Below are 111571 nucleotides of genomic sequence, written 5' to 3' on the forward strand. Positions count from 1 at the left end.
GAACCAGCTCTCGGGAGCCTGCGATGCGTAACGCCAAGCTCAGCGTGATGGAGAAGATAGGTTTCGGCATGGGTGACGCCGGCAACAACATGACCTTTGCCGCCGTGGTCATGTATCTCTCCTACTTCTATACCGATGTCTACGGCATCTCGCCGGCCATCGTGGGGACCATCTTCATTTCCATGCGCTTCGTGGATGCCATCACCGACCCCCTCATGGGGGCACTAGCCGACCGCACACGCAGCCGCTGGGGGCGATTCCGCCCCTACATCCTGTTTGTTCCCGTGCCCTTGGCCGCTTCCTGCGTGCTGATGTTCACCACCCCCGACTGGTCGGAGTCGGCCAAGATCGGCTACGCCTTCGCCACTTATTTCGCGATGTCGCTCCTCTACACGGCGGTGAACATTCCCTACTGCGCGCTGGGCGGTGTGATCACCGACGATCACCGTGAGCGAGTATCGTTTCAGTCCTGGCGCTTTATCCTCGTCGGCGTGGCCTACCTGATTCTCAACAGCAGCTTGATGCCGCTGGTCGAATTACTCGGCGGCGGCGATGAGACTCAGGGTTTTCAATACACCATGGCCATCATGTCCGTGATCGCGCTTGCGATGTTCGGCTTCTGCTTCGCCACGGTAAGAGAGCGCATCCAGCCGCCACCCAAGCAGCAGGAAAAGCTGACGGCCACGCTCAAGGCGTTGGCCAAGAACGAGAAATGGCGAATTATCCTGGGCATCACCTTTCTGCAAGCATTGCAGTTCTTCCTCCGCCAAGGCGCAGCCATCTACTTCGCCACCTATGTGCTGGGTTTGGGGGCTACCGGCATTTCCGTTTTCGTGACTTCCGGTGTCGTCGGAAAGATCGCGGGTACCGCCATTTCCAGCTGGTGTAGCAACCGCATCAGCAAGCGCAGCGTTTTTCTAGCAAGTACCTGTGCTCTCATTTTCGCCTCGGTGATGCTCTACCTAGTGCCAGGAAGTTGGGTGCTTATGGCGACCGTACTGTTCGTGATCGTCAACTTCTTACATGGCATTGGCACGCCGATTTCCTGGGCGCTGATGGCCGATGCCGAAGACTACGGCGAGTGGAAAACCGGTACCCGCAATACCGGGGTTTCCTTCGCTGGCAACCTGTTCTTTCTCAAGCTTGGCCTCGCTTTTTCCGGCGGCATGATCGGCTACCTGCTTGCCTGGGGGGGATACCAAGCCGGTGCTGAACAGCAAAGCGCCGACGCCCTCAACGCCATCAGCCTGTTGCTGACATTGATACCCGCCGCCATAAGCGCTGTGCTGGCCATCGCCATCTGGTTCTTCGGTCTCGACGATCGCACCATGGATGCCATTCGCCGTGATCTGGATATCCGCAAGCGCGACAACGACGCCACCGATACCGACGCCAAGACATCCCCGGCCACTGGCTCCGCCTTTTCCTGACTTCAAGCCAAGGAGATCATCATGCACACCCGCGTCACCCTGCACCGCGACTTCGTCATCAGCGAGATCGACGAGCGCCTCTACGGCGCCTTCCTCGAGCACATGGGCCGGGCCATCTATAGCGGCATCTACGAACCCGGCCACCCCGAGGCGAACGACGACGGTTTCCGTCGCGACGTGCTGGACATGGTCAAGGAGCTCGCGCCGCCCATCGTGCGCTACCCGGGCGGCAACTTCGTCTCCGCCTACAACTGGGAAGATGGCATCGGCCCCCGCGAGGAGCGCCCGGTACGCCTCGATCTAGCCTGGCACAGTCGCGAATCCAACCAGGTGGGCATTCACGAATTCGCCGACTGGTGCGAGCTGGCCGGCATCGACATGATGCTGGCGGTCAATCTCGGCTCGCGCGGTATCGACGCTGCCCGCAACTTCCTCGAATACGTCAACCATCCCGAGGGCAGCGCTTGGAGCGACCTGCGGATCCGCAACGGCCGCCAGGCACCCTGGAACGTCAAGCTGTGGTGCCTGGGTAACGAAATGGACGGCCCCTGGCAGGTCGGTCACAAGAACGCCGACGAATACGGCCACCTCGCCAACGAAACCGGCAAGGCGCTGAAGGCCTACGACAGCAGCCTCGAACTGGTCGCCTGCGGCTCCTCCAACCCTGACATGGCCAGCTACCCCGAGTGGGAAGCCACCGTGCTCGACCACTGCTACGAGACGGTCGACTACATCTCACTGCACATGTACTTCACCAACTACGCCGACGACCTGGGTAGCTATCTGGCGCTCAGCGAAAAGCTCGACCGTTACATCGGCTCGATCGCCGGCGTGATCGACTACATCAAGGCCAAGAAGCGCTCCACCAAAGACGTGCACATCTGCTTCGACGAGTGGAATGTCTGGTATCACAGCACCGAGCGCGACAAACGCATCCTGCAGGGCAACGACTGGCCCTTCGCACCGGCGATACTCGAGGACGCCTACAACGTCGAGGATGCGCTACTGATCGGCTGCGTGCTCAACACCTTCATTCGCCGCTCCGATCGCGTGCGCATCGCCTGCATCGCGCAGTTGGTCAACGTCATCGCACCGATCATGACCGAAAGTGGCGGCAGCGCCTGGCGTCAGACAATCTTCTACCCGCTGTATTTCGCTTCCCGCTTTGGCCGTGGCAAGGCCCTGCGACTGGCCGTCGACAGCCCGACCTATCCAGTGAATGAACTCGGTGACGTCCCCTATCTGGATGTTTCAGCCGTGCACGACGAAGCCCAGGGCACCATCGCCCTGTTCATCGTCAACCGTCATCCCAGCGATTCGCTCGAGTTCGATGTCGACCTGGGCGGCTTCACATCCTGCCGGCTCATAGAGCATCAAAGCATCGACTATCCCGACATGAAAGCGGCCAATACCGCCGAGCAGCCCGGCCATATTCAGCCCACGCCCGGCCAAGGGCTCACCGTCGACGGCTCCGCGCTCAAGGGCGCGCTCACACCGTTGAGTTATCACATGGTGCGGCTGGAAGTGGCCGAGTGAGATATCCGCTCCCCAAGCCCTACTGCAGACACATTAAGATGGAAGAGCATAAACAGAAGGAGATTGTTGACATTCACACCTATACTGTGCTTATCCACTGACGAAATGCCAATCATGGGATCACTGTGAGGCATAAGGCTAATCGCCAGACTGGTCGTATTCCTCTCCCCCGCCCGGGGCTGCCTTTGGTGTGTGCCCCGTGGCATACGTAACGGTGGTTGCTATGAGCCAGTTTTCACAGACCCAACTAAAGGAGTTCAAGACCAATGTCGCGGGAAGCGTGATTCTCCCCGACGATCCGCAATACGACGAAGTTCGCCAAATCTGGAATGCCATGATTGATCGCAGGCCTTCCATGATTGTCCGCTGCATTTCAGCTGCAGATGTGGTCCATTCCTTACGCTTCATTCACCAGCACGACTTGTCCTTCTCCATACGCGGCGGTGGTCACAACATCGCAGGCAACGCTGTCTGCGATGCTGGACTGATGATCGACCTCTCACTGATGAAGGGAGTGCACATCGACCCAGAGCGTCAACACGGATTCGTCGAGCCAGGCTGTACCCTCGCTGATTTCGACGCCGCCGCCCAAGCGTACGGCCTCGCCACACCGTTAGGTATCAACTCCACCACGGGAGTGGCCGGTCTAACTCTGGGCGGGGGCTTCGGTTGGCTCAGCCGAAAGTACGGCATGACCATAGATAACCTACTCTCTATGGAGGTGATTACAGCCGATGGTCAAGAATTACACGCCAGTGAATCGGAAAACGCCGACCTTTTCTGGGGACTGCGCGGCGGAGGCGGTAATTTTGGTATCGTGACCCGTTTCGAGTACCAACTGCATCCGGTGGGACCCAACGTACTATGCGGTCTTATCGTTTTCCCCTTCGACCAAGCGAAAGCGGTCATCACACAGTTTGCCCGTTTCACCGAAACGATGCCGGACGAACTCAACGTGTGGATGATCACTCGCCAGGCCCCTCCCTTGCCCTTTCTGCCTGAGGAAGTTCACGGCAAAGAGATCGTCGCCCTCGCCATGTGCTACGCCGGCGACCCCGCCGAAGGCGAGACACACATCGCGCCGCTGCGCGAATTCGGCACCGCCTACGGCGAGCACATTGGTATACAGCCATATACCGACTGGCAACAGGCTTTCGACCCACTGTTGACCCCAGGTGCCCGCAACTACTGGAAAACACATAATTTCTCGACCCTCGACGAAGGGCCGATCGATGCCATCATCGAATACGCCAGTGCATTACCGTCTTCGCAATGCGAGATATTCATCGCCACGATCGGAGGCCAGACACGCCGAGCACTTCCCGAAGCAATGGCCTACTCAAACCGTGATGCCAACTACGTATTGAACGTGCATGCGCGATGGGAAACGGCCGCCGAGGACGTACACTGCATTGCCTGGGCACGTGAATTCTTTGCTCGCTCACAACCCTTCGCCAGCAGTGGCGCCTATATCAACTTCCTGACCGGGGATGAGAGCGATCGCGTCGCTTTCGCCTACGGTACGAGCTACGAGCGATTGGCAAAACTCAAGAAGAAGTTCGATCCGGCAAACATTTTCCGTGTCAACCAGAACATCCGTCCGGCTTAAATGCCCTTATACCCAAGCCATGAGGGTTGTCATCATCTCGAACTGAGGGACTCAAACGGCATCTGTATTGCCACGCCTATTCAGGAGGGGGAATAGAGAAAAGAAAAAGCCCGCGAGATGACTCGCGGGCTTTTAGATATTCTTGGCCCGCCCTGAAGGATTCGAACCTTCGACCTTTGCCTCCGGAGGGCAACGCTCTATCCAGCTGAGCTAAGGGCGGAACGCGGCATATCCTACTGTGTCAGGACAGGTGTTGTCCACCGCGAACACCCGCCTCGTGCTTGGCGAGGATGCCCCGGGCGCGGCTGACGACCGGCGCATCGACCATCTGGCCCGCGACGCTGAATGCGCCGGCTTCACGGTCGGCGCCGTCGATCACTTGCCTGGCCCAGGCCACATCGGCCTCGCTGGGAGAAAACGCCCGGTTGACGGCGGTCAACTGCCGAGGGTGGATGCATAGCATGCCGGCGAAGCCCATCTCCTTGGTATGAACGGCCGTCCGCGCCACGGCGTCCGTGTCGTCGATGGCGGGATGCGGGCTCTCGAGCGGCGCGGCCAGGCCCGCCGCGCGCGAGTGGACCACCAGTTGGTAGCGCCCCTGGTCGAGCATTTGGCGCGCACCCGGCGTCTCGGGTGTCAGTCCCAGCTCGGTGATCAGGTCCAGGGCCCCGAAGCTCAGCCGCTCGACGCCGGCCATGCCCGCCAGGCCGGGCAACGCCAGCAGCCCTGTCGCGGTTTCGATCTGCAGCCACAGCGGCTTGCCGCAGGCGGTGGCCTGCTCCAGCGCTGGGACGGATTCGGCCTTGGGCACGAGCAGGTGCGTGACGGCCGTATGACGCGCGCACAGCGCCAGATCGAGCGTATGATGCGGGGAATCGGATGCGTTCACGCGCACCACGAGCGAGGCCTGAGGGTTGTCCGCCAGGAAGGCCGCGAGGGCATTCCGGGCCTTAGCCTTGTCGCCGTCGGCCACGGCGTCTTCCAGATCGACGATCACTGCATCCGCCGGGCTGGCCAGGGCCTTGGCGATGCGGTCCGGTCGGGTGGCCGGCACAAACAGAAGAGAGCGCAGGGCATGTGGGTTCATAAAAGGCTCCGTCGAATGACACTGTTAGCATTCAGGCAATGGCGCACTATCCCAGCAACGAGCGCAGCCCGGCAATGGCGTCCTTGCCGCGCGCCTGCTTCTTCTCGGGGTCTTCCTTGTCGGCGCGGCCTTCCCATTCGAGGTCGTCGGGCGGGAGCTCCTCGAGGAAGCGACTGGGCGTGCAGTCCAGCAGCTCGCCGTAGGCCTTGCGCTGGCGGGCCAGGGTCAGCGTCAGCGTGCGCCGCGCCCGGGTGATACCGACGTAGGCGAGACGCCGTTCCTCCTCGATGGTACCGGCTTCGACCGCGTTACGGTGCGGCAGCAACTCTTCCTCCAGCCCCATCAGGTAGACATGCGGGAACTCCAGCCCCTTCGAGGCATGCATGGTGAGCAGTTGCACCCGGTCGGAGTCGTCTTCCTCGGCCTGTTGCTCGAGAATGTCACGCAGCACTAAGCGTGATATCGCCGACTGTACGTCATCGGTCTCCTCGGATGCATCGCCATCTTCGTCATCGCGGTGCATCGACTTTTCGAGCTGGTCGACCAGCGTCCACACATTGGCCATGCGCCGCTCGGCGATGGTCGGGGCGCTGGCGTTTTGGAACAGCCAAGCCTCGTAATCCATCTCGCGCAGCATGTCGCGAATCGCCGCAATGGCATCGCCCTGATCCATGCGCCGGCGCACGCCGTCGATGAAGTGCGTGAAGCGGGACAGGCGCTCCACCGCACGCGTGGGCAGAACCTGCTCGAGGCCGATTTCGTGGCATGCGGCGAACAGCGACACCTGCCGCTCGGTGGCGTAGTTGGCGAGCTTCTCCAGCGTCCCCGGGCCAACCTCGCGACGCGGCACGTTGACGATGCGCAGGAAGGCATTGTCGTCGCCGGGATTGATCAACAGGCGCAGGTACGCCATGGCATCCTTGATCTCGTTGCGCGAGAAGAACGACGTGCCACCGGAGAGCTTGTAGGGAATCTGGTAATGCTGAAGCTTAAGCTCCAATAACCGCGCCTGGAAGTTGCCTCGGTAAAGGACCGCGAAATCGCGCCATTCGGCACGTTCCTTGATGCGCCGGGTGAGGATCTCGCTGGCCACGCGCTCGGCCTCAGCCTCTTCGTGGCGGTTGACGATGACACGAATGGCATCGCCCTGGCCCATCTCCGACCACAAGGTCTTCTCGTAGACGTGGGGATTGTTGCCGATCAGGGTATTGGCCGCGCGCAGAATGGTACCGGTGGAGCGGTAGTTCTGTTCGAGCTTGATGACATTCAGACGCGGGAAGTCCTCGCCCAGAGTGACCAGATTTTCGGGGCGCGCGCCACGCCAGGCGTAGATCGACTGGTCGTCGTCGCCGACCACGGTGAAGGTGGCGCGCTCGGCCATCAGCAGCTTGACCAGCTGATACTGGCTGACGTTGGTGTCCTGATACTCGTCGACCAGCATGTACTGGATCTTGCGCTGCCAGCGGGCCAACGCATCAGGATTGTCGCGCAGCAGCACCACTGGCAGCAGGATCAGATCGTCGAAGTCGACCGCGTTGTAGGCCTTGAGATGCCGACTGTAGGCTTCGTACACCCGCGCCGCGTATTGCGCGTCTTCATCCGCGGCATGCGAGATCGCCTGTCCCGGCAGCACCAGGTCGTTTTTCCACTGGGAAATCTGCCCCTGCACCGCGTTGATCTGCTCGGCGTCGGTATCCGCTTCCTTCTGCATCAAGTCGCGCAGCAGTGCCTTGGCGTCCTCGGGGTCGAACAGCGAGAAGCCCGGCTTGTAGCCCAGCGTCTTCAGCTCGCCGCGAATGATGTTGAGCCCCAGGGTGTGGAAGGTCGAGACCGTCAGACCGTAGCCCTCGCGTCCCTGGAGCATCTCCCCCACGCGCTCCTTCATCTCGCGCGCCGCCTTGTTGGTGAAGGTTACCGCCGCGATCTTGCGCGCGCTCATCCCGCATTCCTGGATCAGGTAGGCGATCTTGGTGGTGATCACGCTGGTCTTGCCGGATCCGGCACCGGCCAGCACCAGGCAAGGGCCGTCGATATAGCGCGCGGCTTCCTGCTGACGGGGGTTGAGCTTGGCGAGGCGCTGGCGAATCGAGGGCGTAGTGCTCATGACGTCGGTGCCGTACTCGCATCGGCGATCCCCGCCCCGGCGAACTCGAGCTGTCGCCAGGCTTCGAAGACCAGGATCGCGCAGGCATTAGAAAGGTTCAGACTGCGGCTGTCGGGCAGCATGGGAATGCGCAGCCGCTGCGCCGGCGGCAAGGCGTCGAGCATGGTCTGTGGAAGCCCGCGAGTCTCGGGACCGAAGACCAGGGCGTCGCCTTCCCGATAGGCAACCTCGTGATAACCGGTGCGCCCTCGCGTGGACACCGCCAGCACACGCGTCGGCTGGACGCTTTCCACGAAGGCGCTCCAGTCAGCATGTACCTTGACCCGCGCCCACTCGTGGTAATCGAGCCCCGCGCGGCGCAGACGCTTGTCGTCGAGCGCGAAGCCCAGCGGCTCGATCAGATGCAGGCGGAAGCCGGTATTGGCGCACAAACGGATGAGATTGCCCGTGTTGGGTGGAATTTCGGGCTCAAAGAGTACGATATCGAGCATGAGGATCACTGTGCCATGGCGGCGATGAGCCCCCATGATACGCAATCGGCGCCCCGAATGGGACGCCGATCGGTGCTTTCTACAGCGCCCTGGAACCAACGCCAACGCCCGTAGCCCGTAGCCCGTAGCCCGTAGCCCGTAGCTATAGATTATGCGTTGGACCTTTCTTCCAGCTTAAAGCTTTCAGCTCCCGGCGCAGCCGGGCGCCCTCAGAAGCCGACGCTGACGCCTACTACCGGCCCACTGTCGAGGGTATGCTCGCCGCTCTCGTCGAAGTCGGTGCGGTAATAGCGATACCCGCCATAGAGATAGGTCTGCGAGACGACATTGACTCGCGCCTGGGCGCCGTATTCGTAGCTCTTCTCGATGTCACCGTGGCTCAGGCCATCCGGCGTGTAAAAGCCGTAGCCACCCACCGAGGTCAGCGGAATCGGCGTATCGACGTAGGCCGAACCGCCGAGCCCAACGCCGCCACCGTCACCGAAGTGCGTGTCCTGGTATTGATAGCGCGCGCCCACCGAGAGGTCGACCAGCGGCAGATAGGGCGAGAACATCAACGACCCGGAATAAGCGTCGGCGTCATGACCGCTATCGTCCGAGGAAAAGTAGCCGACACTGGCGCGCAGGGTCGGGAAGATGCTCTGGCTCGCTTCGATCCCATGCGAGTCGGCACCCGCGTTGGCGGAAACGCTGAGCGCCATGGCCTGCTGGCTGGCCAGCAGGAGGCCGGCAGAGGTGAGCGCAAAACCGAGTGACTTGATCATGGGAGACTCCCGCAAAAGATGGTGAACACTGCCACCACTATGGCATAATCGCATCAGTTTAGAAACGCCGTTTTCAAACCTTATCCGTCGAGACGCACACCGTAACGATCGCGATACGCACGAATAGCCTCGGCATGAGGCTTGAGGTCGTTACCGGCATGAGTTTCGAGATAGGCAAGCACCTGGTCGAGCGTGACGATACTCACGACCGGCATGGCATAGCGTGCCTCGACCTCCTGGATGGCGCTGTGGCGCTGGGTGCCATCTTCGGCCTGGCCGCACTCCTGACGATCGAGGGCGATGACCACGCCCACCGCCTGGGCATCGGCGGCATCGATCAGGTCCATGACCTCGCGGATCGCGGTGCCCGCGGTAATGACGTCGTCGATGATCAGCACCCGCCCGGCGAGCGCCGCGCCGACGATGTTGCCGCCTTCGCCGTGAGCCTTGGCTTCCTTGCGGTTGAACGCGAACGGCAAGTCACGGTCATGATGATCGGCCAGTGCCACGGCTGTGGTGGTGGCAAGCGGGATGCCCTTGTAGGCAGGGCCGAACAGCACGTCCGCCTCGAGCCCGCTATGCGCGATGGCCTGGGCATAGAATCGGCCCAGACGTGCCAGGGCACGGCCGCTCTTGAAAAGGCCGGCGTTGAAGAAATAAGGGCTGACCCGCCCGGACTTGAGGGTGAATTCCCCGAAGGAGAGTACGCCTTCTTCGATGGCGAATTCGATGAACTCCTGCTGATATGGTTGCAGCTGCGCGGTCACGCCGGACTCCCTATCACCCTGATCGCTATTACACATTTACCTAAACGTCGAAAGCTCAGGTATCATACACGCGCGACGAAAAAGGGACCATGTATGAAAATCGCCAGCATCAATGTCAACGGAATCCGCGAAGCGGTCGGGAGGGGGTTTCTCGACTGGCTGGCCAATCAGGACGCCGACGTCGTCTGCGTCCAGAACCTTAAGGCCAAAAGCTTCGAACTCGACGACAGCATTCTTTTCCCCGAGGGATACGAAGGCTATTTCCTGGATGCCGAGGAAGACGGTTTCTCGGGTGTAGGACTCTATTGCCGCAAGATTCCCAAGGCCATCATGTACGGGCTGGGCTTCCCCCAGTGCGATAACGAAGCACGCTTCCTGCAGGCCGATTACGATCGCTTCAGCATCGCCAGCTTCCTGATGCCCGACGGTAGCGACATGGAGGCCAAGCAGTCCTTCATGAATCAGTACCAGGAATATCTCAGCAAGATGGTGAAAAAACGCCGCGAGTACATCATCTGCGGCACCTGGCACATCGCGCATAAGACCATCGATCTTGCCAACTGGGCCGATAACCAGACCACGCCGGGCTTTCGCCCCGAAGAGCGCGCGTGGATGGATCAGGTCTTCGGGCCGATGGGCTATATCGACACCTTCCGCGAGGTTAATCGCGATGCCAGCCAGTATACCTGGTGGCCCAAGCTCGATCAGGACGTGCCTCGCATGCGTCAGGAAGGCTGGCGCCTCGACTACCAGATCGTTGGCCCCGAGTTCCGCCGCCACGTGGTGGATGCCTGGATCGACCGCGACGCGACCTTCTCTGAATTTGCGCCGCTTATCGTCGAGTACGATCTCGAGCTGTAACGTCGCTGGTCCCGCGCAAATGACAACGCCGGCCCTAGGCCGGCGTCGTGCGTTCTTGCCGTATGGTATCGTCTGCGATCAGTCGCGAAAGCCCAGCGCCTCGCGTTGATGATCGAACAGCTGACGCCCAGCACCCTCGGCCAGATCGAGCATCGCATTGAGCTCCTGGCGGGTGAACGTCGCCGTCTCGGCGGTACCCTGCACCTCGATCAAGCCGCCATCCTCGGCCATCACCACGTTCATGTCGGTGCCTGCCGTGCTGTCCTCGGGGTAGTCGAGATCCACCACCGGCTGGCCCTTGAAGATGCCCACCGACACCGAGCTCACCAACTGCTTGAAGGGATCCTTCTTGAGCAGCTTCTCGCGTTGCAAGTGATGGATCGCATCCACCAGCGCCACACAGCCACCGGTGATCGACGCCGTGCGTGTGCCGCCATCGGCCTGGATCACGTCGCAATCTACGGTGATCGTGAATTCACCCAGCTTCTTGAGATCCACCACCGTGCGCAGCGAACGGCCAATCAGGCGCTGGATCTCCAGCGTGCGTCCGCCTTGTTTGCCACGCGTGGCCTCGCGTCCGCCACGCGTGTGCGTCGCGCGCGGCAGCATGCCATATTCCGCGGTGATCCACCCCTGTTGTTTGCCACGCAACCAGCGCGGCACGCCAGCTTCCACGCTGGCGTTACACAACACCTTGGTATCGCCGAAGCTCACCAGTACGGACCCCTCCGCATGGCGCGTATAGCCCCGTTCCAGGGTGATCTCGCGGGGTTCATCGGGCTGTCGTCCACTCGGGCGCATACCACCTCTCTGCATCGTCGATCGAAACACTCACTTCGGAAGACCCGGATCGCAAGACCCCGGGCCGAAACGTCCAGTCGCGGCCATGCCACGACGATCCGCGCATTCTACACCCAAGCGGGCCTCACGCGGACCGTGAATCGGTTAGACTGCAGAATTGAATGATTGGCCACGTACCGCGCAGGAGAATCGCATGGCGTACAGTATGACCGCCTTCACCCGGCAGACGCAGGACGCCGACTGGGGCAGCTTGCAACTCGAGTTGCGCTCGGTAAATCAGCGCTACCTGGAACCCCATTTCCGCCTGCCGGATAACCTGCGCGATCTCGAGCCGCATTATCGCGATGCATTGCGCAAGCGCCTCTCACGCGGCAAGGTCGAATGCACGCTGCGTTTCGACCCGGCCCACGACAACACCACGCTCAGCGTCAACGAAACGCGCCTGGCCACCCTGGCCCAAGCGCTGGAAACAGTACGCGCACAGGTGCCCGACGCCGCCATGCCGAATGCCCTGGCGCTGCTCGATCACCCCGGCGTGCTGGAAAGCGACGGTGTCGACCTCGAACGCGTCCAACAGGCCGCCCAGGCACTGTTCGAAACCGCGCTGGACGACCTGACCGTCGGCCGCGCCCGCGAAGGCGAGCGTCTCGCGGCGTTGATCCGCGAGCGGCTCGAGGGTATTCGCGACTTGGTCGCCGAGGTTCGCGCGCACCTGCCCGCCATTCTGGACAACCAGCGCCAACAGCTGACCGACCGACTGAACGCCTTCAAGGCCGAACTCGACCCACAACGCCTCGAGACCGAAATCGCCCTGCTTGCCCAAAAGGCCGACGTCGCCGAAGAACTCGACCGTCTCGAGACCCACGTGGCCGAGGTCGAACGTCAGCTCACGCAAAAAGGTCCCATCGGCCGCCGCCTCGACTTCCTGATGCAGGAACTCAACCGCGAAGCCAACACCCTCTCCTCGAAATCCATCGTCGCCGACACTACCCGCTGCGCGGTGGAGTTGAAGGTGTTGATCGAACAGATGCGCGAGCAGATCCAGAATTTGGAGTGAGATCCACGCGAACCCACGCCAATCTACAAGCTCATGCCTGGGTTCGCCGAAAAACGGCTATGGGGTGTAGCCGTGGCGATCGAACGCGGACCGGGGACTCCCTTCCAACGGTTGGGCCTACTGTCCCATCCTTGATACGACGCACAACAATTACATGATGGAGACGCTCCATGTCCTTTGGCCTGTTTTCCCTGTTCCCTCCATTGCTCGCGATTATACTGGCGCTGGTGACTCGCAACGTGATTCCCGCGTTATTCTGTGGGGTGTGGCTGGGGGCGACAATGCTCAGTGGTGGCAACCCAGCAGCCGGGCTCTACGATAGTTTCGCGGATTTCATCATCCCCAGCGTAGGCGATGAGTGGAGCGCCACCGTTCTCATCTACTGCGGCCTGTTCGGGGTACTGATCACCGTGCTGCAGCGAACCGGCGGTGCCCATGCCATCGCCCGCGCCATTTCCTCCAAGGTGGCCTCGCCGCGCGGAGCCCAGAGCGCCACACTGGGGTTCGGGGTGCTGATCTTCTTCGAGGACTATTTCAATGCATTGACGGTGGGAAGCGTCATGCGGCCGATCACCGACCGCATGCGCGTCTCGCGAGAAAAACTCGCCTACATCGTCGATTCGACCTCGGCGCCCATGTGCCTGTTGGGGCCCGTATCCACCTGGGTGGTGTTCGTCATGGGACTGATCGGCACCCAGCTTGGCGAGATGGACATGACGGGCTCCGAGTATCTGATATATCTGTCGTCGATTCCGCTCAATTTCTATGCCTGGCTGGCGCTGCTGTTGATTCTGGTGATCGTCGTTACCCAATCGGATTTCGGCCCCATGGCCAAGGCCGAGCAGCGCGCACGGGTGAGTGGCAAGCTGCTGGCAGATGACGCCCAGCCGCCGTCCGATCGCGAAGCGACCGAGATGCTGGGCGTTGCCGAAGAGAGCTCGCGCAAGCGCAACATGCTCGTGCCGATCCTGGTGCTGGTGGGAATGATTCCGCCCCTGTTCCTGTGGACCGGCAACTTCCCCGAGAACGACCTGATCACGGCGATGGGAGAAGCCGAGGGCGGCCTATCGATCCTGATCGCGACCTTCCTGGCGGTCAGCGTAGCGCTGGGCATGGGACTGCAACAGCGGCTATTCGATTTTCGCGAAGCGATGGATCTGGTGGTCACCGGCATCAAGAGCATGACGCTGGTTTACATCATTCTCACCCTGGCCTGGTCGATCGGTAGCGTGACCTCGCAGCTGGGCACTGCAGATTATCTGGTCACGCTGGCCCAGGCCGGCATCGCGCCGAGCCTGATTCCCGTCTTGCTGTTCTTGATCGGCTCGCTCGTCGCCTTCACCACCGGCACCTCCTATGGCACCTTCGCGATCATGATCCCCATCGCCATGCCGGTGGCTGCTGCAATGGACATGTCGTTATCGTTGGCCATTGCCGCTGTGCTCAGCGGCGGTATCTTCGGCGATCATTGCTCGCCGATTTCGGATACCACCATCCTCTCCTCGGCCGGCTCTTCGTGTGACCACATCGACCACGTACGGACCCAATTACCCTATGCAATGAGCGCAGGAACATCCGGGATCATCGCCTTCTTCGTCGCCGGACTGACAGATTCGGCCTGGATAGGGGGACTCAGCGGGGTGGCCGCACTGTTTACGGTGGTGCTTGTATTGCGTTGGGCATGGGGCCCGAAAGCATCTGCAGAGTACGACTCGGCTAGCTGACCATAACCCAGCAGGCGGGGACTCTCCCCCGCCTCGCAGGCCATCGGACACAGGAGCGCCACGGAACCGTACCGGCGTTTCCTGCCCTGTATGGCGACGATCTTCACGCTAGGTGCGCAGCACAGCTCGCTACCGGGGCAGCGTTTTGTCCCTATTCGCGATCTGATCACCAACGCCACCCTCTGCGCTATGGAGGCGAAGGTGTTGAGCGGATAGATGCAGCATTTCGACGAGTAAAAGGAAGGCTAACGAACACCTTCAGGCGCGCCCCTGAATGCCCTTAAGCCATTGCCAATAATCGTGCAATCCTTCTCGGATATCGGTGAACTTTGGGGCAAAGCCTATTTCTCGCTCCGCCAACGAGATATCCAGCGGTGCGCCACGGCCCACGAATACGCCAGGTCCAAGCTGGACGTTGGATGTCTTTCCGATCAGATCGGCGACATGCTTGATGATGTCGGTGTGTGCCACCGTCACGCCGCTGGAGATATTGAAGTTGCGGTGAGTAACGCTTTCCTTTTCGAACAGCTGCACGATGCCGGTCGCCGTGTCATGCACGTGGGTCCAGTCCAAAGCCTGTTCCGAGCCATTGGGAGCTAGAATGTTATCCAGCCCTTCCAAGGGACCAAACATGGCTTGATAGACTTGGTGCATGTCCGAAGGACGCTTGCCAGGGCCGTAGACAAAGAACAACCGGGCATTTCTTACGTCCATGCCGAAAGTATCTGTGTACTGCAAACCGAACAATTCGCCCGCGATCTTGGTGGCTCCATACAGATCGGTCGCCTTGTAGGGTGTCGCCTCGCTCTGTGGGCCCGACGCATCGCCATACACGGCACCAGAGCTCATATTGACCACTTTTTTGATACCCAAGATACGACAAGTCTCAAGCACATTAAGAGTGCCATTGGTGTTGATAGTGGTGTGCTTGTACGGCCGTGTTTGAAAATTCGGCCCAGCGATCACCGAGACACCATGAATCACTCCCTCTAAGTCTCCTCGATGTCGCAGCATGACTTCGAACAAGCTGTGATAGTCCAACACATCGATACTTTCCAGAATCAGCTTGTCGCGAACCGTTTCCAGATAGTCAAGCCCTAAATTCTCGAAACGGCCTGCTGCCATATCGCAGATAATGACTTGCTTGCCCTGCTTGGCTAATTGGTAGGCCACCCAGGAGCCGACGTGGCCGAGCCCACCTGTAATCAATACGGACATGGAAAACTCTCCTTATTTTACATTATTACTAATTTTTGCTGGTCAACCAAGAATCAAACTGGGCAAAAACATGACGATCGATGGAAAACACGTAATGATCAGAAGCACCACGAACAAAGGGATATAGAAAGGTATGGTCTCCCGTACCAATCCTACGAATGACATCCCGGTTATTTTTTGTATGGTGAATAGGACCGTACCCACCGGTGGCGTGATCAAACCGATCATCAAGGTAAAGATCATGACCACACCAAAGTGCACGGGGTCGATGCCATATTGAGTCACTACCGGTACCAACAGGGGGGTCAAGAGAAACAAAGCCGGTACCGAGTCGATAAACAACCCGATCAGCAGGATGAACACGACCAACAACAACATCAGGCCGAGCGGATCGGTCACAGTAGCCAACAGAAAATCCGCTACTAACGCTGTGACTTGGTAACGCGCCAGCACCCAGCTATAAAGAGCGCTTCCAGCAATGATGAAAAGCAGTGCGGCAGTATCGATGGCAGTGGCTCGGAGAATCCCCAGAAACTCCCTAAAGGTGATCGAGCGATAAACCAGGAACGAGATGATCATGCAATACAACAGGGCAATCACCGAAGCTTCTGTAGGCGTAAACACGCCTGAGAGAATCCCCACGATGATGATCAACGGGGTCAACATAGGTAACAGCCCACGCGAAAGCGCCCGCAAGACATCGTTGAGGCGTGCCCGAGTTCGTGTAGGGAATCCACGGCGATGTGAAATGATAGCCACCATGAGCATCAGTCCCAGCCCCATGAACAAACCGGGAATGATCGACGCGAGGAAGATAGAAGCAATTGAAGCATTCGCCAAAGCCCCGTAAATAACGGCGGGAATACTGGGTGGAATGATCGGACCGATAGTGGCTGAACTGGCGGTGACAGCAGCACTGAACCCCGTTGGATATCCATCATCCTCCATGGCTTTTATTTCCAACGCTCCAAGGCCACCGGCATCAGCGACTGCCGACCCCGACATACCTGCAAACAGCATGCTAGCTACCACGTTGACGTGGCCCAACCCCCCTTTGAAATGGCCAACCATGGTACGTGCCACGTCGAAAACGCGGTCCGATATGCCTGCCGAATTCATCAAGCGGCCAATGAAGAGAAAAGCAGGAATAGCCAACAAGGTAAAACTGTTGACTCCATAAAGAGTGCGCTGAGAGATCATTTCTATGGGAATGGCATCGAAGCCCCGCGTATAGCCCAATACGAGGGCAGAAGACGCGATCATGGCAAACGCGACGGGGACGCCCAGCATTAGCAGGACGATCAACCCAATGAACATGATGGTGAATACTTCCATAGTCATAGACTCCGGCGTTGATCGCTAACGGGCAGACAGATAGACACGATTCGTCGGTACAAATTGACAAGTAAGATGCCCATCATCAGGAGAGCGGAGATCATCTGGACCAAATAGATATAGGAAAAACTCATATCGAATGTGCTAGCCATGACACCCGCCGTGCGCTCCATCATGTTCCAGGCACCACCTATCAACATCAGCAGCACCAACATGCAAGCAATATCTGCCAAGATACCTGCCAGATGACGCAGGGGACGCGGTAGCATATCGGTCACGACAGTAATCCGAATGTGTTCCTGCAAGCGCAGCGCTAATACGGAGCCCAAGAAAATTTCAGCGAGGAACAGGTAGCGCGAGGCTTCATCGGTCCAGGGAACTGCCATGCCCAGGGCATAGCGCGAGATGACCTGGATCGCCATGATGATCAGCATCAGAGCGAAAGCCGTCATGACGATGGCGGTCAAAAGCTTCCAAAACAGATCGACCATATAGGTGATACGTTCCGCGTTTTTCACAGGGAGACCTCCGTGCAGAGGTAGGTCGTAAAGGATAGCGAAGGCGGCCCGGCAACTCCGATGAGCGCTGGACCGCCCAGCCACTTACTCGATCAGCGACAATACGTAGTCGCGTACCTGTGGGTTATAGCCTGAGGCGATCTCACGAATGGCGGGTTTCGCCGCTTCACGGAAGGCGGCAACGTCCGGTTCCACGACCTCCATTCCCTCTTCTTTAAGCTCGGCGTACGTTTCCTCCTGCCCATTGGCTACCATATCGTCGCCCCATGCGGTGGCTTCTTCGATGGCGCCGAGAATGATCTCGCGGTTCTCATCGGAGAGCCCCTCATAGAAATCCTCGTTCATCAGCCAATGGAAGAACGAATACACATGCTCGGTCCGATTGACGTAATCCTGTACCTCATAAAGCTTACCGGCCTGAATCAAATCGACCGGATTTTCCTGCATCTCGATCACCCCGGTCTGCAGCGATGTATAGACTTCAGGCCAGGCGATGGGGCTCGGTAGCGCTCCGATCTGCTTCCAGATTTTGATCCAAGGCGCAATCTCTGGCACCCGCATACGCACCCCCTGGATATCGTCGGGAGTTTTAACCGGGAAGTTAGAGGTCAGGTTCCGCGGATTACGTGCCGAGAGTCCCACCAGCCTGAGATTGCCATTGGCCACCAATTGCTCGTTGAGCAATTTTCCACTCTCGCCGCGATAAACCTCACGAGCTTCATCGCTGGAACTGTAAACAAAGGGTAGGTCGGCCGCGGCAAACTTCTCCGCGTATAGCGTCATGGGCATCGACCCCCCCAGAGCGATGTCATATTCACCGTAACTCGCCCCTTCCAACTGGTCGCGTTCTCCTCCGACTTCGGTACCCAGCAGGGTCACCGAGTATTCACCGTCGGTTTGCGACTCGATACGTTGCTTGATCCTCTCCCCGATCTTGAACATGGGGTGTGAAGGTTCCACGTGCAGAGCAATGGCCATTTCCTCGGCCGAAGCGTTCGTTGTAGCTCCCAGAGTGATGAGACCGGCGAGCACGATGCCGCTAGCTTTTATTGTCTTCATGTCGGCTTCTCCTTGGCGGATTGAGCTTGGTTGGCGTAATCGCTGCTTCATCCTGAAAACGGGCTGCGAAAAGCCCGCAACGCGACCGCAAGGTCGGGTTCCTGCTTGGCGTGATCCTCCAGGGAGACGCCAATGGACGCGGCCTCCCATGCGGCACGTATGCTGCGACACCCGGCGGCGACGCCATCGGGGTGAGCCATGATGCCTCCCCCGCAGGTGTAGATCAGATCGGTCGACTGCAACTGTTGGAAGGTGGGGCGTGCTTGATGAACGGTTTGCGCCGAAGAAAATACCGGCATGGCACGGTCATCGCGCTCCGCTCTCTCAAGCAATGGCGTAAGGCAGGCGCGAGCGGAGTCCATGACCGAGGCATCCTCTTCAGCGAACTTGCTGGCGAGACCGTTGACATGTAGGTGATCGGCTCCCGCCAGTCGCAACAAAGCCTGATAAGCGCGATAGCTAATACCGAGCTTTGGATGACGATAGAACGTGCCCCAGCCATTGCGGTGGCCGTGAATTGCCAATTGCGAGTGGCGCCGCAGCGCAGCCAGTGCTCCCAGGCCAATCCAGTTGACACTAGCCATGACGCACGTCCCCCCATGATCGCGGACCAGATCGTGACGATGGCGCATCTCGTCGGTATCGCCCGTGATATTGAAGGCATACATCGGCTTACGCCCGGTCCGCTGAGCATGCTCGTTGATGACCTGCATGATCGCAGGCACCCGCTCGCTCAGCGGCGAATAGGGAGGATCGGCAATCAACTCATCATCCTTGATGAAGTCGATGCCCCCTTCGATGAGCCGTTTGACCAGTGCCGCCGTTTCCTCTGGGGTAAGCCCGACGCTCGGCTTGATGATGGTGCCGACCAAAGGGCCTTGCTCGGTACCGGAAAGCCGTCGGGTGCCTTCGATGGAGAATTGCGGGCCTGGAAATGCTTCGATAAAGCAGGCCGGCATGACCAGATCCGTTAGGCGTATGCCAGAGAGCTCACGGAGCTCGGTGAGATTGCCAAATACCGTGGCCAATAAGTTAGGCAGACTTGTCCCGATGTTTTCGAGTGGCCATGACAGAACCACATCGGCAGATGTGTAGGTGTCTCCGGGTAGAGCCCCCGGCAAGGAGGGCGTGGCGCCGACCTCCAGACAGGTCACCGACTCGACCCGGGCAGCATGGCGCTCACGCAGCGCCTCAGTCTCTCCAGCCAGCTTGAGGAACGTGCCGGAGGATTGTTCGCCGGCCATCGCCTCGGCAGCCCGTTCGGGGTCACACGGGGTCTCGATACGGTAGCGGGCAGTGATCCGTGGCAATTGCCCTTCATGCCGGGATAACTCCATTGGCGTGCTCCTGCCGACCAGAACCGGTCGTTTGTCGTTGTTATCAAACAAGCTAGCATGGGCTTTTTGGTAGCGCTACCAAAAGCAAGGACATTTGACTTAGACTTATTGGTAGCGCTACCAGATCATTCCCATCAGAATGGGATAGTAGGAATACAATCTGTACAGCACGAGGACACCTTTCATGGCAAAAGAGAAGCCATCACCGCGGGGCAGACGCCGCCATCATGGCGACAACCGAGTCACCATCGACGATGTGGCAAAAGAAGCTGGGGTGGCCCCGATTACGGTATCTAGAGCTTTGAACACGCCCGATAAGGTGTCATCAAAACTACGCGCACGTGTCGATCAGGCCGTGACATCACTGGGTTATGTCCCCAACCTCATCGCCGGAGGTCTCGCATCAGCGGGCACGCGAGTCATCCCGGTCGTGGTGCCATCGCTATCCATCCTGACCTTTATCGAGGTAGTACACGGCATCCAGCAGACGCTCGAAGACGCTGGCTATCAAGTGTTATTGGGCTCGACCGATTTCGACTTGGACCGTGAAACATCACTGATCGATTCGGTGCTGGGCTACTCGCCGTCGGGCGTCATTTTGACTGGTCTAAAACATAACGATAGCACCGTGCAACGCCTCAAGACCTGGGGCCGGCCAGTGGTCGAGATCATGGAGTTGGGGCTGCCTTGCATCGATATGAATGTCGGTGTCGACAACCCGCGAGCGGGGGCCTGTATGGCCCAGCATCTCCTTGACCGTGGTTATCGACGCATCGCTTTCCTCGGGGTCGGGATGGCGCGTGACTATCGTGCCCGGCAACGTTTCGAAGGACATCGCGAGGTGCTGGCTGCCGCAGGGGTCGAGAGTGACCTTCTGTTTACGAGTGAGGAACCATCCTCTTATGCAGCAGGACGCCGTGTTTTCCTTGAAGCGCTGGCTGCCCGCCCCGACCTCGATGCGCTTCACTTTGCCAACGACAACCTCGCAGCCGGCGCGATCCTCGAGGCAAACCGTCAGGGAATCCGCATGCCTGACGACATTGCCATGGGCAGCTATCTGGGTCTGTCTCTCGGCGAACACCTATCGCCTACGCTGACCACCGTGTCGGTGCCACGATTCGAAATGGGAGTCGAGGCGGCGAAGCTACTGCTGGAACGGCTAGAAGGTCGACCGCCTTCTCAACCTCGGATCGATATCGGCTATCGCTTGATCGCACGCGAAAGCACTTGAGGATAGGCAATGGGGAGATCATGGCATGAAACAACTTTTGGCCGCCTTCTATGGCGATGATTTCACAGGCTCGACAGAAAACTTGGCGCAATTCTGCCGCCATGGGCTTCGGGGCAGATTATTCTTCACCAGCAGCAATCGGGAGGCGATTCTTGAGATGGCCTCCGAACTGGACGTAGTGGGACTAGCAGGCACAGCTCGTGGCCTGGCTCCCTCGGCAATGACCGAGGAAGTGGCCCCTGCTCTTGCCTTGTTAGACACCCTCAACCCCCGCCTCAAGCAGTTTAAGATTTGCTCGACTTTCGATTCCTCGCCCACCATCGGTAGCATAGGGCATGTCATGGATCTAGCCCGACGCCGATGGCCGGAATGTGCTCTTCCCATCTTGCCTGCCACGCCGGCTTTTGGTCGGTACACGGCCTTTTCCCATCTGTTTACACGTTATGAAAACGAAATATGCCGTCTGGATCAGAACCCTGCGATGGCATATCACCCATCGACCCCAATGGGCGAAGCCGACCTACGGCGTCACCTCATGGCGCAGACCGCCATCCCTCCGGGAGCGGTCACGTTGCTGGATTATCAACGGCACGACGGCGGCTGGCAGTGCTTGGCATCCGCCGTAGAAGAGACACGCTTCGTGGTTATGGATGCGACACAAGCAGCTGAGATGCATCATGCCGCCAAGCTTATTCTTAAGCTTGCCGAGCGACATCCCACCCTTGCAGTAGCGGCGCAGGGTCTGGCCGATGCCCTAGGTGGACTGGTCACGCGCGACATGGAACAACGCGAGCCACTGCCCACGACGTATCCTGGAGTGGATAGGCTACTGGTGCTATCCGGCAGTTGCTCGCCCCAGACCCGTAAGCAACTCGCACACTTGGAAGCGCAAGGTGGCTGCATCGTGACGATCTCCCCCATGGAGGCATTGCGTTCCCCTGGTGCGTTATCGAAAAGGCTCGCTCACGAGGTGATGGGCGCCTTCACCCAGAGCCAGATGGTCGGTGTCGCGACGACGCTCCAAGACGCCGATCTCGTCGATGAGCTAGCTAGTGATCGTTTATCGCTGGCAGTGGGAGAAGTATACGCTCTCTTGGCTCAGCACCTTCGTCGAGAAACAGCCATCCCCCGTATCGTTTTCGCCGGCGGTGACACATCCAGCCATGCCATGCGCCGTATCGGCGCTGATGCCCTGGAGTTGGTTGCTTTCGATGAGACACAGGGTGGTCATCTATGTCGCCTCATCGCTCCCGGCTCACCGATAGAGGGATTGGAGGTAGTGCTCAAGGGCGGCCAGATCGGAGGAGAAGACTTCTTTTCGCGGACGCAGCGAGGCACATAGGCACTCATCCGTGTATAAGACGGCGGCGGAGCCTTTGACGGCTTCCGAGAAAGCAAGCAGACCACTACTATGGCCAACCGTCACCCACGGAGTCGAAACCACTACTCATCCTCGACCATTGGCGTAGAACCATCCCGATTTTGACCGTAATCGGCTACCCTTGCGTCTTCGGCTTTGCCGCCGTGCTGCATTACCTTTCGATTTCCAAGGATGGTTCTCTTGTCGACTTCCGCGATCCCCCGCCGGGGTGTTCTAACTCTCGTCGCGCTGCTGCTGGTGGCGCTCAACCTCCGCCCGGCGCTGACCAGCGTGTCGCCGGTGCTCGGCAACATCGGTGAAGCGCTGGCGCTCTCCCCCAGTTGGCAAGGCATCCTGACCACATTGCCGGTGCTGTTTCTGGGTCTGGCGGCGCCACTGGCACCACGCCTGGTCCGCCGGATCGGCCCGGAGCGCAGTGTGTTTGCCGCGCTTGTGGTATTGGCGGTAGCGCTGCTCGCGCGGCCCTATATCGGCACACTGGGGCTCTTCCTGGGCACGGCGATCGCCGGCGGCTGCATCGGGATCATCGGGGTGTTGCTGCCGGGCATCGTCAAGCGCGACTTCCCCCGACGCGTCAGTATCATGACCGGCCTCTACACCGTGGCGCTCAACCTCGGCGCTTCCGCCGCTGCCGGCACCACGGAGCCACTGCGTCAATTATTGGACGGCGCGTGGCAAGGCGCTTCACAGGGGGCTTCATACAGCCCCTGGCAAGGCGCGCTGGCGTTCTGGTTGCTGCCGGCGGTAATCGCCGCGCTGTGTTGGCTGCCGCAGCTCAAGGACACCAAACCCACTCGCGTTCCCGTTCGTCGCGGTGCGCGGCTACGCCACGACCCACTGGCGTGGCAAGTCTCGCTGTTCATGGGACTACAGTCGTCGCTGGCCTATATCGTGTTCGGCTGGTTACCGACAATCCTGCAAGATCGCGGATTGGCAGCAGTCACCGCGGGGCTGGCGCTGTCGGTATCGATCCTGCTACAGGTGTCCACCGCGATTCTAGCGCCGTGGATCGGCAGCCGTATGCGCGATCAGCGAACGGTACTGATTGGCGTGATGACACTCACCCTGACCGGACTGCTGGGCTGCCTCTACGCCCCGATCGACAGCATATGGCTGTGGATCGTGGTGCTGGGCCTGGGTCAAGGCGGTACTTTCAGTATGGCGTTGACGCTGCTGGCGCTGCGCGCACCCGATGCCACCACCGCGGCTAGTCTCTCGGCGATGGCCCAGGGCATCGGTTATACCCTCGCGGCGCTTGGGCCGCTGCTGGTCGGTGTGCTGCACGACTGGAGCGGTGACTGGAACGTGGTCGGTTTTCTGGTGAGTGTGCTGGGGCTGGGCGCGCTGGTCATGGCGCTGGGCGCCGGGCGCGCTCGTCAGGTGGCATCGACACAGGGTACGGATTGAAGGATCGGGCTGAGAACGTGGGCTGATGGCACGGTTTGAGACGCGGGCCGACGAACCTGGACGCCGGAATCGGTTACTCTAGGAGCGAGACCAACGACTCAGGAGACTCGCATGCCCGCCAGTGCCATCAGCCTCACGCAACAGCAGCGCCTGATCGAGATCGTGCGCGATGCCGCCAAGACCGAAATCCTGCCGCGCTTTCGCAATCTCTCCGAAGGCGCGATCCGCTCGAAGAGCGCGCCGGACGACCTGGTGACCGATGCCGACCAGGGCGCGGAGCGGATGATGACGGCGGCGATCCGCGAGCTGCTCCCGGAGGCGACGGTAATCGGCGAGGAAGCGGTGGCCGAAGGCAGCGCCAGTCTCGATGACATCGCCGACGCCGAGCTGGCGCTGATCATCGACCCGGTCGACGGCACCTGGAACTTCGCCCGTGGGCTCAATCAATTCGGGGTGATTCTGGCGGCGACCAGTTTCGGCGAGACGATCTTCGGCCTGCTCTATGATCCGATGGCGGACGACTGGATCGTCGCCCGCCACGGCGAAGGCGCCTGGTTCGGCCGCCCCGACGGCACCCAGCGCCAACTGCAGGTCTCGGACACCGACAAGTTCGACGAGATGGTCGGTTCCACCTCGATCCGGCTGTTTGCCAAGCCGCAGCAGTATCAACTGGCGGCGACCTTCCCCGACTTCCAGCGCATGATGGCCTTCGGCTGCGCCTGCCACGAATATCGCACCATGGCGTTCGGCTTCGTCGATTTCATGCTCACCGGCAAGCTGATGCCGTGGGATCACGCCGCCGGGCTGATGATCCACGCCGAAGCGGGTGGCTATTCGGCGCTGCTCGACGGCACGCCCTACCAGCCAACGATCCATCAAGGCAAAGTGCTCGCCGCCAGTTCCCACGCGCATTGGGAACAGTTGCGCGAGAAGTTCAGCTTTCTGGTGTGAACGCGATCACCCCGTTTTTAATGGATGAATGGAGCACGCGTTACCCTGAGCCGATTCGTCGGGCTTGTGAGAGCTCGACACCGACAATGGTCACTCCACCCCGTAGGCATCCACCCAGTCGCCCACCGCCACGTCCATGCACTGCGGCTGTTGCTCGAGCCACTCTGCTAGCGCGAGGCGCTCGTCCTGCGAGGCATTGGCGCCCTTGCGCGGCAACACGAAGACATCCAGCCGAGCCGCGTCGACCCCGCCGCCCATGACCAGACCGTGCGACTCGAGTTCTGCATCCAGCGCATCGAGCAGCCGCGACGCATCCTCTTGTTCCACTGCCTGCAGACGGCATGACAACGCAAATCCGAGCACCGCGAATTTACCCTTTTCCCGAACTACACCCCCATTTTCCATCCCCGACATAGCATTTCTCCACGACGTCCATTCTGGTGGTTTCAATGGTCCCACCCCGCGAAGTATCGCGAGTACGTTCACCTTGCGATGCGGCTGGGCGACACTGCCCCTAAAGCCCCATCGGCAAGAATAAGGAAAAACTTAAATTTTGCCGAACAATGAAGATGCCGAGAGAGTTGTGATGCAAGGAGAGTGACGACCGCGAGCAACGTCAAAACGCGACTCGCGGCGTGCCTTATGACGAAGCAGCGGACTGCTGCAATGCCTCGCGCTTTTCCAGCCAGCGGCCGGTGGCGAAGATCGCGATACCCAACAAGGCGAGCGAGGTGCCCACCAAGCCGGTGGACGACCACGCCAGCCCCGCCTTGATGGTCACGCCAGCCAACCAGGCGCCGAGCGCATTGGCCATGTTGAAGGCGGCGTGATTGAGCGAGGCCGCCATGGTCTGGGCGTCTTCGGCGACGTCCATCAACCGCGTCTGCATGGCGGGAGCGACAGCCATGCTGGTCCCGACGAGCGCCACGAACAAAAACCCTGTCCACACCGAGTTGGCGGCGAAGTAAAAACCGCCTTGTACGCACGCCACCCACAGCAGAATGATCGGAATGCCGCGCAAGAGATTCCAGTCGGCGATACGCGCGCCGGCGAAATTACCCAGGATGGTACCCACCCCGAAAATCGCCAGCACCAGCGGCCCCAGCGACTCGGCCATGCCGGCCTGCTCGGTGAGCGTGGGCATGACATAACTGAACACCGCGAACATGCCACCGCACCCGAAACAGGCCACACCCAGCGTGAACAGTACGCGCGGCTTGATCATCGCGGTCATCTCGCGCTTGGGACTGGCCTGACGGTCGGCAGGCTGATACGGCACCCATAGGCGCACCATCAGCGCCGTCAGCAACGCGATGCCACCCACACCGGCGAAAGCCGCCTGCCAGCCGATCAAATTGCCCACCCAAGTGGCCAACGGGGCGCCGACCAGAATCGCCACGGTCAACCCGGTCATGACACGCGCCACCGCCCGGGCACGTTGATCGACGGGCACCGCCGCCGCGGCCACTAGCGCCGCGACGCCGAAGTAGGCCCCATGCGGCAGGCCGGCGATGAAGCGCAGCCCAACGAAGGTGCCGAAATGCGGCGCCATGATGCTGGCGAAGTTGCCAAGAGCGAACAGCAGCATTAGCCCGATCAGTAACGCGCGTTTGGGCAGCCGTGCCGCCAACGCCGAGATGATTGGCGCCCCGACGACGACGCCGAGCGCGTAACTGCTGATGGCGTAGCCGACATCGGGAACTGCCACCTGAAGATCGTCGGCGACGCGGCTCATCAATCCCATGATGACGAATTCACCGGTACCGATACCGAAGCCACCCAGCGCCAGGGCCAATTCCGCCAATCGTGGGTGCGCGGCGCCGCCGGAAGGCGTCGACGCGTCTGTGGATGCGCTCATGGGCATTTTCCTGTCTTGAGGTCCTGATCTTGAGGAACGTATCGAAAAGAACGTGTCCCGAAGACAACGTGTCGCGACCAATTCGCAACCTGTGGGCCGAAACGATCAATTCTCTCAGATTTAGACTTAAGTCTAAATCTGGGCACTTTAACATGACGGCCATTGCCATCCATGACACGGAATACGCGCTCCGCCACGCTTGGCCTGATAGGATCGAGTCAGGATTTTTTGGAGTCATCGCCATGCCCGAGCTGATTCGTCGTCCCTTCGTCTTTCTGCGCCACGGCCAGAGCACCAGTAACCTGAACCGTCGGATCGCCGGCCAGCGCGATGTCCCCCTCACTGCGCAAGGCGAACGAGAAGCGCACCAGGCATCGTTATTGCTCGGCGACGTCGTCTGGCCATTGATCGTCGCCAGCCCCCTGGAACGCGCCCGACGTACGGCGGAACTCGCCACCGGACGTGCCCCGCACTGCCTGATCGGTGGGCTCAAGGAACGCCATTGGGGCGAGCACGAAGAACACCCCATCCCCGAGACGATGCCTTATCTGCTCTCGCCCGAGGGCGGGGAAAGCTGGGCGGATTTCGTCACCCGCATCGTCGCTACGCTCAATGCCCTGCTCGTCGAGCACGAGACGCCGCTGATCGTCGGCCATTCCGGACTGATCCGGGTGATCCGTTATCTCGACGGCGGTTCACCGGAAGGCCCGCGCACCGATAACGCCATGCCGCAATGGGTGGCGCCATACGGAACACGCGGCTGGGAGATCCGCCCACTACGCGAGTCAGACGTGGCGCACCTACCGCGCCTATCGAAGACGACCTGACCCCGGCGTATCAATCGCGTCCGGTGTTGACCGTCCAGGCCAGGGTTTCACCGGCCTTGAAGGGCTTCAATGTCTCGCCGTGACCTTCGGTACGCTCGGGCATCGTCCAAGGGCGACGTTCGAGCTCGATTTCCTCATCGTTGAGCGGCAGGCCATAGAAGCGCGGGCCGTTCTCCGAGCAGAATGCCGCGAAGTGCTCGAGTGCGCCCTCTTCCTCGAACACTTCCGCGTATACCGACAACGACGCCTGGGCGTTGAACACCCCGGCGCAGCCGCAGGCCGTTTCCTTGGCGGCGACCACGTGCGGCGCCGAGTCGGTGCCCAGGAAGAACCGCGGATGACCGCTGGCCACTGCCGCGCGCAGCGCCCGCTGGTGCTCGGCCCGCTTGAGGATCGGCAGGCAATACAGATGCGGACGAATGCCGCCGACCAGCATGTCGTTGCGATTGTGCGCCAGATGCTGCGGCGTCAGCGTTGCGGCCAGGTTGGCATCACCCTCGAGGACATACTGCGCGGCGTCGCCGGTCGTGATGTGCTCGAACACCACCTTGAGTGCCGGGAAACGCTGGCGCAGCGGGATCATCACCTCGTCGATAAAGAACTTTTCGCGATCGAAGATATCGATCTCGCCGCGCGTGACTTCGCCATGCACCAGCAGCGGCATACCGATCCGCTCCATCGTCTCGAGTAGCGGATAGATATCCGCGATGCGCTTGACGCCGTGCTGAGAGTTGGTGGTGGCATTGGCCGGATACAACTTGGCCGCCGTCAGCAAGCCGCTGGCGTGCCCTGCCTCCAGCGTCTCGGCACTGACACTCTCGTTGAGGTAGCAGGTCATCAGCGGGGTGAAGTCATGACCGGCCGGCACCGCCTCGAGGATCCGTGCACGGTAAGCCTCGGCTGCCGCCAGCGTAGTGATCGGCGGCATCAGGTTGGGCATCACGATGGCGCGCCCATAGACCCGACTAGTGGCAGGCAGCACCAGGCGCATCACGTCACCATCGCGCAGGTGAAGGTGCCAGTCGTCGGGGCGGCGGAGGCGAAGACGGGTGGGGGACTCGGACATTCTCAGGCTCCTGGGCACTGACGGAAAGGCTGACGGGTAAAACGTTTAACGCACCACCGTGGCGGCACGCTGACGCTGCAATGATACCAAAGCGGCGCCCGCCAGTGCGGCCACGCCGATGGCAAATCCCACGCCGGTGGCTTGCAGGCCGACGAGCCGCGCCACCAGGCCGATGCCCACCACGGGAATCGAAATCGCCACATAAGCGATCACGAAGAAGGTCGACGTCACCGCGCCGCGCTGATTCAGCGGGCAGGCAGCCGCCACGGCGCCCAGCCCGGCGCGAAAGGCAACACCCTGACCCAAACCAACGATCAGCGCTCCCAGCAGGAAGACCCACAGCGTCGCCAACGCCAGTCCCGTCCCGACGGTCAATGCGCCGACAATCACCACGGCACACCCCAGCGGCAAGCGATGCGCCTCGGGCAGACGCCCCTGCACGAGCTGTCCCAGCGTCGAGGCGAAGAACACGCAACCGGCCACCAAGCCGATCGCCAGCAGATTCGAATGCCCCAGCACCTGGCTCATGAACGCCGGTGCGGTGGCGGTGAAGAATCCCAGCACCGCGAATCCGGCGAACCCGGCGATCACCGCCGGCACGAACACGCCGCGCACCTCGGCGGGCACCTTCAAACGCTGTATGCGCAGGCGAACCCGGGGTGGCCGCGTCACGGTCTCCGTCGCCACGGCGACCCCCAGCACGGCGATCGCCAGCAGCCCCAGGTGCACGGCATACGCCAGGTGTAGCGGCCACGCGGCATATTCACCCAAGGCGCCCGCGACCACCGGTCCCAAGCCCAGGCCGCCCATGTTGGCGGCGGTAGCGACGAAGGTCGCCGCGCGCTTCCAGGCCTCGGGCGCCGACTCGACCACGGCCACCGTCGCCGTGCCGGTGAAAATACCGGCCGAGATCCCCGACAGCACGCGCCCAGCCAGCAACGTGGAAAGACCATCGGCCGCAAGGAAGACGACATCGCTAAGCGCCGCTGCCGCCAACCCCGCAAACAATAGCGGACGGCGCCCCAACTGATCCGACCAGCGCCCGGTGATCAACAGTGCGGCGATGACGCCCACGGCATAGGCGGCGAAGATCACCGTGATGACGAGCTGCGAGAAGCCAAAGGCCGACTGATAGCCTGGGTAGAGCGGTGTCGGCAGCGTCGTGCCCAGCATGGTCACGAGAAACGCGAAGGCGACCCCGGCAAAACCCAGCCGCGTCGTCGAATCACTTGAGGAAATACCCGTGGGGGACATGCAAACGTTTCCTTGTCAGGTGGCGCGCATCCTGCGCGATGTCGGCAGGACACGAAGTGTATGCGATAATGCTCGTTTCCCCAGAAGCGGCTCAATCGGACACGCCCTATGCCCACTCAGCTTCCGTCAAAAGGGACACTCTACATCGTCTCGGCGCCTTCCGGCGCGGGCAAGACCAGCCTGGTACGTGCCCTTCTCGAACGTATCGCAGGCATCCAGGTCAGCGTCTCGCACACTACGCGCGCCATGCGCCCCGGCGAGCACAACGGCGTCAACTACCACTTCGTCGACGTCACGACCTTCGAGCGCCTGATCGAAAGCGGCGATTTCATCGAGTATGCGCGGGTCTTCGATAACTACTACGGCACCTCGCGTGCCGCCGTTCAGGCCCTGCTCGACGCCGGCCAAGACGTGATTCTGGAAATCGACTGGCAAGGGGCTCGCCAAGTGCGTGCGGCCTTCGACGAGGCGGTCTCGGTGTTCATTCTGCCGCCTTCGCGTGAGGCGCTCCACGCGCGGCTTTCAGGGCGCGGCACCGATGACGAGGCGACCATCGCCCGGCGCATGCGCGATGCGGTCGACGAGATGTCACACTACGCCGAATACGAGCACATCATCATCAACGACACCTTCGCCCACGCGCTCGACGAGCTGAGTTGTCTGGTGCATGCCGAACGCACCCGCGTGACACGGGTCCGGAAAGCTCACGCGCCACTGCTGGCGGCGCTCTTGTCACGCGTGGAAGACGTCGAGTAGACTCGAAGCTCCTTCCGCAGGTCTGGCTTACGCCGTTTTTATTTCTCGATCAGGGTTCACACTCATGGCACGCGTTACCGTAGAAGATTGCCTCGACAACGTCGATAACCGTTTTCAGTTGGTGATGATCGCCACGCAGCGTTCACGTCAGCTCGCTCGCGGCTCGCGCGATGCCCAACTGGCGTGGGAAAACGACAAGCCCACGGTCATGGCACTGCGCGAAATCGCGGCCGGCCTGGTCGATGTCAACGTCCTCGACGAAGTCGTCGACCCGCCCGCTCCCAAGCCGCGTCCCGAGCGAGAGTACAACGACTAAGTTCTCTCCATTCTCGAAGGCGCGCGCTATGTTCACCATCGACGATCTCGCGGACCGACTCGGCGGCTACTTACCCCCCGAGGAGATTCTGCACGTCAAGCGCGCCTTCTACTACGCCGAGCAGGCCCATGACGGCCAGCGGCGGCGCTCCGGCGAGCCCTATGTCACCCACCCGCTGGCGGTCGCCAACATCCTCGCTAACATGCACATGGACCATCAAAGCTTGATGGCCGCCATGCTGCATGACGTCATCGAAGATACCGGCGTGACCAAGGAGGCGTTGACCCGGCAATTCGGCGAGCCCGTGGCCGAACTGGTCGATGGCGTCTCCAAGCTGACCCAGATCACCTTCGAGGACAAGGCGGTCGCCCAGGCGGAGAACTTCCAGAAGATGGTCCTGGCGATGTCTCAGGACATCCGCGTGATCATCGTCAAGCTCGCCGACCGCTTGCACAACATGCGCACGCTGGGTGCGTTGCGCCCGGACAAGAAGCGCCGCATCGCCCGCGAGACACTGGAAATCTACGCCCGCATCGCCGGGCGGCTGGGCATCAACACCATTCGCGTCGAGCTCGAGGATCTCTCGTTTCAGGCGATCCACCCGATGCGCGCCGAGCGCATCAAGCGTGCGGTCACCAAGGCGCGCGGCAATCGTCGTTCGATGATGCGCCAGATTCAGGACAGCCTGCAGAAGTGCCTCGATGACGATGCGCTGGGCGGCAGCGTGGTGGGCCGTCAGAAGCATCTATTGTCGATCTATCGCAAGATGCGCGACCAGCGCAAACCCTTCGCCGAGATCATGGACGTGTTCGGGTTTCGCATCATCACCGATGACGTCGACACCTGTTACCGCATCCTCGGCGCGGTGCACAATCTCTACAAGCCGGTGCCGGGACGCTTCAAGGACTACATCGCCATCCCCAAGGCCAATGGTTACCAGAGCCTGCACACCACGCTGTTCGGCCCTAGCGGGATGCCCGTTGAGGTGCAGATTCGCACCCGCGAGATGGAAGCGATGGCCAACAACGGTATCGCCGCGCACTGGCTGTACAAGGCCGGTCAGACCGAGCGCCCCATCGGCGCCGGCAGCCATGCCCGTGCCCGCGAATGGGTCCGCGGGCTGCTCGAGATGCAGCGCCACGCCGGCAACTCCCTGGAGTTCATCGAACACGTCAAGAACGACCTGTTCCCCGACGATATCTACGTGTTCACGCCCAAGGGCGACATCATGGAGCTTCCCGGCGGTGCTACTGCAGTGGATTTCGCCTATAGCGTGCACACCGACATCGGCAACAGCTGCATCGCCTGCCGCATCGACCGCCATCTGGCGCCACTGTCCTCGACCCTGGAAAGCGGCCAGACGCTGGAGATCATTACCGCGCCCGGCGCCCGGCCCAACCTGGCCTGGCTCAACTTCGTGGTCACCGCCAAGGCGCGCTCGGCGATCCGTCACGCCCTCAAGCATCAGCAGCGCACCGAATCCGTGCAGTTGGGGCGGCGCCTGCTCAACCGCGCGCTGAGTGCCTTCGAAACCAGCCTCGAGGAGCTGCCCGAGCATCGCCTGGCGGCGATACTCGAAGAACTCGATCTCAAGCACGAGGACGATCTGCTCGAATCGATCGGGCTCGGCACGCGCATGGCCTACGCCATCGCGCGCCGTCTATTGGAGTGCAACGCGCCGGAAACCGCCGAGGAAGTCGCCACGGCGTCGCGTTCCGGGATGCCGATCGTGATCAACGGCGCCGAGGGCATGATCATCAGCTTCGCACGCTGCTGCTATCCGCTGCCCGGGGACCCCATCATCGGCCATCTTTCGGTCGGCAAGGGAATCGTGGTACACCGCCATGATTGTGGTAACCTGCGAGAATTGCGTGACGATCCCGACAAGCTGTTCGCCCTGGAGTGGTCACAGCAGATCGATCAAGATTTCCCGGTGGCGCTGCGTCTGCATGTCGAGACGCGGCGCGGCTTGGTCGCCGAACTGGCCGGCCTGGTGACCGACGCCGATGCCAATATCGAACGCATCGGCATCGAGGAACGCGATGCACGCCTGTCGATCGTCAACCTAACGTTGGCCGTCCACGACCGCGTGCATCTAGCAAGTATCATGAAACGACTGCGCAACCTGCCCCACGTCGGCAAGATCACTCGCGTTCGCAGTTGACACCATGGCGACCGACCCGCCGCCAACAGGAGCGGCGGGTCGGTCGTTTCGTTTTTACGATGCCCGGCGCGCCCGCTAACGCGGACGCGGCGGCGTCGTTATTTTTGTCCATCGCAATGCGCACATCGCATAACGACAAGGAGCCATGCCATGAGTAACAAAGCCGTCATCAATACCGAGCAGGCACCCGCCGCCATCGGCCCCTACTCGCAGGCCATCAAGGCCGGCAATACGGTGTACATGTCCGGGCAGATCCCGCTCGACCCCAAGACCATGGAACTGGTTTCCCAGGACTTCGAGGCCCAGGCGCGCCAGGTCTTCACCAATCTGCAGGCGGTGTGCCATGAAGCCGCTGGCTCGATGCAGGACATCGTCAAGCTCAATATCTATCTGACGGACCTGAGCAACTTCGCCGTGGTCAACCAGATCATGGAAGAGTACTTCCAGACTCCGTACCCGGCCCGTGCCGCAGTCGGCGTCAAGGAACTGCCCAAGGGCAGCCAGGTGGAAGCCGAAGCCGTGATGGTCATCGGGGACTGAAATCCGCCAGCCGTCCCCGACGACTGAGGTAAACGGTCAGGCGCGAGCGGTCTGCGGCAGCTCGCCGCGCAACTTGCTCACGTCCGTGCGGGGCGGCACGCCGAAAAGGCGGCTGTATTCACGGCTGAAATGGGATGGACTTCCGTACCCCACGCGGAAACTGGCGGTGGCCGCCTCCATCCCTTCGGCTAGCATCAGCCTGCGCGCTTCGTGCAATCGCAGCTTCTTCTGGAACTGCACCGGCGACATCCGGGTAACCTGCTTGAAGCTGTGGAACAGCGACGACTCACTCATGTTCACCATGTCCGCCAGCTCGCGAACGCGCAGCGGCTCGGTGAAGCGATCCTTGAGTACTGCGATCACCTTCGAGATACGGTGGGTCTGGGTATCGGCCACCGCGAACTTGCGCATGTGCAGGCCGATCTCGCCGACCAGCGCACGATAGAAGATCTCGCGCCGCACCAGCGGGGCGAGAATGTGGATGTCCTGGGGTGCGTCGAGCAGTTTCACCAGCCTCAGCATGGCTTCCACCAACCCCTTCTCGGCCTGCACGCGCCCAAGGCCGCAAGCGGTCTCGGCGCACGCCCGCTCCTCCATCTCGCCCAGCCCTTCTCCCAGCTCCAGCACTAGATCGGTGACTTCCTGGGCATCGACGGCGAGTTTTAGCCCCAGGTAGGGCCGCTCCGTCGAAGCCTCGGTGACCTTGCCCAATACCGGCAGATGCACCGCCGACACCATGCAGCTCAGCGGCCCATAATCGATTTCCCGATCCCCCAGCCATATTCTCTTGCTCCCCTGCGCGATCAGGCAGAGCGAAGGGTCATAGACCGTCGAGCCGATACAGTTGGTCAACGAGGAGTTGGCGCGCACCAGTTCCAGCCCCGGCACCGCCGTCGGGGTCAGCCCCTCTTCCGGTGCCCATTTCTGAATCTGACGAGACAGAGTATTTGCCAATTGGTCGATCTCATCATCCAGTGTTTCGAAAACAGGCTGCACGACACTCACGACTCCGCCCTCTCGTTGGCCGACTAATTATCGTTTTTCGATAAAGCGCGAGTATAGGCCAGCCAGCCGGCATTTTGATGACAAAACCCGATCCCTGCAGGATTGGGCAAGATCTTTGAAGGAACGGGCAAGCATCATACCGACAGGTCGCGATAGCGAACGCTCCTCACTCCCGGATGGGCGATGTCTACAGGATTAGGCAATTAACCACGAGTAACCCGATAACGTGTATCCGCCCTGGAACCGTACATTGATCGTCCATGATCCCATGCCGGCTCATCGTCGCCCGCCAGGGTGCTGCGCCGGACGCGAGGACACGGGATCGACGTCCGGGAACGACCCAGGGGGCCAGGCAATGAAGAGGTTCGACCAGAAGCGCATGCCGAGATCAGGGCGGATTCACGGCCTGGGCGTCATGCTCGTCATCGTGCTGCTGGCCGGCTGCGATGCCCATGGCGAGGCAGACTCCGCCAGTGCACCGCCACCGCCGGAAGTCGACGTGGCAGCGGTGTTGGTGGAACCGGTCACCCTGCGGGAGACCTTTACCGGCCGCGTGTCGTCCCCGCAGACCGTGCAGGTTCGGCCACGGGTGAGCGGCTATATCGACGAGGTCGCCTTCGAGGAAGGAGAACTGGTCGAGGCCGGCGACCTGCTGTTCCGTATCGACCCTCGCCCCTACGAGGCACGCGTTCAGGCCGCCAAGGCATCGTTGGCGCAGGCACGCAGCCAGCGTCAGCTCGCCGAGGTCGAGGCCGAGCGGGCCAGGACCTTGGTCGGACGGCAGGCCATTTCCCGGGAGCAGCACGATCAGCGCCAGGCGGCGGCGCTCAATGCCCGGGCGCAGGAAGCCGAGGCCGAGGCCACGCTGACCAGTGCCGAATTGGAACTGCAGTACACCCGGGTCACCGCGCCGGTGGCAGGCCGCACCGGACGCGCCATGGTGACGAAAGGCAATCTCGCCAGCGCCGACCAGTCGATGCTGACCACGCTGGTGTCGGTGGATCCCTTGTACGTCTACTTCGACAGCAACGAAACCGAGGCCCAGGGGGCGCAGACGCTGTTGGCCCAGAGCGAGACCATGACGCTACATATCGGCCTGACCGGGGAGACGGGTTTCCCCCACCAGGGCCAGTTGGATTTCGTGGATAACCAGATCAACGCCGACACCGGTACGCTGCGCTATCGCGCCGTCCTGCCCAACCCGGATGGCGCATTTCGGCCCGGCCAGTTCGCGCGGGTGGAGATGCCCGTCGCCAACCTCAGCGAGGCGATGCTGATCAATCGCAAGGCGGTGCTCGCCAATCAGGACCGGCGCTTCGTCTACGTGGTTGGCGACGACGACACCGTGACGCCCCGTCAGGTAGAGCTCGGCCGCGAGGTGGGAGAGCTGGTGGTGATCCGCGATGGATTGAAGGCCGGTGAGCGGGTGATCGTCAACGGCACCCAGAAGGTGTTCGCGCCTGGCATGCCGGTGGCACCGAACCCGGTCGCCATGCGCGAGCCGGTCGTCACCAACGATGTCGCCACTCGATCCTAGCACTGCCCAAGGACCTTTCCCTCCCTCCGGAATGACAAGACGCGGCGGACATCGCATCCGCCGCCCAGGAGCCTGCTGTCATGAATTTTTCCCGCTTTTTCGTCGACCGGCCGATCTTCGCCGCGGTGCTCTCCATCGTCATCTTCGCGGTAGGGGTGATCTCCATTCCCAATCTGCCGATCGGCGAATATCCGGAGGTGGTGCCGCCCTCGGTGCTGGTGCGCACCACTTACCCGGGCGCCAACCCCAAGGAGATCGCGGAAACCGTGGCGACGCCGCTGGAGGAGGCGATCACCGGCGTCGAGGACATGATGTACTACAAGTCCGTGGCCGGCTCCGATGGCGTGCTGCAGATGACCATCACCTTCCAGCCCGGGACGGATGCCGAACAGGCCACCGTGCGCGTCCAGAACCGGGTCAGCCAGGCGCTGGCGCGGTTGCCGGAAGCGGTGAGGCGACAGGGCGTGACCACCCAGAAGCAGTCCCCCACCTTCCTGATGGTGGTGCACCTGGTCTCGCCGGATGACAGCTACGATACCCTCTACCTGCGCAACTATGCGCGCCTGCACGTGCGCGACCAGCTGGCGAAGATCTCCGGCATTGGCGAGGCGCAGCTGTTCGGCGGCGGCGATTACGCCATGCGCGCCTGGCTGGATCCCGATCGCATCGCATCCCATGGTCTCACCGCCGGCGACGTGGTCGCGGCCATGCGCGAACAGAACGTTCAGGTCTCCGCCGGCCAGATCGGCGCCGAGCCGATGCCGGACAGCGATTTCCTCACCCTGATCAACGCCAAGGGGCGCCTGTCCACCGAGCAGGAATTCGGTAACATCGTACTCAAGGTCGGCGAGGATGGCGAAGTCCTGCGGCTTCGCGATGTCGCTCGCCTCGAGATGGGCGCGGGCGACTACACCCTGCGCGCCAGCCTCGACGGCAAGGAGGCGGTGGCGATCGGCATCTTCCAGTCGCCCGGCGCCAACGCCCTGCAGATCCGCGACCAGGTGATCCGGACCATGGACGAGCTGGCCACCCAGTTCCCGCCGGGGGTGGAATATCGCACCGTCTACGACACCACCCTGTTCGTCACCGACTCGATCCGCTCGGTGATCCAGACACTGCTGGAAGCGATACTGCTGGTGGTGCTGGTGGTGACGCTGTTCCTGCAGACCTGGCGCGCCTCGCTGATTCCGCTGCTGGCGGTGCCGGTCTCGGTGGTAGGCACCTTCGCGGTGCTGTTGCTGCTGGGATATTCGATCAATACCCTGACCCTGTTCGGATTGGTCCTCGCCATCGGCATCGTCGTCGACGACGCCATCGTGGTGGTGGAGAACGTGGAGCGCAACATCGGCCAGGGGCTGGCGCCGCGGGCCGCCGCCCACCAGGCGATGCGCGAGGTGTCCGGGCCGATCGTCGCCATCGGCCTGGTGCTGTGCGCGGTGTTCGTGCCGATGGCGTTCCTCTCCGGGGTGACCGGCCAGTTCTACCGCCAGTTTGCGGTCACCATCGCCATCTCGACGGTGATCTCGACGATCAACTCGCTGACCTTGTCACCGGCCCTGGCGGCGATGCTGCTCAAGCCCCACGACGCGCCCAGGGATCGTCTGACCCGGGTGATCGACTTCCTGTTCGGCTGGCTGTTCCGGCCGTTCAACCGCTTATTCAACGCCGGCTCCAATCGCTACCAGGGCGTGGTCTCGGGCAGCCTGCGCCGGCGTGGCGCGGTATTCGTGGTCTACCTGGTCCTGCTGGGATCCACCGGTTATCTGTTCCAACTGGTGCCGCCGGGATTCATTCCGGTGCAGGACAAGATGTACCTGATCGCCGGAGTGAAGTTGCCGGAGGGCGCCTCGCTGGATCGCACCGACGACCTGCTGCGCCAGGTGGTGGATATCGCCATGGAGACCGACGGCGTCGAACACGCCATCTCGTTCCCCGGCCTCAACGCGCTGCAGTTCACCAACACCGCCAACACCGGGCTGGCGTTTCTGACCCTGAAACCCTTCGATCAGCGCACCCGCACCGCGGCGGAGATCAACGCCGAGATCGCCGGCAAGATCAGTGGTCTCAAGAATGGCATCGCGTTCTCGTTCATGCCGCCGCCGATTCTCGGGCTGGGCAACGGCTCCGGCTATCAGTTGTTCATCGAGGACCGCAGCGGCCTCGGCTACGGTCCGCTGCAGGAGGCGGTGACCGCGTTCCAGGGCGCGGTGGTGCAGACCCCGGGCATGTCCTATCCGATCACCAGCTACCAGGCCAACGTGCCCCAGCTCGATGCCGAGGTGGATCGCCTCAAGGCCAAGATCCAGGGCGTGGCGGTGAGCGACCTGTTCGACACCCTGCAGACCTATCTTGGCTCCACCTACGTCAACGATTTCAACAACTTCGGCCGCACCTGGCAGGTGATCGCCCAGGCCGACGCCCCCTACCGAGACAGTGTCGAGGACATCGCCCGGCTGCGTACCCGCAATGCCCAGGGCGAGATGGTGCCGATCGGCTCGATGATCGATATCCACCAGAGCTTCGGTCCCGACCCGGTGCTGCGTTTCAACGGCTACCCGGCCGCGGATCTGGCCGGCGAAGCCGATCCTCGGGTGCTCTCCTCGCCTCAGGCGATGAGCGTTCTGTCCGATATCGGCGAGCGCGTGCTGCCAGATGGCATCGACTTCGAATGGACCGATTTGAGTTATCAGCAGTTCACCCAGGGCAATGCCGCGCTGGTGGTGTTCCCGCTGGCGGTGCTGCTGGTGTTCCTGGTGCTGGCCGCGCTCTACGAGAGCTGGACGTTGCCGCTGGCGGTGATCCTGATCGTGCCGATGTGCCTGCTGTCGGCGCTGGTCGGCGTCAAGATCTCCGGCGGCGATACCAACGTCTTCGTCCAGGTGGGGCTGGTGGTGCTGATCGGGCTGGCCTGCAAGAACGCCATCCTGATCGTCGAATTCGCCCGCGAGCTCGAGTTCCAGGGTCGCAGCGTGGTGGAAGCGGCACTGGAAGCCTGTCGCCTGCGGCTGCGGCTGCGCCCGATCATCATGACCTCGATCACCTTCACCGCGGCGGTGATACCGCTGGCGCTGGGCCATGGCGCCGGTGCCGAAGTGCGCCAGGCCCTGGGCATCGCCGTCTTTGCCGGGATGCTCGGCGTGACCCTGTTCGGCCTGTTCTTGACGCCGGTGTTCTACGTCGCACTGCGCAAGCTGGCCGGTCCGCTCAAGCCGCACGCTTCGACGCTGGAGGGAGAGACTCACGATCAGTCACCGTCCCACTAGGGCATCCAAACGCGTACTGATTGTGATCGACGCATCAAGTGGCGGCTCACGAACAGCTCGACGCTCATCTCGGTCATGATGACTAGATTGGATATCGACACGAACCATGAACGCGGAGCCACTGATCGTCCGATTCGGATCGCGCGAGAACATCGCCTCAATCTGGACTGTTGTCGACCACTTCGCTATCATCCTTTAACACCACAAATGAGAATTATCATCACTTGTGACGGAAACATCAGATTCACCCTAATAGGGGATGCGGAGGGAACATTGAAGATCATCACACTCGTCCTGGGGGCCATCACGGCCCTGCTGGGCTTGGCGCTGTTCGTCGGCGGCATCTGGCTGGCGTCGCTTGGCGGAGCCTGGTTCTACCTGATCGCCGGAGCCTTGTTGACCGTCGCCGGGATCGGGATGGCAAGACGTGCCGCCTACGCGCTCTGGCTGGCCTTTCTGGTGCTGCTATATAGCTTGGTCTGGGCATTCTACGAAGTTGGGCTGGATTTCTGGCAACTCGTGCCACGCCTGTTGGTCTTCATCGGTATCGCGATGGTATTTGCTTCCCTAGCGCCAACGTTGAAGACCTCGTCCGGCCAACGCGCGCTGGGCGGAAAAGCCTCCGCAGCCATCGCCGTGATCTGTCTGGTTACTCTCGTCGGTTTCATTGCCGGCATGTTTCACCCGCATCCCTCAGTGGTCGCCGACGACGATACCAGTGCAGCGATCATCAAGTCGGATGCCGGTCAGGAAAACGGCAATGACTGGCCCGCTTGGGGGCGCAGCACCCAAGGCGAACGCTTCGCACAGTTCGAGCAGATCAATAAGGACAACGTCGATCAGCTCGAGGTCGCATGGACCTACCGTACCGGCGACCTGGCCACCGGTGGCGCCGAATATCAGGTCACGCCGCTGAAGGTCGATGACACTGTCTACCTCTGCACGCCGATGAGCAAGGTCATTGCCTTGAACGCGACCACTGGCAAGGAAAAGTGGCGCTTCGACCCGCAACCCAAGATCACCGAGAGCGTCCAGGGCTGGAAGCGTTGCCGCGGCGTTGGTTATACCGACCTGGGGCCACGAAAGCAGACGGCCTTCGCCGATAGCGTCGTCCATTCAGCTGACGATAACGACACGGCCGCGCAGGATGACGCCAACACTTCCGACAGCCAGATTGACAATGCTTTGAGGGCCTCATCCGCACCAAGCTGCCGCCGTCGCATCATCGAAACCACCATCGATGCTCGTTTGCTGGCACTGGATGCCGATACCGGCAAGCTCTGCACGGACTTCGGCGATGGCGGTTACGTCGATCTCCGCAAAGGATTGACGCCAACCCCGGCAGCCAGTCAGGAAGGAACCTACAACGTCACTTCCGCGCCGCTGGTTGCGGACGGAGTGATTCTGGTCGGCGGTCGTCTCAATGACAACCTATCAATCGATGAGCCCTCTGGCGTAGTCCGCGGTTTCGACGCCGAGACCGGCAAACTGATCTGGGCCTGGGATGCCGCTCGCAAGACGAGCAAACCATTGCCGCCGGGAGAGACCTACGCTCCCGAAACACCCAATTTCTGGGGCACTGCAGCATACGACCCCAAGCTCGGCCTGGCCTACTTTCCCACCGGCAACCAAACACCGGATTTCTGGACGGGGAATCGCCATCCGTACTCCAACGAGTACAACGACTCGATCGTCGCCGTCGATTTGCAGACGGGCGAGGAGCGTTGGCACTTCCGCACCGCCAACATCGACCAATTCGATTACGACGTCTCCTCGCAGCCGATTCTGTATGACCTACCGCGCGAGGATGGCTCGACCACCCCCGTGCTCATCCAGTTGACTAAGCGCGGCGAGATCTTCGTACTGGACCGTCGTAACGGCAAGCCGGTATTCCCGGTCGAGCAGCGTCAAGTGCCTACCGATGGCATGCCTGGCATGCAGATCGCGTCTACCCAGCCGTTCTCGGCGCTTTCGGTGGGCACTACGCCGCTCAAGGAGACGGACATGTGGGGCGCGACACCACTCGACCAGCTCTACTGTCGTATTCAGTTCAAGCAGATGCGCTGGGAAGGGCCATTCACGCCACTGTCTGACAAAAAGCGCACGCTGATTTATCCCGGCTATTACGGTGGCTTCAACTGGGGCGGCGGCGCAATCGATGCCTCCACCGGAACATTGATCGTCAATGATATCCGCATGGCGCAATGGGGCCGCTTCATCAAGCAAGAGGTGGCAGAGAGTACCGGGCTGAAACCCTCCACCGAAGGGGAATACTCGACTCAGACCGGTACCCCATGGGGAGTCGAGCGCTCCATGTTCGTTTCACCACTGGGCGTCCCCTGCTTCAAGCCCCCGTTCGGCAGCATGACCGCAATCGACCTGACCACCGGCAAGACCAAATGGCAAGTACCTATGGGCACGATCGAGGATGCGCCGGTCCATGGCTTCGTCTCGGGACTGCACATCCCGCTGGGTATGCCGACCATGGGTGGGCCGCTGGTCACTGGCGGCGGCTTGACGTTCTTCCACGGCACGCTCGATTACTACATTCGGGCACTGGATAACGACACCGGTGAAGAGCTGTGGCGCAGTCGCCTACCGGTTGGCGGACAGGGAGCACCAATGAGCTACATCGGTAGCGACGGCAGGCAATATGTCGTCGTCGTCGACGGGGGCGCAACGCGCACTGGCAGCGACGAAAATCGCGGCGACTACGTGATCGCCTACGCCTTGCCCAAAGCCGACTGACCCGGGCGGCGCCAGCGCCGCCCGATCCGGCTCGAGCGGCCCCCGCCGTGCCTAGCACGACGGGGGCCGTTTTCCTATGCTGGGCGCGACACGGGAGGAATCGCGATGCGAAGACTCTTCTTCGCCCTCTGGCCCGACGACGCCAGTCGCCGGGCGCTGGCGAGCGCGGCCGACCGCCTCGCGCCGATCTGCGGCGGATGGCCGCTGCCCGCCGCGAACATGCACATCACGCTCGCCTTTCTCGGCAACGTCGACAGCGCCCGCCTCGAAGCCCTGGGCGGGTTGACCCGCGCCTGGCCCCGGTTCGCGGACGCGTGGACGCTCGACCGGCTGGGGCACTTTCCCAGGCCGCGCATCGTCTGGGCCGGCGGCGCCCCCTCGGCCACGCTCAGCCGCCTCCATGACGCACTGTGGCAGGCACTCGCCGCCCACGGCTTCACCCCGCCGCAGCGCGAATTCACGCCCCACGTCAGCCTGGTGCGCCAGGCCGAGCGCCCCGCCCGCGAGACGACGTTGGCCACCCCCATCGTGTGGCGCTTCGATCATCTCGCCCTGGTGGAGTCGCAGCTCGGCAACGGCGGCTCGCGCTATCGGACGCTGGCGTGCAGAGTCGATTGATACCACCAGCATGAATTGCCCAGAAGAATGACGGTACGCGTTGCCAAATCTGCCAGGAGAAAGTGCTGAACATCCGCCAGGATGCTGTTCAAAGCGCGTAATTTTCCCTGCAAGTCGCTATTGACGGGCAAGTTCGCGACGCGTTTTGTCGCAGCCGTGTTGTACAGTCCGGCCATGGTTTTCTCCCGTACAGAGCTCCTCCGATGAAGCCGCTATTCGCTCAAGACGGACGCCAGGATAAGAAGCACGTCTCCCTCTGGGAGCGGCTCCCCTCAAGGAAGGTTGCCCTACTACCGTGGCAACGCCTGAAAAAGGTGCTCTTACCATCCTGTCGGTCCACACACCACGGTGAGGACGCCAACTGGCGCTCGGTGGATCTCTCCGCGCAGCTGGGTTATCCACTGACGCTTGAGATTCAAGGCTGGTGCGGCTCCAGCCCCTTCGCCTGGAGAAGCATCAGCGAAGGCACCATCATCGTGAAAAGCTGCTTTCTCCAAGCGCCCGGTATCCCTCTGGAAATGCTGCTCGCTCGGGACGATGTCATCGGGGAGGGCGTACCGTCGGAACTCGTCTTCTTGGGCAATAACGTACCTTTCCTGCGTTATGCCCTCTATCAGGCCTGCGCCTGCCTAACCTCCGCCCGACAACTGGCCGTGGACTGCCCACTACTGCTGATCTTCGCCCTCGATTGGGCACATCGGATGGATATTGAACAAGCCGAACTGGCGGCATGGCTTTCCAGCAAGCGCACCCGGCTATTGGAAACTATCGGCCTGCCCGGCTCCGCTTCACTCGCTCGGCTGTTGCGTCGTATTCCAGTGACTCCGCTCACGAACTGGCAGTTGGACGCCGCACGGCAATGCCTGCAACACCCCGATGCCTTGGCGCTACTAAGGCACCTCACCCACCCTACTCTCAACCATGTATGGTTCCTGCACCGCTTCCCCGCTTCTTGGCCAAAGCTGCTGGAGATGATCGGGCAGGACGCGCCGTTGCACGAAATCATCTGGTTACAGCGCATGGTCCTGGACATTCAACGCCTCGCGCCCAATGGCACCCAGCTCTACCGCGCAAGCGATCCCCAGGCGTTGCAGCAGCTGCATGACGACTTGGTGGAACGTTTCAATGCCCTGAGCCGGGAGAACCGTGGCGCTGCACTCGCTATGCAGTATGGCGATTACCCTGAGGCGCCCCTGCCCGGCGATGCCGATATCGTCGCGCTGGCTAGCTGGGATGCCCTGCTGGAAGAAGGCAAGCGAATGCATCACTGCATCGGCAGTTACGCGGCACAAATCGCCGCGCGCAAGGTCTTCGTCTACCACATGGAAACGCCCGAGGTGCTGACCATCGCGCTGGCCCCGCAAGGCGGCAAATGGGGACTGCAAGATGCACGCGGTTACTGCAATGCGCTGCCGAGCGAGGCGTCACTGAAAGCAATACAGTGGTGGCTGGCAGCTTACTACTAGACCTAGCCTGCGGTATGAGTTTCTGTCTGAAAGGCGTGTTCATCCACCCACTTAGCCAAATCGCCCAGTGCTGTCATCGCACCTGCCTTGGTGTACTCGCGGGGCCAAGCACTCAAAGCCAGCCAGCGCCCTGCGATTTCAGGCCAAGTGTCATTGCCATAGCCATCCCTATACCAAGTGCAATCCAGCTGCTTGGTGACAGGCGTTACCTTCAGAAAGGCCTGCTCGACTTCTTCCAGCCAGGGGTCGTTACGCTCCTGACTTTCCAAATACACCCTCACCTCGAAACCGATGTTTTCATTGCCTTCCGACTCCGATGAAGGATAATAAATAAGGCATATCTGTGACCCTCCACCGTTATTTTCCCTCCACATCTTGGGAAAAAATCGCCACACCCTCGTCTGATCTTCTCTCCAATCCTCTGGATTTTTATTGGTAGTGATCTCACTGTTCTCTATCTGCAACGCGGTAGCAATATGATTTTTCCCTTCTACCATTAACTCCTTTTCGAGCTGTTCCAGACGTTGTGATGCTTCGTATAGATCATTGAAATGTTTCAACGAAAAATCCAGCTCTTCTGGCGTCATTGTCTTTGCTTCCTTCGGATGAGCGATAGCGTCGAGGTGCTGCAACAATTCTTGGTAGAAGACTTGCCATTTCGTCTGATTGGATGGCACTACATCTTGCCCGTAAAGTTCATAAGCCGACTTCAATAGTTCTGAGTAGGATAGCGTCGGCCAGCCAGCATCAGTGGCGGGTGCTCGAACACTTTCCTTGGATTCATCCGGGCATAAAACACACTTATAAACTTTAGCTTCATAGCTTTTCAGAAAGCCGTCATAGGCATCAAACGGGTTATTCTCCGCTGAAGCCCATACTTTATGCTCGATACCCAATACGAAGTCGGTTCCTGAAACTACCAGATCCAGGCGTTTCGTCGATTCGCTTTCGGCATTCCAGCTTCCCGCTTCCCGCTCGGTAGTGACCGCTTCCCAGTCGATTCGCTGTAGATGTTCGTGATCGCAGCCACCTTGACGTACGAGTGCATGCAACACGGCCTTGGCCAACCAACGGGGCGAGCCGGGATACCCCCCCATGAAGAAGGCCATCAAGTTTGACAGGCGGTTCTCGTTCGTTCCTGGCCCTGCCTCGGAAAACAGATTGGGCGTAGGGGGCTCTGGTGAGGGAAGCAACGCCAGTTTCTCGAAAAAACGCTCCAATGCTGCCAAGTCGGTCGTTTCTGAAGACATCACGTCATGGCTCATGTGTGGGTTGAGCCATCATTTTGACGCAAGGCCTTTACATTTTCACACAAGGAAGAACAGTCTCAGATCGCCCCGAACAGGCACCGTCTCGCCAAGACACGAAACGCCCGCACCCGGCAGACAGCAGAAAAGCGCCCGCAGGCGCTTTGTCATGGTTTTCAGCGGGTTGGCGAGGTTAGTCGTCAGGCGCTTTCCGTGGCGGTCAGGAAGCCGCCCTGCTTGAGAACGTCCTCGTATCCCTCGCGAAAGGTGGGATACTGAAAGCGGTAGCCGCTGTCACGCAGCCGAGTATTGTCGCAGCGCTTGCTGGCCCGGCGCCGTAGCGGCGACTGGATGGTCTCGGTGAGCTCGACCTTGAGCTTGCCGGCCATCCACGTCATCACCTCGTGCAGCGGTGTCGGCTCGCAGTCGCTGGCCAGGTAGAGCGCCTCTACCGGCTTGTCATCGAGGCTCAAGGCGATCAAATGCGCCAGCACGCCCACGCAATCGTCGCGATGGATACGGTTGGAATACATCGGCGGATTCGCCGCCGCGACGCGCCCTTCCTTGACCTGACGGATCAACCGATCACGCCCCGGGCCGTAGATGCCGGAAAAACGTACCACGGTGCCCGGCAGCGGATGGTCGAGCAGCGCTTGTTCGGCCTCGCGCATCAGCAATCCCGAGAAGCCGGTGGGCTCGGTCTCGGAGGTTTCGTCGACCACTTCGCCCGCTTGCTGGGCATAGACGCCGGTCGATGAGACAAAAAACACGCGCTTGGGTGGCGTGGCGCGCGTCTCGAGTTCGCCGAGCACGGCCTTGAGCCCCTTGGGATACGCTTCGGCATAGGCGTTTTCGTCGAAGCGCGCAGCGCTTAGGATATAGACTACGGTGTCCGCGTCGGGCAAACGTGCCAGCGTAGCGGGGTCCGTGACGTCTAGTGCCAGGGCCTCGATGCCTGTTTCCGCGAGCGGCGCAACCTGGCGGCGCACGCCGATCACCCGCTGGCCAGCGTCGATCAACCGCTTACCTAGCTGGATACCAATGTCGCCGCAACCAATAATCAGAGTCGTTTTCTTCACCTTTCCCTAGCCTCTTGGTAAAAGTCCTTGATAAAAAGTCTTTGGCAAAAAGTCCCTTGCATCGAATACCTTAGTGAATCCATCGCGTAGCCTAGGAGGCCCGAAAAGGCCCAGCCCATGACCCTAACAGAACTCCGTTATATCGTAACCTTGGCTCAAGAGCACCACTTCGGGCGCGCTGCCGAGCGTTGCTACGTCTCCCAGCCCACACTTTCGGTGGCCGTCAAGAAACTGGAAGACGAACTGGGCATCGCCCTGTTCGAGCGTTCCAAATCCACCGTACAGGTCACACCACTGGGCGAGAAGATCGTTGCTCAGGCGCATCGGGTGCTGGAACAAGCCGGCCTCATCAAGGAAATGGCCACTGAAGGCAAGGACCAGTTGGCAAGCCCGCTGCGCATTGGGGCGATCTACACCATCGGACCTTACCTGTTTCCGCACCTGATACCCGAGCTGGCGCGTCACGCCCCACAGATGCCACTGTACATCGAAGAAGGCCTGACGGGTGATCTACGCCGCAAGTTGCGCAGTGGTGAGCTGGACGCCGTGATCGTCGCCCTGCCGTTCAACGAGCCGGATGTGCTGACCAAGGCGATCTACGAAGAGCCTTTCGAAGTGCTGTTACCCGCCGGCCATCCATGGACACGCAAGACCGCGATCGCCAAGGAAGACTTGCTCCAGGAAAAGCTGCTGCTGCTGGGCGAGGGACACTGTTTTCGTGACCAGATCCTTGAGGCTTGCCCCGCCATCAACAATCAACTCAATAATCCGGGCAACACTCTGATCGCCGAGGGCGGCTCGCTGGAAACCATTCGCCACATGGTGGCCTCGGGGCTGGGCATCACGGTGCTACCCAAGTCGGCCATCGGCACCAGCCATTATGAATCGGGACTGCTCGAAAGCCGGCCCTTTGCCAATAGCGTACCCAGCCGCACGGTGGCCATCGCCTGGCGTGCCAGCTTCCCCAGGCCCAAGGCCATCGATGCCCTGACCACGGCCATCGAGACATGCCAACAGCAGCGTATCCAGGCGGCATGAGCACTGACATAAAGGCTATGGATGCGCCGGTCAGCGAACTCACCGGCGTGGGCGAGGCGCTGGCCGCCAAGCTCGCCCGGCTGGGTATCGCCAGCATCGCCGATATGCTCTTTCATCTGCCGTTGCGCTATCAGGACCGGACGCGCATCACGCCGATCGGCACCCTGCGCGCCGGTACCGAAGCCGTGGTCGAGGGCGATATCGCCGCTGCCGATATCGTCAAGGGACGGCGGCGCAGCCTGCTGGTCCGCCTCAAGGATGGTTCAGGCATCCTCAGCCTGCGCTTCTTCCACTTTTCGCCCGCGCAGCAACAACAGTTCACGCGTGGCTTGCGTGTGCGTGCCTTCGGCGAGGCCCGCGCCGGCGCTACGGGCCTCGAGATCTATCATCCCGAGTACCGCTTGCTGCATCAGGAGGACGCCCCGGTCGAGGAGCACCTGACGCCGATCTACCCCACCACCGAGGGCTTGACCCAACCACGCCTGCGCGGCCTGATCCAGCAGGCACTCAAGCAACTCGACGCCGCGCCCGACGCCTTGCCGGATTGGATTCCCGACGCCCTGCGCCAGCGCTTTCGCCTGCCGGGGCTGCTCGAGTCGCTGCGTTACCTGCACGAACCGCCCCCCGAGGCGCCGGTGGAACGCCTTGCCGAAGGGCGTCATCCCGCCCAGCGACGCCTGGCGTTGGAAGAACTGCTTGCCCATCAACTCAGCCTGCGGCAGGTGCGCCTGCGCATCCAGACCGACAGCGCGCCCGCACTGGGCGGTGGGCGTAGCCTGCAGGCACGTTTTTTGACCCAGTTGCCGTTCTCGCTGACCGGCGCGCAGCGCCGCGTCCTCGACGAAATCAGCCACGATCTGGAACGCGCCACCCCCATGCTGCGCCTGGTCCAGGGTGACGTCGGCTCAGGCAAGACCGTGGTCGCTGCCATGGCGGCACTGGCGGCCATCGCCGGTGACTGTCAGGCGGCCATCATGGCGCCTACCGAAATCCTCGCCGAGCAGCATTATCGCAACTTCCGCGATTGGTTTACGCCGCTGGGCATCGAGGTCGGCTGGCTGGCGGGCAAGCTCAAGGGCAAGGCGCGCCTGGACACCAAGGCGGCAATCGCCGATGGTCGCGTTCAGGTCGCGGTGGGCACGCACGCGCTGTTTCAGGACGACGTGCACTTTCACCGCCTGGGCCTGGCGATCATCGACGAACAGCACCGCTTTGGCGTTCACCAGCGACTGGCGCTACGCCAGAAGGGCGAAGCCGGCGGCCTCACGCCACACCAGTTGATCATGACCGCCACACCGATTCCGCGCACGCTGGCGATGAGCGCCTACGCCGATCTCGACCTGTCGATGATCGACGAGCTACCGCCCGGCCGCACGCCGGTCAAAACAGTGGCAGTCCCCGACGAGCGTCGTCCCGAAGTGATCGAGCGCATTCGTCGCGCCTGCGCCGAGGGCCATCAGGCTTACTGGGTGTGCACGCTCATCGAAGAATCCGAAGCCTTGACCTGCCAGGCCGCCGAGGCGACCCATGAACACCTCAGCGAAGCGCTGCCCGACCTGGCCATCGGCCTGGTGCATGGGCGCATGAAAGCGGCAGAAAAGGCCGAGGTAATGGAGGCATTCAAGACGGGCGAGCTGGATCTTCTCATCGCCACCACGGTGATCGAGGTCGGCGTCGATGTGCCCAATGCCAGCTTGATGATCATCGAAAACCCCGAGCGTTTGGGACTCTCGCAGTTGCATCAGCTGCGTGGCCGCGTGGGGCGCGGCGCCACCGAGAGTTTCTGCGTGCTGCTGTATCATCCGCCGCTGTCGCAGCACTCGCGGGAACGGCTAGGGGTGATGCGCGATACCACCGATGGTTTTCGTATCGCCGAGAAGGACCTGGAGCTGCGCGGTCCTGGCGAAGTACTCGGCACTCGCCAGACGGGCCTGGCGCAGATGAAGATCGCCGATCTGGAGCGCGATCGTGATCTGCTCGACACCATCAGCCCCCTGGCGCGTGCGCTGCTCGACGAGGCGCCGGAGGCCGCCACGCCCTTGATCCGCCGTTGGCTGGGCGAAGACGCCGGGCATTATGGGCAGGTATAAGCCCAGGCGGACACTGCCCGATCATCATGATGGCGTGGAGTCATCCTCGGCCTGGCCGGCCTGACGCTCCCACTTGCCCGCCTTGGCTAGCGCCATGATGACCTCGCGGGCAATGGCACGCTGACTCGGCGGCAAGCCGGCGAAGGCTTCCAGGGTCTCGCGCTCGCGATAGCTCAGCGCTTCCCACAGATGGTCGCTCTCGTTGACGCGGTGCTGCACCGGCGCACCGAAGCGCAAGGCTGCCGGCGGCACTTTCAGCCACTCGGCGAGAACCACGAGCTTTTCCTGAGTAGGCAGCGTCTCGCCACGCAGCCAACGGCGCACGCCGTGCAGCGTCACTGGGCGTCCCGGATTGCGCAGGTTGAACTCACGCTCCAGCACGGCGGGCTTGGGCGCATAGCCGGCCTGTTGCATGGCCTCGCGCAGGCGTTGGGCGAATTGGGTCTTGGCGTCTTCCATGCCTGCACAGTAAGGCGTCTCGCCCCCATGCGACGTAACCATTCCGTTGCTTTTTTGAAGATCGGGCAACACTACCGGTTACGTTGCGTGACGTCGATTATCCCGAGATAGCAGTGACTTACCCGTGACGCCGTCATTCGCGCGAGGCCTGGATCGACAAACGCCCCGCCGCCTCGCTCAACGCGACCAGTTGACGACTGATCAACGCCAGTTGGTTCTGCAGCAAGCGGCGTTCATCACACGTTTCCTCGGCGGCGGACGCCTCCAGCAAGCCGGCATGCCGCGTCAGGGTGTCCTGGTGCGATTCGATCGTTTCTCCCGCAGCGAGCTGGCGTGCCACGCGCGCCAGCGTCTCGGCCACGTCATCGGCCGCCGCCGTCACCGCGGTGTTGTCATCGCCTGCGGCGCCGGCCGCCCCGCGATGGGCCCCCAGTGCTGAGAGATAACTCAACAGGGTGTGTGAATGCACCAGAAAACGCAGCCCGACATCGGCATCCTTGCGAAAGTGTCCCGGCTCCAGCAGAACATTGCCCAGCGTCGTGGAAAGCGCCGCGTCGGCGTTATGAGCGTTGCGCCGTGCCAACCGGTAGGCAAGGTCGTCGCGCTTGCCTCGCGCGTACTGGTCGAGGATCGCGCGCAGGTAGGCCGCACTGGCTTCGAGTGTCGTCGCCGCTTGACGGTGCAGTCCACGCCCTTGCCAATCGGGCAAGATCACCAGCACCGCCAGGCCCGCGATGGCAGCGCCCAGTAGGGTATCGAACAGACGCGGCCAGATCAGCCCAAAGCCGTCGCCGACTTGATTGAAACAGAACAGCACCATCAGCGTGATGGAAGCCGTTGCCAGTGTGTAATGATGCGCACGGGTAGCGAAGAAAGCGACACCAGCGGCCACCGTGATCAACGCTTGGACAGGCTCGGTGGGAAATAGCGTGATCAGCGCCCAACCGGCGACCAACCCCATCACTGTGCCTTGGATACGCTGACGCAGAAAACGCCGCGTGGCCCCGAAATTGGGTCGGCATACGAACACGCTGGTGAGCAGGATCCAGTACCCCTGAGTAGGATGGATCCAGTGCAGCACGCCATAGCCCACCACCAGCGTCACGCTCAAGCGTAGCGCATGGCGAAACACCGGTGACGCCAGGCTGACATGCGCCTGGAGACGTTCGATGACGTCGCGCGGCCCGCGTGGCGAGCGGTCGAACAGACTGCTGTCTTCGTGATCGGCCCGCGCATCGGGATTGTCGGCACCGGCCAGCTTGTCTTCCAGCGTAGCGAGGTTATCGGCCAGTGCCGACAGCGAGCGCAGCAGATCACGCCATTCGTCGCGTCCCTGGGCATGCAGGTTGTTCAGGGATGCATTGAAATCCTCCAACGCCTGGGCGCTGGGGCCGTGATCGAAAGGACGATCGAGAAGCAACGCACGACTCAAGGCCTTGCAGGCACGCCCTTGCTGATCGAGCAAACGCTGGGCGCGAAAGAGGATATCGTGATGGAAGAACGCCTCGGCCAGCGCACCATACGGATAATGCGAGGAACTCGCCCGCTCGTGGATGTCCTGCGCGATGAAGTAGAGCCGCAGGTAACGATTGAGCTTGCGCCCGCCGCGCTGGCCTTCGAGGCGTCGGAAAATCATTTCCTTGCTCTGATTGAGCGCCGCCACCACGCGACCATTCTGCTGGGCCAGCGCCAGACGCTGCTGCTCGATATCCATCCCTCTCAGCGGCTCGAAAAGTGCCGACTTGAGGCGCAAGTACACGCCCAGCTCGCGAAAGACGTGCGCCAGACTCAACTTGAGCGGATGACGCGAGAACAAGGCGCACCACACCACCGAGATCGCCCCGTACCAGGCCGCGCCCGAGACCAGCAGTAACGGCTCGCGCCATAGCTCACCCAGCGCGACACCGCCGTGCTGCTCGAGGCTGATCATGGTGTAGATGGCGAGAATCAGGGTCGCGGTGGCGATGGTCGCATAGCGCTGTCCCACCGCACCGAGCATGGTCATGCCGAAACTCGACACGCCAAGGCCCACCGCGAAGATCACGGGATGCGCAAACGTCAGCTCCACCGACAACGCAGCGACGGCGAAACACACTAAGGTCACCAGCAACGCCTGCAGGCGTCCCTGCCAGGTATCGTCGGTCTCCGCCAGGGCGCTGGCGATGATACCCAAGAACAGCGGGATCAGCTTGCCCATGTCGTCGAGATACCAGCACAGCGCCATGACGCCGGCCAGCGCGATGAATACACGCAAGCTGTAGGCGAAGGACTCCAGGGTCCAAAGGCGTCTAAGCGGTTGGATCAACGACGTCGGCAGCATATCTCTCGATCGGACGGTAACAAGCCAGGAAGTCGTGCCTTGCACGACACTACGACTTTAGTATAACGAACCCAACCGAGCCATGGCGATGCCCGTCGCGCGCACCAGGCGTCACGACACCGCACAGCGGAGCTAGCGTAGATGCTTGAGCAATCCCTGCAAGCGTTCCAGATCGCGCGAATCGCCAACCAGACGTAGACGACCACTTTGCAAACCGTCGAAGAACGCACGCGCCGTGGGGCGCTTGAGAAACGCCACGCCGGCATGGGCATCGCGAAAGCGTAATTCCAGATCGAGATCGATGGGTAAGCCCGGCGCATCCTCGATGGCCTCGGGGCGCATACGGTAATGGCGTGCGAGGCTGAGATCCTCGGTGGCGACGCCCCAATCGAAGCGTTGCATGTCCGAGAGTTTCTGCTGAAAACGCGGATTGCGACGTCGAGCACGCTTGAGCATGACACCCAACAGCCACAGCATCAGACGCAGTTTCATGCGCGCCTCGCCACATAGAAAAAGAGGGGAAAGGAGAAGAAATTGCACGGAGCGCCGGTGAATAGATGGCCCGAACACTCCGTGCCATCACTCACTTCACGGCGTCCTTGAGCGCCTTGCCGGGCTTGAACGCCACGGTCTTGCTCGCCGGAATGGTCAGCGGCTTACCCGTCTGCGGATTCTTACCGGTACGCGCGGCACGCTCGCGGACGGTGAAGGCACCGAACCCGATCAGCGAGACATCCTGGCCCTTGGAGACGGTACCTGTGATCTCATCGAGAATGACATTAAGGACCTGACTGGCCTTGTCCTTGGAAAGATCGGCACGATCGGCGATCGCCGCGGCGAGTTCTGGCTTGCGCATAAAGCCCTCCTGGTTTGGCAACGAATGCGACACCTTTGAGATATCGCTTGTTGTTTTTCAATGAGCGAAACAAGCGCCACGCCATCGGCGCAGCGCTGACACTACCCACCTACTGCGCCAGACCGGTACCCACCGGCATGACGACCTAAGCTAGGGTAGCAACGGCGGGGCGGCCCGCGCCAGCTCGACTTTCCGACGTACGCAAGCGCCTGTCAATGCAAACCCCAGCAAATAGCCGTTTTCATCCTCGGCGAGCGCACTGAGATCGTCGCCCTCGCCCTCGATCCGCCAGCGTGTCGGTGCCTGACGCGGCGGTAGGGCCACTACCGGGCATGACGGGGTCTTGACCAGCACTGGCCAGGCACCGTAAGCGACCGGCGTCGGCGTTCCGGTCAGGGTCGCCGCCAGCGCCTTGGCGCTGGCCTGAAGCGGTTGCACGTACATGGCGTTGAGCCCCGCCACGCAGGCACAATCGCCCAGTGCATGAATGCCGGGCTGCGTGGTCGCCAGGTAGCGGTCGGTCTGAATACCGGCCTCGGACACAGTGAGCCCAGCGGTGTCGGCCAGCGCGGTACGCGGCGAGAGGCCGGTGGCGATCAACACCAAGTCGGCGGACAACACCTCGCCATCATCGAGCACCAGCGAGACCGCCTCATCGTCACGCTGGAGCTGGGCAAGGCTACGTCCCAGGCGCAGGTCGGCGCCCGTCTTGCCCAAGGCGGCCCCCAGCACTTGTCCTAGCGGCGGCGGCAGCAAGCGCGCCAGCGGTGCCGCTTCGGGCGCGACCAGGGCAACGCGATGCCCTCCAGCAAGCATGTCGTCGGCGAACTCGCAGCCCACCAGTCCGGCGCCGACGATTGCCACGCGCGCGACGCCGCCATGACGCGATAAGGCGGCATGGAAAAGCCGATAGTCGTCGAGATCGTTGATGGTGAAGACGCGATCACGCACCTCGTCCGCCACCGTGAAGGGCGCACTGGGTGCGGCCCCAGTGGCCAATACCAGCTCGCCGTAGGGTAGACGTTCCGCGCCGATAGCAAGCGTCTGCGTCTGCGGGTCGATGGTACCGACCCGCGTGTGCGTGCGCATTGTCATCTGGAGCGCATCGGCCACGTCGATGGGGGAGCGCATCGCCAAACGCTCGGGCAACATCCCCTTGGCAAAGCCCGTGGACAAAAGCGGTTTCGAATAGTCGGCGCCACTATCGGCGGTAATCAAGGTGATGGCGCGCTGCGCATCGCGAGCACGTACCTGCCGGGCCAGGCCCAGGCCGGCCATGCCGCTGCCGACGATGATCAAAGGGTCGCTCATTGGCGCCTCGTGCTACGCATGACAGAAAATGATGATGCGGCGATATGACAGCTCGAACGCCGCAAGCGCGGACGCCGCCATAGCGCATCGTACACGCATGATACACTCATGTACTTTGAGCCTGATTTTACGCATGGCACACGACAGTTTCAGCGCTGGCCCACACTGGCTACCGGCCGCCGCCCAGCGCCCCCGCATGAGCCCCGCTTGGTGGCGCTGGGTGGCCTCGCGCGACTCGCTGACCGCGCGCCTGCGCGCCGCCAGCACGCGGCCCTTCGGGGTACGGCTGCTCGCTCAGGGAATCAGCAGCCCCCGGCACGATGAGGCCCAAGCGCTTGAACTCGATCCCCGAGCCCGTATCTGGCGGCGCGAGGTCATGCTGATGCTGGGCGACACACCGTGGGTCGCGGCACGTTCGGTGGCCCCACTGACGTCGCTTCATGGCGCGCGACTGCAGTCACTGGGAACACGTTCGCTGGGCAGTTGGCTGTTTCGCCAACCCGGCCTCGAACGCGGTCCTATCGAGATCATTCGGTCACCGACGCCCAAGCTCGTTACGGGACACGGTCGCATCGCGCCCTGGGGACGGCGCTCGATCCTGCGCCTGGGGCGTACGTCGATTCTCGTACAGGAGTTCTTTCTCGATGCCATGACCGCTGACCTCGCGTTGCCATCGCGCTAAGCTGGCTGTTCACGTTTTCATAGGCACGTTGCTTTTTCACAGCCACATTGCTTTTCACAGCCACATTGTTACAGGAGAGCCCGATGTCCGCCGATTCATCCGACGCCGCGCGCCCCACCGGCCTGGCCCGCGTGCCGGATTTCCTGCGCCTGACACGACTCGACCGCCCCATCGGCACTTGGCTTCTGATGTGGCCGACGCTATGGGCCCTGTGGCTGGCGGCCGAGGGCGTGCCCGAGCGTGGCACGCTGCTGATCTTCGTTATCGGCGTCTACGTGATGCGTGCTGCCGGCTGCGTGATCAACGACTACGCCGACCGCCATTTCGATGGCCACGTCAAACGAACGCGTGATCGGCCATTGGCCACCGGGCGCATCTCCGAGAAGGAAGCCAAGGCCACCTTCGCGGTGCTGGTAATGATTGCCTTCGGCCTGGTCTGTCTGACCAATCTACCGACTGTGCTGCTGTCGTTCGCAGCGCTGGCGCTGGCGGCTACCTATCCGTTCATGAAGCGCTATACGCATTTCCCACAGGTGGTGCTGGGAGCCGCTTTCTCGTGGGGTATCCCCATGGCCTTCATGGCCATTCAACGCCAGGTACCGCTCGAGGCGTGGTTGCTACTTGCCGCCAATGTCGCCTGGACGGTGGCCTACGACACCGAATACGCCATCGTCGACCGCGACGACGACCTCAAGGTAGGGATCAAGTCCACGGCGGTCCTGTTCGGCCGCGCCGACCGGCTGATAATCGGACTTTTGCAGGGCGTGACCGTCGTGCTGCTCGCCTGGATCGGCCTGCGTTTGGCGCTGGGCGGTTTCTTCTGGCTGGGGCTGGCCGCCATGGTGGCAATCTTCGTCTATCAGAACTCTTTGATTCGTTATCGTGAACGCGACCCTTGCTTCCGCGCCTTCCTCAACAATCATTGGGCCGGGCTGGTGGCCTTCGCGGGCATCGCCCTGACGTTATGGCCTATGTGACGCTATGAGCTATAGGTAAAGAGCGCGATTGTCACGAAGCTGTCACATTAGCGCGTTGTAATCGTCATGCTGATGTCATTCATGAGTGATTCGCTTCATCGCGATCCGCAAGAGGCCCACGCCCATGACCGCCAAGACCGTGCTCATCGTCGATGACGAGGCGTCCATCCGCGAAATGATCGCGGTGGCGCTGGAAATGGCCGACTACCGCGTGCTGGAAGCCGACAATGCCCAGACGGCGCACGCCATGGTGGTCGACGACCAGCCCGATCTATTGCTGCTGGATTGGATGATGCCCGGCACCAGCGGCATCGAACTGGCACGGCGTCTCAAGCGCGATACCGCCACCGCCGAGCTGCCGATCATCCTGCTCACCGCCAAGAGCGAGGAAGACAACAAGATTCAGGGGCTGGAAGCCGGCGCCGATGACTACATCACCAAGCCGTTCTCGCCGCGGGAACTGGTGGCACGCCTCAAGGCCGTGCTACGACGCGCCACGCCCACCGGGGTCGAGGATACGGTGGAAATCGACGGCTTGCGTCTCGACCCCGTCAGCCACCGGGTCAGCGCCAATGGCGAGGCACTGGACGTGGGCCCCACTGAGTATCGGCTCCTGCAGTTCTTCATGACGCATCAGGAGCGTGCCTACACCCGTAGCCAGTTGCTCGACCAGGTCTGGGGTGGCAATGTCTACGTCGAGGAGCGCACCGTCGACGTACATATTCGCCGCCTGCGCAAGGCGCTCGGCGATGACCACCAACACCTCATCCAGACGGTACGCGGCACCGGTTATCGCTTCTCCACCAAGGAGTAGCGCACGTGTATTATTGGACCAATGAACTATGGCGTCTGGCATACCTCGTCATCGGTCTCGGTGCCCTCGGATGGTTATTGGGTGCGCCCGGCTGGGGGTTGGCCGCCGGTCTGGGCCTCTATGTCTACCTGCATCTGCGCCATTTGCGCGCTCTGTATGTCTGGCTGACCCAGCATCCGCATGATACGCCACCGGTCGGCGCCGGGGTCTGGGGCGACCTGTTCGACCGCCTCTACAAGTATCAGAAGACCCAGCGTCAATCGCAGGCCCGCCTGCGCGATATCATCCGCCGCGTACAGGACTCCTGCGAAGCGATGCGCGATGCCGTGGTCATGCTCGACCGGCACGGCGACCTGGAGTGGTGGAACAGCGCTGCGGCCCAGATGCTTGGCTTTCAAACGCCCCATGATCGCGGCCAGCACATCACCAACTTCCTGCGCGATCCGAGCTTCGTGGCTTATTTCAATGCCCGCGATTACCGCGAACCGCTGACCTTGGCCTCGCCGATTCGCGATGACGTGACGCTGCAATACCAAGTCACGCTGTTCGGCGACAACGAGCGCCTCGTCATGGCGCGCGACATCTCGCGACTGCATCGCCTCGAGCAGATGCGACGCGACTTCGTGGCCAATGTGTCACATGAGCTGCGCACCCCGCTCACCGTGTTGACCGGTTATCTCGAGACCTACCTCGATCAGGCCGACCAAGTGCCGCCACGTTGGCAACGCGGCCTCGGCCAGATGCAGGAACAGACCCAGCGCATGCAGAACCTGGTCGAGGACCTGCTGCTGTTGTCGAAGCTGGAAACCGATCAGACCCGCGACGACCCGGCCCCGATGGACATGGCCACGCTGCTTGAAAACATTCGCGATGACGCCGCCAACCTTTGTGCGGGCAGTCATGAGATAGCCCTGGATATCCACACCGACCATTGCCTGCTGGGTGACGAAGGCGAGATGCGCAGCGCCGTTTCCAACCTGGTCTTCAACGCCGTGCGTTATACACCGCCAGGGAGCACCGTCACGCTGCGCTGGAAGACCTGGAAGGAAGGTGCCGCAGTGGAGGTCGAGGACGACGGCGACGGTATCGACCCCGTGCATCTGCCGCGCCTCACCGAACGCTTCTATCGCGTCGACAAGGGACGCAGCGCCGCCAATGGCGGCACCGGGTTGGGGCTGGCGATCGTCAAGCATGTGTTGCTGCGCCACGATGCGCATCTCGACATCGACAGCCACCCCGGCCGGGGGGCGCTTTTCCGCTGTGTTTTCCCCGCCACGCGCGTGCACGCCGCCCCCGCAGAACGGCGTGCCGTGGGTAATAGCTAGGTCCTGTGGATAAGCGAAGTGCCGATCCTCATGTGGACAAGTCGATGTTGCCACCAGGGGACGCGGGCAAGGATCAGCCGTTGACCACGCGACGCGGCGACTGTGTTTCGGCCTTCTCGCGGCATGCCAATGGGCAGTTGCCGCAGTAGCCGAGTCCGGGCAGGAGATAGCGGATACAACAGACGCGCCGGATGGGTTCGATGTCGCCATCGGCGTTTTTACGCTGACGAACGGGTTGGAAAAGTGGATTGCGCTGGCCGTCGGCCAACTCGCGCAGAGTCATCCAGCGTTCGCCGAGCTCCGCTCCACGCTGGGCCTCCGGCAAAGTGTGCAACTGGCGCACGAGATAGTCGACGTATTGCCCCAGGTTACTCCACAGAGCACGCGGCGCGATGCCGCTGTGATGCGCCATGCACGTGATGGCGGGGCCCCAGGTGTCGTGTATCAGCGGCAAAAAGCGCGCTTCTGCTCGAGTGTCGGCCAGAGGCGCGGACGTATCCTCGACCACCAGGGCATCGATGAGCATGTCTTCGCCGAGCACGACTCCGAGCCGCGACAGATCGAGCGGCAACTGCCGATCCGCCAGCAGGTTGTGCGCCATACCCGTGTACGTCGTCAGGGCCAGGAAATACTTCGACCAGAGCGACATTACGGCACGGCAGTCGCCATGCTGATGTTCGGCGCCATAGCGTTGGATCACGTGCGCCATGCCACGCCGGGAAAACAGATCTTGCGCCCGCCAGGCCGTCTTGGGCGCCTGGTCCCAGGTCATCAGCTTGCGATCCATCCCCTTCAAAGGGCCGGCATAAAGCCGGGTAAGCGACACCGACATCGAAGACGTTTCCTGTGGCGAGGCCGAAATGGGTGGCGTGGGCCATGACCCACGCCAGGCAGCGTAAATGAAAACCACTCGCGACTCAATCGCGCCAAGATCTTGCCGGCGAAGCCGTCGCGCGATGGCTTGCAGGGTCTAGAAGTCGTAGGTCAGGCTCGCGCGCACATTCCGCTCCGCTCCGAAGTAGCAGTGCTGAAGCGAGTTGCATGACGCCACGTATTCCTTATCAAACACGTTGCCCACATTGAGCTGTACCTGCATGCCCGGCATGCCCATCTGGCTCAGGTCATAACCCAGCATGGCATCGACCAGCGTGTAGTCGGGAACTTGCTCGGTATTGGCGCGATCCGCTTGGATATCGGCGTAATAGCGCACCCCGAGACCGGCATCCAACCCTGCGAGCGTATCGCCCTGGAAGGCATAGTGGCCCCATAGACTCGCCTGGTGACGTGGGGCGTAGATGGCGTGGCTACCTTCCTCGCTATCCACGTCACTCTTGGTGTAGGTGATGTCGGTGTAGCTGTAGGCGGCCTGCAAACGCAGCCCCTCGGTCAATTGCGTGCGGGCTTCCAGCTCCAGGCCTTGCGACTCGATCTCGCCGATGGAACGGTAAGGATCGGTGGGCTGTTCCTTGGTAGCGACGTTTTCCTGGGTGATGCGGAACAGCGAGAGGCTATAGCGATCTTGGGTGCCCGGCGGTTGGTACTTGAGGCCCGTTTCCCACTGCTCGCCTTCCATCGGCTCGAGCAGATCGCCTTCGGCATCGACGAAGCTGGTCGGTGTGAAGGCCGTGTTATAGCTGACGTAGGGCGCGACACCATTGTCGAATAGATAGAGCACGCCGGCCCGGCCACTGAACTGGGTATCGTCTAGCTTGCTCTCGCTGTCGTTTAGATAATCGGTGTTTTTGATGTCGACCCAGTCGTAGCGGCCGCCCAACGTCAGGCGCCAGCGATCGAATGCCATCTGGTCTTGCAGATAGACCCCCGTCTGCGTCAATTCATGGCGTTCATCGTTGGTCTTGGCGATATCACCCACGATATCGGCACCATATTGCGGGTCGAAAGCATTGAGATTGGGAATGGCTCCCGAGGTATAGACAATATCATTCTTGCGGGTTTGGTAGTCGACACCCATAAGCACGGTGTGATCGATGAAGCCACTGCTGAGCTTGGCTTCTACTTGGTTATCGACGGTCCAGGCCTCAAGTGATTCTTCGGCACCGTAATAATATCGCTTGAGTTCGTTGCTATCCCCATCGACCCAGACGTTTTGCCCTATCAAGTTGCCTGCACCGTCATAAAGGTATTCAGCACCTTGGGCGACTTGATCCATATCGACATCGGCATTCAGATAGCGCACCTTCTGGCGCGCGGTCCAGGCATCATTGAAACGGTGCTCGAGGCTGTAACCGAACATCCGCTGAGTCCGTTCGAACTTGTCGTAATCGTCTTCGCCATCGAAGAAGTTATTGCTGATCTTCTGGCCATTGTGGCTTTCCACCGCCCCCTCGTAAGGCACGCCGGAGTGATAGCCGCCTTCCGGGTCCTTTTGCAGATAGGCCATGAACGACAGCGTCGTGTCGTCGGTAACATCCCAGGTCACCGAGGGTGCGATGGCGTAGCGCTCCTCCTCGACCGTGTCGAACTGGGTGTCCGCACCGCTGGCCAGCCCCACCACGCGATAGGCGGCCCGCCGCTCGTCGTCCAGAGGGCCGGTCAGATCGAACGCCGCGCTGCGCTGGCTGTTGTTGCCGACGCTGAACCGTAGTTGACGATGCGTCTCGAACTGCGGCTGCTTGCTGGTCAACGCCACCAGGCCACCGGGGGAGGAGCGCCCATAGAGTACGGAGGCCGGTCCCTTGACGATTTCGACGTTCTCCAGGAAATACGGATCGATCACCATCGAGCTGTAACCGTTGGTATCGCCCATGACCTTGAGGCCATCGAGATAGGTATTGCTCAAGCTGCCGTCGGAGAACCCTCGCATGACCAGGTAATCGTAGCGATTGGAGGCGCCGACCTGATTGGTATAGACCCCCGGCGTATATTGCGCGGCTTCCCTGAGGGTGCGGGTGTCACGCTCATCCATCTCGTCGCGGTCGACTCGCGAGACAGACTGAGGGGTTTCGACAATCGGCGTCTGTGTCTTGGTGGCGGCCTGGCCCGAGACCGTCACCGTGGACAAATCGACGGCCCCGCCGTCATTGCTTTCGGATTGCGCCCATGTCGTCGTGGGCATGAACAGTACGCCTGCCAGGCACGCGCAGGAAAACCAGTGGGGATGCAATGTGCGACTCATGAAAACGCTTCCTCGCTCTCGTACTCGGGTCGCGGTCGACCCGTTTCTTATGGAGAGTGAGAATTATTAACTTTTAAGAGTCGTTCTGCTTATGCTGAATGCCGAAAAACCTATGCGCGGCGCTGTAAGCAAGCTCGCGGAGGAACTTATTTCATCATTAAGGAGTATTCACGGCCCCAGGTAGGGGTAGACGCTGGTGCAACGCACGCGGCGATAGGCCATAACGCTGCTTGAAGGCGGTGGCAAAGTTGCTGGCATGCCGATACCCGACCCGTGTTGCGACGTACTGCACGCTATATCCTTCCCGGAGCAGCTCATGGGCCATTTCGAGGCGGCGTTGGCGCAAACATTCGAAGACCGACTGGCCATACGCCTGGCGAAACTTGTCACGCAATGCGCTGGGGCTCATGCAGGCCAGTTGCGCCAAGGCTTCGATGCTATGCGACGCCTCGGGATGTTCGTGCAGACATTCACGCACTCGAGCCAGGTGGTGGCGATCACGCACCCCCAAACGGCGGTCTTTCCGGGGAGGCGTTCCCCTGGCCGCCAGGCCGTGGGCCATCAATTGCAGCGCCAGCCCCTCGCCGAGTAAGGCATGCTGTGTCTCCTCCGATGGCGCATTCAGCCACTCTTCAAGCGACAGCCAAACGCCTTCGGGCAAGGACAAGCGCCATGCCTCACTGGCGGCGTTGTCGAGCAATTCAGCCAGCGGCGTAGCCAAGCGCGTATGTGACGTACGTGCGGTGTCCAGGAGGGTGAGATTGATCGCGCGCAGGCGCTGCCCACCGGCATGACGTGCACTCAACGTCTGCTGACCGGCGTGCGTGAGCATTAACGCTTCACGCGGTGCCAGGGTGAAATGTTGCCCACCGTGCGACAGTTCCGCGCTGCCCTCGAGTATCACGATGATCGACACATGCGCTGGCGCGTCGGCCAAGGCGTGCGTTTCGTAGGTATGGTGAATCGTGAGGCGCGAACCGACGAGGCTGACACCCATGGCAGGGCGACATTCGTCGACCCAACCCTCGGCCACCGGGGTGGAAGCGGCGTCGTTGCGGGTCAAGGAGGGAAAGCGGTGATACAAACGATAACGGCGCTCGAAAGCGCCGAAATCTGCCATGGTCAGGCATTGGGCCGGCACTGAGACATCGTTCGTCATGCCTGTCACCGGGCCCATGACATACTCCCGATAGGCTTACGCAGTGGCTTCGGCGTAACGACGTGCCACTTCGTCCCAATCGACGACCTCGAAAAAGGCCTTGATGTACTCGGGACGCTTGTTCTGATACTTGAGGTAATAGGCGTGTTCCCACACGTCCAGCCCCAGAATCGGCGTATTGCCGTGCATCAGCGGGCTATCCTGATTGAGCGTGTTTTCCACGACCAGGCGCCCGGCAGGCGTGACGGAGAGCCAAGCCCAGCCACTGCCGAAACGCTTGACGGCAGCTTGCGTGAAGGCTTCACGGAACGCTTCGTCACCGCCCAGCTCATTGTCGATAGCTGAGGCCAAATCGCCCTTGGCTTTGCCTCCACCCTGTGCCGACATGACCGTCCAGAACAGCGAATGGTTGGCGTGCCCGCCGCCGTTGTTGATCACTGCCTGACGCTTGGCTTCCGGAACACGCTCGATTTCTCCCATCAGGGTTTCGACCGGCAGCGACTCGAGATCCGTGCCTTCCAGAGCAGCGTTCAGATTATTGACGTAGGTCTGATGGTGACGGCTGTGATGGATCTCCATGGTGAGCGCATCGATATGCGGTTCCAAGGCATCATAAGCATAGGGTAACGTCGGTAGTTGATGCGCCACGATATACCTCCTTGTCAATCTATCGTCGAATGTCGAGCCTTGGTGCAACATGGCACCAACGGCACGTTGTATCTAACAATAATAGTTTTCATTGCAGGTTTGTCAATTACTTAGCAGCTTGGGCGAGGGGGTCAGAACACCTTGTCGAGCACGAACATCAGCATGAATCCTCCCAGCACTCCGAAGGTCGCATCGCGTTCATGTCCCTTGCGATGCGACTCAGGAATGATCTCGTGGCTGATCACGAACAACATCGCGCCAGCGGCAAAGGCTAGGCCAAAAGGCAGCAAGGCGTCGACGACATGCACCGCAAAGGCCCCGATGACCCCGCCGATAGGCTCCACCAGACCGCTCAATAACGCCGCCCCCAATGCAGTGAGGCGCGAATAGCCGATAGCCAGCAGCCCCAGGGAGACGATCAGACCCTCGGGCAGATTCTGGAGACCGATGCCCAGCGTCAGCGCCACTCCGGCGGCCATGTCGCCACGCGCGTAGCCCACGCCAACCGCCAACCCTTCGGGAAAGTTGTGAATGGTGATGGCGAAGATGAACAACCAGATACGTCGGATCTGCAAGGCATCCGCGCCGCCCTGCTTGCCTAACGCGAAATGCTCGTGGGGCACGAAGCGGTCCATGCCCCAGACCAGAATGCCGCCACATATGATCCCCCCGCAGACGATCATTAGGGCCCAGCCGATGGTGCCGGTGAGCGCCAGCGAGTCCTCGTAGGCCGGCATGGCCAGGGAATAGGCCGTGGCGGCCAGCATCACGCCGGCGCCGAAGCCCATCAGGGCATCCTCGAGACGCTGACTGATGTGGCGCAGCACCATGATCGGTAGCGCCCCCACCGGCGTGAAAAGCCCAGCGACCAGACTCGCCAACATGCCCGCCTGAAGCGTGCTCAACGTCCCCAGCCAATCACGCATCTGGGCGCCCAGCCACCATACCAGGAACGCGCCCACGGCGGCCGCGAGTAGGATGCCCAGCGCCCAGCGGCGTCGAATAAAGCCACCTGGCGCTATAGAAGGCGCTTGCGAGGGCGCTTGCGTATCTTGCATGCGGGGTCTCCTGCGTCGTCGAGAGCGTTCAGCGTGTCACAGTCGGTAGATGACGGTAATATTGCTGCCAGAGTATCACCGCGCCCGCCACGCCGCCCGGCAACAACACCAGATTGAGCACCGGTATCCACGTCGCCAGCGACATGCCGAATCCGAAGGTCAGCGTCGGCCACCAACGGGTCCGCAAACGTCGTCGCATGTCGCCAAAGCTCACCTGGTTGTTATCCATCGGATAATCCAGGTATTGAATCGCCAACATCCACGCCGAAAAGGCGGCCCACAAGAACGGCATGAATACGTTCACGCCGGGCACGAAGCCGAGTATGAACAACAGCGCCATGCGCGGCAGCATGTACCCCAGCTTGACGAATTCCCGCCCTAACGCGTCGACTCCCGCGCGGAAAAGCCCCCGCGTATCGTTGGGCGGCGCCCCACTCAGACGCCATTCCACCTTTTCGGCGAGAAAACCATAAAATGGCGCGGCGATCAGGTTGGTCACCAGCGTGAAGGAAAAGAACACCACCAGCAGCAGGCTCACCACCAGTAGTGGCCAGATCAACCACTCCAGCCACTCGAGCCAGGACGGCACCTTGAGCATCCAGTAGTCGAGCCAGCCACCGAAATGCGTGAACAAATAGCCTAGCGTGGCGGCGTAGATCAGTAGGTTGATCGCCACTGGCGCAATGACGAAGCGGCGCATCCCCGGCGACAAAACCAGCCGTGTACCCTGACTGATGGCGGTAAACGCATGCAGCATCGAGGTTTATCCCTTGATAGACGATAGCGCGGACTCTGCGCAACACAGCATGCCATGCAGCGGCCCCAGCGCCCATCTCCCATGGTTGATGAAAAATTTAATACTAGTATGAGACTCTCTCAGACTTCGTGCTCAGTAAAACGCATGACCCGCTCGGCCTTTCGACGCAACCCTACGAATAGCGGTCAAGCGCGGCACGGCGGTGTGCTAACGTAGCTGAACCGGGATGCCTGAACGGCAGCGTTAACGCGCCTCCCCGGCCTGTACATGACGCGGCTCGGCATCGCGACAAGAGAACACCTCATGGTAAACGCCCCTGGGGCCGGCGCCCCCGACCATGGCGATGAAGCGCGCCGCCTCGACGAGCTTCAACGTCTTGGCCTGATGGATACACCGCCCGAGAAGCGTTTCGACGATATCACCCGGCTGACCGCGCGGGTCTTCGACGTACCCATTGTGCTGATCACGCTGATCGACCGCCACCGCCAGTGGTTCAAGTCGCGCTTTGGCCTCGATGCCTGCGAGACTTCCCGCGACAATGCCTTTTGCGCGCACGCCTTGCTCGAACGCCAGATGATGGTGATCGAGGACACCGACAGCGATCCGCGCTTTCGCGATCACCCCCTGGTCACCGACACGCCCTACATTCGCTTTTACGCTGGCGCCGTCATTCGTATGGCCTCGGGCCTGCCGCTGGGCACGCTGTGCGTGATCGACCGGCATCCAAGGCGCTTCGACGCCCATCAGCGCGAGATATTGCTCGATTTGGCACGCCTGGTGGAAAATGAGATCGGTGACGATGTCATCACGCGCCTCGAGCGCGCCCGTGCCGAAATCGGTACCCAGTTCGACCCGCAAACCCGGCTAGCCACGCAACAGCGCTTTCAGCAACTCATTCAGGCACGCCTGGCGGCATTGCCGGACACCGTGGCATTCTGTGGCGTCGCGGCCATCGATCTTTACGGCATGCGCGCAGTACGTACGCGCTTTTCCCTACAGGCCAGCAACGAAGTGCTCATGCGCGCCATCGCGCGGGTCGAGAAAGCCCTCGACGGTTTCGTCTTCGACTTGGCACGCATCGACGATCAACGCCTCGGGGTGCTGCTCTACCAGGGGGATCCCGCGCGCATGGCCGACATCATGGCGACGCTGGCCGAGACCTTGCGGGCACCCTATCTCGCCGCCGGCAAGACCGTCACCGCCGCCGCGCGCGTGGTCTGGGCACAAGATGCCACCCGGCTCGGCCATGCCGATGACATCCTCTCCGCTCTGCAGCATACCTGCCGGCGCCTCCATAATGAGCGCGGCGATGCCCTCCTGCGTCTCGATACGCCAACGTCGCTGCCACGCCTGACGCGGCGCAACTTGCTACGCCGCCGTACGGCCTCGGCACTGGCTGAAGACCGTTTCCGGCTCCACTACCAGCCGCAGGTCGCCATACACGGCTATCGTCTGAAAGGGTTCGAGGCCTTGCTGCGTTGGCATGACAGTGAATTGGGGCAAGTCAGCCCCCAGGATATCGTCGATATCAGCGAGGAAATCGATCTCGGCGATCAACTGGATACCTGGGTGCTGCAGACCGTCACCCAGCAACTGGCCACGTGGCGCGACCGTGGCCATTCCCTGCTACCGGTATCCGTCAACGTTTCCCAAGAGCAGCTCGCGCGACCCGCTTTCGTTGACCTTATCGACTCATTGCTCACGCGCTACCGCCTGCCCGGGCGATTGCTCAATCTGGAAGTACTCGAGCGCTCATTGATCGACGATCCCGAGGCCATCATCGACAGCATGCAACGCCTCAAGCGTCGTGGCGTGGGGTTCGCTATCGATGACTTCGGCACCGGCTATTCGTCGCTTTCCTACCTCACGCGGATTCCGTTCGACACACTCAAGATCGACAAGAGCTTCATCGACCGTATATGCGACGAGCCACGAGTAGCCTCGTTGGTGCACTCGATCGTCTCGCTGGGGCGCGATGCCGGCATGCAGGTCGTCGCCGAGGGCGTGGAAAGCGTCGCCCAGGTCACTCTACTGCGCGACTTCCACTGCCACAGCATTCAGGGCCATGTCTTTTCCATCGCCTTAACCCCGCCCCATGCCGAAGCGTTGTTGACGGCCACTGCCAGAAAACGGCGTCACTTCCCGAGCGACTCGTCCAGCTCACCGGGATCGGTGTGACGCACGTCGAGCCCCTTGACCAGATAAATGACATGCTCAGCCAAATTGTCGGCATGATCGCCAACCCGCTCCAGGGCCCGCAGGATCGTCATCACGCTGAGAATGGAGGTGATGGCGCGCGGATCTTCCATCATGAAGGTCACCAGCGAGCGCGTGGCCGTAGTGTATTCGTTGTCGACCGACTCATCCTCGTGGAGCACCTGCAGCGCTAGGCGCGTATCGAAGCGCGCGAACGAGGTCAGCGCATCGCGCAACATCTTGCGCACGTGCTCGCTCAGGTGGCGAATCTCGACCATGCCCCGCGAATGGCGGTCCGACTCGATGAGCGTCAAGGCATTGCGTGCGATCTTGTTGGCCTCGTCGCCGACGCGCTCGAGATCGGAGGTGGCGCGGATGACCGCCAGCACCAGGCGTAGATCGGAGGCCGCCGGCTGCCGGCGTGCCAGCACCCGGGTGCATTCCTCGTCGATCTGGATTTGCATGTCGTTGACAGCGTTATCGCTATCGCGCACGCGCTCGGCGGTTCGGCTATCGCCCTCGAGCAACGCCTCGACGGCATCCTGCACCTGTTTCTCGACCAGTCCGCCCATGGCCATCAACTGGGTCTTGAGCTGCTCCAGTTCCTGGTTGAACTGGCGGGAAATATGCTGGCTATGCGTCTCGTTGGTAATGTCCATGACACTGCTCCGCTTGTCGGAATCGCCGCGACTCAACCCACGCGGCCGGTGATGTAGTCTTCGGTGCGCCGTAAGCGCGGATTGGTGAACAACGTATCGGTCGGGGCGTACTCGACCAGCTCGCCAGCGTGCAGAAACGCAGTGTAGTCGGACACGCGCGCCGCCTGCTGCATGTTGTGGGTGACCAGAATCAGCGTCAGTTGCGACTTCAAGCCACGAATCAGCTCCTCGATCTTGAGGGTCGAGATCGGATCCAGCGCCGAGGCCGGCTCGTCGAGCAGCAACACGTCCGGTCGCACCGCCAGGGTGCGGGCAATCACCAAGCGCTGCTGCTGACCACCCGACAACGTCCACGCTGAGGCATGCAAGTCCGCCTTGACCTCCTCCCAAAGCGCCGCCGACTGCAACGCCCACTCGACGATCTCATCCAGCTCGCGCTTGCGTTTGACGCCCTGCAGACGCACCCCGTAGGCGACGTTTTCATAGATCGACATGGGAAACGGGTTAGGCGTCTGAAACACCATCCCCACCCGGCGGCGCAGCTCGGCCACATCCACATCACGGCCATGAATGTCCTGGCCCTCGAGGCGAATGTGTCCGTTCCGCGTGACCTGGTCGTTGAGGTCGTGCAATCGATTGAGGCCGCGCAGTAGCGTCGACTTGCCACATCCCGAAGGCCCGATGAAAGCCGTCACGCGATGACGCGGCACGCGTAGCGTCAAGTCGCGCAGCGCCGGCTTACCCTCATAGGCGAGCGACAGAGCCTCGATGTCGAAACAGCTCGACGTCGAGGGAAAATCGACCACCGCCGACGAGAAGCGCTGGGTCTCGGCGGCGGAAAAAGACGCGGCTGACAAGAGTGACGAACCTCCTACGAATGCTCCAGTGCACGGTGACGTGCCCTGAGATGATGGCGCAAGATTATTGCAGTTAGGTTAAGCACCACGATGACGACGACCAACAACGTCGCCGTGGCAAACACCAGCGGCATCGCCGCCTCGGCATCGCGACTGGCGAAGCCAAGATCGAACAAGTGATAGCCCAGATGCATGAACTTGCTATCGAGATGCAAGTACGGAAACTCCCCATCCACGGGGATTTCCGGCGCCAGCTTGGCCACGCCCACCAGCATCAGTGGCGCCACCTCGCCGGCAGCACGGGCCACGGCCAGAATCACCCCGGTCAGCATCGACGGCAGCGCCATGGGCACCACTACCCGGCGCAGGGTTTCGAAACGCGTCGCGCCCAGCGCCAATGAACCTTCACGCAATGCCACGGGAACTCGCGCCAGGCCCTCTTCTGTGGCCACGATCACCACCGGCAGGGTCAACAGCGCCAACGTCAGCGAGGCCCACAGCAGCCCGCCGGTACCGAAGGTCGGCGATGGCAGGCGCTCGGCGAAGAACCAGCTATCGAGGTGACCGCCCAATCCGTAGACGAACACACCCAGCCCGAACACGCCGTAGACGATCGATGGCACCCCGGCTAGATTGCGCACCGCGATGCGTACCAGGCGCGTCAACGGCCCCTGGCGTGCCACCTCGTTGAGATACAACGCCGCCAGCACGCCGAATGGTGTGACCACCAGCGACATCAGTATCACCATCAATAATGTGCCGAAAATAGCCGGCCATACGCCGCCCCCGGTATTGCCATCGCTCGGCGCCTCGCTGAGAAAGCGCCACACACCGTGCCCCCAGGCCGCGAGCTTGTCGCCGATATCCATGCGATTGGGCCAGGAAAGCGACGCTACCTGCGCAAATTCCACCTCGAGCGCGCGCCCCTCGACGTTGCGCACGTGCAGCGTCGTGACCTCGGCGTCCCCCGCTAGGGCCCGACGCAGGCGGCGCTCGGCCTCGGCACCTTGCAGGCGTTCGCCGGCGGGCGTCTCCAGCGCCGTCAGACGTCCGATGAAGGGCCCCCAATCGCGACGCTCGGCGTACAGCAGCTCCGGCGGCGTCTCGCGCCTCTCGATGGCCTGCGTCTCGACCCATCGCCATACCTCACCATCGAGGTCGCGATTGGCGGTGAAATAGCGCTGCTCACCGGCTTCGCTACCACGGGCGATGCCGGCAATCCGCTGGCCGTCGTCGAGGGTCAGTTGCTCGATATCGGCGGGCCAGAAGTGCGCCAGTCCGCGCGTCACGACCAGCACCAGCAGCGCCACCACGGCCAATAGCGAAAGCGCCACGCAGGCCCCGCTCAGCCATCGCCAGACACCGTCACCGCCCACCCGAGGGATTCTCATGCGTCACCCCCATAGCGTCGATACCGCCGTTTGAGCCGCCAGCGCACCATTTCCGCCAGCGTGTTGACGACGAAGGTGAATACGAACAGCAGCAACGCCCCGAGCAGCAGCAGGCGATAGTGCGTGCCGCCCACCGCCGCCTCGGGTAATTCGATGGCCAGATTGGCGGCCAGCGAGCGCAGGCCCTCGAAAAGGCTCGGCGACATCAGCGGCGTATTGCCGGTGACCATCAGCACGATCATGGTTTCCCCCACCGCGCGTCCCGCGCCGATCATGACCGCGGAGAGAATTCCCGGCGCGGCGGCAGGCAACTGCACCCGCCACAGCGTCTGCGCCCGTGTCGCACCCAGTGCCAGAGAGCCTTCCGCCAGGGGACGGGGCACGCCGGAAAGCGCTTCCTCGGCCAGTGAGTACAGCGTGGGAATGATCGCCAGCCCCATGGCCATGCCGACGATCAGCGCATTGCGTTGCGCGTAATCCCAACCCCACTGCTGGTGCATCCAGGCACGCAGGTCGCCGCCGAACCACCAAGCTTCGAGCCACGGAGAGAGACTCAGCGCCGCCCAGCACAGCAGCGCCAGGGGCACCATCAGTCCTATTCCGGCACTGATAGGGGGTAGATGAAGTTCCCAGCGTCGGGAAAGCATCCGCCACAGCCAGCCGCACGCCACGCTGCCCAGCGGCACGCACACGAAAAGCGCCAGCGTTCCGGCAAGATGACGCTCGACGAAGGGCGCCACGAACAGCCCCGCGACAAAGCCGATGACCACGCCGGGCAACGCCTCCATCAACTCGATGGCGGGCTTGAGACGCGCGCGCTGCCGCCGTGACATGTAACAAGCGCTATGCACCGCCGCTCCCAGCGCCAGTGGCACGGCGAACACCATGGCCCAGGCTGCCGCCTTGAGCGTCCCCCAGGCCAGCGGCACCAGGCTGTACTGCGGCTCTTCATCACCCGTGACGGCCGCCGCCCAGCGCCACTCGGCATCGCTATGGCCTTCATAAACCTGCGGCATCCATAGCGTCGCCGGACTCACCGCGGCATGCGGTGCCTCGATCGACAGCCGTTGGAGCGTACCCGCCTCGTCCAGCCACATCACCTGCGTGCCTTGCGCATTAATCGACACGGCCGTCGGCGGCGTGGTCTCGGGTGCCTGACCCTGCCAGCGCTGGCCACTCAGGGATTGATAGAGCCCCAAGCGGCCGCTGTCGTCCAGCGCCAGCCACAGGCGCTGCCGGGGCAAAGCGATCAAGCGTCGAATGGCAGAGTCGCCCAGGGCCGTGTAAGAGGTCTCGGCCGCTTGCCAGCCCGCATCGTCGGGAGAGAGTCGCCAACGGTGCAGCCCACCGCCGGCATCGCCGACGATCAGCGTGCGCCCGCCCTGCAGGAAGCTCAACGCCGTCGTCGGCGCCTGGGTGTCGGTACGCGCCAACGCCTTGCCACCGCCATCGGGAGACAGCTCCCACAGCGTCAATTGCGTGCCTTGGGTCATGGCCAGGCGGCCCGCGTGGCCCAGCGCGATATGCTCGGCCGTCTCCGGTACTGCAATACGACGCGTAGCCTCACCGGTATGCCACAGGGCCGCCACCTCACCCTGGCTATCGCGCCCCGCCAGCACCCAGCCCTGAGCCGCATGACGCAGTGTCAGCGCTGCCACACCACGGGCCTCGAACAGGCGCATGGTAGAGGCCTGGGCCCATCGTAATCGTCCCCGGTCATCGCGGGGCACCAGACGCACCTCGCCGTTGCTCAACCCCAAGGCCAGCGGCTGCCTATCGCCTGCCTCGGCTACTGCCGCGATGGTGGCGCTTGTGGCCAGCGTCGCGACCTCGCCCTCGGCGTCGCGCAGCTGTCCGTCTCGGGTCAACCAGCGCCTGCCGTCTTCGGCCAACCAGACGGCGTGAATCGCGCCTTCGTCGGCGGCCGAGGGGGCGGCGTCGACATTCACCTCGGCGTCGTCGAAAAGCGGTAGCACGGCCAGCATCAGATACACGCCGATGGCCAGCACTGCCACGACCACGCCGATACCGCTGGCGGCGATCACGCCAGTCGCCAGACGATCGAGACGCTGGCGCAGGCGGCGATTCGAGCGAGGCGGGGCGGTGGAAGGTTCAGTCATCGGCGAGCCCGGCGGCGAAGCGTTGCCTTGCAATGAAGTGAGACCATCAGATTACGTCAGTTTGATGACGATTGCGTGACATCGGCAAGGGGTGGCAGCCGCAACGCCCGCCTGGCAGTGGCCAGGCGCGATTCTGGCAGGGACACGAACCCTTGGCGAGCGACCACGGCCTGGCCCTCGGGCGACAACACAAGATCGAAGAAGGCGCGCTCCAGGGGCGGCAAAGACTCGCCCGGCGCCAGGTTGACGTAGATATACAAAGGCCGCGTGAGGGGATAGCGACCACTGACGACGTTGTCGTGCGTAGGTAGACGCGGCGTGCCCTGGTCATCGCGCAACGCCAGTATCTTAACCATCGCGGTGGGATAGCCAAGGCCAGCATAGCCGATCGCCTCGCGGGAACGGCCGACCGCCGCCACCACCGCCGAGGAGCCCGGCAGTTCGTTGACGTCGCGGCGGAAATTACCGCCGCACAAGGCCTCCCGCTTGAACAGTGCATGCGACCCGGAGGCTGTGTTGCGACCGAAACGCGCCACCGGCCGTGAGGCCCAGTCGCCGTCGAGCCCTAGCGCGCCCCAGCGCCGGATAGCGGGCGCTTGATCGCAGAAGCGAGTGTCGGCGAACAATGCCTCGACCTGCGCCAATGTCAGCGAGGTCAACGGATTGTCGCGATGCACGAACAGCGTCAGCGCGTCCAGTGCCACCGGCACCGCCACCGGTGGATGGCCCTGGCGGGCGATGAAGTCGGCGCGTTCGGCCTCGGTCATGGGGCGTGACATGGCACCGATGCGCGTCACCCCTTCGGCCAGCGCCGGCGGCGCAGTCCCCGAACCCGAGGCCTGTACCTGCAAGCGTACCTCGGGATGACGCGCGCTGAGCCGTTCGCCCCATTGCGTCATCAAACCACCCAGCGTATCCGAGCCGACCGAGCCCAGTGTGCCGCTCAACGGCGCCGCCATCGCCATCATCGGCAACAGCAATGCCCCTAGCGTCATAGCCACGCGACATCGCCAGGTCACTGTGGCGCACCGCCCTGTTCGTTTTTTCCTGATCAACGCTCTCGCCCCCGTTGTCACGCCTGCCCCGGCGCAAAACACCTTGCCGAGCGACTGGTCGTCGAGGCCCAGCGGCGTTTACTATGAGACGATCTCAACGGCATGAGATGACTGCAACGGCGCGCTACGCTCGATAACAACAATGTTCGACAACAACAGTGCTCGACAACAACAATCGCCAGGACCCACACCATGCATGAACTCGACGATATTCCCACCCCGCAGGGCGAACTCACGCTCAAGCTCGTCACCCGGCGCCAGGATACCAACCTCTACGGCGACATCCCCGGCGGCTGGCTCATCGCGCAGATGGACCAGGCCGCCGAGCTCGCCGCGGGACGCCTGGCAAGCGGCCGAACCGCCACGGTCGCCACCGAGAGCATGGATTTCTTGTGCCCGGTACGAATCGGCGCGATGGTCAATATCTTCACTAAAATCAGTGAGGTCGGGCGCAGCTCGATCAAGGTCGATGTCGAGGTGTGGATCCGTCCACCACACGAGCGCAGTCCCGAGGAGCGCTACAAGGTCACCGAGGCACGCTTCGTAATGGTGGCACTGGACGACAACGGCCGCATACGTCCCGTCCCCGAGGCGTAAGGCGCCTATCGTGATCCGTTATGACGAACCATTGCCGCCGCGCCGCACCAGCCAGTAACTCAGGCCCAGCGCGAGCACTGCGGCGGCCAGGGCCACGATCTTCAAGGGCTCGATAGTTTCCATGTCCATGACCATGAACTTGCGGACCAGCGCCATGATCGCGATCAGCACCACGATCTCGACCTGGATGAAGCCGCCGCGCCCTTCCATGGTCCGCACGATGGAATTGTTGAATTCCATGGCGATCAGCACCGTGAGAATCATGTCGAACACCGCCTGGAAGACGCGGTAATCGAACGGATCTCGGGTCTGAACGAACAACAACTCGATCACGTGAACGACCAGATAATACAACGCCACCAGTACCACGAAGCCGATCGCCACCGTCAGTACCAGCGAGACCAGGCGCTCGAAACGTTGATAGCCGGAAAGCTGCGACCACTGATCCATCAACTCGGGAAACCACTTCTTCATCGTTGCGCCTCGCTTTTCTTATCCGTGGCCATTGTCCCGACCATGCCCCTCGACACGCGTCGGTTCATAACGGCGTCAGCTTGGCGAAGCCCAGCACCAACCATTTGTCGCCCTCGTCCTCGAAACTAATGTGCACGCGGGCCCTGGCGCCTTCGCCCTCGGCATTGATGATCACACCCTCGCCGAAGACCGGATGACTGACCCGCTGCCCCAGGCTCAACGACGGCTGGTCGTCGTCGCTCGATACGCTTTGCTGCTGGGAGAGACCGCGGTTCGGTCGCGTGGAAACCGGCCGCGAGACCTGGCCACGCAGACGCACCTCCTCGAGCAACGACTCGGGCAACTCATGCAAAAAGCGCGACGGCCGCGAGAAGGTTTCCTTGCCATGCAGGCGGCGGATCTCGGCGTGGGTCAGATACAACTTGCGCATGGCGCGGGTCACCCCGACATAACAAAGGCGCCGTTCTTCCTCGAGGCGCCCCGGCTCCTCCAGCGACATCTTGTGCGGGAACAAGCCCTCCTCGACACCGGCGACGAACACCACCGGGAACTCCAAGCCTTTTGCCGAGTGCAGCGTCATCAGTTGCACGCTGTCCTCGAAATCGTCGGCTTCGTGATCGCCGGCGTTGAGGGCGGCCTCGGCCAGGAATGGCTCCAGTGCCGCCGCGCCCTCGCCGACTTCCTGCAACGAGAAGGGATCGCCCTGGGCGAAGTTGCGTGCGGCGTTGATCAATTCCTCGAGGTTCTCGACACGCGCCTGGCCCTTCTCACCCTTTTCGTTGCGGTGATGTTCGAGTAGCCCGGTCGTGTGGAGCACATGCTCGATCAGTTCATGCAGCGCCATGCCGGCGGTGTCGTTGTCGAGACGCTCGATCAGCTCCGAAAAGGCCGAGAGCGCACTGGCCGCGCGCCCCTTTAACACCCCCTCACTGAGGCTATCGTGCAAGGCTTGCCACAATGAAACTGACTGCGTACGAGCCCGCTCGCGCAGCACTTCCACGGTGCGTGTACCGATACCGCGCGCCGGCACGTTGATCACGCGCTCCAGCGAGGCATCGTCGTCGCGCGTCAGCGTCAAGCGGAGATACGCCAGGGCGTTCTTGATCTCGAGACGCTCGTAGAAGCGTTGGCCACCGTAGATTCGATAGGGCACGCCACTGCGGATCAAGGCCTCCTCGAGCACCCGCGACTGGGCGTTGGAGCGATAGAGAATCGCGATGTCATGCCGCGCACTGCCCTTGTTCACTTCCTCGTTGAGGGTATCGACGATGAAGCGGGCCTCGTCGAGGTCGTTGAAGCCGGCGTACACCGAGATGGGCTCACCGTGAACGCCATCGGTCCAAAGCTCCTTGCCCATGCGCCCGGCGTTATGGCTGATCAGCGTGTTCGCGGCCTCGAGAATGGCACTCGTCGAGCGATAGTTCTGCTCCAGGCGCACCGTCGTTGTCGCGGGGAATTCTTCGGCGAAGCGCCGGATATTCTCGACCTTGGCCCCACGCCAACCGTAGATCGACTGATCGTCGTCGCCGACCACGGTCATGCCCGCGCGATCACCAGCCAGCAGCTTAAGCCAGGCGTACTGCAAGGTATTAGTGTCCTGGAATTCGTCGACCAGCAGATGACCGAAACGCTCGCGATAGTGGGCCAGCAGGGACGGGTTGTCGCGCAGCAACTCCAGGCCACGCAGCAGCAATTCCCCGAAGTCGACCAGACCGGCGCGTTCGCACGCCAGTTGATAGCGCTCGTAGAGATCGACCATCTGGCCCATGTAGGCATCGCCATGGGTCTGGACCTGATGGGCGCGCAGCCCCTCTTCCTTGCAGCCGCCGATGAAATATTGCACCTGCTTGGGCGGGAAGCGCTCAGCGTCGATGCGATGGTCCTTGAGCAGGCGTTTGACCAGGCGCAGTTGATCGTCGCTATCGATGATCTGGAAATGCTGGGGCAGGCGCGCGTCGTGCCAATGGGTGCGTAACAGGCGGTGCGCGATGGAGTGGAACGTGCCCACCCACATGTTGCGTAACGACAGGCCCAGCAGCGCCTCGAGGCGCGTGCGCATCTCGCGCGCCGCCTTGTTGGTGAAGGTCACGGCGAGAATCGCGTAGGGCGACAGTCCCTCGACCTGCAATAACCAGGCGATACGATGCACCAGGACACGCGTCTTGCCTGAGCCAGCACCGGCCAGCACCAGCAAATTGCCCTGTGGATGGCTCACGGCCTCGCGCTGGGCCGTATTCAGCGAGTCGAGTAGCGGCGAAACGTCGCCCGGCGAAACGTCGTCCATGGATCACGTATCTTGGCATTGCGAAATGAGCGCACAGCTTAGCACAAGCGGTCTCGGCTTCGTTCGCTCGCGATCCGCCAGGTGGCTAGGGGTCTTCGTCGGCGTCGGGATAACGCAACGGGACCAGGCTTTTCTTCACCGACTGGAGTTGCTCTGCCAGCTTGGGGCCGCGCGTCTTGGCCACGCCCACGGCAAGCACGTCGACGATCACTAGATGCGCCACGCGCGAGCTCATCGGGGTGTAGATTTCGGTGTCCTCGTGCACATCGATATAAAGCGGCAGAGTGACTTCGCTTGCCAGCGGCGAATCGCTAGGACATAGGCCGATCACCGTGGCGCCAGTCTCGCGGGCCAGGCGCACGCTAGCGACCAGCGCCCGGGTGCGTCCGGTCTGGGAAATGGCGACTACCACGTCGCGAGGCGTCAGCGTTACCGCCGACATATTCTGCATGTGCGGGTCGGAATAAGCCGCAGTGGATATCTGCAGGCGAAAGAACTTGTGCTGAGCATCGAACGCCACCGCGCCCGAGGCGCCGAAACCGTAGAACTCCACACGATTGGCCATGGCCAGGGCATTGACCGCCTTGCCCAACGCGGCGTGATCGAGCCGATCGCGCACCGAGAGCAACGTGCCTACGGTGGAGTCGAAAATGTTGTGGGCAAATTCAGCGACGCTGTCACTATCGTTCATCGAGAACTGCGCGAACTGGCTGCCCGTGGCCAGCATCTGCGCCAGCTTGAGCTTGAAGTCCTGGAAACCGTTACACCCTAGCGCACGGCAAAAACGCACCACGGTGGGTTCGCTAACCTTGGCTTCGGTGGCCAGATCGACGATGCGCATGTGAATGACATCCTCGGGGTGACGCAAAACGAAGCGCGCCACCTTCTGCTCGGAGCGCCGAAAGTGCTCCATGCGGCGTCTCATCTCGTCGAACAGGGCACTGCTCATGATGGCGCGACTCCTTGGCTGACCAACAACGACGTGAAAACAAATTCGATTCTAGTATGCCGCAGGCGTTGAAGGGAGAAAAAACGCCCGTTTCATCCTTGACGTCATAATTCTGTCAAGTGCGTTATAGTAAGAATGTCAAGCGGAGCCGGTTCAGTGACAATAAGACAGTTATAAGGACGACTAGGAGATTCGATATGCGCGATGCCGCACATCTTCAATCCTTGAAAAGCGAGCTTCTAGACATTCATATGAGCCTGGAAATGCTCGAACATGAGCAACGCAAAAAGAGTGCTGCGACACGCTATCTGCGGGCGCGGCGTGGTATTGAGCTGCATCAGGAATTCAAACGTCTAGAGCGCGACATCGTCGATTACGACGACTGGCAATAAACAGGCACTCGATGAACGGAGAGATCTCCCCGTTCATCGAGTGCCCAGCAAAGCGTGCCAAGCCCGGCGCGGGCAATATTCGACCACGCCGGGTAACGCTCAGAGGCTGCTGACGAAGACGATCACCACGCCGATGGGCGCGATGAAACGTACCGCCACGCGCCACAGCGCGAAGGCGCCATCGCTCATGTTGAGCTGAGAGCGCAGTTCGTCGCGCCCCATGAACCAGCCCACGAACAGCACGGTGGCCAAGCCGGTCAGCGGCAGTAGCAGCTTGCTGGTGACATAATCGAGCAAGTCGAAGATGGTCATGCCGGCGAACTTGTCGAACATGCCCAGCGGTGCGAAATCCCCCCAGATGTTGAACGACAGCACCGTGGCCAGTCCCAAGGCCCAGGTTGCCAGCCCCGCGACGATGGTCGAGCCCACGCGAGACAGCGGCGAGCGCTCCTCGATCCACTCCACCAGCGGCTCCAGCAGTGAAATCGCCGACGTCCAGGCCGCGAATACCAGCAGTACGAAGAACAGCAATCCGAACAGCCAACCACCGGCCATGTTGCCGAACGCCAACGGAAGAGTCTGGAAGATCAGGCCTGGACCCGCGGCCGCATCCAGCCCATTGGCGAACACGATGGGGAAAATGGCCAGTCCGGCAAGCAGGGCGATGACAGTATCCATGACCACGACGATAAGCGCCGAGCGACCGATGTTGACGTCATCGGAGAGATACGAGCCATACGCCATCATGATGCCCATGCCCAGACTCAGGGTGAAGAAGGCATGCCCCAGCGCGGCGAGAATGCCATCACGGGTGATCTTGGAGAAATCCGGCGTAAACAGGTAAGCCGCCCCTTCGGCAAAAGCGCCGGTGGTCGCGGCGTAACCCACGAGCAACACCAGCAGCACCGCCAGTGCCGGCATCAGCGTCTTCGCCGCACGCTCCAGGCCACCGGCAACGCCACCCACCACGACACCGATCGTCATGATCATGAACAGGCTATGCCAGAGCAGCAATTCCACGGGACTTGCCAACAGATTGCCGAACAGGGTGCCAACGCTATCGTTATCCAGACCGCTGAAGGTATCGACCACCGCCATTTGAATATACGCCAGCGCCCAGCCACCGATCACGCTATAGAAGGAGAGGATCAGATACGCGCCGAGAATCCCGGCCACGCCGATCAACACCCAAGCGCGGCTGCGCTTGAGGCGCCGCGTGATGTCGCCCATCGTCGAGATAGGATTCTTCTGGCCCAGTCGCCCGAGCAACCATTCGGACATCAACATCGGCAAGCCGACCAGGAAGATGCAGATTAGATAGACCAGAACGAAAGCACCGCCACCGCTTTCGCCGGTCATGTAGGGGAATTTCCAGATATTGCCCAAACCAACCGACGAGCCGACGGCGGCCAGCACGAAGGCCATCCTGGAGGACCACTGCGCGTGCGAATGAGACTTGTAAGACATTGCTTCACCTGAGTTGCGTGGCGCCATCGCGCTATTAAAGGATGGCGTTGTATTGTTGTTGCCACGTCCCCGGGCATGGATCGCACACCACGACATGGAGCATGACAGGTCCTTGTGAGCGCTGGGATCTGACCACCGATCAACAAGGAGACCGCACCGCTCGCAGCGATGTCAGTCAGCGTAAGGGTGTCGATAAACACCGATTGAGGAGACGATCGTCCTCGACGTCGTCCACAGAGAAGCGCCATTTTAGCGGCAAGTTTTAGCCAAAACCATTCGCGTTATAGCGTCAAGCCATTACCACCGCGTCATAAGACGCCATCGCATTATCATCGAGGTTAGAAAAGCGCGCTCTGGCGCTCGCCGGGAAAGGCTTCGAGAGGTGGTAAATCGACACGTTCGGCCAGGCGTGCATAGAAGCGTCGGGCCAATTGCGGTGCTTGTCGGTTATCCGGCGTATGCACAAACAAAAAAGGGGTTTTCCCCTGTTTTATCCACAGAATAAGGCGTTCACACCAAGGCGTAAAAAGTCGATCGTTGATGGCCATATCACAATGTCCGATGAAACGCACGATAGGCATATTTGCCGTGGAAATCACGTGTAACGGGCGTTTCGGCTTTTCGCCCTGAGCCTTTATCAAGCGCTTATCGGTACCTGCGGGCGTGGCGAAAAGCGGCCTGACATCGAGCATGACCCGATCTATTCCCAAAGTTATCAACAAGCGGTTCAATTGCTGTTCCGCCGCCCCTTTGTGGAAAAATTCACTATGACGCACCTCCACGGCACAGGGTATTGCCGACGGCCAGTGTTTCAACAGTGCCTCTAATGCTGGCAGTTCCGAGGCCCCGAAATCGCGCGGTAACTGCACCATCGTCGGCCCAAGCCGATCATGTAACGGCGCTAGCGCTGCAAAGAACGTCTCGAGTTCATCCGCGATGCCCACCAGGCGTTTTTCGTGCGTGAGCCGCGCCGGTAACTTGAAACAAAAACGAAAATCTGGCGGCGCCTGACGCGCCCATTGGGCGATGGTCGCCGCCTTGGGCGGCCCACTGTAGAAGGTCGTATTGCCTTCCACGCTAGTAAACACGGCACCATAATCGTGCAGCATGCCCTCCTGGGGCGCATGTCGAGCGTAGAGACTGCCACGCCATTCTCCATTCGCCCACATCGGTAAGCCCAGGAACAAACGTGGGTGATTCCCCGTCACGATGCGCCTCGCAATTGTATCGCGGGTATCCCGCGGCTATGATGCGCTGCTTGACGCGGCCTCACCGGGTACGCTTCTTGCATCGTGTCATTTCCCCGCCCTTTGGCCACAAGCCCTCGGCGGTTCGCCGACCATCTTCGGCATCGATTCATCTTCCACACCCTCGGGAGAGACAACATGAAGGTTTCCTGGCGTTCCTGGCTGACGCTACTCGAAGGCTGCCTATTGGTGGCACTTGGCGTGCGGCTTCTGCAATCCGCCGATTTACTGGTCAGCGGTACCGCAGGGTTGAGTCTGCTGATCAGCGATCTGCTGCCGGTGAGTTTCGGCATCACTTTCTTCGTCATCAACCTGCCCTTTTACGGGCTCGCGTTCAAGCAATTGGGGCGCGATTTCACGCTACGCACACTCTTGAGCGTGACATTGCTTTCGGTACTCAGCGACACCCTCACCGCCACACTTCCCTTGGGCAACACTCACCCTGTGGTGTGCGCCATCGCGGCGGGGCTATTGATCGGCCTCGGGCTTGCGTTGCTGTTTCGAGCCAACGCCTCGTTGGGAGGTCTCAACATTCTCGCCCTTTATCTGGAACGCCGCGTGGGATGGCATGCCGGTCGCACCACGCTGTGCTGCGATCTGCTGCTATTGTTGCTGGCCGTCATCGTCTACCCATGGACCCAGGTAGCGGGTTCGGCCTTGGCATTTCTCACCTTGAGCGCGGTGCTCGGCCGTTATCATCGCAAGGCCAGTGGCCAGCGTCACCAACCCATTGACGACGATGACGAGGCGGCACACATTCCGCGGCGCAAGGGCGCTCTATCGCCTCATCGCGCCTCGATCACGCGCTTGCAGCCCCTCAACGAGGAAGGCTAGGCCGCGTCTGAAAAGCGCCTTAGGCGAGATGCCACTGGCACGACTCGCCCCAGCAAGGCATCATCGCTGGCGATACTCATTCCGGGAGTCGACCGCCGAGGTGCCTTGCTTGTTCATGCCATTGCCGCGACCGATCATCGACGCCGCCCACACCCTGCGCCAACTGGCACGCACGGCGTGGTTGTTGCCGCTGCTGGTGCTGGGGGCTTGCAGTTCTCAGCCTCCCGCCCCGAGCACGCCATCGCCGGCAGAGTCCGAGCGTATGCAGCCCATGGAATGGCAGGCACTGCCCGGCTGGCGTGACGATCACGTCATCGCCGCCTGGAGTGCGTTTCTCGCCAGTTGTCCGCAGCTTGCCAAGAAGCCCCGCTGGACATCGGTCTGCGATGATGCCGAACATGTCGACCCGCTCGATGAAAGCGGTATTACGCGCTTTTTCGAGACTCGCTTTCAACCTTACCGCCTCACCAACGACGATGGCTCCACCACGGGCACGATCACTGGCTATTACGAGCCCATTCTGAATGGCTCGCGTGACCGACACGGGCCGTACCAGACGCCGCTCTATCGCTTTCCCAACGCCTGGCAAGCGGCACCGCATCGTGTACGTGCCGAGCAGCGCACATTGCTGGAAAGCGGTGCCCTGCGCGGTCAGGAACTGGTCTGGGTCGATGACCCCGTCGAGGCCGCCTTCCTGCAGATCCAGGGCTCAGGACGTGTCCGGCTGGACGACGGCGACACCATGCGCGTGGCCTTCGCGGGGTCCAACAATCAGCCCTTCCGCTCGTTCAACCGTGCCCTGATCGAGCGTGGCGAGATCGATGCCTCCGAGGCCACGCTGCCCGGCGTGCGCGCCTGGGCCAAGCGCCATCCCGGGCGGGTCAAGGAAATGCTCACCGTCAATCCGCGCATGGTTTTCTTCCGTGAGTTGGATAGCGATCACAGCGCTACCCAAGGACCGATCGGCGCCCTCGGCGTGCCTTTGACCGCGGAACGCAGCCTAGCCGTGGATCCCTCGCGCATTCCGCTGGGCGCACCGATCTTCCTATCGACTACACAGCCGCTCTCGAAAGAACCCTTGCAGCAGCTGATGGTCGCCCAGGATACCGGCAGTGCCATCAAGGGCTCGGTACGCGCGGATTTCTACTGGGGACACGGCGACACCGCTGGCGAGCGCGCCGGGCGCATGAAGCAGGACGGTCGTCTGTGGGTGCTGATGCCAAAATGAGCCGATCATCGGGCAAAGAGGGAAGAGACGAATGACTGAAGATCGCCACGCCACGGCCCCATTGGCCGTGGTCACCGGCGCCACCGCCGGGCTCGGTCTCGAGACCGCCAAGGGGCTGGCCGCGCAGGGTTATCGCGTCATCATCACCGCACGCAACGTGGAAAGAGGCGAGCTTGCCTGCCATGCCATTCGCGCCCATGCGCCCCATGCCGAGGTACGCGCCGAACCACTCGACCTCGACAGTCTCGAATCGGTACGCGATTTCGCCGCACGCTTGAAACGGGATGAGCCCTCGCTGGAACGGCTGATCAATAACGCCGGGATCATGGCCCTGCCGCGCCTCGAGCGCACCCGGGATGGCTTCGAGCGTCAACTGGGCGTCAACTACCTCGGGCATTTCCTGCTCACCAGCGAGTTGCTGCCACTGCTCACCGCCGCGACGGCGCCCCGCGTAGTACAACTCTCGAGCCTCGCCCATCGGGGCGGCCGCATCGCCTTCGACGACCTTAACGGCGAGACACACTACGATCCCTGGCGAGCCTACCGGCAATCCAAACTCGCCATGCTGTTGTTCGCCCAGGCGCTGCAGAAACAAAGCGATGCCCGGGGTTGGGGGCTTAAGAGCCTCGCCGCCCATCCCGGATTGTCGCGTACCGCGCTGTTCGACGCCGGGGTGAAAAGCCGCCCGGTCATCGGCAGTGTCTTCAAGCTGACCCTACCGCTGATCAGCCAGTCCGCTGCCGAGGGCGCCCGCCCCACGCTGCATACCGCGCTCAGCGATCACGTCGCTCCCGGCGATTACATAGGGCCTGACGGTCTCGGCGAGACACGTGGCGCACCCAAGCGGGCCCACCGCGCCCGTAACGCGCGCGACCCGGCGGTCGAGGCACGCCTGTGGGAGGTTTCGTGCGAACTCACGGGGGCACGCTGGGACGCCACGGCCCCCGCGTAACGGCCTTACAAGCCTTCCTCGAGCAACTGGGGAGCGAAGTAAGTCATGATCAGATCGGCACCGGCGCGGCGCATCGAGCCCAGTGTTTCACGGATCACCGCCGCTTCATCGATTACACCCTGTTGCGCCGCCAGGCGAATCATCGCGTACTCGCCGCTGACCTGGTACGCCACCAGCGGCAACAGGCTGTTGCGACGGATGTCCGCCATGATGTCCAGATACGCCAGCGCCGGCTTGACCATCAGGAAATCGGCGCCCTCGGCTTCGTCTGCCAGCGACTCACGCAGCGCCTCGCGCCGGTTCATGGGGTCCATCTGATAGGCCTTGCGATCGCCCTGGAGTTCAGTACCCGCCGCTTCGCGGAAGGGGCCATACAGCGCCGACGCCAGCTTGGTGGAATACGCCATGATGGGGATATCCTCGAAACCGGCCTCGTCCAAGGCCGCACGAATCGTCGCCACCTGACCATCCTGTGCCGCCGAGGGCGCGATGATGTCGGCCCCCGCCTTGGCGGCCGCCACGGCCTGAATGCCGAGATTGCGAATGGTCAGGTCGTTGTCGACCGTATCGCCCTTGAGGATGCCGCAGTGCCCGTGCGTGGTGTACTCACAAAAGCAGATATCCGGAATCACCACCATCTCGGGATCGGCCGCCTTGATGATGCGTACCATGCGCGACACCAGGCCATTTTCGTCCATGGCATCGCTGCCGTCGGCATCTTTGTGATGCGAAATGCCGAACGGCATGATGCCTCTGAGGCCCAGCGCGCTGAGGCGTTTCACTTCCTCCGCCAGTTGGCTTTCCGGCACGCGATACTGCCCCGGCATCCCCTCAATGGGGACAAAATCGTCCGCGTCTTCTTCCACGAAGATCGGATACACCAAGTGCTCCGGACGCAGCGAGGTTTCACGCACGATGTCACGCAGCGATGATGTGCGCCGCAGGCGCCGCAGGCGGGCCTGGGGAAACTGAGCAGGCATGTAGGACTCCTTGGATGGTCGATGGCATGCCGCCGACGTGTTCCGGTGGCGCGGCGAGCATTGCCTGACATGAACCTTCGACCAATTTTATAGCAAGCTAACAAAAACGCCCAGCCGACGAATTGTCGCATCCGCCGGCGGGTACGCGTGTCACTCCACGGTCACCGACTTGGCCAGGTTGCGCGGCTGGTCGACATCGGTGCCCTTGAGCACGGCGACATGATAGGCCAGCAATTGCAGCGGAATGGTGTAGACGATGGGCGCCAACGCCTCGCTGACCGCCGGCACACGCAACACGTGCAGGTGCTCGTTGGTCTCCATGCGAATGCTCTCGTCGGCGAACACGAACAACTCGCCACCGCGGGCACGCACTTCCTGAAGATTGGATTTCAGCTTCTCGAGCAATTCGTCGTTGGGTGCCACGGCGATCACCGGCATCTCGCTGTCGACCAGCGCCAGGGGCCCGTGCTTCAGCTCGCCCGCCGGATAGGCCTCGGCATGGATATAGGAGATTTCCTTGAGCTTGAGCGCCCCTTCCAGGGCGATCGGAAAGTGCGCACCACGCCCCAGGAACAAGGCATGATGCTTCTCGGCAAACGCCATCGACAACTGCTCGATCTCGCCATCCAGGGCCAGCACCTGGTTGATGACCCCGGGCAACTCCCTGAGTCCCTGAACAAGCGGCGCATGCTCGCCATTGGCGCCCCGCACGCGACCCAGCGCCAGGGCCAGCAGCAGCAGCGCCACCAGTTGGGTGGTGAAGGCCTTGGTCGAAGCGACGCCGATCTCGGGGCCGGCCTGCGTCATCAAGGTCAGATCCGATTCACGCACCAGCGAGCTGCCCGGCACGTTGCAGATCGCCAGGCTGCCAAGATAGTCGCGCTGATTGGCGAAGCGCAGCGCCGCCAGCGTATCGGCGGTCTCGCCAGACTGCGATAGCGTCACGAACAAAGTGCCCTCGGGCACTACTACTTCGCGGTAGCGATATTCCGAAGCCACCTCGACCTGTGTAGGCACGCCGGCCAGTTTCTCGATCCAGTAACGCGCTACCATGCCCGCATGGTAGCTGGTGCCACAGGCGATGATATGCACCTGACGCACGCCCTCGAACAGCGACGCAGCATCGGCCCCAAAACTGTTGACCAGCACCTGATGATCGCCGAGACGGCCTTCCAGCGTGGCTGCGATCACTTGGGACTGCTCATGGATTTCCTTAAGCATGAAGTGACGATAGCCGCCCTTGCTGGTTACGCCGTCGCCATGCTCGAAGATGCTCACCGGACGCTCGACGCGCTCCCCGCTCGTCTCGAAGAGCTCGATTTCACCGCCCCGGGCCAGGCGTACCACATCGCCTTCCATCATGTAGATGAAGCGATCGGTGACCTGCAATAGCGCCAGCGGGTCGGACGCCAGGAACGCCTCACCGATGCCCACGCCTACCACCAGCGGACTACCCTTGCGCGCACCGATGATCGCATCGGGCTCCGCACGGTGCACCACCGCCAGGGCATAGGCGCCTTCCAATAATGCCACGCTGCGTTGCACGGCCTGGAGCAAGTTCTGGGAAAGGGTGAACTCGCGCGACAACAAGTGCGCGATCACTTCGGTGTCGGTCTCGGAGGTAAAAACGTAACCCTGGGATTCAAGCTCGGCTTTCAGCGCCTCATGGTTCTCGATGATGCCGTTATGCACCACCGCCAGGCTATCGCCGGATTGATGCGGATGCGCGTTCTGCTCGCTGGGGCGACCGTGCGTGGCCCAGCGCGTGTGGGCGACCCCCAGGGTGCCTTTGAGCGCCGTATCGGCGAGCTTCTCTTCCAGAGCCGCCACTTTGCCCACCGCACGCTGACGATTGAGCCGCGCATCGTCGGAAAGCACGGACATGCCCGCCGAGTCGTAGCCGCGATACTCGAGACGGCGCAAGCCCTCGAGAAGGATTTCCTGCACGTGACGCTCGGCGACGGCCCCTACGATTCCACACATATTGAACTCCTCGTCTTCATTCGTTGACCGCAGCGCGGATGACGGCAATGCCCTGGGCCTCGATCCGTCGACAGGTATCCGCATCGAGCCCCTCGTCGGTGATCAGGGTATGAATCCGTTCCCACGGCAGTTCCAGATTGGGGATGCGCCGGCCGATCTTGTCGGATTCGGCGAGTACCACGACTTCGCGCGCGACCTCCGCCATCACCCGCGATAGCCCCAGCAATTCGTTGTAGGTGGTGGTCCCACGCTCCAGGTCGATGCCGTCGGCACCGATGAACAATTGATCGAAATCGTAGAAACGCAACACCTGCTCGGCGACCTGTCCCTGGAAGGATTCGGAGTGCGGGTCCCAGGTACCGCCGGTCATCAGGATCGCCGGCTCGGGCTCCACCTCGCGCAAGGCATTGGCCACCGACAGCGCGTTGGTCATCACCACCAGCCCCTCGCGCCCGCCCAGTTCGGGAATCATCGCCGAGGTGGTCGTGCCGCTGTCGATGATGATGCGATTGTGGGCGCGTATCCGCGCACTCGCCGCTTGCGCAATCGCTAGCTTTCGGGGCGAAAGCGGCGCGTTGGCTTCCGCCAGTATCTCACTAGGTAACGGCAAGGCACCGCCGAAACGACGCAACAGCAGACCGCTCTTCTCCAGCGTGGCGAGATCCTTGCGTACGGTGACCTCAGAGGTGGCGAAGTGGCGGGCAAGCGTATCGACGCTGGTTTCACCCTGCTCATTCACGTAGGCCAGCATGGCATGGCGCCGCTGGGCAGTATCGCGTTTGGGCATATCATCCTTATTCACGAAAGATATATCTTCCGAAACGAAACAATACGCTTATAAAACGCGATTCGTTATCTTCGGTCAAGCACCGCCCGGCCTGTGGAAGAAAAATAGCGCACGGCAGAGGGGAAATCTCATTCCCTCAAGAGATAGCGGGAGGAGACTATAAGAGGACGACCGCTGAGGGCCGCCCTTTACCATTCACGAAGACTTACGCGGCCGTTGCCAACCGGCACGCGTGGTCTGACGCGGTCGCGCCACCGCCAACGCCCCGGCGTCGACATTCTTGTTAATGGTCGAGCCGGCCCCGACCGTCGCGCCATCGCCCAGCGATACCGGCGCTACCAGGGCGGTATTGGAGCCCACGAAGACGTCGTCGCCGATGTCGGTGCGGTGTTTATTGGCGCCGTCGTAATTGCAAGTGATGGTGCCCGCGCCGATATTGACGCCACGCCCCAGCCGAGCATCGCCGACGTAGCTCAAGTGGTTGATCTTGCTGCCTTCGCCAACCTCGGCATTCTTGGTCTCGACGAAGTTACCCACTTTGCTGTCGCATGCCAGGCGCGTGCCGGGACGCAAACGTGCGAAGGGCCCGATGTGCGCGCGCGCAGCCACTTCGGCTCCTTCGATGACGCTGTGCGCCTCGATTACCGTCTCCGCCGCAATATGGCTGTCGCGGATCAGCGTATAGGGGCCCACGCTGACGCCATCGCCGAGCGTCACCTCGCCCTCGAACACACAGCCCACGTCGATGAAGACGTCATGTCCGCAGTCGAGGTTGCCGCGTACATCGAAGCGAGCCGGATCGGCCAATGCCACGCCGTCGGTCAGCAGACGCTCGGCCTGGTCCCGCTGATAGGCGCGCTCGAGGGCCGCCATCTGCGAGCGATTGTTGACGCCTTCGACTTCCAGCGCCGAGGCAGGCGCGGCCGTGGCGATATCGATGCCCTCGGCCGCCGCCATGGCGAAGATGTCGGTCAAATAATACTCGCCCTGAACGTTCTCGGCGGAGAGCCGGGGCAACCAGCGCTTGAGCTGCGCCCCGGTGGCGGCAACGATACCAGTGTTGCATTCGGTGATGGCGCGCTGGGCTTCGCTGGCTTCCTTGTGTTCGACAATGCCCGTAACGCGGCCGTCGGTATCACGCACGATCCGCCCATAACCGCTGGGATCAGGCAGTTCCACGGTCAAAAGCCCCAAGCGGGTCTCATCCACTTCGGCAAGCAATGCCGCCAAGGTCTCGGCGCGGATCAGCGGGACATCGCCGTAGAGGATCAACACCTTGCCGTCGCCCATGTTCTCCAGTGCCTGGGCCACGGCATGACCGGTCCCCTTTTGTTCGGCCTGCAGGGCGAACCGCACCTCGCGCCCGCCGAGTTCGGTCTCGACCTGCTCGGCGCCGTGGCCAATCACCACGTGCGTGCGCGTCGCGCCCAGTTGCTCGGCAGTATCCAGCACATGCGTCACCATCGGCTTACCCGCCAACGGATGCAAAACCTTGGGCTTGGCCGAACGCATCCGCGTTCCCTGACCGGCGGCGAGTATCACCACGTCTAACGTCATCGCTGTCGTCCCTATGCATCTCTTAAAGAAGATGGCCGTATTCTACGGTGGGCGGAAGGCGCTACCAAGCGACATGCGTCATGTCTCGGCACGATATGTAAACGTCCGTGACAGGCGGTTAGCGGATAGCATTCACGAAAAAAAGGCGACCCGTGGGTCGCCTTCATGGACAGTGGCATCGCGTGCGGCGCCTAGCGGCGGCTACCCTTCTCACGCAGTTGCTGGATGGTACGCAACTGTGCCACGGCTTCCGCCAGTTCGGCGGCCGCACGGGTGTAGTCGAGATCGGACTGCTTGTCGCCCATGGACCGCAAGGCCTCCTGACGCGCCTCTTCGGCGGCAGCCTCATTGAGATCGTGCGCCCGCGTGGCCGTATCGGCCAGCACCGAGACCACCTCCGGTTGGACCTCCAGGAAGCCGCCAGTGACGAAGTACACTTCTTCCTCGCCATCTTCACGCGTCACACGGACCGGTCCCGGCTTGAGCTCGGTGAGCAGCGGTGCGTGACCACGCAGAATACCCAGATCGCCCGACACGCCGGCCGCCACTAGCTGCTCGGCGCTGCCGGAGAAGATGGCCTTCTCGGCGCTGACGATGTCGCATTGGAAGCTAGCCATCGCTATCTCCTCGTTCATGGAAGCGTCGGGCACGGCGCGCAACGGCGCCGTGCCTACCACTCCCGAATGGGCATGGCCTTACTTCATGTTGTTGGCTTTCTCGACGGCTTCGTCGATAGTACCAACCATGTAGAAGGCTTGTTCGGGCAGTTCGTCGTATTCCCCGTCGAGGATGCCCTGGAAGCCACGGATGGTCTCCCTGAGGGAGACGTACTTGCCGGGCGCCCCGGTAAAGACCTCGGCAACGAAGAACGGCTGTGACAGGAAGCGCTGGATCTTGCGCGCACGTGCCACGGTCAGTTTATCTTCGTCGGCCAGCTCGTCCATCCCCAAGATCGCGATGATGTCCTTGAGCTCCTTGTAGCGCTGCAACACACCCTGCACACCGCGTGCGGTGTTGTAGTGCTCTTCGCCGACGGTCAGCGGATCGAGCTGACGCGAAGTGGAGTCCAGCGGATCGATGGCCGGGTAGATGCCCAACTCGGCGATGGAGCGCGCCAGTACCACGGTGGCGTCCAGGTGCGAGAAGGTGGTCGCCGGTGACGGGTCGGTCAAGTCGTCCGCCGGGACGTAAACCGCCTGCACGGAGGTGATAGAGCCCGTCTTGGTCGAGGTGATGCGCTCCTGCAAGACGCCCATTTCCTCGGCCAGGGTCGGCTGATAGCCCACCGCAGAGGGCATGCGGCCCAGCAGCGCCGAGACCTCGGTGCCCGCCAGGGTATAACGGTAGATGTTGTCGACGAACAACAGCACGTCACGCCCATCGTCACGGAACTTCTCAGCGATGGTCAGACCGGTCAGGGCCACACGCAGGCGGTTCCCGGGCGGTTCGTTCATCTGGCCATAGACCAGCGACACTTTGTCGAGAACGTTGGAGTCCTTCATCTCGTGGTAGAAGTCGTTACCCTCACGGGTACGCTCCCCCACCCCGGCGAAGACGGAATAACCGCTGTGCTCGGTCGCGATGTTGCGGATCAGCTCCATCATGTTGACGGTCTTGCCGACACCGGCGCCGCCGAACAGACCAACCTTGCCGCCCTTGGCGAACGGGCACACCAGGTCGATGACCTTGATGCCGGTTTCCAAGAGTTCGTTGGACGTTGCTTGATCCGCATAGCCCGGCGCCTTGCGGTGGATCGGCATGCGTTCTTCTTCGCCGATATCGCCGGCTTCGTCGATGGGATTACCAAGGACGTCCATGATGCGTCCCAGCGTGGCCTTGCCCACCGGCACCGAAATCGCCGCCCCGGTATTGGCGACATCGAGGCCGCGCTTGAGGCCTTCGGTGGTGCCCATGGCGATGGCACGCACGACGCCGTCACCCAGCTGTTGCTGTACTTCCAGAATGGTCTCGGTGTCGGAGACCTTCAGCGCGTCGTAGACCTTGGGAACATCGTCCCGCGGAAACTCTACGTCAATCACCGCGCCGATGATTTGTACGATACGTCCGCTCATGTTGGTTCCTCTAATACCTGCAAATGAAACCTGCTTCGCCTGGGCCCCGAGGCAACCCATACGGGAGCCTCGGTGGGACCTGCGTCGTCATACGGCGGCGGCGCCGCCGACGATCTCCGAAATCTCCTGGGTGATCGCGGCCTGACGGGCCTTGTTATAGACCAGCTCCAGGTCATCGATCAGATTGCCGGCATTGTCAGTCGCGCTCTTCATCGCGATCATCCGTGCCGCCTGTTCGCAGGCCGCATTCTCGACCACTGCCTGGTACACCTGGGATTCCACATAGCGCACTAGCAAATGATCGAGCAGGGTCTTGGCGTCCGGCTCATACAGGTAGTCCCAGCTGCCGCTGGCACGTGTCTCTTCTTCATCGTCATCATCCGCCTCGGCTTCCAAGGGGAGCAACTGACGTACGACCGGCTTCTGAGTCATGGTGTTGACGAACTCGTTATGCACCACGTAAAGCCGATCCAGTTGCCCCTCATCGAAGGCCTTCAGCATGACACTGACGCTCCCGATCAGGTCTTCGACGGCCGGGGCTTCGCCCAGACCGCTCTTGCCCGCCACCAAGTTGCCGCCATGGTTGCGAAAGAACACATTGGCCTTGGAGCCGATAGCCGCGTAATCGACCTCGACGTCCTGTTCATGCCAGTACTTGGCTTCGCGCGTCACGGCCTTGAACACGTTGACGTTCAGGCCGCCGGCCAAGCCTCGGTCACTGGAGACCACGATATACCCCACGCGCTTGATTTCGCGCTCGATCATGTACTCATGACGATACTCGGGGTTGGCCTTGGCAATGTGACTCACCACGCGACGGATCAGCTTCGCGTACGGCTGGCTGGCCGTCATGCGTTCCTGGGCCTTGCGCATCTTCGACGCAGCGACCATTTCCATGGCACTGGTGATCTTCTGCGTGTTCTTGATGCTCCCGATCTGGGTGCGAATCTCTTTTGCAGCTGCCATCTCGATCTCACCCTCTTGCGAGCCGCTCAGCTAGGATTGCCGGCCCGGTGTCACCGGGCCTTGCATCACCAGGTCTGAGTGGACTTGAACGTCTCGAGGCCGGACTTGAGGCCCTGCTTGATATCGTCGTCGTAATTACCGGTCTGATTGATCTTGTCGATCAGCTCGGCATGCTCGGATTTCATGTACGCCTGCAGCGCTTTCTCGAAATCCAGCACCTTGTTGACTTCAATATCTTCCAGGAAACCTTCGTTGGCGGCGTACAGTGTCACCGCCATTTCGGCCACCGACATCGGCGAATACTGATTCTGCTTCATCAGCTCGGTGACGCGCTGCCCATGCTCAAGCTGCTTACGGGTCGCTTCGTCGAGATCCGAGGCGAACTGTGAGAAAGCAGCCAGTTCACGATACTGCGCCAAGGCCAGACGCACGGTCCCGCCCAGTTTCTTGATGATCTTGGTCTGCGCCGAGCCACCCACACGCGATACCGAAAGACCCGCGTTGATCGCCGGACGTACCCCAGAGTTGAAGAGGTTCGTCTCGAGGAAGATCTGACCGTCGGTGATCGAGATCACGTTGGTCGGCACGAACGCCGAGACGTCGCCGCCCTGAGTCTCGATGATCGGCAACGCGGTCAGCGAGCCGGTCTTGCCTTTGACCTCACCGTTGGTGAGCTTCTCGACATGATCGGCGTTGATACGCGCGGCACGCTCGAGGAGACGCGAGTGGAGATAGAAAACGTCGCCCGGATAGGCTTCGCGGCCCGGCGGACGGCGCAGCAGCAGCGAGACCTGACGATAGGCCACGGCTTGCTTGGAGAGATCGTCGTAGACGATGAGAGCGTCTTCGCCACGGTCGCGGAAATACTCGCCCATGGTGCAGCCGGAGTACGCCGCCAGGAACTGCATCGGTGCCGGGTCAGCGGCGCCGGCAGCGACGATGATGGTGTGTTCCATGGCCCCATGCTCTTCGAGCTTGCGCACCATGTTGGCAATGGTCGACTGCTTCTGGCCGATGGCGACGTAGACGCAGGTAACGCCCTTGTCTTTCTGGTTGATGATGGTGTCGATGGCGATCGCCGACTTACCGATCTGACGGTCACCGATAATCAGCTCACGCTGACCACGGCCGATCGGCACCATGGCGTCGATGGACTTGAGACCGGTCTGGATCGGCTCGTCGACGGACTGACGGGTAATGACGCCCGGCGCGACCTTTTCCACCGCGTCGGTCATCTTGGTGTCGAGCTCGCCCTTGCCATCGATGGGGTTACCCAGCGCATCGACCACACGGCCAATCAATTCCGGACCCACCGGCACCTCGAGGATACGACCGGTACACTGCGCGGTCATGCCCTCTTCGAGCTGCAGATAGTCGCCGAGCACCACGGCGCCGACGCTGTCACGCTCGAGGTTGAGCACCATGCCGAAGATGCTGCCGGGGAACTCGATCATTTCGCCGAACATCGCGTCGGCGAGACCGTGGATCTTCACGATACCGTCGGAAACGCTGACCACGGTACCTTCGTTGCGGGCTTCGGATGCGACATCCAGCTTTTCGATACGCTGTTTGATGATGTCGCTGATCTCGGAAGGATTCAGTTGCTGCATGCCATGTCCCTCGAACTCAAGCGGAAAGTGCGTCGCGTAGACGGTTCAATCGACCGCGTACCGAACCGTCGATGACGGTGTCGCCGGCACGCAGGATCACGCCGCCCATCAGCGCACGGTCCACCTGAGTGGTAATGGAGATTTCGCGGTTGAGACGCTTCTTCAGCGCAGTCGCGAGCTTGTCCTGCTGTGCGGCATCCAGATCGAAGGCGGAGACGATGGTCACATCCACCCGCTTCTCTTCTCGAGCGCGCAATGCCTCGAACTGCTCGGCGATCGCCGGGAGGGCGGCAAACCGCCCCCGCGAGCCAACGGTACGGAGGAAGTTGCGAAGAGACTCATCGAGTTCTCCGCAAACCTCGAGCAACAACTCGGTCTTCTGTCCTCGGGACAGTTTCGGGTTGCCCACCACCTTGGCGTTGAAATCGGTGTCAACCACCGCTTGCGCCGCCGAGGCCAGGTGTCCGGACCAGGCTTCAAGCGCCTTTTGATCGCGCGCATATTCGAACGCCGCCTTGGCGTACGGACGAGCTACGGTAGACGTTTCAGCCATGCCTCACCTCCTCAGAGCTCAGCCGCGAGCTTGTCGACCAGCTCACGATGCTTGGCTTCATCAATGGAGGAGTCGAGGATGCGCTCGGCCCCCTGAATGGCGAGTGTCGCCACCTGGGTCCGCAACTCTTCCTTCGCACGCTGCGTCTCCTGCTCGATCTCGCCGCGAGCGCTTTCGATCATGCGCTCCCCTTCGAGACGAGCGTTATCACGCGCTTCCTCGATCATCTGGTTGGCCCGTTTATGGGCCTGCTCGATGATCTCGGCCGCCTGCTCCTTGCTCTCCTTGAGTTGCTCGGCTGCTTGCTCCTGAGCCAGCTCAAGGTCGCGAGTCGCACGGCTGGCCGCATCCAGGCCATCGGCGATCTTCTTTTGCCGCTCCTGCAACGCCTGCATGACCGGCGGCCATACAAACTTCATGCAGAACCAGACGAAGACCGCGAAGGCTATGGCCTGACCGATCAGGGTTAGGTTCAGATTCACGCCAGCACCTCTCGCATCACAAGTTTGGGGTTAATGTCACCGTGGCCCATGGGCCAAACGGCAAAGTTAACCGACAAACGGATTGGCGAAGGTGAAGAACAGCGCGATGCCCACACCGATCATGGTCACGGCGTCGAGCAGACCGGCAACGATGAACATTTTCACCTGCAGCTGCGGAATCATTTCCGGTTGGCGTGCCGCACCTTCGAGGAACTTACCGCCGAGAATGCCGAAGCCGATGGCGGTGCCCAATGCACCCAGACCGATCAGCAGGGAGACGGCGATAGCGGTCATGCCCAGAACTTGTGCTTCCATGATTGACTCCAGTTTATTTCAAGGTTTAAGGGTTGGGGTTGAGAAAACCGGTTAATGCTTTTCCGTCGCCATGCTCAGGTAGACGATCGTCAGCATCATGAAGATGAACGCTTGCAGCGTGATGATCAGAAGGTGGAAGGTCGCCCACGCGAAATGCAGGGGCAATTGCCACAAGCCGATCATGGCGATCAGGATGAAGATCAGCTCGCCCGCATAGAGGTTACCGAACAGCCGCAATGCCAGCGATACGGGTTTGGCCAGCAGTGTTACCGCTTCCAGCAGGAAGTTGGCAGGAATCAGCAAAGCCTGAACGAACGGATTGGAGGCGTTGAAGGGGTGCAGCGTCAACTCGGCCACGAAGCCGGAGAAGCCCTTTTCGCGGATACTGTAGAAGATGATCAGGGCAAAGACCGCCAGCGACATGCCCAGCGTGGCGTTAACGTCGGTGGTCGGCACGACCTTGAAGTAGACATGCGCGGGATCAGCCCCGAACCAGGCACCGATCTTCTGCGCCAGCATCGGCAGAAAGTCCACCGGCACCAGATCCATTAGGTTCATCAGGAAGATCCAGCAGAAGATCGTCAGCGACAGCGGCGCAATCAACTTGCTCTTGCCGTGAAACGTTTCGCGTACCGAATTATCGACGAACTCGACCATCATCTCGACGAAGTTCTGCAGGCCGCTCGGCACGCCGGTGGTCGCGGTCTTGGCGACCATGCGGAACACCCACAGGAACAAGATCCCCAGGCCGATCGACCAGCCCATGGTGTCCAGGTGAATGGCCCAGAAACCCATTTCCTGGGCTTCCTGCGCGGAATGTGCCAGCCCCAACCCATGCTCCGGGTGCAACCCGAAGGTCATGTTTTGCAGGTGGTGCTGGATGTACTCCGAAGACGTCGGGTTGTTGCCTGCCATTGAGTAAGCCTCGAGTTCAAGTGCGCGACGGTCGATGCAACAGCCAGGGTCCCAGCCAGTGCGCCAACTGCGTCACCACGTAAGCGCCAAAGAAGAAAGCGGGGTTTGAGGGAGGCACGGCTACGAATACCGCTATGAACAATGCCGCCGTCAAACCGAACTTACCGGCCTCGGCTCGGTAGAAACTGTTTACGATGTTGCGCGCTTGCGATGCTCCCTGATGACGAAAGGTCTGCCAGGCAAAGAAGACATTAGGCAGCCAGGCAACCAGGCCGCCCAGTAATGTCGATAACGCCGCTTCAGGCGTATGCCAGATCAACGTGGGTGCCGTCATTCCCAGTGCCATGCACAACTGCAACATCAGCAAGGGAAACAGTCGTGGGCCCTTGAGCCTGGCCGGTGCCGCTTTATGCATGGCGTCGGTCTTGCCGTCCTCTTATTGCTGGTGTCGTCACCCGGACAAATCTTGGCGGATTATAGGGGAGGGCCTAGTGGCCTTCAACAGAACATGGGCCGATTTAGCGCGATCTGGCAGCTCGTTACCACTAAAGGGGCACGAAAAGACGATAAATAACGTTAACGCGCTAAACGTTGACTGCGGCATTTTGTCACACTAACCGCTTATCGTGCGGCTGCATCCGGTCACTGAATATGCCCCAGGATGCCATCCAGTTCGTCGAGGCTGGTGTAACGAATGGTGACACGTCCCTTGCCGGAGGCCCCATGCTGGATCTTGACCGGCGCGCCCAGCAGTTCGGCGAGACGCGTTTCGAGCCGTGCCACATCGGTATTGCCCGACGCGCTCGGCGCAGGCTTGGTGGTCTCTTTGCCGCTGGCGTTCTGCTTGGCCAGCGCCTCGGTCTGGCGCACGGTTAAATCACGTTCGACGACTTCACGCGCAATGCTACGCTGACGCGCGACGGGCAGGGTCAGCAGGGCACGTGCATGCCCCATGTCCAGATCGCCGCGTTCGAGCAGGGTCTGCACTTCCTCGTCGAGACTCAACAGGCGCAGCAGGTTCGCCACTTGGGCGCGCGATTTGCCCACCGCATCGGCCACCTGCTGTTGTGTGAGCTCGAAGTCGTCGAGCAGGCGCTTCAGCGCCATGGCTTCTTCCACCGGGTTGAGGTTTTCGCGCTGGATGTTCTCGATCAGCGCCAAGGCGAGGGCAGCCTCGTCGCTGACCTCGCGCACCACGGCGGGGATGACGTCGAGTTCCGCCAATTGAGCGGCCCGCCAGCGTCGTTCGCCAGCGATGATCTCGTAGCGAGACTCGCCCATCGGTCGAACCACGATGGGTTGCATGACGCCCTGGGCACGAATCGAATCGGCCAGTTCTTCGAGCGACTCGGGTTGGATATCACGCCGTGGCTGATACTTGCCCCGGCTCAGTTGCCCCAGCGGCAAGCGCATCAAGCGCTCCTGCTCCTCGCTGGCAGCCGGGGCCTGAGCGGGTTCCAGCACGACATCGCCGTCGATGGCGTCATCGCCGAGTGTCTCGCGTTGACGCGCGCCTGCACCGATCAAGGCATCCAGGCCGCGTCCCAGTGCGCGTTTGCGCGTCATAAGTATTCCCTCGATTCGTCTCCCACTCGCCAAGGACGCGTCATAGCGCCAGGCGGCGGATCAGTTCCTTGGCCAACACCCGATGGGCCTGGCTTCCCCGCGACAGGCGCGCATACTTGGTCACCGGTACGCCGTGGCTAGGTGCCTCAGCGACGCGCACGTTGCGCGGAATGGTCGTCTTGAGCAGGGTGTCACCGAAATATTGGCTCAACTGTTTGCTGACGTCGCGCGTCAGGCTGTTGCGCGCGTCGTACATGGTTCGCACGATGCCGAAAATGCTTAGATCGGGATTCACGTTGGCCTGGATCTGCTCGACGGTGTCCAGCAGTGCGGAAAGGCCTTCCAATGCGTAGAACTCGCATTGCAACGGGATAAGTACTCCGTCCGCCGCGGTCAAGGCGTTGACGGTCAGCATATTGAGCGAAGGCGGACAATCGATGATCACCACGTCGTAACTTGCGGCCACGCTTCCCAAGGCATCGCCCAGGCAGCGCTCGCGTCCGTCACGGTCGAGGAGATCGACTTCGGCGGCGGTCAGGTCGCCATTGCCGGGCAGCAGAGCATAGCCGGCGTCGGGGCAATCGAGAATCACCTCGCTGGCACGGCGTCCGTCGAGCAGCACCTCAAGCACGCTACCCTCGAGTTCATGCTTGTCGACGCCACTGCCCATGGTGGCATGTCCCTGGGGATCGAGGTCGACCAATAGGACCCGCCTGTCCAGCGCGGCGAGACAGGCCGCGAGATTGACCGCGGTGGTGGTCTTGCCAACGCCACCCTTCTGGTTGGTCAAGGCGATTATCTTGGTCACGATCGACTCCCATTATCGACAACGCCCGAAAACGGCAGCGCTGGTGGCATTCAACTACGTCGCAGGCGCACGAGCACACGTTGCGCCTCATCGCCCGGTACCGCCAGTGGACGGTTTTCGACGAGCGTCACCTCGCTCGGCAAGGCGGCAAGCTCCGTCTCCACATCACGGCCCTTCATCGCTAACCATTCGCCATCCTCGGCCAACAAGGGGCGCGTCAGCGTGAGGAAGGTCGCCAGATCGGCGAAGGCTCGCGACACGATCTGATCGAAACCGCCATGCTCGAAGGTTTCCACCCGCGCTTGCACCGGCATGACGTTATCCAGCCCCAACTCTAGAACGGCCTGGCGCTGAAAGCGTACTTTTTTGCCATTACCGTCGAGCATGGTTACCGCCAGGCGAGGATCGAGTATCGCCAATACCAGGCCAGGCAACCCGGCGCCTGCACCGACATCGAGCAACGTCGGACCACGCACGGCGGCTGCTATGCTGGCGCTATCGAGCAGATGGCGGGTGACCATCTGCTCAGGATCACGTACCGCGGTGAGGTTATAGGCGCGGTTCCACTTGTGCAACAACGCGAGCAACGCCAACAGGCGCTCACGGGCAGTGGCATCGACTTCAACCCCGAGCGCGGCGAGGCCGGTATCGAGACGCGTTTCACAAGCTGGGGTCATGCGTTGGCCGCCTGGAGGGACTGCTCATCGATCAGGCGACGCTTCTTGAGATGCACCAGCAATAGCGACACGGCCGCTGGGGTGACCCCGGAGATACGTCCCGCCTGCGCCAGCGTCTCAGGTCGCGCAGCCTCGAGCTTCTGACGGATCTCGTGGGACAGGCCGTCGATGCGTGCGTAGTCCAGATCCTCGGGCAGACGCAGTGTCTCGTGGCGGCGCAGACGATCGATCTCGTCCTGCTGGCGCGCGATGTACCCCTGGTACTTGGCCTGTATCTGCACCTGCTCGGCGACAGTGGGATCGAGTTCAGGCGCGCCGTCGTCGAGATCGGCATGCGTCAGCTCGGGCCGCTTGAGTAGATCCGCAAGACGGTATTCGCGGGCCAGCGGCTTGTCGAGCTTGCTGGCGAGACGTGTGGCCAGCTCGCTCTGGGGTTGTACCCAGGTTTCCCGCAGGCGTTCGGACTCGCGGGCGATGGCCTCGCGCTTGGTGGAAAAACGCTGCCAGCGTTCGTCGTCGACGAGCCCCAGTTCCCGCCCGATCTCGGTGAGACGCAAGTCGGCGTTGTCCTCACGCAGCAACAGGCGATGCTCGGCCCGCGACGTGAACATGCGATACGGCTCTTGGGTGCCCATGGTGATCAGGTCATCGACCAGCACCCCGAGATAGGCCTCATCGCGGCGCGGTGTCCAAGCATCCTGCCCTTGAGCACGTCGTGCGGCGTTGAGCCCGGCCAGTAAGCCCTGGGCGGCAGCTTCCTCGTAGCCGGTGGTGCCATTGATCTGACCGGCGAAGAACAGGTTGTGGATAAATTTGGTTTCCAGCGAGTGACGCAGATCGCGCGGATCGAAGAAATCATACTCGATGGCATAACCGGGGCGCGTGATGTGCGCGTTCTCGAAGCCTTTGATCGAACGTACCACCTGGAACTGCACGTCGAAGGGCAGCGAGGTTGAAATCCCGTTGGGATAGAGCTCGTGCGTATCGAGGCCTTCGGGCTCAACGAAGATTTGGTGACTCGACTTGTCTGCGAAGCGGTTCACCTTGTCTTCGATGGACGGGCAGTAGCGCGGCCCAACCCCCCCGATGACACCGGAATACATCGGAGAGCGTTCGAGATTGGCGTGAATGATCTCGTGGGTACGGGCGTTGGTATGCGCGATGTGGCAGCTCATCTGACGCGGATGCTGCTCACGGTTGCCGAGATACGACATCACCGGGGTCGGCGTATCGCCCGGTTGGGTCTCGAGTACCGAGAAATCCACGCTTTTGGCGTCCAGGCGTGGCGGCGTACCGGTCTTGAGTCGATCGACGTTGAACGGCAGGGCACGCAGGCGTTGCGCCAAGGCATTGGAGGACGGATCGCCGGCCCGTCCGCCGGAGTGATTGTCCAACCCGATGTGGATAACGCCGCCCAGGAAGGTGCCGGTGCACAACACCACACTTTCGCCGAAGACGCGAATACCCGTCTGCGTGACGACGCCGCGGACTGTATCGCCGTCGACGATCAAATCGTCGGCGGCCTGTTGGAAGAGCGTCAGATGCGATTGGTTTTCCAGCTGGCTGCGAATCGCGGCCTTGTAACGGACGCGGTCAGCCTGGGCCCGCGTGGCACGCACGGCGGGGCCCTTGCGGGCATTGAGTACACGGAACTGAATGCCACCGAGATCGGTGGCATGCGCCATGGCGCCGCCTAAGGCATCGATTTCCTTGACCAGATGGCTCTTGCCGATCCCGCCGATGGCGGGATTGCAGGACATTTGGCCGAGCGTCTCGATGTTATGCGTCAGCAATAGCGTCTGACAGCCCATGCGAGCGGCAGCCAGTGCGGCTTCGGTCCCCGCATGGCCCCCGCCGATGACGATGACATCAAAGCGGTCTGGGTAATCCACGTTACACCTCGAATCGCAGCGTATGGCTGCGGTCGTGCATGTCGGCAAGCCTCATCGTCAGGCGATGGAGCTTGGCAAATAGCCGGACAGTATAAACCCCTTGTGAGTAACCGTCAGGGTTTTCCACACATGGATTTCCATGTGGGTTGGTCCGTCATCGGGGTCTTCTATTAATAACAATATAGAATTTAAAAGAAGTTCTGTTGTTGTTGTTATTACTGGTATCGCCAAAATCTGGGGATAAGTTAAAAAAATCAAGTGCCATCGGGACTTTACACTGTTCATCGCTGATCGGAAAAAGAGCAAATAGCCTGCGCGGGAGCGGGGGACGGCCTGTGGATGGAAGGGGATCTTATCCACACGCCAGATCGTGCACCACTTGTCCCCAGGTGCATACCAGAGCCCCGCCCATAGTGGTCAACATTTAATGGTGTTGCCTTTTAACCCCCGCATGACGGGGCTGGTGGCGATAATGAGAGGGTTATGACGTCAAACTTATACACAGGCGAAAAATCGCCTTGTGAAGACAGAAATGAAGCGCGGCGACCCTTGGAGATCGCCGCGTAATCGTGAGGTGGGAGCGCTATCTGGTATTGGAGAACACAGAGCTAGTGCTTGAGAACGCGGGAGAGGAAAGCCTGGGTGCGTTCGTGTTGGGGACGATCGAAAACCTCTTGTGGCGAGCCTTGTTCGACGATGCGGCCGTCATGCACGAAGATGACGCGGTCGGCAACCTCGCGTGCGAAGCCCATCTCGTGGGTCACGATCATCATCGTCATGCCTTCGTTGGCCAGTTCCCGCATGGCGTCGAGTACTTCGCCGATCATTTCCGGGTCGAGAGCCGAGGTGGGCTCGTCGAACAGCATCAGGCGCGGTTCCATCGCCAATGCGCGGGCCAAGGCGACACGCTGCTGCTGGCCCCCGGAGAGCTGGCTGGGATACTTGTCGGCTTGATCGGTGATACCCACGCGTTCGAGCAGTCGATCGGCGATTTCCCGGGCTTTGGTGTTATTGAGCCCACGTACTTTCACCGGGGCCAGGGTCACGTTGGCATGCACCGACAAGTGGGGAAACAGATTGAATTGTTGGAAAACCATGCCGACCTCGGTGCGGATGGTCTGCAACGATTTCCCGCCCTTGCCGTACGGTGTGAGTTCGTTGCCATCGACGACGATGCGTCCTGACTGAAACTCCTCGAGGCCGTTGACGCAGCGAATGAGCGTCGATTTGCCGGAGCCACTGGCACCGACGATGACGACCACCTCGCCGGCGGCGATCTCGAGATCGATATCCTGCATCACGTGCAGGCTGCCAAAATACTTGTTGACCTTCTCCAACGTGACGATCGGAGTAGTGGAATCTTGCTGACTGTCATTCATGATAGGCGCCTCATTGTCCGACCAGGCCCTTGCGCTCGAGCAGGCGCAAGGCGAAAGAGAGACTCAGGGTGATCGCCAGATAGAGCAAGGCGACCATCAAGTAGACCTCGAGCGCGGTGAAGGTGGTCGCGATATAGACCTGGCCTTGACGCACCAGCTCGCCCACGCCGATGACCGAGAACAGCGAGGTGTCCTTGATGCTGACGATGCCCTGATTCCCGAGCGCCGGGATCATGCGACGTAGCGCCTGGGGCCAGATGATGTAGCGGAAGGTATCGGTCCGCGACAGGCCCAGCGACAAGCCGGCTTCACGTTGGCCCTTTTCGATGGATTGCACGCCGCCACGCACGATTTCCGAAATATAGGCCCCTGCGTTCAGGGCGATGGCGGCGATACCGGCAACAACGGCGTTGATCGGACCACCCAGGAGTTGCGGCAAGCCATAGAAAATGAACAGTACCTGCACGAGTACTGGAGTGCCGCGGAATATCTCGATGTAGACAGTGGCGGGCCAGCGTAGCAAGCGCAGCGGACTGATACGTAGAAGGCCAAAGATGATACCGATCAGAAAGCCGATGGCGAGACCGCCGAACGAGATCAGCAAGGTCCAGGGGATGCCGGTGAGCAAATGCGGGATGGAGGCGATGGCCGCCTGCCAGTCGAACTGGAAAGTGACGTCCACGAAGGTGTCTCCAGGGTCGTGCCTCGGCGTACGTGCGCGCTGAGGCGACGACGCTTACGGTGGATGATGTGCATGAAAAGGGGCCGGGTGCATGGTCACCCGGCCCCTGAAGGGTGTCGTACTTACTCGGCGTCAGGCGCCTTACCGAACCACTTTTCGTAGATATCGTCGTAGGTGCCGTCTTCACGCATCTCGCTGAGCGCTTCGTTGGCGGGTTCTACCCATTCGCTGCCCTTGGCGAAGGCGATACCGTATTGCTGGCCTTCGTACAGTGGGCCAACCACCTTGGCTTTGCCCTTGCCTTTGGTCTCGGCGAAGTAGCCGACGTTGGGCGCGTCATAGAATACGGCATCAACACTGCCGCCCATGAGAGCCATGTACATGTCGGAACTGCCGGGATACGGGGTGATTTCGGCGTCGTCACCGAGCTCTTCCTGGAGGTAGTCGTAGCTCGTGGAACCGATCTTGGTGCCGATACGCATGCCTTCGAGGTCGTCGAGTTCCTCGACGTCGTCGTTGCTATTGGGGACCAGGATGCGTAGACCGCTATCGTAGTACGGGTCGGAGAAATCGACGATCTCACCGCGCTCGTCGGTAATGGTGATACCCGCGATGGCGATATCGACGTTACCGGTCTGCACGGCGGGGATGATGCCGTTGAAGTCCATGGTGTTGAGATCGACTTCGAAGCCGGCACGATCGGCGATGGTGTTGATGATGTCGATGTCGAAACCAACCATTTCGCCGCTATCTTCGTCCATCATCTCGAAGGGCACGAAGCTGGGGTCGGTGGCCACGGCAAGTGTGGGGGTATCCTGGGCGAGGGCGACACTGCTGGTACCGAGTGCCAGAGCCAGGGCGGAAAGACGTAGTGGCAAGTGTTTCATAGCGTTCCCCGTTTACTGTTGTTGATGGGACCGGCTCTACATTGACGAGTCCCGGTGGGGGCGTCAAGTAGAGAGAGGGAGAACGCGAAGGGAGAGAAGGGGCATCCGCGTGACGGACGCCCGAGGCGCTGCATGACCGCTCAGACGGCGAACGAGGCACCGCAGCCGCAGGTAGATGTGGCGTTGGGATTCTTGATGATGAAGCGCGCTCCGGCGAGGCCTTCCTCGAAATCTACCGTGGAGCCAACCAGGTATTGATACGAGAGTGCGTCAATGATCATCGACGCGCCACCATGTTCGATGACGGTATCCTCATCGCCGACGTTTTCGGCGAAATCGAAACCGTACTGGAAGCCCGAGCAGCCTCCACCGGTGACGTAGACACGCAGTTTGAGACCCGGCTTGCCCTCTTCCTCGACCAATACGCCCAGACGCTGGGCGGCGGCATCGGTCAAGTACATGGGCACCGGGACGAACGATTCAGCCCCGCTCATGGGTGACCTCCTTAATCCATCGTGTGGCATATGGCTTACCATTATCGTGAAAACCAAGCAAAACGGTCAACTTTGTATTGCTGTGGAGTGCTGCCTACCGTCCTTCGCTAAGGTGTATGATAGAAAATACGCTATGTCAGGTTGCCATGGCGACGCCGGGGCGTGGCCATGCCGCGCGCCATGTCCTCGGTGGAATTATCCGTTCATGGGGAGATACGGTGTGCCTTCGCGTCGGTTTCGACCACCGCTCAAGCGGCCCAGTATGGAAGCTTTTCGTCGCCGCTTGGCAAGCGTCGATGCGTTGCCGCAGTTATGTGTGCTAGGGGTCCTCTCGGGGCTTCTGACCGGCGGTCTAATGGTCGTTTTTCGCGGCGCACTGGAGTTTGGGGCGCTGGCTTTCATGCCCGATGGCGACCCCGAGGCCTTTGAGCGACTCGCAGTTCCCCTTCGTGTGGTGTTGCCGTTGATTGCTGTGGCGCTGATCGGTCTGTGGCTATGGCGTATGCCGACGAGCGTCGGCAAGATCGGCATCGGTCATGTCATCGAACGGTTGACTTATCATCAGGGCAAGATGCCGCTACGCAACTGGATCACCCAGTGGTGGGTAGGGCTCGTGGCCCTGTTGGGCGGTCTTTCCGCAGGGCGCGAGGGGCCTGCCATACACCTTGGTGCGGCGGCATCGAGCTGGATCGGTCAGACCATGCGGTTGCCCCACAACAGCCTGCGCGTATTGGTGGGGTGCGGCACTGCGGCGGGCATCGCCGCGTCGTTCAATACCCCAATCGCCGGTGTCATCTTCGCCATGGAAGTGGTGATGATGGAGTACACCATTACCGGTTTCATGCCGGTCATTCTGGCCTCGACTACCGGTGCCGTTGTCTCGCAGTTGGTCTACGGTTCCCAGCCCGCCTTCTCGGTGCCCAGCGTGCAGTTGGCTTCGTTATTCGACCTGCCCTGGATCGCTGTCACGGCCTTGTTGATCGGACTGGTGGCCGGCGGCTTCGTGCGTCTTGCCAGGCCTGCCGTGTGGCAGACGCGCCTGCCCATGTGGGGACGATTCCTGGCGGTGGGTGTTGCGGTGGCGGTACTGGCTTGGTGGTATCCCCAGGTCCAGGGGATGGGCTATGACTCGCTGGAGCGTATGCTTGTCGGCCAGCCGGCGCTGGATGTGCTGATCGCCGTGGCGCTCGGTAAGCTGGCGCTGACGGCATTGGCCATCGCCTTTGGGGTTCCGGTGAGCATCATTGGGCCGATTCTGGTGTCGGGAGCGGCCCTGGGCACGTTGTGCGGATTGTTGTGGGCCACGCTGATGCCGGAGCTAGCTTCGTCACCGGTGGTGTTCTCGCTGCTGGGCATGGCCGCCATGATGGGGGCCGTCCTGCAGGCGCCCTTGGCGGCGTTGATGGCGCTTCTGGAATTGACCCACAATTCGAGCATCCTGCTGCCAGGCATGTTGGCGGTGGTCATTGCAGTGCTGGTGGCGCGTCAGGGGTATCACTGCTCGGGTTTTTTCATCTCCACGCTCGATAGCCAAGGTCTGCATCCCTTGCAGCGTCCCTTGATGCAAGCCTTGTCACGGGTCGCGGTGCCAGCCGTCATGGAGCGCAGCGTGGCGCGGGCGCCGCGCATACTGACGCGCGCCCAGGCTCAGGAACTGCTAGCCGGCAAACCCACTTGGCTGGTGGTCTCGCGCGAGAACGACAAACCCCCGGTAGGACTCAAGGCCGCCGGGCTGGCACGGCTCATGCTCGACGAGCAGTGGCAGGGCGAGACGCATTTCGACCTATTGGAGATTCCCGGCCAGCGGGTCGACATGGCGCCGATCGCCTTGCAGGCGACGCTCTCCGAAGCCTTCGAACAGCTCAACAAACAGAGGGTCGATGTGCTGTATGTCGAGCACACCACGGCGCCGCTGATCCGCAAGATTTCGGGTATCATCACCCGCGACGCCATCGAGAACTACTACCGTAACAAATGATCCCGGCACTACTCCGGGCATTTTCAGCAAGAACGTAGGACTAGCATTAAGGAATCGCCATGTATCATTGGATCTTATCGCTGCACCTAGTTGCCGTCATGACCTGGTTCGCGGCGCTTTTCTTTCTCCCCCGGTTGTTCGTCTATCATGCCCAGGCGCGCGACCATGGCGATGAACAGGCGATGGGTTACTTTCAGCTCATGGAACGGCGTCTCTACAAAGGCATCATGCTGCCGGCGATGCTTGCGGTGATCGTTTTTGGGGGGCTGCTGATCTATCTGGTGCCGAGCGTCATGAGTAATGGCTCGTTCCATGTCAAGCTGCTGCTGGTCGCGTTCTTGATCGGCTACCATCATGTGTGTCTGGCCTATCTCAAGCAGTTCGCGGCGGCGCGTTGCCAGAAGAGTTCGAAATTCCTGCGTATCTTCAATGGCATTCCCATCCTGCTGCTGTTTGCCATCATCCTGCTCGTCGTGTTTCAGCCGTTTTGATGGCGACGCCAAGATTGCCGGCGGTGCTGGTGCTTGCTGGACACGACCCCACCGGCGGGGCGGGGCTGACCGCCGACGCCGAAGCCATCCGCGCCTGTGGTGGCTGGCCGTTGACCGTGCCCACCGCGCTGACGGTGCAAACCACGCGTGACGTCAAGCGCGTCATGCCGTGTTCGCGCGAGAGCATCGAAAGCGCTTGCGAGGCTTTGTTTGCGGATATCGAGATCAGCGCCATCAAGGTGGGGCTGATCGCCGATCGTGCGTCCCTCGAAGCGGTCATTGCCGTGGTGAGTGCGCATCCCCATTTACCGTTGGTCGTCGACCCGGTGATGCGCGCCGGTGGCGGCAGTGCACTGACGCCCGACGACAACGTGGCGATGTTCCGCGAACGCCTGCTCGCGCTAGTGGATATCTTGACGCCAAATCGCCAGGAACTGGCGCGTCTGAGCGGGGCTTCCGGCAGTGAGGTGGACCGGGTGGTAGAACTGATGTCGCTGGGTGCGCAGGCGATTCTGGTCACCGGTGCCGATGCCTGGGAAGAGGAGACATCCGTGCGCGATGAGGTTGTCCACACCCTGCATACCCCCGACAATAGTCGTCAATGGCGCTGGCCACGACTGGCGGGTGACTATCATGGGTCGGGATGTACCCTGGCGGCTTCGTTGGCCGCGCGCTTGGCGTGTGGTGAATCCTTGATCGAAGCCTGCAGCCAGGCCCAGCGAGTGGCGTGGGATAGCTTAGTGCATGCGCAACGTCTCGGGCACGGACAGGCGTTACCCGATCGCTTGTGGCGATTGCCGCCCTTCGAGAGCGAGACGATATGACGGCGGATTGGACGCAAGGCATTTACGCCATTACCGATTCGGCGCTGCTGCCGGATGATGAGCGTTTGTTCGCGGCTTGCGAGCGCGCCCTGAGCGCGCGTCCGGCGTTGCTGCAGTACCGTGACAAGTCGGCGGATGCCGATAAACGCTGGCGTCAGGCCGCGACCTTGGCTGGATATTGCCACGATGCCGGAGTCCCGCTGATCGTCAATGATGATATCGCCCTGGCGGTGCGATTGGGTGCGCGTTTCGGCACTACTATCGGGGTCCACCTGGGACAACAGGATGGCGCGCTGGATGCCGCACGCGAGGCCCTGGGGCCCTCGGCGATCATCGGCGCGACCTGTCATGCGCGTCTCGACCTGGCCGAGCGCGCGACGGCCGAAGGCGCCAGTTATCTGGCCTTCGGGCGTTTCTTCGCCTCGCGCACCAAGCCTGAGGCGCCGCCGGCGTCCTTGGCACTGCTCGGCGACGCAGCGCGTTTCGGCCTGCCGCGTGTGGCGATCGGCGGGCTCGACGTCCACACTATGCGTCTAGCCCGTGAGGCCGGCGCGGAGTTGCTAGCCACGGTGCATGCGGTCTTCGGCGCCGACGACCCCGCTATCGCCATCAAGGGACTGCAGGCGAGTCTCGGCGATGCGGTGCGACACTGAATTATCCACAGGTTCGAACGGCGAGTTGTTCGACCTGTCCAGAGAGTTATCCACACTTTCTTTTAGCGACACTCTATCTTAGTCACACACAGCCAGAGGAAGTCATGACCACGTCCGCACAACTCTTCGAGCAGGCTTGCCGTCACATCCCCGGCGGTGTGAATTCACCTGTGCGTGCCTTCAAGGGCATGGAGCGTGCGCCGGTATTCATCGAACGTGCCCAGGGCGCCTATCTCTACGATGTCGAAGGACAGCGCTACATCGATTATGTCGGTTCTTGGGGACCGCTGATCACCGGCCATGCCGATCCCGATGTGCTGGGCGCAGTACGCGATCGACTCGACGATGGGTTGTCCTTCGGCACTCCGACCGCCATTGAAACGCGCATGGCGGAGCTGATCTGCGACATCATGCCGTCCATCGACATGGTGCGCATGGTCAACTCGGGCACCGAGGCCACCATGTCGGCGATTCGCCTGGCACGTGGCCATACCGGGCGCGACAAGATCGTCAAGTTCGAGGGCAATTATCACGGCCATTCCGATTCGTTGTTGGTCAAGGCCGGGTCCGGCGCGTTGACTCACGGCGAGCCGAGTTCGCCTGGCGTGCCGGCGTCCCTGGCCGAACATACCGTGACGTTGCCCTATAACGACTTGGACGCGGTACGCGCGTGTTTCGCCGAGCTGGGTGACGAGATCGCCGGCATCATCGTCGAGCCGGTAGCGGGCAACATGAACTGCATCCCGCCGCAGCCCGACTTTCTCAAGGGCCTGCGCGAGGTGTGCGATGCCCATGGCAGCGTGCTGATCTTCGATGAGGTGATGACCGGCTTTCGCGTGGCGCTGGGCGGTGCTCAGGCGCATTTCGGCGTGACGCCCGATCTGACCTGCCTGGGCAAGATCGTTGGCGGCGGCATGCCGGTGGGTGCCTTCGGCGGTACCCGCGAGCTCATGGAACAGGTCTCGCCGCTGGGGCCGATCTATCAGGCGGGCACGCTGGCCGGCAATCCGCTGGCCATGGCGGCGGGGATCGCGCTGCTCGAGAAGATTCGCGAACCGGGCTTCCACGATGCGCTCGGCGAACGCGTGGCGACGCTGTGCGATGGCTTGGAAGCCCGCGCAGAGGCGGCCGGTGTGGATCTGATCACTCAGCGTGCGGGCGGCATGTTCGGCGTCTTCTTCACGGCCCAGCGGCGCGTCGATAATTTCGCCCAGGCCACTGCCTGCGATGCCGATACCTTCCGGCGCTTCTTCTTGGGTATGCTTGAGGAGGGCGTGTATCTGGCACCTTCGCCGTTCGAGGCGGGGTTCATGTCGAGTGCGCATACGGCGGCCGATATCCAGACGACGCTGGACGCCGCCGAACGGGTACTGGCGACACTGGGACAGGCCTGATACGGCGAGTGAACGATGCAATGCAACGACAGGATGCGGGAGAACGCTCAGTGAGCCAGGTATTGATCGAGGCATTGCGCCAAGGCCAGGAGTTTGGGCATCCGGTCGGCGAGATCGAGGTGTTCGAGACCCATATTTCCTGGGTCATCCTTACTGGCGACTATGCCTACAAGATCAAGAAGCCGCTGGATTTCGGCAGCTTTCTGGACTTTTCCACGTTGGAAAAGCGGCGCCGGCTCTGCGAGCAGGAAGTGCGCCTCAATCGTCGTCTCGCCCCGGCGTTGTATCTGGAGACGGTGCCGATCAGTGGTACGCCCGAGGCGCCGCGGCTGGGGGGTAGCGGCACCCCGTTTGAATATGCCGTCAAGATGCGCCAGTTCAGCAACCGCCACTTGTTCAGCACCCTGCAAGTTAGCGGCGAGCTATCGGTGGAGCTGCTCGACGACCTCGTCGACCAACTGGTGGCGTTCCACGAAGACGCGCCGCGCATCAGCGGTGATAGCCCACTGGGGTCGCCGGATACTGTGCGCCGCACGCTGGATCGTGAGTTCCGCTTGATCGAGGCGCGGATCGACGATCCCCAGGCACGCGAGCGGCTGTCGCGGCTCGAAACCTGGAGCCTGGACAGCTTCGCGCGACTCGAACACGAATTCGAGCGGCGCTGGCGCGAAGGCTACGTGCGTGAGATCCACGGTGACATTCACCTTGGCAATGCGGTGCATTTCGAGGGGCGTGCGCTGCTCTTCGATGGCCTGGAATTCAACGCCGAGCTGCGCTGGAACGATGTCGGCTGTGAGCTGGCGTTCTTGCTGATGGATCTCGAAGCGCGCGGTGAGCAAGCCTTCGCTAATCATGTGCTCAATCGCTACCTGGAACTTTCCGGCGATTACGAGCTGGTGCGTCTGCTCCCCTATTACAAGCTGTATCGAGCGCTGGTGCGGGCCAAGGTGGCGATGCTGCATTACCACCAACCGCAATTGACGTCTGACGAACGCCAGGAAGTGTACGCTGAGTACCAGCACTACATTACCTTGGCCGAACGTTACAGTGAGTTTCGCTTCCCGTATCTGATCGTTGGCGTAGGCGTCTCGGGCAGCGGCAAGAGCCGTTTTACCGGCGAGATGGTGCAGCGACTGGGCGGTGTGCGGGTACGCTCCGACATCGAACGCAAGCGATTGTACGGCTTCGAGGCCCAGGCCAGCACCGCCGATGGTGCCGATATCTATACGCCCAAGGCTACTGCACGTACCTATGATCGCCTGGCCGAACTGGCGGGAATCTTGCTGGAATCAGGATTGCCGGCGTGTGTCGATGCCACCTGTCTGACGCGCGCTCAGCGCACGCAGCTGTGCTTTGAAGCCGAACGTCGTGGGCTGCCGGTGCTGCTGGTGAGTTTTGAAGCGGATGAAGCGACCCTGCGCGCGCGCATCGAAAGGCGTGCTCAGCGCGGTGGCGACCCTTCCGAGGCGGGGCTCGAGGTACTTGAACGCCAATTGGAGCGTTTCGAACCCTTCGCCGACGATGAACTGAGCCATCTGGTCCATCTCGATACGACTGCACCGGATGCCAATCTCACCTTGGTATCGATGATTCAGGAACGTATTCAGCTCAATTGAGGTGCCGTCATCGTCGTGTCGCGGCCGCGTAATGAGCTTGTCATGTGCGCTCCTTACGCTGAAGGGGTGTTCAGGGTCGTCACATTGCCGCATGGCGTGTGGGTGATGTGAGTCTCGTGATATTGCGCCGCTCCTTTGGGAGCGGCGTTTTTTTGGCATTGCTGGGATCATGACGTGCGCGCTTTGCGGGGGCTGCGCAGCGAGACCATGGGCGGTGCACCGAGATTCTGACGCGCCCAGTTCATGGCCTGAATGCGGTTATGCAC

The 111571-nt window shown here is 61.6% G+C and carries 98 protein-coding genes and 1 tRNA gene; 38 read left to right on the forward strand and 61 right to left on the reverse strand.

Translation table 11 applies throughout. The annotated features are described in order from the left end of the window. The 3 genes from L1075_RS08700 to L1075_RS08710 form a co-directional block, all read left to right on the forward strand. The coding region (locus L1075_RS08700; protein ID WP_246941423.1) for an MFS transporter at nucleotides 1-1430 on the forward strand (1430 nt) is incomplete at its 5' end. A gap of 21 nt (nucleotides 1431-1451) precedes the next feature. Next, nucleotides 1452-2966, forward strand: coding sequence for an arabinosylfuranosidase ArfA (arfA, locus tag L1075_RS08705; protein WP_246941425.1), 1515 nt, complete (start codon nucleotides 1452-1454; stop codon nucleotides 2964-2966). A gap of 223 nt (nucleotides 2967-3189) precedes the next feature. Beyond that, nucleotides 3190-4575, forward strand: coding sequence for an FAD-binding oxidoreductase (locus L1075_RS08710; protein ID WP_246941427.1), 1386 nt, complete (start codon nucleotides 3190-3192; stop codon nucleotides 4573-4575). Between the two features lie 143 nt (nucleotides 4576-4718). Here the strand turns inward: L1075_RS08710 and L1075_RS08715 are convergent. The 6 genes from L1075_RS08715 to pyrE all read right to left on the reverse strand — a co-directional run bounded on the left by L1075_RS08715 (nucleotide 4719) and on the right by pyrE (nucleotide 9788). Beyond that, a tRNA-Arg gene (locus L1075_RS08715) sits at nucleotides 4719-4795 on the reverse strand. Nucleotides 4796-4816: 21 nt separating this feature from the next. Beyond that, complete coding sequence (locus L1075_RS08720; protein WP_246941429.1) at nucleotides 4817-5662, reverse strand: HpcH/HpaI aldolase/citrate lyase family protein; 846 nt, start codon at nucleotides 5660-5662, stop codon at nucleotides 4817-4819. A 46-nt stretch (nucleotides 5663-5708) separates the two neighbouring features. Continuing rightward, nucleotides 5709-7766: a DNA helicase Rep gene (gene rep / locus L1075_RS08725; protein WP_246941431.1), complete on the reverse strand. Its 2058-nt coding sequence runs from the start codon at nucleotides 7764-7766 to the stop codon at nucleotides 5709-5711. After that, nucleotides 7763-8257 carry a tRNA (uridine(34)/cytosine(34)/5-carboxymethylaminomethyluridine(34)-2'-O)-methyltransferase TrmL gene (trmL, locus tag L1075_RS08730; RefSeq protein ID WP_246941433.1) on the reverse strand — a complete coding sequence of 165 codons (495 nt, stop codon included), beginning with the start codon at nucleotides 8255-8257 and terminating at the stop codon, nucleotides 7763-7765. Before trmL ends, rep begins: the two co-directional genes overlap by 4 nt. Nucleotides 8258-8466: 209 nt before the next feature. Beyond that, complete coding sequence (locus L1075_RS08735; protein ID WP_246894356.1) at nucleotides 8467-9021, reverse strand: YfaZ family outer membrane protein; 555 nt, start codon at nucleotides 9019-9021, stop codon at nucleotides 8467-8469. An 80-nt stretch (nucleotides 9022-9101) separates the two neighbouring features. Continuing rightward, nucleotides 9102-9788 carry an orotate phosphoribosyltransferase gene (gene pyrE / locus L1075_RS08740; protein ID WP_246894355.1) on the reverse strand — a complete coding sequence of 229 codons (687 nt, stop codon included), beginning with the start codon at nucleotides 9786-9788 and terminating at the stop codon, nucleotides 9102-9104. A 93-nt stretch (nucleotides 9789-9881) separates the two neighbouring features. Between pyrE and L1075_RS08745 the strand changes: the two genes are divergently transcribed. After that, nucleotides 9882-10649: an exodeoxyribonuclease III gene (locus tag L1075_RS08745; RefSeq protein ID WP_246894354.1), complete on the forward strand. Its 768-nt coding sequence runs from the start codon at nucleotides 9882-9884 to the stop codon at nucleotides 10647-10649. 78 nt (nucleotides 10650-10727) lie between these two features. Here the strand turns inward: L1075_RS08745 and rph are convergent, their stop codons facing one another. After that, nucleotides 10728-11450 (reverse strand): ribonuclease PH, encoded by a 723-nt coding sequence (gene rph, locus L1075_RS08750; protein ID WP_246894353.1) that lies wholly within the window; start codon nucleotides 11448-11450, stop codon nucleotides 10728-10730. A gap of 193 nt (nucleotides 11451-11643) precedes the next feature. On the opposite strand from rph, the gene L1075_RS08755 reads away from it, so the two are divergent. Both L1075_RS08755 and L1075_RS08760 read left to right on the forward strand, forming a co-directional pair. Next, entirely contained in the window at nucleotides 11644-12507 is an 864-nt protein-coding gene (locus L1075_RS08755) for a YicC/YloC family endoribonuclease (protein WP_246941434.1), read from the forward strand. A gap of 170 nt (nucleotides 12508-12677) precedes the next feature. After that, complete coding sequence (locus L1075_RS08760) at nucleotides 12678-14231, forward strand: Na+/H+ antiporter NhaC family protein (protein ID WP_246941436.1); 1554 nt, start codon at nucleotides 12678-12680, stop codon at nucleotides 14229-14231. Nucleotides 14232-14489: 258 nt separating this feature from the next. Here L1075_RS08760 and L1075_RS08765 read toward each other — a convergent pair whose 3' ends face one another. From L1075_RS08765 to L1075_RS08785, 5 genes are all read right to left on the reverse strand, one after another. After that, nucleotides 14490-15449 carry an NAD-dependent epimerase/dehydratase family protein gene (locus L1075_RS08765; RefSeq protein ID WP_246941438.1) on the reverse strand — a complete coding sequence of 320 codons (960 nt, stop codon included), beginning with the start codon at nucleotides 15447-15449 and terminating at the stop codon, nucleotides 14490-14492. Nucleotides 15450-15491: 42 nt separating this feature from the next. After that, nucleotides 15492-16784: a TRAP transporter large permease gene (locus tag L1075_RS08770; protein ID WP_011508502.1), complete on the reverse strand. Its 1293-nt coding sequence runs from the start codon at nucleotides 16782-16784 to the stop codon at nucleotides 15492-15494. 2 nt (nucleotides 16785-16786) lie between these two features. Then, nucleotides 16787-17302, reverse strand: coding sequence for a TRAP transporter small permease (locus L1075_RS08775; RefSeq protein WP_246941440.1), 516 nt, complete (start codon nucleotides 17300-17302; stop codon nucleotides 16787-16789). Between the two features lie 84 nt (nucleotides 17303-17386). After that, nucleotides 17387-18361, reverse strand: coding sequence for a TRAP transporter substrate-binding protein (locus tag L1075_RS08780; RefSeq protein ID WP_178998930.1), 975 nt, complete (start codon nucleotides 18359-18361; stop codon nucleotides 17387-17389). A 47-nt stretch (nucleotides 18362-18408) separates the two neighbouring features. Beyond that, entirely contained in the window at nucleotides 18409-19698 is a 1290-nt protein-coding gene (locus L1075_RS08785; RefSeq protein WP_246941442.1) for a ribulose-bisphosphate carboxylase large subunit family protein, read from the reverse strand. Nucleotides 19699-19882: 184 nt separating this feature from the next. Here L1075_RS08785 and L1075_RS08790 point away from each other — a divergent pair, with 184 nt between their 5' ends. The 4 genes from L1075_RS08790 to L1075_RS08805 all read left to right on the forward strand — a co-directional run bounded on the left by L1075_RS08790 (nucleotide 19883) and on the right by L1075_RS08805 (nucleotide 24668). Then, nucleotides 19883-20929 carry a LacI family DNA-binding transcriptional regulator gene (locus L1075_RS08790; RefSeq protein ID WP_246941444.1) on the forward strand — a complete coding sequence of 349 codons (1047 nt, stop codon included), beginning with the start codon at nucleotides 19883-19885 and terminating at the stop codon, nucleotides 20927-20929. A 25-nt stretch (nucleotides 20930-20954) separates the two neighbouring features. After that, on the forward strand, nucleotides 20955-22271 hold the full coding sequence (locus tag L1075_RS08795; RefSeq protein ID WP_178998927.1) for a four-carbon acid sugar kinase family protein: 1317 nt from the start codon (nucleotides 20955-20957) through the stop codon (nucleotides 22269-22271). Nucleotides 22272-22481: 210 nt separating this feature from the next. Next, on the forward strand, nucleotides 22482-23717 hold the full coding sequence (locus L1075_RS08800) for a CynX/NimT family MFS transporter (RefSeq protein WP_246941446.1): 1236 nt from the start codon (nucleotides 22482-22484) through the stop codon (nucleotides 23715-23717). A gap of 111 nt (nucleotides 23718-23828) precedes the next feature. Next, a complete protein-coding gene (locus L1075_RS08805; protein ID WP_246941448.1) occupies nucleotides 23829-24668 on the forward strand; it encodes an inositol monophosphatase family protein in 840 nt (279 codons plus the stop codon). Nucleotides 24669-24758: 90 nt separating this feature from the next. Here the strand turns inward: L1075_RS08805 and L1075_RS08810 are convergent, their stop codons facing one another. After that, complete coding sequence (locus tag L1075_RS08810; RefSeq protein WP_246941449.1) at nucleotides 24759-25082, reverse strand: 50S ribosome-binding protein YggL; 324 nt, start codon at nucleotides 25080-25082, stop codon at nucleotides 24759-24761. Between the two features lie 226 nt (nucleotides 25083-25308). After that, a complete protein-coding gene (locus L1075_RS08815; RefSeq protein ID WP_246941451.1) occupies nucleotides 25309-26526 on the reverse strand; it encodes an MFS transporter in 1218 nt (405 codons plus the stop codon). Between the two features lie 242 nt (nucleotides 26527-26768). Here L1075_RS08815 and L1075_RS08820 point away from each other — a divergent pair, with 242 nt between their 5' ends. Then, entirely contained in the window at nucleotides 26769-27353 is a 585-nt protein-coding gene (locus tag L1075_RS08820) for a histidine phosphatase family protein (protein ID WP_246941453.1), read from the forward strand. Between the two features lie 10 nt (nucleotides 27354-27363). Here L1075_RS08820 and pyrC read toward each other — a convergent pair whose 3' ends face one another. Together pyrC and L1075_RS08830 are read right to left on the reverse strand one after the other, a co-directional pair. Further along, nucleotides 27364-28419 carry a dihydroorotase gene (gene pyrC / locus L1075_RS08825; RefSeq protein ID WP_246941455.1) on the reverse strand — a complete coding sequence of 352 codons (1056 nt, stop codon included), beginning with the start codon at nucleotides 28417-28419 and terminating at the stop codon, nucleotides 27364-27366. Nucleotides 28420-28464: 45 nt separating this feature from the next. Beyond that, a complete protein-coding gene (locus L1075_RS08830) occupies nucleotides 28465-29673 on the reverse strand; it encodes an MFS transporter (RefSeq protein ID WP_246941457.1) in 1209 nt (402 codons plus the stop codon). Between the two features lie 108 nt (nucleotides 29674-29781). Here L1075_RS08830 and gmk point away from each other — a divergent pair, with 108 nt between their 5' ends. The 4 genes from gmk (at nucleotide 29782) to L1075_RS08850 (ending at nucleotide 33449) form a co-directional block, all read left to right on the forward strand. Beyond that, nucleotides 29782-30429, forward strand: a complete 648-nt coding sequence (gmk, locus tag L1075_RS08835) for a guanylate kinase (protein WP_246941458.1) — start codon at nucleotides 29782-29784, stop codon at nucleotides 30427-30429. A gap of 64 nt (nucleotides 30430-30493) precedes the next feature. Beyond that, a complete protein-coding gene (rpoZ, locus tag L1075_RS08840) occupies nucleotides 30494-30745 on the forward strand; it encodes a DNA-directed RNA polymerase subunit omega (protein WP_040240363.1) in 252 nt (83 codons plus the stop codon). Between the two features lie 28 nt (nucleotides 30746-30773). Beyond that, nucleotides 30774-32909: a bifunctional GTP diphosphokinase/guanosine-3',5'-bis pyrophosphate 3'-pyrophosphohydrolase gene (gene spoT / locus L1075_RS08845; protein WP_178998918.1), complete on the forward strand. Its 2136-nt coding sequence runs from the start codon at nucleotides 30774-30776 to the stop codon at nucleotides 32907-32909. 150 nt (nucleotides 32910-33059) lie between these two features. Next, the gene (locus tag L1075_RS08850) at nucleotides 33060-33449 is read left to right on the forward strand and encodes a RidA family protein (RefSeq protein WP_040240358.1); all 390 of its coding nucleotides are present in this window, start codon (nucleotides 33060-33062) and stop codon (nucleotides 33447-33449) included. Between the two features lie 36 nt (nucleotides 33450-33485). Here L1075_RS08850 and L1075_RS08855 read toward each other — a convergent pair whose 3' ends face one another. Next, entirely contained in the window at nucleotides 33486-34454 is a 969-nt protein-coding gene (locus L1075_RS08855; RefSeq protein ID WP_246941460.1) for an AraC family transcriptional regulator, read from the reverse strand. Between the two features lie 355 nt (nucleotides 34455-34809). On the opposite strand from L1075_RS08855, the gene L1075_RS08860 reads away from it, so the two are divergent. The 5 genes from L1075_RS08860 to L1075_RS08880 all read left to right on the forward strand — a co-directional run bounded on the left by L1075_RS08860 (nucleotide 34810) and on the right by L1075_RS08880 (nucleotide 44086). Next, on the forward strand, nucleotides 34810-35991 hold the full coding sequence (locus L1075_RS08860) for an efflux RND transporter periplasmic adaptor subunit (RefSeq protein ID WP_246941462.1): 1182 nt from the start codon (nucleotides 34810-34812) through the stop codon (nucleotides 35989-35991). 80 nt (nucleotides 35992-36071) lie between these two features. Beyond that, a complete protein-coding gene (locus L1075_RS08865) occupies nucleotides 36072-39254 on the forward strand; it encodes an efflux RND transporter permease subunit (RefSeq protein WP_246941464.1) in 3183 nt (1060 codons plus the stop codon). Nucleotides 39255-39527: 273 nt separating this feature from the next. Next, nucleotides 39528-42002 carry a membrane-bound PQQ-dependent dehydrogenase, glucose/quinate/shikimate family gene (locus tag L1075_RS08870; protein WP_246941465.1) on the forward strand — a complete coding sequence of 825 codons (2475 nt, stop codon included), beginning with the start codon at nucleotides 39528-39530 and terminating at the stop codon, nucleotides 42000-42002. A gap of 105 nt (nucleotides 42003-42107) precedes the next feature. Continuing rightward, complete coding sequence (gene thpR, locus L1075_RS08875; RefSeq protein ID WP_246941467.1) at nucleotides 42108-42620, forward strand: RNA 2',3'-cyclic phosphodiesterase; 513 nt, start codon at nucleotides 42108-42110, stop codon at nucleotides 42618-42620. A gap of 203 nt (nucleotides 42621-42823) precedes the next feature. Beyond that, complete coding sequence (locus L1075_RS08880; protein ID WP_246941469.1) at nucleotides 42824-44086, forward strand: PcfJ domain-containing protein; 1263 nt, start codon at nucleotides 42824-42826, stop codon at nucleotides 44084-44086. A 2-nt stretch (nucleotides 44087-44088) separates the two neighbouring features. On the opposite strand, the gene L1075_RS08885 is transcribed toward L1075_RS08880, so the two are convergent. Then, on the reverse strand, nucleotides 44089-45351 hold the full coding sequence (locus tag L1075_RS08885; RefSeq protein WP_246941471.1) for a PDDEXK-like family protein: 1263 nt from the start codon (nucleotides 45349-45351) through the stop codon (nucleotides 44089-44091). A gap of 182 nt (nucleotides 45352-45533) precedes the next feature. Next, nucleotides 45534-46412 carry an SDR family oxidoreductase gene (locus tag L1075_RS08890; RefSeq protein WP_246941473.1) on the reverse strand — a complete coding sequence of 293 codons (879 nt, stop codon included), beginning with the start codon at nucleotides 46410-46412 and terminating at the stop codon, nucleotides 45534-45536. Nucleotides 46413-46529: 117 nt separating this feature from the next. On the opposite strand from L1075_RS08890, the gene L1075_RS08895 reads away from it, so the two are divergent. Both L1075_RS08895 and recG read left to right on the forward strand, forming a co-directional pair. Beyond that, nucleotides 46530-47450, forward strand: coding sequence for a hydrogen peroxide-inducible genes activator (locus tag L1075_RS08895; RefSeq protein ID WP_246894883.1), 921 nt, complete (start codon nucleotides 46530-46532; stop codon nucleotides 47448-47450). Next, entirely contained in the window at nucleotides 47447-49540 is a 2094-nt protein-coding gene (gene recG / locus L1075_RS08900) for an ATP-dependent DNA helicase RecG (protein ID WP_281504125.1), read from the forward strand. Before L1075_RS08895 ends, recG begins: the two co-directional genes overlap by 4 nt. 24 nt (nucleotides 49541-49564) lie before the next feature. On the opposite strand, the gene L1075_RS08905 is transcribed toward recG, so the two are convergent. The 5 genes from L1075_RS08905 to L1075_RS08925 all read right to left on the reverse strand — a co-directional run bounded on the left by L1075_RS08905 (nucleotide 49565) and on the right by L1075_RS08925 (nucleotide 54486). Continuing rightward, on the reverse strand, nucleotides 49565-50041 hold the full coding sequence (locus L1075_RS08905; protein WP_246894882.1) for an XRE family transcriptional regulator: 477 nt from the start codon (nucleotides 50039-50041) through the stop codon (nucleotides 49565-49567). Nucleotides 50042-50132: 91 nt separating this feature from the next. Further along, nucleotides 50133-52319 carry a YccS family putative transporter gene (gene yccS, locus L1075_RS08910; protein ID WP_246941475.1) on the reverse strand — a complete coding sequence of 729 codons (2187 nt, stop codon included), beginning with the start codon at nucleotides 52317-52319 and terminating at the stop codon, nucleotides 50133-50135. A gap of 132 nt (nucleotides 52320-52451) precedes the next feature. Then, a complete protein-coding gene (locus L1075_RS08915; protein WP_246894880.1) occupies nucleotides 52452-52811 on the reverse strand; it encodes a hypothetical protein in 360 nt (119 codons plus the stop codon). Nucleotides 52812-52902: 91 nt separating this feature from the next. Next, on the reverse strand, nucleotides 52903-53175 hold the full coding sequence (locus L1075_RS08920) for an HU family DNA-binding protein (protein WP_040240342.1): 273 nt from the start codon (nucleotides 53173-53175) through the stop codon (nucleotides 52903-52905). 150 nt (nucleotides 53176-53325) lie between these two features. Further along, complete coding sequence (locus L1075_RS08925; RefSeq protein WP_246941476.1) at nucleotides 53326-54486, reverse strand: FAD-dependent oxidoreductase; 1161 nt, start codon at nucleotides 54484-54486, stop codon at nucleotides 53326-53328. Between the two features lie 133 nt (nucleotides 54487-54619). Here L1075_RS08925 and L1075_RS08930 point away from each other — a divergent pair, with 133 nt between their 5' ends. From L1075_RS08930 to phoR, 4 genes are all read left to right on the forward strand, one after another. Continuing rightward, the gene (locus L1075_RS08930) at nucleotides 54620-55168 is read left to right on the forward strand and encodes a chorismate--pyruvate lyase family protein (RefSeq protein WP_246894878.1); all 549 of its coding nucleotides are present in this window, start codon (nucleotides 54620-54622) and stop codon (nucleotides 55166-55168) included. Between the two features lie 83 nt (nucleotides 55169-55251). Beyond that, complete coding sequence (ubiA, locus tag L1075_RS08935; protein WP_246894877.1) at nucleotides 55252-56145, forward strand: 4-hydroxybenzoate octaprenyltransferase; 894 nt, start codon at nucleotides 55252-55254, stop codon at nucleotides 56143-56145. Between the two features lie 124 nt (nucleotides 56146-56269). Beyond that, nucleotides 56270-56959 carry a phosphate regulon transcriptional regulator PhoB gene (phoB, locus tag L1075_RS08940; protein WP_246894876.1) on the forward strand — a complete coding sequence of 230 codons (690 nt, stop codon included), beginning with the start codon at nucleotides 56270-56272 and terminating at the stop codon, nucleotides 56957-56959. A gap of 5 nt (nucleotides 56960-56964) precedes the next feature. Further along, nucleotides 56965-58284: a phosphate regulon sensor histidine kinase PhoR gene (phoR, locus tag L1075_RS08945; RefSeq protein ID WP_246941478.1), complete on the forward strand. Its 1320-nt coding sequence runs from the start codon at nucleotides 56965-56967 to the stop codon at nucleotides 58282-58284. Between the two features lie 73 nt (nucleotides 58285-58357). Here the strand turns inward: phoR and fhuF are convergent, their stop codons facing one another. From fhuF to cysZ, 6 genes are all read right to left on the reverse strand, one after another. Next, nucleotides 58358-59116, reverse strand: coding sequence for a siderophore-iron reductase FhuF (fhuF, locus tag L1075_RS08950; RefSeq protein ID WP_246941480.1), 759 nt, complete (start codon nucleotides 59114-59116; stop codon nucleotides 58358-58360). Nucleotides 59117-59254: 138 nt separating this feature from the next. Beyond that, nucleotides 59255-61360, reverse strand: a complete 2106-nt coding sequence (locus L1075_RS08955; protein WP_246941504.1) for a TonB-dependent siderophore receptor — start codon at nucleotides 61358-61360, stop codon at nucleotides 59255-59257. Between the two features lie 217 nt (nucleotides 61361-61577). Further along, nucleotides 61578-62597, reverse strand: coding sequence for a helix-turn-helix transcriptional regulator (locus tag L1075_RS08960; protein ID WP_246894874.1), 1020 nt, complete (start codon nucleotides 62595-62597; stop codon nucleotides 61578-61580). Nucleotides 62598-62615: 18 nt separating this feature from the next. Next, nucleotides 62616-63227, reverse strand: coding sequence for a superoxide dismutase (locus L1075_RS08965; RefSeq protein ID WP_040240325.1), 612 nt, complete (start codon nucleotides 63225-63227; stop codon nucleotides 62616-62618). Nucleotides 63228-63358: 131 nt separating this feature from the next. Next, nucleotides 63359-64285 (reverse strand): ZIP family metal transporter, encoded by a 927-nt coding sequence (locus L1075_RS08970; RefSeq protein WP_052444894.1) that lies wholly within the window; start codon nucleotides 64283-64285, stop codon nucleotides 63359-63361. 28 nt (nucleotides 64286-64313) lie between these two features. Further along, nucleotides 64314-65042: a sulfate transporter CysZ gene (gene cysZ / locus L1075_RS08975; RefSeq protein ID WP_246941482.1), complete on the reverse strand. Its 729-nt coding sequence runs from the start codon at nucleotides 65040-65042 to the stop codon at nucleotides 64314-64316. 303 nt (nucleotides 65043-65345) lie between these two features. Between cysZ and L1075_RS08980 the strand changes: the two genes are divergently transcribed. Continuing rightward, a complete protein-coding gene (locus tag L1075_RS08980) occupies nucleotides 65346-67220 on the forward strand; it encodes a bifunctional diguanylate cyclase/phosphodiesterase (protein ID WP_246941484.1) in 1875 nt (624 codons plus the stop codon). Here L1075_RS08980 and phoU read toward each other — a convergent pair. From phoU to L1075_RS09005, 5 genes are all read right to left on the reverse strand, one after another. Continuing rightward, nucleotides 67178-67897 carry a phosphate signaling complex protein PhoU gene (gene phoU, locus L1075_RS08985; RefSeq protein WP_075368469.1) on the reverse strand — a complete coding sequence of 240 codons (720 nt, stop codon included), beginning with the start codon at nucleotides 67895-67897 and terminating at the stop codon, nucleotides 67178-67180. The two genes, L1075_RS08980 and phoU, sit on opposite strands and share 43 nt — an antisense overlap. 32 nt (nucleotides 67898-67929) lie before the next feature. After that, entirely contained in the window at nucleotides 67930-68703 is a 774-nt protein-coding gene (pstB, locus tag L1075_RS08990; RefSeq protein WP_040240453.1) for a phosphate ABC transporter ATP-binding protein PstB, read from the reverse strand. Nucleotides 68704-68768: 65 nt separating this feature from the next. Next, nucleotides 68769-70145, reverse strand: a complete 1377-nt coding sequence (gene pstA, locus L1075_RS08995) for a phosphate ABC transporter permease PstA (RefSeq protein ID WP_246894871.1) — start codon at nucleotides 70143-70145, stop codon at nucleotides 68769-68771. Then, entirely contained in the window at nucleotides 70142-72265 is a 2124-nt protein-coding gene (locus L1075_RS09000; protein WP_040240315.1) for an ABC transporter permease subunit, read from the reverse strand. Before L1075_RS09000 ends, pstA begins: the two co-directional genes overlap by 4 nt. Nucleotides 72266-72321: 56 nt before the next feature. Then, nucleotides 72322-73260: a PstS family phosphate ABC transporter substrate-binding protein gene (locus L1075_RS09005; RefSeq protein WP_052444893.1), complete on the reverse strand. Its 939-nt coding sequence runs from the start codon at nucleotides 73258-73260 to the stop codon at nucleotides 72322-72324. Nucleotides 73261-73512: 252 nt separating this feature from the next. Here L1075_RS09005 and L1075_RS09010 point away from each other — a divergent pair, with 252 nt between their 5' ends. Then, nucleotides 73513-73917, forward strand: coding sequence for an acyl-CoA thioesterase (locus L1075_RS09010; RefSeq protein ID WP_040240311.1), 405 nt, complete (start codon nucleotides 73513-73515; stop codon nucleotides 73915-73917). Between the two features lie 18 nt (nucleotides 73918-73935). Here the strand turns inward: L1075_RS09010 and L1075_RS09015 are convergent, their stop codons facing one another. From L1075_RS09015 to hexR, 3 genes are all read right to left on the reverse strand, one after another. Further along, nucleotides 73936-74391 (reverse strand): phosphate-starvation-inducible PsiE family protein, encoded by a 456-nt coding sequence (locus L1075_RS09015; protein WP_040240307.1) that lies wholly within the window; start codon nucleotides 74389-74391, stop codon nucleotides 73936-73938. A 64-nt stretch (nucleotides 74392-74455) separates the two neighbouring features. Beyond that, nucleotides 74456-76675 (reverse strand): DNA helicase II, encoded by a 2220-nt coding sequence (uvrD, locus tag L1075_RS09020; RefSeq protein ID WP_246941486.1) that lies wholly within the window; start codon nucleotides 76673-76675, stop codon nucleotides 74456-74458. A gap of 85 nt (nucleotides 76676-76760) precedes the next feature. After that, nucleotides 76761-77624, reverse strand: coding sequence for a transcriptional regulator HexR (hexR, locus tag L1075_RS09025; RefSeq protein ID WP_040240304.1), 864 nt, complete (start codon nucleotides 77622-77624; stop codon nucleotides 76761-76763). 197 nt (nucleotides 77625-77821) lie between these two features. On the opposite strand from hexR, the gene L1075_RS09030 reads away from it, so the two are divergent. Then, nucleotides 77822-78016 carry a PA3496 family putative envelope integrity protein gene (locus L1075_RS09030; RefSeq protein WP_040240300.1) on the forward strand — a complete coding sequence of 65 codons (195 nt, stop codon included), beginning with the start codon at nucleotides 77822-77824 and terminating at the stop codon, nucleotides 78014-78016. A gap of 99 nt (nucleotides 78017-78115) precedes the next feature. Here L1075_RS09030 and L1075_RS09035 read toward each other — a convergent pair whose 3' ends face one another. Together L1075_RS09035 and L1075_RS09040 are read right to left on the reverse strand one after the other, a co-directional pair. Beyond that, nucleotides 78116-79483 carry a sodium-dependent transporter gene (locus L1075_RS09035; RefSeq protein ID WP_040240298.1) on the reverse strand — a complete coding sequence of 456 codons (1368 nt, stop codon included), beginning with the start codon at nucleotides 79481-79483 and terminating at the stop codon, nucleotides 78116-78118. Nucleotides 79484-79821: 338 nt separating this feature from the next. Continuing rightward, complete coding sequence (locus L1075_RS09040) at nucleotides 79822-80652, reverse strand: DUF72 domain-containing protein (RefSeq protein ID WP_246894893.1); 831 nt, start codon at nucleotides 80650-80652, stop codon at nucleotides 79822-79824. 216 nt (nucleotides 80653-80868) lie between these two features. Here L1075_RS09040 and L1075_RS09045 point away from each other — a divergent pair, with 216 nt between their 5' ends. The 3 genes from L1075_RS09045 (at nucleotide 80869) to L1075_RS09055 (ending at nucleotide 83744) form a co-directional block, all read left to right on the forward strand. Continuing rightward, a complete protein-coding gene (locus tag L1075_RS09045; protein ID WP_040240294.1) occupies nucleotides 80869-81564 on the forward strand; it encodes a DUF6198 family protein in 696 nt (231 codons plus the stop codon). A 115-nt stretch (nucleotides 81565-81679) separates the two neighbouring features. Beyond that, nucleotides 81680-82792, forward strand: a complete 1113-nt coding sequence (gene mltA / locus L1075_RS09050) for a murein transglycosylase A (RefSeq protein ID WP_246941488.1) — start codon at nucleotides 81680-81682, stop codon at nucleotides 82790-82792. A gap of 31 nt (nucleotides 82793-82823) precedes the next feature. Further along, complete coding sequence (locus L1075_RS09055) at nucleotides 82824-83744, forward strand: oxidoreductase (RefSeq protein ID WP_246941490.1); 921 nt, start codon at nucleotides 82824-82826, stop codon at nucleotides 83742-83744. 5 nt (nucleotides 83745-83749) lie between these two features. On the opposite strand, the gene hemB is transcribed toward L1075_RS09055, so the two are convergent. The 21 genes from hemB to erpA form a co-directional block, all read right to left on the reverse strand. Continuing rightward, complete coding sequence (gene hemB, locus L1075_RS09060; RefSeq protein WP_246941491.1) at nucleotides 83750-84724, reverse strand: porphobilinogen synthase; 975 nt, start codon at nucleotides 84722-84724, stop codon at nucleotides 83750-83752. A 150-nt stretch (nucleotides 84725-84874) separates the two neighbouring features. Beyond that, nucleotides 84875-86707 carry a glutamine--fructose-6-phosphate transaminase (isomerizing) gene (gene glmS, locus L1075_RS09065; RefSeq protein WP_246941493.1) on the reverse strand — a complete coding sequence of 611 codons (1833 nt, stop codon included), beginning with the start codon at nucleotides 86705-86707 and terminating at the stop codon, nucleotides 84875-84877. 16 nt (nucleotides 86708-86723) lie between these two features. Further along, a complete protein-coding gene (locus L1075_RS09070) occupies nucleotides 86724-87509 on the reverse strand; it encodes a DeoR/GlpR family DNA-binding transcription regulator (protein WP_246941496.1) in 786 nt (261 codons plus the stop codon). Nucleotides 87510-87689: 180 nt separating this feature from the next. Beyond that, nucleotides 87690-89051, reverse strand: a complete 1362-nt coding sequence (gene glmU / locus L1075_RS09075; RefSeq protein WP_246941498.1) for a bifunctional UDP-N-acetylglucosamine diphosphorylase/glucosamine-1-phosphate N-acetyltransferase GlmU — start codon at nucleotides 89049-89051, stop codon at nucleotides 87690-87692. Between the two features lie 191 nt (nucleotides 89052-89242). Beyond that, a complete protein-coding gene (locus L1075_RS09080) occupies nucleotides 89243-89668 on the reverse strand; it encodes a F0F1 ATP synthase subunit epsilon (RefSeq protein ID WP_040240278.1) in 426 nt (141 codons plus the stop codon). A gap of 78 nt (nucleotides 89669-89746) precedes the next feature. Then, the gene (atpD, locus tag L1075_RS09085; protein WP_040240276.1) at nucleotides 89747-91123 is read right to left on the reverse strand and encodes a F0F1 ATP synthase subunit beta; all 1377 of its coding nucleotides are present in this window, start codon (nucleotides 91121-91123) and stop codon (nucleotides 89747-89749) included. A gap of 87 nt (nucleotides 91124-91210) precedes the next feature. Then, entirely contained in the window at nucleotides 91211-92089 is an 879-nt protein-coding gene (atpG, locus tag L1075_RS09090; RefSeq protein WP_040240273.1) for a F0F1 ATP synthase subunit gamma, read from the reverse strand. A gap of 65 nt (nucleotides 92090-92154) precedes the next feature. Next, nucleotides 92155-93699, reverse strand: a complete 1545-nt coding sequence (gene atpA / locus L1075_RS09095) for a F0F1 ATP synthase subunit alpha (protein WP_040240271.1) — start codon at nucleotides 93697-93699, stop codon at nucleotides 92155-92157. Nucleotides 93700-93715: 16 nt separating this feature from the next. Then, the gene (locus tag L1075_RS09100; RefSeq protein WP_040240270.1) at nucleotides 93716-94252 is read right to left on the reverse strand and encodes a F0F1 ATP synthase subunit delta; all 537 of its coding nucleotides are present in this window, start codon (nucleotides 94250-94252) and stop codon (nucleotides 93716-93718) included. Between the two features lie 11 nt (nucleotides 94253-94263). Beyond that, a complete protein-coding gene (locus L1075_RS09105; RefSeq protein WP_040240267.1) occupies nucleotides 94264-94734 on the reverse strand; it encodes a F0F1 ATP synthase subunit B in 471 nt (156 codons plus the stop codon). A gap of 66 nt (nucleotides 94735-94800) precedes the next feature. Next, nucleotides 94801-95049, reverse strand: coding sequence for a F0F1 ATP synthase subunit C (gene atpE / locus L1075_RS09110; RefSeq protein WP_011508579.1), 249 nt, complete (start codon nucleotides 95047-95049; stop codon nucleotides 94801-94803). Between the two features lie 51 nt (nucleotides 95050-95100). After that, nucleotides 95101-95964: a F0F1 ATP synthase subunit A gene (gene atpB, locus L1075_RS09115; protein ID WP_246941500.1), complete on the reverse strand. Its 864-nt coding sequence runs from the start codon at nucleotides 95962-95964 to the stop codon at nucleotides 95101-95103. A 16-nt stretch (nucleotides 95965-95980) separates the two neighbouring features. Further along, nucleotides 95981-96379: an ATP synthase subunit I gene (locus L1075_RS09120; RefSeq protein WP_040240260.1), complete on the reverse strand. Its 399-nt coding sequence runs from the start codon at nucleotides 96377-96379 to the stop codon at nucleotides 95981-95983. Between the two features lie 227 nt (nucleotides 96380-96606). After that, on the reverse strand, nucleotides 96607-97530 hold the full coding sequence (locus L1075_RS09125; RefSeq protein WP_040240259.1) for a ParB/RepB/Spo0J family partition protein: 924 nt from the start codon (nucleotides 97528-97530) through the stop codon (nucleotides 96607-96609). Between the two features lie 40 nt (nucleotides 97531-97570). After that, complete coding sequence (locus L1075_RS09130) at nucleotides 97571-98338, reverse strand: ParA family protein (protein WP_040240256.1); 768 nt, start codon at nucleotides 98336-98338, stop codon at nucleotides 97571-97573. A gap of 50 nt (nucleotides 98339-98388) precedes the next feature. After that, nucleotides 98389-99015 carry a 16S rRNA (guanine(527)-N(7))-methyltransferase RsmG gene (gene rsmG, locus L1075_RS09135; RefSeq protein ID WP_040240254.1) on the reverse strand — a complete coding sequence of 209 codons (627 nt, stop codon included), beginning with the start codon at nucleotides 99013-99015 and terminating at the stop codon, nucleotides 98389-98391. Further along, a complete protein-coding gene (mnmG, locus tag L1075_RS09140; RefSeq protein WP_040240251.1) occupies nucleotides 99012-100907 on the reverse strand; it encodes a tRNA uridine-5-carboxymethylaminomethyl(34) synthesis enzyme MnmG in 1896 nt (631 codons plus the stop codon). The genes rsmG and mnmG overlap by 4 nt, the downstream gene beginning before the upstream one ends. 608 nt (nucleotides 100908-101515) lie before the next feature. Beyond that, complete coding sequence (locus L1075_RS09145) at nucleotides 101516-102286, reverse strand: amino acid ABC transporter ATP-binding protein (RefSeq protein WP_281504127.1); 771 nt, start codon at nucleotides 102284-102286, stop codon at nucleotides 101516-101518. A gap of 10 nt (nucleotides 102287-102296) precedes the next feature. Beyond that, a complete protein-coding gene (locus L1075_RS09150; protein ID WP_097021500.1) occupies nucleotides 102297-102968 on the reverse strand; it encodes an amino acid ABC transporter permease in 672 nt (223 codons plus the stop codon). 122 nt (nucleotides 102969-103090) lie between these two features. Beyond that, nucleotides 103091-103855, reverse strand: coding sequence for a transporter substrate-binding domain-containing protein (locus L1075_RS09155; RefSeq protein ID WP_246894867.1), 765 nt, complete (start codon nucleotides 103853-103855; stop codon nucleotides 103091-103093). Between the two features lie 140 nt (nucleotides 103856-103995). Beyond that, nucleotides 103996-104349, reverse strand: a complete 354-nt coding sequence (gene erpA / locus L1075_RS09160; protein ID WP_040240244.1) for an iron-sulfur cluster insertion protein ErpA — start codon at nucleotides 104347-104349, stop codon at nucleotides 103996-103998. A gap of 262 nt (nucleotides 104350-104611) precedes the next feature. Between erpA and L1075_RS09165 the strand changes: the two genes are divergently transcribed. From L1075_RS09165 to L1075_RS09190, 6 genes are all read left to right on the forward strand, one after another. Beyond that, complete coding sequence (locus L1075_RS09165) at nucleotides 104612-106327, forward strand: chloride channel protein (protein ID WP_040240241.1); 1716 nt, start codon at nucleotides 104612-104614, stop codon at nucleotides 106325-106327. A 59-nt stretch (nucleotides 106328-106386) separates the two neighbouring features. After that, nucleotides 106387-106818, forward strand: a complete 432-nt coding sequence (locus L1075_RS09170) for a CopD family protein (protein WP_040240240.1) — start codon at nucleotides 106387-106389, stop codon at nucleotides 106816-106818. After that, a complete protein-coding gene (thiD, locus tag L1075_RS09175; RefSeq protein ID WP_246894866.1) occupies nucleotides 106818-107642 on the forward strand; it encodes a bifunctional hydroxymethylpyrimidine kinase/phosphomethylpyrimidine kinase in 825 nt (274 codons plus the stop codon). Before L1075_RS09170 ends, thiD begins: the two co-directional genes overlap by 1 nt. Beyond that, on the forward strand, nucleotides 107639-108295 hold the full coding sequence (gene thiE, locus L1075_RS09180; RefSeq protein ID WP_246941502.1) for a thiamine phosphate synthase: 657 nt from the start codon (nucleotides 107639-107641) through the stop codon (nucleotides 108293-108295). Before thiD ends, thiE begins: the two co-directional genes overlap by 4 nt. A 104-nt stretch (nucleotides 108296-108399) precedes the next feature. Then, a complete protein-coding gene (hemL, locus tag L1075_RS09185; RefSeq protein ID WP_040240235.1) occupies nucleotides 108400-109689 on the forward strand; it encodes a glutamate-1-semialdehyde 2,1-aminomutase in 1290 nt (429 codons plus the stop codon). A gap of 50 nt (nucleotides 109690-109739) precedes the next feature. Next, nucleotides 109740-111305 carry a bifunctional aminoglycoside phosphotransferase/ATP-binding protein gene (locus tag L1075_RS09190; protein ID WP_246894863.1) on the forward strand — a complete coding sequence of 522 codons (1566 nt, stop codon included), beginning with the start codon at nucleotides 109740-109742 and terminating at the stop codon, nucleotides 111303-111305. Nucleotides 111306-111571: the final 266 nt, after the last annotated feature.

The sequence above is a fragment of the Chromohalobacter beijerinckii genome (assembly GCF_023061185.1).
GTDB classification, from domain to species: Bacteria; Pseudomonadota; Gammaproteobacteria; order Pseudomonadales; family Halomonadaceae; genus Chromohalobacter; species Chromohalobacter beijerinckii.

Excerpts from the sequence above, each read along its gene's own strand:
- arfA (WP_246941425.1), top strand. The coding sequence starts at position 1,452 with ATGCACACCCGCGTCACCCTGCACCGCGACTTCGTCATCAGCGAGATC.
- L1075_RS08710 (WP_246941427.1), top strand. The coding sequence starts at position 3,190 with ATGAGCCAGTTTTCACAGACCCAACTAAAGGAGTTCAAGACCAATGTC.
- L1075_RS08720 (WP_246941429.1), bottom strand. The coding sequence starts at position 5,662 with ATGAACCCACATGCCCTGCGCTCTCTTCTGTTTGTGCCGGCCACCCGA.
- rep (WP_246941431.1), bottom strand. The coding sequence starts at position 7,766 with ATGAGCACTACGCCCTCGATTCGCCAGCGCCTCGCCAAGCTCAACCCC.
- trmL (WP_246941433.1), bottom strand. The coding sequence starts at position 8,257 with ATGCTCGATATCGTACTCTTTGAGCCCGAAATTCCACCCAACACGGGC.
- L1075_RS08735 (WP_246894356.1), bottom strand. The coding sequence starts at position 9,021 with ATGATCAAGTCACTCGGTTTTGCGCTCACCTCTGCCGGCCTCCTGCTG.
- L1075_RS08745 (WP_246894354.1), top strand. The coding sequence starts at position 9,882 with ATGAAAATCGCCAGCATCAATGTCAACGGAATCCGCGAAGCGGTCGGG.
- rph (WP_246894353.1), bottom strand. The coding sequence starts at position 11,450 with ATGCGCCCGAGTGGACGACAGCCCGATGAACCCCGCGAGATCACCCTG.
- L1075_RS08755 (WP_246941434.1), top strand. The coding sequence starts at position 11,644 with ATGGCGTACAGTATGACCGCCTTCACCCGGCAGACGCAGGACGCCGAC.
- L1075_RS08760 (WP_246941436.1), top strand. The coding sequence starts at position 12,678 with ATGTCCTTTGGCCTGTTTTCCCTGTTCCCTCCATTGCTCGCGATTATA.
- L1075_RS08765 (WP_246941438.1), bottom strand. The coding sequence starts at position 15,449 with ATGTCCGTATTGATTACAGGTGGGCTCGGCCACGTCGGCTCCTGGGTG.
- L1075_RS08770 (WP_011508502.1), bottom strand. The coding sequence starts at position 16,784 with ATGGAAGTATTCACCATCATGTTCATTGGGTTGATCGTCCTGCTAATG.
- L1075_RS08780 (WP_178998930.1), bottom strand. The coding sequence starts at position 18,361 with ATGAAGACAATAAAAGCTAGCGGCATCGTGCTCGCCGGTCTCATCACT.
- L1075_RS08785 (WP_246941442.1), bottom strand. The coding sequence starts at position 19,698 with ATGGAGTTATCCCGGCATGAAGGGCAATTGCCACGGATCACTGCCCGC.
- L1075_RS08790 (WP_246941444.1), top strand. The coding sequence starts at position 19,883 with ATGGCAAAAGAGAAGCCATCACCGCGGGGCAGACGCCGCCATCATGGC.
- L1075_RS08795 (WP_178998927.1), top strand. The coding sequence starts at position 20,955 with ATGAAACAACTTTTGGCCGCCTTCTATGGCGATGATTTCACAGGCTCG.
- L1075_RS08800 (WP_246941446.1), top strand. The coding sequence starts at position 22,482 with ATGGTTCTCTTGTCGACTTCCGCGATCCCCCGCCGGGGTGTTCTAACT.
- L1075_RS08805 (WP_246941448.1), top strand. The coding sequence starts at position 23,829 with ATGCCCGCCAGTGCCATCAGCCTCACGCAACAGCAGCGCCTGATCGAG.
- L1075_RS08810 (WP_246941449.1), bottom strand. The coding sequence starts at position 25,082 with ATGTCGGGGATGGAAAATGGGGGTGTAGTTCGGGAAAAGGGTAAATTC.
- L1075_RS08815 (WP_246941451.1), bottom strand. The coding sequence starts at position 26,526 with ATGAGCGCATCCACAGACGCGTCGACGCCTTCCGGCGGCGCCGCGCAC.
- L1075_RS08820 (WP_246941453.1), top strand. The coding sequence starts at position 26,769 with ATGCCCGAGCTGATTCGTCGTCCCTTCGTCTTTCTGCGCCACGGCCAG.
- pyrC (WP_246941455.1), bottom strand. The coding sequence starts at position 28,419 with ATGTCCGAGTCCCCCACCCGTCTTCGCCTCCGCCGCCCCGACGACTGG.
- L1075_RS08830 (WP_246941457.1), bottom strand. The coding sequence starts at position 29,673 with ATGTCCCCCACGGGTATTTCCTCAAGTGATTCGACGACGCGGCTGGGT.
- gmk (WP_246941458.1), top strand. The coding sequence starts at position 29,782 with ATGCCCACTCAGCTTCCGTCAAAAGGGACACTCTACATCGTCTCGGCG.
- rpoZ (WP_040240363.1), top strand. The coding sequence starts at position 30,494 with ATGGCACGCGTTACCGTAGAAGATTGCCTCGACAACGTCGATAACCGT.
- spoT (WP_178998918.1), top strand. The coding sequence starts at position 30,774 with ATGTTCACCATCGACGATCTCGCGGACCGACTCGGCGGCTACTTACCC.
- L1075_RS08850 (WP_040240358.1), top strand. The coding sequence starts at position 33,060 with ATGAGTAACAAAGCCGTCATCAATACCGAGCAGGCACCCGCCGCCATC.
- L1075_RS08860 (WP_246941462.1), top strand. The coding sequence starts at position 34,810 with ATGAAGAGGTTCGACCAGAAGCGCATGCCGAGATCAGGGCGGATTCAC.
- L1075_RS08865 (WP_246941464.1), top strand. The coding sequence starts at position 36,072 with ATGAATTTTTCCCGCTTTTTCGTCGACCGGCCGATCTTCGCCGCGGTG.
- thpR (WP_246941467.1), top strand. The coding sequence starts at position 42,108 with ATGCGAAGACTCTTCTTCGCCCTCTGGCCCGACGACGCCAGTCGCCGG.
- L1075_RS08880 (WP_246941469.1), top strand. The coding sequence starts at position 42,824 with ATGAAGCCGCTATTCGCTCAAGACGGACGCCAGGATAAGAAGCACGTC.
- L1075_RS08885 (WP_246941471.1), bottom strand. The coding sequence starts at position 45,351 with ATGAGCCATGACGTGATGTCTTCAGAAACGACCGACTTGGCAGCATTG.
- L1075_RS08895 (WP_246894883.1), top strand. The coding sequence starts at position 46,530 with ATGACCCTAACAGAACTCCGTTATATCGTAACCTTGGCTCAAGAGCAC.
- recG (WP_281504125.1), top strand. The coding sequence starts at position 47,447 with ATGAGCACTGACATAAAGGCTATGGATGCGCCGGTCAGCGAACTCACC.
- L1075_RS08905 (WP_246894882.1), bottom strand. The coding sequence starts at position 50,041 with ATGGTTACGTCGCATGGGGGCGAGACGCCTTACTGTGCAGGCATGGAA.
- yccS (WP_246941475.1), bottom strand. The coding sequence starts at position 52,319 with ATGCTGCCGACGTCGTTGATCCAACCGCTTAGACGCCTTTGGACCCTG.
- L1075_RS08915 (WP_246894880.1), bottom strand. The coding sequence starts at position 52,811 with ATGAAACTGCGTCTGATGCTGTGGCTGTTGGGTGTCATGCTCAAGCGT.
- L1075_RS08920 (WP_040240342.1), bottom strand. The coding sequence starts at position 53,175 with ATGCGCAAGCCAGAACTCGCCGCGGCGATCGCCGATCGTGCCGATCTT.
- L1075_RS08925 (WP_246941476.1), bottom strand. The coding sequence starts at position 54,486 with ATGAGCGACCCTTTGATCATCGTCGGCAGCGGCATGGCCGGCCTGGGC.
- L1075_RS08930 (WP_246894878.1), top strand. The coding sequence starts at position 54,620 with ATGGCACACGACAGTTTCAGCGCTGGCCCACACTGGCTACCGGCCGCC.
- ubiA (WP_246894877.1), top strand. The coding sequence starts at position 55,252 with ATGTCCGCCGATTCATCCGACGCCGCGCGCCCCACCGGCCTGGCCCGC.
- phoB (WP_246894876.1), top strand. The coding sequence starts at position 56,270 with ATGACCGCCAAGACCGTGCTCATCGTCGATGACGAGGCGTCCATCCGC.
- fhuF (WP_246941480.1), bottom strand. The coding sequence starts at position 59,116 with ATGTCGGTGTCGCTTACCCGGCTTTATGCCGGCCCTTTGAAGGGGATG.
- L1075_RS08955 (WP_246941504.1), bottom strand. The coding sequence starts at position 61,360 with ATGCCCACGACGACATGGGCGCAATCCGAAAGCAATGACGGCGGGGCC.
- L1075_RS08960 (WP_246894874.1), bottom strand. The coding sequence starts at position 62,597 with ATGGGCCCGGTGACAGGCATGACGAACGATGTCTCAGTGCCGGCCCAA.
- L1075_RS08970 (WP_052444894.1), bottom strand. The coding sequence starts at position 64,285 with ATGCAAGATACGCAAGCGCCCTCGCAAGCGCCTTCTATAGCGCCAGGT.
- cysZ (WP_246941482.1), bottom strand. The coding sequence starts at position 65,042 with ATGCTGCATGCGTTTACCGCCATCAGTCAGGGTACACGGCTGGTTTTG.
- L1075_RS08980 (WP_246941484.1), top strand. The coding sequence starts at position 65,346 with ATGGTAAACGCCCCTGGGGCCGGCGCCCCCGACCATGGCGATGAAGCG.
- phoU (WP_075368469.1), bottom strand. The coding sequence starts at position 67,897 with ATGGACATTACCAACGAGACGCATAGCCAGCATATTTCCCGCCAGTTC.
- pstA (WP_246894871.1), bottom strand. The coding sequence starts at position 70,145 with ATGAGAATCCCTCGGGTGGGCGGTGACGGTGTCTGGCGATGGCTGAGC.
- L1075_RS09000 (WP_040240315.1), bottom strand. The coding sequence starts at position 72,265 with ATGACTGAACCTTCCACCGCCCCGCCTCGCTCGAATCGCCGCCTGCGC.
- L1075_RS09005 (WP_052444893.1), bottom strand. The coding sequence starts at position 73,260 with ATGACGCTAGGGGCATTGCTGTTGCCGATGATGGCGATGGCGGCGCCG.
- L1075_RS09010 (WP_040240311.1), top strand. The coding sequence starts at position 73,513 with ATGCATGAACTCGACGATATTCCCACCCCGCAGGGCGAACTCACGCTC.
- L1075_RS09015 (WP_040240307.1), bottom strand. The coding sequence starts at position 74,391 with ATGAAGAAGTGGTTTCCCGAGTTGATGGATCAGTGGTCGCAGCTTTCC.
- uvrD (WP_246941486.1), bottom strand. The coding sequence starts at position 76,675 with ATGGACGACGTTTCGCCGGGCGACGTTTCGCCGCTACTCGACTCGCTG.
- hexR (WP_040240304.1), bottom strand. The coding sequence starts at position 77,624 with ATGAGCAGTGCCCTGTTCGACGAGATGAGACGCCGCATGGAGCACTTT.
- L1075_RS09030 (WP_040240300.1), top strand. The coding sequence starts at position 77,822 with ATGCGCGATGCCGCACATCTTCAATCCTTGAAAAGCGAGCTTCTAGAC.
- L1075_RS09035 (WP_040240298.1), bottom strand. The coding sequence starts at position 79,483 with ATGTCTTACAAGTCTCATTCGCACGCGCAGTGGTCCTCCAGGATGGCC.
- L1075_RS09040 (WP_246894893.1), bottom strand. The coding sequence starts at position 80,652 with ATGTGGGCGAATGGAGAATGGCGTGGCAGTCTCTACGCTCGACATGCG.
- L1075_RS09045 (WP_040240294.1), top strand. The coding sequence starts at position 80,869 with ATGAAGGTTTCCTGGCGTTCCTGGCTGACGCTACTCGAAGGCTGCCTA.
- mltA (WP_246941488.1), top strand. The coding sequence starts at position 81,680 with ATGCCATTGCCGCGACCGATCATCGACGCCGCCCACACCCTGCGCCAA.
- L1075_RS09055 (WP_246941490.1), top strand. The coding sequence starts at position 82,824 with ATGACTGAAGATCGCCACGCCACGGCCCCATTGGCCGTGGTCACCGGC.
- hemB (WP_246941491.1), bottom strand. The coding sequence starts at position 84,724 with ATGCCTGCTCAGTTTCCCCAGGCCCGCCTGCGGCGCCTGCGGCGCACA.
- glmS (WP_246941493.1), bottom strand. The coding sequence starts at position 86,707 with ATGTGTGGAATCGTAGGGGCCGTCGCCGAGCGTCACGTGCAGGAAATC.
- glmU (WP_246941498.1), bottom strand. The coding sequence starts at position 89,051 with ATGACGTTAGACGTGGTGATACTCGCCGCCGGTCAGGGAACGCGGATG.
- L1075_RS09080 (WP_040240278.1), bottom strand. The coding sequence starts at position 89,668 with ATGGCTAGCTTCCAATGCGACATCGTCAGCGCCGAGAAGGCCATCTTC.
- atpD (WP_040240276.1), bottom strand. The coding sequence starts at position 91,123 with ATGAGCGGACGTATCGTACAAATCATCGGCGCGGTGATTGACGTAGAG.
- atpG (WP_040240273.1), bottom strand. The coding sequence starts at position 92,089 with ATGGCAGCTGCAAAAGAGATTCGCACCCAGATCGGGAGCATCAAGAAC.
- atpA (WP_040240271.1), bottom strand. The coding sequence starts at position 93,699 with ATGCAGCAACTGAATCCTTCCGAGATCAGCGACATCATCAAACAGCGT.
- L1075_RS09100 (WP_040240270.1), bottom strand. The coding sequence starts at position 94,252 with ATGGCTGAAACGTCTACCGTAGCTCGTCCGTACGCCAAGGCGGCGTTC.
- atpE (WP_011508579.1), bottom strand. The coding sequence starts at position 95,049 with ATGGAAGCACAAGTTCTGGGCATGACCGCTATCGCCGTCTCCCTGCTG.
- atpB (WP_246941500.1), bottom strand. The coding sequence starts at position 95,964 with ATGGCAGGCAACAACCCGACGTCTTCGGAGTACATCCAGCACCACCTG.
- L1075_RS09120 (WP_040240260.1), bottom strand. The coding sequence starts at position 96,379 with ATGCATAAAGCGGCACCGGCCAGGCTCAAGGGCCCACGACTGTTTCCC.
- L1075_RS09125 (WP_040240259.1), bottom strand. The coding sequence starts at position 97,530 with ATGACGCGCAAACGCGCACTGGGACGCGGCCTGGATGCCTTGATCGGT.
- rsmG (WP_040240254.1), bottom strand. The coding sequence starts at position 99,015 with ATGACCCCAGCTTGTGAAACGCGTCTCGATACCGGCCTCGCCGCGCTC.
- L1075_RS09145 (WP_281504127.1), bottom strand. The coding sequence starts at position 102,286 with ATGAATGACAGTCAGCAAGATTCCACTACTCCGATCGTCACGTTGGAG.
- L1075_RS09155 (WP_246894867.1), bottom strand. The coding sequence starts at position 103,855 with ATGAAACACTTGCCACTACGTCTTTCCGCCCTGGCTCTGGCACTCGGT.
- erpA (WP_040240244.1), bottom strand. The coding sequence starts at position 104,349 with ATGAGCGGGGCTGAATCGTTCGTCCCGGTGCCCATGTACTTGACCGAT.
- L1075_RS09165 (WP_040240241.1), top strand. The coding sequence starts at position 104,612 with ATGGAAGCTTTTCGTCGCCGCTTGGCAAGCGTCGATGCGTTGCCGCAG.
- L1075_RS09170 (WP_040240240.1), top strand. The coding sequence starts at position 106,387 with ATGTATCATTGGATCTTATCGCTGCACCTAGTTGCCGTCATGACCTGG.
- thiD (WP_246894866.1), top strand. The coding sequence starts at position 106,818 with ATGGCGACGCCAAGATTGCCGGCGGTGCTGGTGCTTGCTGGACACGAC.
- thiE (WP_246941502.1), top strand. The coding sequence starts at position 107,639 with ATGACGGCGGATTGGACGCAAGGCATTTACGCCATTACCGATTCGGCG.
- hemL (WP_040240235.1), top strand. The coding sequence starts at position 108,400 with ATGACCACGTCCGCACAACTCTTCGAGCAGGCTTGCCGTCACATCCCC.